Source organism: uncultured Veillonella sp., assembly GCF_900545795.1.
Taxonomy (GTDB): Bacteria; Bacillota; Negativicutes; order Veillonellales; family Veillonellaceae; genus Veillonella_A.
On the sequence record NZ_URAR01000001.1, the window covers coordinates 1 to 115,343 of the forward strand.

Genomic DNA, 115,343 nt, shown 5'->3' on the forward strand with positions numbered 1-115,343 from the left:
ATTACCTTACATTGTTCAGTTTTCAAAGATCTGAAATTGCATTTCACTCATGCGAGTTTTGGCAATTTACTCACCGCCACATCTGACGGTTTTTAAATTATAACACTGTTTTCTAACTTAGTCAACAACTTTTTTACTTTTTTATTACATTAAGTTTACTAAAGTTAAGTTTACTAAAGTTGAATTGTAGAACCTCGTTATAATCTATATAAACGCCGCCCGAAGTAACCCTTCGGGAGACGACTTATACATCTTATCTCATATCAAAAAGTAAGTCAAGCATTTTTATAAAATATTTTCTCTATTTCATATCCCCTCCTATAAACAAAACGCCCCTACATTATCAAACTAATGTAGGGGCATTCAATTCTAAGCAAGCAAAGCATTATCATTCTTATAGTAGATTCATTTCATAGCATCTACCTTTCATTTTTCAGGGTCTAACTTTAGTCTCAATTCTATTTGTACTTATTTTGTCACTTATTCTTTTCAGTGCTCATCTGGCTAGCCTTTTTTTCTAAGTACTTATTCCTAATGCTTTATTCTAGCGCTTATTTACAATATTTTATTCTAGAAACTATTTTTGTACTTACTCGTTTATAACTTTCTTATTACTAAAATACCATTCAATACTTATTCGACAGTAACTTTTTCACCTAACTCATAATTCCCTTTAGATGTAATTACCTTTTCTCCTTTATTGAGTCCTGATGTAATAGCTGTATATCCATCCACGGTTTCACTTACCTCCACTACGCGCACATCCACCGTATTATCAGCAGTTATAACATACACAAACTTACCATCTTTGTTTTCTCGAATCGCTTCTTGTGGTACAGCCATAACAGGCGCCGTCACATCGGATTCAATAACCAATGTATAAAATTCGCCCGGAGTAATAGTGTTATCTGTATTGTTAAAGGTCGCTTTTACTAATACACTTGGCGTTCCTGCCGGAGAGTTTGTATCCACATAAGTCAATTCACCTGGCACTTCCTTATTGTCCACCTTTAAATATACTTTAAGCTTTCCTTTATTAGCAGGATCCGCCAATTTTAAGGCAAAGCCCTGAGGAATACTAAGAGACGCAACTACTGGTGTATTTTGTTGAATCAACATAAAAGGACGTCCTGCAATAGCCACCTTACGATCTTCATTATAAATGGCTGCTACGCGCCCATCCATAGGCGATACAATTTGCGCTTGTGCCATTTGGGCTTGCACCTGTGCTATAGCGGCTTGTATGCTAGCGGTCTCAACACCGCCTCCAGTAGCTACATAACCACCACCACTGGTTACAACTGTTGCTTGTGAGCGCTGTACAATGGTCTGATATTCTTTCTCCGTAATTATACCTGCTGACATCATTTCATGAGCCCGCGACACATCTGCTGCTGATACAGCACCAGGTATTACCGTAGTCTCTTGTGGTACTGCTTGGAGTGATTGCCCTTGCTGTCTTTCGCCAAGTTCTTGAATCAATTGATTTAACTGCGTTTGCAAAGTAGCCGTATCAAGCATTGCTACAACTTGCCCTTGTTTAACTTCATCGCCCACCTTAACAGTCATAGTGGCAACTTGCCCTGATACAGTTGGTTCAATTGTCGCTTTATTTAGAGCTGCTACGCTAGCATCATTGTTAATCTTTACGGGCATATCTCGTTGTTCCACCACAGCGCTAGTCACTTTAGTTGGCCCAAAGCAACCACTCATAAGAACTGCCATGACCAAGGCTAGAGCAACTGTCGAAGTATTTCGTACAAAATAATATAATCTATTACTTTTCAGTACATTTTTTAGCACCTTATATCCTCCTATCTATAATCTTTTATGTGATTTTTATATAATCATTTCACAATACAAATTTCAAACTATTCACCATATATTAGCCTATTACTATTCACTTTATATTAGAAAATCTATATATATTAGGTTATTTATTATTTAGTTCACATTTTTGTTTTGAATCTTAAATCTTGAATCTTGATTTTTTATTTGCCGATTTTTCTAGATTTATATCATTGCAGTCCATAATGTTTACATCATTACAGTCCATACTATTTATATCACTGTATTCCTTAACTTTTTTACTGCATTTATTTTACAATAGCTTCAAATTGAGGATTTCCATGGAATCTTACAAAATGATCCTGCGTGCGCGCTACTGCTTTCACCTGCTCATCAAGGGCAATGGCTTCACGCAATTTATCTAAAGCTAATCGATCATCTCCTTGGTCTGCATATATAGTAGCAATCCCATAAACCGACCATACATTGCGCGGATCTTTTTGAAGTACCTTCTCAAACCAACTCTTTGAAGTGTATAAATCACCTTGCAATTTATACAGCATAGCTAAATTATAATAGACGCTTACATTATCCGGGTTAAGCTCATGCGCTTTTTGTTCATTCTTAAGCCCATTCTCTACATCGCCATTTAAGCCCTGTGCCATTCCTTTTATAGAGTAGGCTTCATCACTCTTAGGATGTTCTTTTAATATTTCATCAGCTTTAGCAATGGCTTCACTATATTTATTATCCTGTAGTAATTCTCTCGCCAGCTGCACCTCATTAGCCGGCACTTCATGGGACACTACTACGGAATTAGGTTTAACTGCTTCACTTTCACTCGGTTTATCTGTTCCACAACCGGTGACCAATATAGCCACTACTAATAAAACGATTGCATATTTACTATTAATTTTTCTTCAGCACCTTTCTACTATCGCATGGTGCTAATCTAGCACCTATAAGAAAACAATGTATATCATTGCCTATATATTATTTAATTCCTCTAGTTTTACTATCTCATTTATTATATACCATCTTAGGCTTTTACAAAACTAAAAAGCAGTTATAAGTTTAATGAACTTCTTTAAAAAGGCTCATTATCTTATAACTGCTTTCATTATATGCAGTACTTATTTATTCATAACCGACTTAGTACTTAAGTCATACACGGCCATACTAGGCACATCCAATGCTGCTTGTGCCGTACTTTGTTGACAAGTAAAAATCAAAACTTGTCCATGCTTACCCACATGAGTAAGCACATCAAGAGCACCTTTTTGACGCGCCTCATCAAAGCGTAATAAAATATCATCCAAAATGATTGGCAGAGAGTCAACCCTTTGACTAAACACATAGGCTAAACTAAGTCGTAATGCCAAGTAAACTTGATCGCCCAAGCCACTGCTCCAACGATCAGAAGTCAATCCATTTCCTTGAGAGTCTACAGCCTGCAAATTAGCCACATCACCAGTTAAGGCTAAGCTATATTTACCGCCTGTCATTATATGCAAATATTCAGAGGCCTTTTCAATCGCTTCTGGCTGGCGATCTTTTTCATAATCAGCCTGCGCCAACTCCATAAAATGGCTAATGAGAACTTGCGTTGCCCACGAAGTAAGCGAGTCCTGCAACTCCCCTTCTAATTGTTGCTCTTTTTGAAGGGCTGTAGCCAGCGCCTTATCATTGCTCAAAGTGCGCAAGGTCTCTTGTAGTTGTCCTCGCTTTTCATGTAAATTATCTAAGCGTTTTTTCAAGCTAGCCACTTCTGATTCGCTTCGCGCTGCTTCTGAATGCCATTTGCTTTTATTGCCAGATTTAAGCTTGCGCAACAAAGAGTCATGTTGGTCCTTCTTTGGCGCAAAGAGCGATAATTGATCAATGCTTTGCTCATACACAACCTTCCATTGTGTATATTGATCTTGCAATAAAAGTCGTTGACGATATTCAGCCGCCGACGGCACACCAGTTTTCTGTAATATTTCTTCTTGTTCTAAAAGCAAGGACTTCTCTTTGCGACTCCACTGTTCATATTCCTCATGATAGCTGCGTCGTTGCGATTCCTTTTGCTCCCAGCGAACTTGATTTTGACGGTGCGTCTTCAATAGATTATATACGCGGCGAACTTCTACCGGTGTCGCCGGTATGGTCAACTCTAACTTAGACCATAAAGCCTGACATTTATTTTTCAACTCCGTCAATTGCACCTCATGATCTTGAAGGATTTTTTCATACTCTCTATATTTATTTAAATCCTCCATATATGTGTCATATTCTTGCTTCATGGCAAAGAAATGATTGTCCGTTAATACGCGGCTAGCCCCTGGTGGCAACCAACGTTGCCAGGCTTCCATTGCCTTGTTACCTTCAGCTTCTAATGTTTTACCTTCTTCTAGCCACGCATTCAATAATTGCTCATAACTATGAACCTTCGCAAGTAAAATATTTTGATTTCCAAAGGCTTCACGTGCACGCTTAACTTGATTTGTTAAAGCATCCAAGTCCTCCCGCGATTGAGGTGCTGCCCAGCCATGTTCATTGACAATTGTCTGCAATACAGTCTGCACACTTCGCTGACGATGCTCTAAACTTTTCAACTCCGAATTCAACTGCTGACGCTGTTTCCACATATAAACAAACGCCCCTAGGCCTACCACCACTAATAGCCCTGCTAGCCAAAGTAAAGACTCATTCACCAAGCCCAGAACGATACCTACACCCAAAAGAACAACTGGTAATGCTTGCAGCATTTTATTGTTATACGGTGATAATGTTAGAGCTAATATAGCCTTATCAATACATTCTTTTTCTTCATAGGTCTTGGCCAAGGTTTCAATACTCACTTCTTCTTTAATTAATTTAGATTCCTCTTGTTTGACCGTCGTATTGGCAATATCTTCTGGTTCTTGAGGTTTTCGTTTCTGCCAATGCAAGTAATTATCCTGCGCGCTACGCAAATCACGCGCCAAGCGCTCGCCTTCAGCCCAATTCACCTGTGTAGGCAACTCAACATTAGCATCCCAAGCCGTATGCATAGTGCGTGAAATATCCAATTGCTCTTTAAATCGCTTCACATATGCGCGACCTTCTTCACACTCTTTTTGCAATTGAGTCCATTTAGATACATCTTGATATAAATCTTCAATATCTTGACCATATACGCCAATCAAGGAGTCAGGAGCGAAATTATCTGGCACCAAACCAGCCTCTTTGCCACTCCACATCTTCATATTATTACGGCATTCTCGGAGCCTATCCTCAAGGTCCATGAATTCTTTTTTCTCTAACAATTCTGTGACCGCAAAGGTGTTCATCTTTTCTTTGGCATGCTCAGCACGCTTATACACATCCCAAGCGCGCAGCACTAAATCAATGTCACGGCCATAATCCTGCCACTCTTTAAGGCGCTCTTCTAATTCACTTTCTGTGGTCTCTAGATTGATCAACTCCTGCTGATAATTAGCATAGGAATCCTCAACTTTTGATAAATCTTGTATATTTTGTCGAGTTTGCTTTAATTGATCTACCAACACATTGATTTTGCGTTTCCCTGCCGCTGATGCTACCAGTAAATCAGCGGAGTTTTTTTCAATATCTTTTACAGCTGTACTTAAGCGCTCGCCACCTTCACCACCGAAAAAGCGCGCTCTCACTTCTACTTCAGTAAGTACATCAGCACCTTGTAACTCATCGACTGTAATAGCAAAGATACGATCATATGTTTTTTTCTCTAAACCATGCCACCACAATTCAGCTGGCTCCACCTGTATAGGCTCGCCACCAATAGGATAAAAGTCTAGTTTTTTCTCATGACGCCCAATATGATATTCTGTACCACCATGCTCCACAAGCAAATGACCAGTCCCATAGCCATAGGTTTTGCTTTTTTTACCAAAGAGTAAAAATCGCAAAGCTTCTAGCAATGAGGTCTTGCCACTTTCATTGGGACCAAATACCATCTGCACAGAGTCCTCACTAGGTTTAAAAGACCAGTCATGGTAAGGGCCAAAGTCCTTGATATATATTTCCTTAATCCTCATCCGTATCTCCTATTAAATAGCGCGCGCCTTCTATTTCAGCTCGCCGCAGCGCTTCCCACAACAATTCATCAGTTAGTACTGCTTCATATAAGCCTAACCGTTTTATCTCTGGTCGCTTGTTTATAATCTGACGAAGTATTCCCAAGCTTTCCTCCTTAGGCAAACTTCCCACTCGATCATAACTCTTCAAATAGTCACTTACCATATCACCTGTTAAGCGACGGCCTGTCCAATCCTCTTTCGGCTTTACTTCACTAGCAATCCTAAAAGGCAGAACAAAAGCAAATTTATTCTTTTCCTCTTCCTGACTCATTGTCAGCCAAGTTTGAAGAACTTCTTCTTTATTGCACAAATCATATAAAGGACCTCGCCCCAAAAGTCGAAAGCTAACTAACACGGGCACTTTCAACTTTCTTAGCATCTCTTTTTTATGGCGAATCATCTCTAATATTTCGCTTTGACTCGTCAGTTTAGTCACATCAATATCTTCTTCTTCAAATCGAATGGCCCCTGTTTCATGAAATTGCAGCTGCACATGGCCACTGCCACCTACATTTACAATATAACAACCTTTCGGACCTTGCTCCTTACGATGCAAGCCTTGCGTATTACCAGCATATACAACATAAGGACTCTCATGTAATATTTGGCGCTTATGAATATGGCCTACTGCCCAATAATCCATGCCCGCATCAAGTAGGTCATTTAGCTTGCACGGCCCCACTAGCTCGTGGTCTTCGCTGCCGCCAATAGTGCCGTGAAATAAACCTATAGAGAAAGGATCCTCTCCACTAGGCACTAATCCTTTAGCTATATTGGAATCTCGATTCTGTCTACTACAACTCATACCATATATATAAGCTACTGTTTTCCCATGCACTACTAAAGGTTTGCGCTCCGGTTCCACAGCAGAAAATACATGCACATTAGGCGGCAATTCAATATGAGCCGCCCAACTTTCACTAGGGTCATGATTGCCTTGCACCATAAAAACAGGGATATGTCCCTTATGCAAACGCTCACATTCATGAGCAAAACGAACTTGCGCTTCTAGATTATGTGTATCACTATCATAGACATCACCAGTGATAATCACAGCTTGCACTTGTTCACGTAAAGCTAAATCTACAATTCCTTCAAAAGATTTATAGGTGGCACGGTTAGCAAATTCGTCCACTTGTTTACCTAGGGACTTTAAATATTTAAAGGGCGTCCCTAAATGAAGATCCCCACAATGTAGAAATCGAAATGGTTGAATCATCTTTAAATTCCTTTCCACGCCTTAGCTAATTGTTCAATCGCTGAAGCTAGTTTATTCGTTGGAATCGCACTAAATGAAAGTACACATTGTACTCCATTATCTATAACTTCTCCGCAACGCACATCGCAACCGCCATGATGTGCCAAAGTTACTAAATTCTGAGCCGATTCTTTTGTATGCACAACTAAACTTATATATACACCGCCTTCTGGCGCTTTCACTGTGATAGTATCGCCAAAGGCGCGATGCAAAAATTTCACCATCAACTTACTCTTGTCCGCATAATGCTTGCGAAGTCTCCGAATTTGTTTAGACCATTCGCCAGCTTCAATAAAACGGGCCCATACCAATTGTTCCATTACACTCGCGCTTTGCTTATATGTATTTCGATGCTGCATAAACTCCAACCACAAAGGAGGAGGCAACACCATATAGCTAAGACGAATTGAAGGAGGCAATACTTTAGATGGCGTCCCTACATAAATAACCCTATCCACTCCACTCATGCCTTGCAAAGAAGATATAGGTCTACCATAATAGCGCAGTTCACTATCGTAATCATCTTCAATAATATATCGCTTACCTTGCTGAGCCCATTGAAGTAATTCTTTTCTCCTAGCCACAGTCATAACACTGCCACTGCGATCACCATGAGAGGGCGTGCAATATACAATTTCTACACTAGCTTGTTCTAATATATCAAATAAAGTTTCACTCCGTTGTTCAATTTCAACTACAGTAAATCCATAATCTTCAAAAATTATTTTAATACCACCAAGAGCTTCTTTTTCAATGCCAATAGTAGTAAAACCGGCCCGTTTTAATAAAGACGCAATCGCTATAGCCATTGGTTGTGTACCACTGCTGACAATGATTTGCTCCACTTCGGCGGTCACACCTCGCGCGGCACTTAAATACCCTTGTAACTGCATACGCAGTTCTGTTTCTCCTTGTGGATTGCCGTAAGCCATCAAACGCTCTGGGTCGCGTAATACATATCCTATATATCGCTTCCAGCGACTATAATCAAAGCCTTCTGGGTCCATAGCGCCAGTTGCAAAATTATAAGGAGCACTCAATGTATTTAATCCCTGTACAAGGTTCAGCATCGTATCAAAATGACTCATTCCATCACGATGACTATCTGTCTCCAAATTCAAAGGTAATTCGAGCACTTCATAGGGCGCCCGATCATGAGACTTTAAATACCCTTCCGCAGCTAGTTGCACATAGGCTTGCTCTACAGTAATCTTACTGACCCCAATTTCTCCTGCTAGAGCGCGAACTGAAGGTAGTCTTATCCCGGCAGCTAATGTGCCATTTTCTATGTTAGATTTTATATAACTATATATTTGTTCATACAGAGGTACGCCACTCTGTCTATCCAACACGAGCATAAAAGACTCCTTCCTTCAGAATAAAAAACACTATATTTATTGTATCACAGGGCGCGTTCTTTATAAATTATTTATGCAGCTCTTTTTCCTATTTATTTAAAATCTATTTTATGCGCTTATGCCTTTGCCATATATATTTTATGTAACAATATAACTACCCTCTTTAAAATATCTCCTCTCAATTGTTAACCTTGTATAATTTTATGGTTGACTATCATTTTTATTACTCGTATAATAACACCATAATATACTATCGACTTATAACAACTAAAGCATCCATGCACTATTTAGCTCTATTTAAGAAAAAGATTATTTTATAGTGCCCTATGATGTAGTTGCTATCAGTTTATAGCCAAGGGATAAATTTAAAACAATAATCAAAGAGGTGTAAGTTCATGAGCGAAACAACAAAACAAATTGGGTATCAAGATATCATCGCCTATGCAGAGCGCGTATTAGACGGTGGTGAAATAACTAGAGAAGAAGCCGAACAATTAATTCAAGTATCTGACGAAGATACTATGATTCTATTGGCAATGGCTGATAAAATTCGTCAAAAATTCAATGGTGATGAAGTCGATTTATGTGCCATTGTCAACGCACGGTCTGGCAAATGTCCTGAAAACTGTAAATTCTGCGCCCAATCAGCACATCACGAAACAGGCGTGACTGTCTATCCTTTTATGAGCACAGAAGATATTGTAGAGCATGCACGCAAAGCCAAGGAAGCTGGTGCCATCCGCTTCTCCATCGTAACTAGCGGCCGCAATACCAATAATCCCAAAGAATTCGATCAAATCTTAGACGCCCTACGTCAAATTCAAGCCGAAACAGGTTTAGAGATTTGCTGTTCTCTAGGATTGTTAACTTATGAACAAGCCTTAAAGTTAAAAGAAGTAGGTGTTACTCGCTACCACTCTAATATTGAAACGGCACCTAGTCATTTCCCAAGCATCTGTAGTACTCATGACTTCGAAGATAAAATGAGCACTATCAGCAATGCACAAAAAGCAGGTATCCGCGTATGCTCTGGCGGTATATTCGGCCTCAATGAAAGCTTAGCGCAACGCGTTGAAATGGCCTTTGAACTTAAACGTCTAGGCATTGATTCTGTGCCACTTAACATTCTCAATCCCATCAAAGGTACTCCATTTGAACAAAATGAACCCTTAGATGCTCTCGAAATTTTACGCAGCTTTGCCACATTCCGCTTCATTTTACCAACTGCACAAATTCGTACAGCTGGCGGGCGGGAAGTCAATCTACGAGACTTGCAAGCCCTCGCCTTAACTGGTGGGCTCAACGGCATTATGGTAGGTGGCTATTTAACGACTGATGGGCGCTCCCCATTAGAGGATTTACAAATGATTGAGGATTTAAAATTAAAACGAACTCAACCACAAGTAGCCCAAGCCTAAAAATCATATTTTTAGCTAAATACAACGAGATTGTCTTTATACACACTTTAATTTTCTAACGATTTCACATACATATTAATTTATTAAATTTTACTTATACATACTCCGATTTCCTAAAATATATCCTGTATTACGAACAGAAAACTGCATGCATATCAGCCTATCTCTTCCCGAGATTAACTGACATACATGCAGTTTTTCTTTATAGCCCCCATAGGGCTAATACTGGTTCATATATAAAATGTAAGAAGCTCCAAGCCCCTAATCCGCACACGGCGCCAACAAGAGCACCATTTATACGAATCCAACTCAAATCATCTTCCACTTTTGATTCAATAAAGTAAATAAATTTTTCAGTACTTAAAGAGCCTAATACGCGCCGCACCACAACTCCTAGCATAGCATGGCTGCGCACTAATATATACTTAGCCATATGCTGGCACATATCCTCAAGTTTTTGATTCACTTCAGGCTTTTGAATGTATACAGCCCACAGTTCCTGCAAAGACTTCTCTAATACAGTAACCGGTGTTTCTTCCTCAAAGGCATCATTCGCATCGGCCATGTGAATAATACTATGAATATATGGACACACATAAGTGAGTAAGATATTCTCCCAATCTTGATTATCCACCCATTTCTGCCATGTCTCATCAATGGTCTGCGTCACTGTACTGTTATACGCCAACTCCTGCAAAGGTGCTAGCCACTGCTGCATCCACACAATGCGCTCTGTACTGCCCGGCCGTTTCCAACGCTCTAAAATCATATACAATTCGCGAAGCATGGCCAAGGCCATATCACGGGCATTAATAATATCTGTTGCTTCTGACACCGTAATGACTAAAGCGGAAATAATATTACTCTCTTTGCGAGCCTGAATTTCCTTATCAATCGTATTCGTAAGCCATTGCAATACTTGAGGCTTATCTAATGCTGCTTGTAAAACAACGAGCAAGCGAATAATTACAGTTTCATGCTTATTGCTACGACATACTTCAGTCAAAAACTGCTGAATCGGACCCGTCACATTTTGCTTGTGCAAAAACTCACTGAGTATCTTACTGCCCCATTGAGCCCATTCGCGCTCACTGCGACTATGCCATAATACATGGAGCATACTGCGAAGAGCTCTCCGAATATACTGCCGACCGCGCTCACTCGTAATGTAGCTATTGATGTAAGGAACAAAGCGAATTGTCTCTAACGTCCGCGCACATTGCTCATACGTCAACAATCGAGTCTCAATCAAGTGAATCAAGCCATTAATCATGCGATCTTTATTGCGCGGTATAAGTGCTGTATGATAAGGAAAACCTAACGGCTTACGGAATAAAGCGGTCACAGCAAACCAATCGGCTACACTCCCTATTAAAGCAGATTGTACCAACCAATATAACGCATCATACCAAGTCGCGGTAATATAAAACTGACCGATAAATACGATGCCATACAAAACAGCTGACAGAGCTAAGATGCGATTAGCCCATACGCGATATGGTACGCCTCCTATCATAACGCCAGCCCTCCTCGAATCAAATACGATGCCACATAGAAGAGGCCACCTAATACTGCCCCAACTAGTGAGCCATTTATACGAATCATCTGCAAGTCATGGTACAATTTGCCCTTAATAACTTGCGATAACTTTTCTGGCGAATACGCCATTAATTCCTTCACTACTGAATTGTCCACAAATGGCCGCAATTTACGCAATAGCGGCACAGATTGATACAATAGTAACCGTTCCAAACCTTCCATGCGCGCCCGATCATTTAATAAGCGCAGTGCATATTGCTCCGCTTCTTCTTGCACGCGATGAACAATTCCTTGCCAAGTTAACTGCTCAGAACCAATGTTTACATCTTCAACAATCTCTGTAAACCAACGGTTCTTGAGATTTTCTACATTCTCTTGCCACTGCGGATTACGCTCTAATTCAGACAGAAGCCAAATGACTTTATGGTAAACATATTGTCCCATTGTAGAATGCAAAGATTCTTGACTCTTCAAAAATTGTGTTCCCTTGCGCTGAATCAAGTCAGCCACTTGTTCTGGTGAAAACGAGTCGCTCCCCAGAGCTAACGCCAACTCACGCCAAAAGGAATTTTCAGAGTAGCGATTCATCATGGCCCGTACAATGCCTACTAAATATGGTTGAATCCCTGCAGAGCCTAATAGGCGCTGCATCATGCGATTCACATAGAGCCACAACACCGCTGCCGTCTCTTGCCCCATAATTAAATGGCCAAAGCGAACGAGCAAAGGACTGACCTTCCAATGATGTATTCCCTTTTTTATGGCCTCAGTAATTTCTTTCTTTATAGGCGAGGAATCAAATTGATTGGCTAATTGTCCCCCAACCTCTGCCAAGAAATGAGTAATTTGAGCACGCCCTTCTTGACTGAGAAAGTAAGTAATAATGCGCTTTAACAATTGCTCCTCTTTTATTACTTGATACATCTGAGGCACTCGCAACAGTTCTTCCACCATCATATAGCGCGCTGTTTCTACTAACCGCGCCTTGCTCCGCGGAATCAATGCCGTCTTATAGGGAATGCCCAAAGGCTTGCTAAAAAGAGCTGTTACAGCATACCAATCAGCTAAACCACCAATCATGGCGGCACCGCTCACATGAGTTAAAAAGGCAAACCAGGGATTAGCTCGGAAGGGATATACGATTAAAAATATAACCATCATTACCAATAGCAAGGTTGTAGCTATGGGAAATGTTGTATGTTTCTTCATGCTTCATCCTTTCTAAAAGGACTTTCCTAACTGTACTTCTATTATGCTATGTTACTATCAAATTCCACGCTGTCACCGGACTGTTTCGGTGTCCATATGGATAAATTTTCATACAAAGCTTTAAAATATGTGCTTGGCACCCATTCAGGTCCATTGCTATGCATCGGCACAAAAAGTTTAGGCTGTGGCACTATATGCAAAAATTCAATGGCGCCCCATTCGCGAGCAGCCTCTAAACGAGCATCTACAGGAAACATCACTAAATCTGCTTCCATGCCATGCAATCTTGCAAATTCACGAGCTGCAAAATCTTTAGCAAAACGATTGTTTTCAGCTGTATCGCCTAACCAATGCCACCAGTTTAAATCACCTGCATGGAAAATCCGAGCATCGCCAATTTTAAGCCAGAAGGAGCCCCCTTCATCAGTAGAGCCATACATTTTTACTGGAATATCTACTACAGTGGTGTCCTCCCCTACCTTCATAATGGTAGTGCGCTCTGCTGGCATATTACTATGTGGCACATCTTCATGTACAATATAGCGCGTAGTCGGACTATTAAAATTTAAAATCTCAGGTACATAATGGTCATGATGCCAATGAGTAACAAAAAACCATAGTTCTTTCCCCAACGATTGTGCACGTTTCACTTCCCCTGTAGGATCTTTATAATAATCAAAAATATAGGCTCTATTTGTTGTTTCTAACATAAAGCCACTATGTTGTAAGTAGTGTAATTTCATAATGCTCACCTGTCATTCCCTTTTACATCTACATAGTAAAATATAATTAAATTTATACATAACAAAAGCTATATGCATAATAAATTCACCATGCATAATAAACCCATTATTCACAACGCTTTATCTTTTGCATGCTTTATATTGTTACTCGCAACAACTACTTTGCGCATAATCAATGCTTTTATATGTAATTTGAATCAATTCTCATTTAAAACGATAAAACTTGTATTTTACCTGAAATATAGAAATGAAAATTGATAATATTATTAATTGGTGTTTTTATTATATCATATTTTTGTAAGATTTATAGTAAATCACCGTAAAATTACCATATAGCACCTCCTTCCATCTATAGAAAAATCAATTGAATATAAAAAAGAGCTGACATAATTATGTCAGCTCTTTTAACTCCCAAGCATACACCATTTAACTCATAGGCCTGCTTTAGCTTATCCCCCGGCTCATTTTAACTCTTAAGTATACTCTATTTAACTCATATCCCTACTTTAGCTTATAGGCAGGCTCTATTTAACTCATAAGCCTACGCTTTATAAGTCATAAACACGCCTATTTACACTCTCTCCACCTCAAGCTAATGCAATACGTCGCTAAAGAGACTGCAACATAATGCTACTACAAATTATTGTTTAGCAAATTGCTGTAGTAGCGCTTCAATCTTTTCATCTTGCAATTTTAAGCGGTGCTCTTGTGATGCAATTTGTTCTTGTTGTTGAGCCACTAAGTTTTCTAAATAGTCTACTTTTTCTTGTAATACATAGCTAGAGCTAATTGGACCTTGACGATAAGCTTCTACAAGAGCGCGCTCTTTCTTGCTATCCCCAAACTTCCATGTTACACCTGCATTAGCCATCAATTTGCTATTACCACTATTCATGGCAACACCAGCTTTAAACAGTAAAGACTCATGTTTGTAGTGTGCAAGTCCTAACGCAAATGCATTCTCGCCACTATAATATCCATAGCCTGCCATAATTTGTGTTGGCTCTAATGGATCATATTGAAGTGGACTCAGTGCAGCCAAGGCTGCCCCCATCGCATCAGCTCGATCACTGTTCTTTTGCAGTTTATTCACAGACTGCGCTACGCTTTGCCCTAAGTCTCGCAATTGCGACACATTAACAGCATCCGTATCGGCTTCACCAGGTGCTACATTTTTAATACTCTTACCATTAGCATTAAGTCCCTGCTCATCAATATATGTAGTATCGCCTACTTTAAAACGTTCTGCTTGAACAGTCTTAGCCGTCACGGAATTCACGTTCACATCTGTAGCTAAACTAATAGACAGCGTCCCTTTTTCTGAAGTAGTCTGAATATTACTATCTCCCTGTATTTTCACAGTAGGTGATTCCTTTGCTATTGTAATAGGCGCTATGGTATTGTCGGCTGTAATGGTAAAATCAAATACACCATCTTCACCCTTCACACCTTGAGGCCCTGGTTTTCCCTCAGGACCTTGCGGGCCGGTAGCTCCAGTTTCACCGGTATCTCCTTTAGGACCTTGTGGTCCTGTAGCTCCAGTTTCGCCTATGTCACCCTTAGGGCCTTGTGGACCTACTGCACCAGTTTCACCTGTTTCGCCTTTAGGACCTTGTGGGCCGGTGGCTCCAGTTTCTCCCATGTCTCCTTTAGGTCCTTGTGGGCCCGTAGCTCCAGTTTCGCCCGTATCTCCTTTAGGACCTTGTGGTCCGGTGGCTCCATCTCTAATAATAAAGCTCTGGTCATCTGTAAAGGTTACTGTAGTATTACCTTTCCCATCCGACTCAATGCTCTTAATTGTAACGCCATCTTTGCCAGGAGCGCCATCAGCACCAGCTTTTATAGCGGTTTCATCAACCCCTACTAAAATTACTTTTTTCCCATCACTGCCTTGCTTCTCTTCAGCATATAAACCATCGCCAAAGTCAAAGATCATGCCATGAACTGCCGTATTAGTTACAACATTTGTGCCTGCTGTATAACTAGTGGCTGTATTTTTGCCGCCATTTACACCAGCAGAACGCAAGGATATAGTAGGCGTAGTAACTGTATTAATTACACTATATAACTGTGAGCCATTAATAGCATCAGTCGATGTAGCAGAAATAAGACCTGCTGCTACATGTTGAATGCGACGCTCATCCCCCACATTGCCTACACTCACAATGCCATTGCTCTTGCCACCAGCAAAAGTCAATTCCAAGGAGTTAATTGTTGCCGCTCCATATTCAGTATTTCCAGCTGTATTAGCTGTTTTACTAGCCTCAATGCTTGATTTACTGCCTAAAGCGACGGAATTTGCTACTCCAGCAATTGCACCCGCTCCTAATGCCAAGGAGTCTTCTTCTTCAGCCTTAGCATTGGCACCAAAGGCACTGGCTCCAGACTTCTTAGATTTAGCCTCAGATCCTATGGCTATACCCGTAGCTACCTCAGAATTGGAGTCATTACCAATTGCAATTGTATTAGATTTCTCAGCTAAAGCAGTATGTCCACTATTATCATTAATCCCTGCACGACTGCCGATGCTTATATTTTTATCGCCCTGAATATATCGGCCAGATTCCACACCGATGGCCACATTATCGTCACCCGTTACAAATACACCAGCGCGAGCACCAAAAGTCATGTTTTCGCCGCCAGTAACAAATTGACCACTATGTTTACCTAAGGCCACATTACTGTCACCTTTAATATAACTACCGGCAGAAACGCCTACAGAGAAATTATCTTGACCAGCTACATAATTCCCTGAGGAAAAGCCTAATGCTATATTATGCTCTGCCCCATCAACCGAAGTAGTGCCCTTCACATTTACTTGAGGCTCACCAAAATTATCTACATTGGACACATCATAACTGTTAGCTTCATAACCTACATAACGTCCTGCATTCTCACCAATGCCCACATTGAAATTACCAACAATATTCGAGCCAGAAAACTTACCTAACGCTATATTATTATTCCCCACAGATTGACCGGTAACACCAGCAGCATTGACAAATTTTTTAATATTTTGACCTGCTTGAGTCCCTAAAGCATAGTTACCATCACCATTTACATCTTTACCGGCATCTGTACCAAAAGCATAGTTTGAGGTCCCCACAACATTTGTACCGGCCTTCGCGCCAAAGGCTACGTTATCATTGCCCGTCACATTCTTACCAGTTTGTGAGCCAAAGGCATAATTAAAACTACCTTGCAAATCCGAACCTGCTTGATAGCCTATAGCCAAGTTATAATTACTGTTCTCAGTCTTTTCTACGCCATTTTCAACAGTTTTAATACTTCGTAGATCACTACCAGCACCATCCATTAAGGCAATATTATTATTTCCCGTTACATTGTGACCAGCTTCTGAACCATATGCAAAATTATAATTGCCTTTAGATGTCATACCTGCTTTATAGCCCATGGCAAATTTAAAATCACCAGTAGACACTTCATGCGCATAGTCGCCTACACTTACATTATATTTTCCAGTTCTATCGCGGCCCACTTGTTCGGAAATAACAGTATTGAAATCTCCGCCAATCCAACCAGCATAACCGGTACCATTGCCATTATCATCTCTGCCATTACCGCGAATAAAATTGTACTTGCCACCTACAGACGTATTGCCTGCCCCACCAGCATCAGAAATTTGATTTCCTAAAATAAGATTCTTTTTAGTCTCATCATAAGTAATAGTAGCCCCCCATACAGTGGAGCCCAAATATGTGCCAAATACTCCACATACTAAACTAGCTACCATTAATTTATTCAAATGCATTTGCTTCTTTTGTAACAATCCCATAAACAAACTCCTCATTCATAACTCAAGTTTAACTTCAGTATGACGCAACCTTACAATACGTTTATAACCCCATGCGTTGCATTAGCATGTCAATTTTAGCTTTCATCTCTGCATTATCTTTTTCTAATTGTGCATAATCAGCTACTAATCGTTCATGCTGTGCTTTCATCTGAACATTTTCAGCTTCTAAACCAGCTAACTTATCTTGTAAAACATATGTAGAAGAAATAGGCCCTTGACGATAGTCTTCAACTAGAGCACGTTCTTTTTTGCTATCACCAAACTTCCAGGTTACACCTGCATTAGCCATCAATTTACTATTGCCACCATTCATAGCAACGCCAGCTCTAAAGAGTAATGATTCATGTTTATAATGAGCTACGCCTAGTGCAACAGCATTTTCGCCACCATAATAACCATAGCCTGCCATAACTTGAGTTGGCTCCAATGGATCATATTGCAATGGACTTAATGCAGCTAAAGCGGCTCCCATTGCATCAGCGCGATTGCTATCTTTTTGTAACTTTTGAATCGAGTGATTCACAGTGTTCCCCAATTCACGCAGCTGACCTACATTCACTGCATCAGTATTGTCTTCACCAGCGGCCACATTTTTAACCACTTTACCATTCGCATTAAGACCAGACTCATTAATATACACATCATCACCTACTTTGTAGGTTTCTGCTTGAATCGTATTCGCATGTACAGTCTTCACATTTATGTTATCAGCGAGTCCAATCGTCAAAGTGTCACCATTAGCGATGGTTTGAATATTAGCATCGCCTTTTACTTGTACTGTAGGAGATTCTTTAGCCACTGTAATAGGTGCTATCGTCGTATCCGCTGTAATAGTAAAGTCCATTACGCCATCTTTACCTGGCTCGCCTTGTGGTCCTTGTGGACCTTCAGGACCTTGAGGTCCTGGTTTACCCTCTGGACCTGGCTGCCCAACTGCACCTGGTACACCTGGTTTAATCAAATCTTTATCAACACCAACTAAAATAACCTTTTTACCATTACTTTGTTCTTTTTCTTCTGCGTATAAACCATCACCAAAGTCAAACATCATGCCATGAATGGCATGATTAGTCACTACCGGCGTGCCCACTGTATATACACTATCCGCTTGTGTGCCTTTACTAAAAATAGAAACCGTAGGGTTAACAATCATTCCTCTAACGGCCTGAAGCTGAGCCACATTGACTGCATCAGTAGGTGCCATACCGGCCGCCAAATTAGTGATTTGACGCGTATTAGCGTCATTACCTACCGATACAGCGCCTAAAGTGGATTTCCAAGTTTTATCAGTTTCAGTTGATGCTGTCCCTTTTACTGGATCATAGCCAGCTACGCCAGCTGCTGTACTTGCCGCAGATTGTGAGCCTAAGGCTACACCATCGACAACACTAGCCTTGGCATTATGACCTATAACTACCACTTGATTATCTGTCGCGCCTGTTTCATTGCCTAGAATAACTGAATTCTTCAAGCTAGTAGCAAAGGCAGACTCATCTTTCTTATCTCTAAAGCCTAATATAACATTGCCCTCAGCAACCTCAGTTGATGAACCTACAAGAGTTTGATGATTGCCGATTACAGCATTTTTAACAGCATTTTCAAGAGTATTATGGGAGCCATTAATATAGCTATGAGATACGGCTTTACCTGTATTTTCATATCCAGTAATAGCATTGAAAGCAGCAAAAGAATTTCCATTGATAGCTGCCGTCAATTTAGTATTTCCTGAATTCAAAGCAAGATTTGTATCTGCGCCACGCCCCGTTAAGGTATTTCCTACCCCAGAAATAGTTGAGAATAGAGCATAGTCGACTTTATTCGCACCGCCAATAATCCCCACGGAACCCATGCGATTGTCTTGCGAATACTTGCGAAGAGTCTCTGCTAATTCTTTAATTGAATTATTAGATACTGTTGGATTTAAAGATACTGTACCTAAAAATGGTACACTTGTAGTCAAAGAATCCATTATGATAGGGCTATCTGGTGTAATATAGGAATTAGTTATTTCATTGCCCGTACCGAAAATCAATGCACCATTACTCTTATTAATTCGATTGGCCGTGCCCACAATATTAGAGGCCGTTCCGGAGTACATAAGCCCCGTAACAGGGTCCGAAGCGCCACCTAACAGGGAAAAGATATTGGCACTTAACGCTTCATTGCCTTCAATACTATTTAAAGAGCCACTAATGCTAGAACCAAATCCTTGAATAGCAGCCCCTGCATTATGAAGCGCATTCGTTCCACGAGTCATGGCATTTCCAGCCCAAGGAGCCGTTGGTTTATCATAGGCTTTTGATATAACATTATAGGAACCATTGATACTAGAGAAGTTCCCCATATTAAACGAATTATCCCCCACCGTAGTAGAACCTACGCCAGTTGTTACATCAGAGTTTTTTAACTTACTATTATCGGCTGGCACAGGTCCATCGATTATCCCATTAGAAGTACTGAAATCAAAGTCGCCAATCTGTCCCCTATAATCTCGATTTCCCAATTCCACAGTACCAATTCGCGCATGTGTATTTTGGCCAATAGCAATGCCTCCCGAAAGAGTTTTTTTATCGCGACCAAAAACAATGATGCTTTCATGATTAGCATCACTCATATTATGAGAAAATGCATTAGTACCTATAGCAATACCACCTATAGCGACCCCATCTTCATGACTCACGGTGGCACTAGAGCCTATAGCTACACCATTTACTTCCGTCGCCCTAGCATTTACACCAATAGCCAATGCATTGAAACCTGTAGCCCCCTCACCTTGTTCATTACCTATAGTTGTTAATTCTGGCGCAATAGGTCCCACACCTACAAAACTAGCTCCTGTGCTTTCTGCACTGACAGTACCGATAGTAGTTGTCAACCCCATTAAAACTAATACACGTAACATTCTCTTTTTATTCATCACATTACTCCTCATTTAGAACCCCTTAACACTTACAATGTGCTTAACTCATCTAAAATCAAGTTATTATTTTTATTAATTACTCACCTCACTTTTTTGAATAATTTCACTATCATTATACCCAAAAAACTTATTCCAATCTATATTCATCAAAAATAGTGATATGCATATTTTGAAACTTGATTGTATTAAATCATCAAAACCAACCTATTTATCTGCATTACCATGTAATATATATTCTATATAAATTTTAATTTATAATTTTTAACAATTATGCATTCAAAGGTAAACAGAAAAAATAGCGATAAATTCACTCATAAAGTAAATTCACCGCCAAGAATACTTATATTTGATTTTATTTGTAAACCCTCATCACAGCTCAAAATATTAGCACAAAAAAAGGACCCCGAAGGGTCCTTTTACTATGTGAGTCTAATTCTAACTCAAAAAGTTTTAATTATTCAACACTTTCAGCTGCTGCAATAGCTACTACATCAACAATATCTGTAGCGAAGCAACCACGAGATAAGTCATGAATAGGAGCTGCAAGACCTTGGATCAATGGACCAAGAGCAGTCGCACCTGCAAAGCGTTGTACTAATTTGTAACCAATGTTAGCAGCTTGAAGATCAGGGAAAATCAAGATGTTAGCTTTACCAGCTACTTTGCTGCCAGGAGCTTTACGTTCTGCTACAGATGGTTCAATAGAAGCATCTAATTGTAATTCGCCATCGAAATCGAAGTCAACATTGCGAGCTTTTAAATCTTCTACTGCAGCAATTACTTTATCTACTTCAGGAGAGGATGCAGAGCCCTTAGTGGAGAAAGATAAGAAAGATACGCGAGGGTTAGCCATATTAGCTACTTTGCGTGCTTTTTCTACAGTAGATACTGCAATATCAGCTAATTGCTCTGAAGTTGGGTTAGGAATAACGCCACAGTCAGAGAATACTAACATGCCATCATCACCATATTGTGCTTTGTCAGTGAATACGAACATGGAGCTGGATACAGTTTTAAGACCTGGTTTTGTGCCAACTACTTGTAATGCAGCACGAAGCACATTAGCTGTTGGGCTAGCAGAACCTGCTACCATGCCATCAACTTCACCTAAATGAACAAGCATAGCTGCAAAGAACAAGCAATCGCCTAACATAGTTGCGCGAGCTTTTTCAGGTGTCATACCTTTTTTAGCGCGTTTTTCAGTGAAAATTTCCACCATTTTATCTAATTGTGCATAAGTTTCAGGATCAATAATTTCTGCACCATCAATGTTAAAGCCAGCTTTTTGAGCTGCTGCTTTTACTTCTTCTACCTTGCCTACAAGTACAGGAATAGCAAAGCCTTCTTTTAAAATAAGGGACGTTGCTTCAAGTACACGTTCATCTTTGTACTCAGGTAATACGATTTTTTTGCCTAATGGTTTTACTTTTGCTTTTAAATTTTGCACGAGTTCCACAATATCATCCTCCTAGATAGTGAATCGCCTTTTCTAACAAGGCCTTTACGTTTTGATTATATCATTTAAGCCGCTCAGATTAAAGGGGTACTTGTTATATCTCTTCATATTATCATTTATGAGTTTTTGTGATATTAAAAATGAGAACCACTACAAAGCCTTACTTTGAAATGGTCACTTCATCAAATAATGTGCCATCTTGTAAGTACGCCTTCACAGTTAAGTTTTGGCCCACTTTATCCAATACTAAATAATTATCTCCATCAACATAGGGAGATACATATTCATCTAAAGGATGAGATCGCCAAATGTTGGCATATTTTACATCCCCAGCAACCCCTGTAATGATGTAGTAAGGGCCACTGTCACTGCGTTTAAAATCCTCTACATGGCCACGGCGACGATACATATGATAATGAGCCGATAAAACTAAATCAACTTTGTATTCATCAAAAATAGGCATGAACATATCACCCATATCACTAAAACCAGGCACAATATTAGGATTTTTTGTATGAGGATAGCGGAATGGGTCACGATGCATAAACACAACCTTCCACGGCTTAGAAGTGTTTGCCAAGTCCTGCTTTAACCACGCTAACTGCTCTTGTGCGACTTCCTCACGATAGGATTCATCCATTTCCTGAAATTGTGTATTGAGTACTACAAAATGAACATCTCCATAATCATAGGAGTAGAAGGCACGCCGCGACATGTCCTTCGGATTATCACTTTTATTAGATCCAGTAAGCAGTGCTTGAGAGTCAAAACGGAAAAATTGATCAAATGCAGTTGGTGGTTTGAATTTCCAGTCTAGGGAATAGTATTCGTGATTACCCGTAACGCCTGCAAAGGGAACAATCTCCATCATTGGTTCTACTGCATCAAACCACTCTTCCCATTGATAAGAGGACTCCCCATTATCGACTAAATCGCCCATATTAACAAAAAATGCTACCTTAGGATTCTGTGCATAGGCAGTTTTCACCAAACTCTTCCACCCACTATAGTCCGAAGATTGAGAATCTGGGAATACTAATGCCGTGAAATCTGTGCTTACCTTCGTACTAAGGTCATGCCAGTTAGTAACAGTTGTATTAGGGCCTACGCTATATTCATAGTCCATATTAGGTTTTAAATTCTCTAATTTGGCCCGATAAATATGACGGGGCACCTTATCTTCCGTAAATTCTTCCCGCGTTGCCGGCACCGTTACAATAGTCGTATCAGCGGCGCCCTTTTCTTTATAGAGAACCACGGGATCCTCCTGCGCTTTTTCTGTATCCCACATAATGATGCGCGACGTACTCATATCTTCACTGACTAATTGCCGAACATGCTTTGGTTCTAGACCAGCACTCGGTACAGATGCAACTACAGCGCTGCGCCCTTCTCTCACTACATAATGAGCTAGCGAACGCCCCCAAGGTGTTGCCATAGCCACAATTGCGACCACCGCAAACAAGGTGACAATCCCTAGCCACATAAATTTGTGCTTTACAAACTTCATATACCATCCCTCTTTATCTCTAACTAATTAACCGCACTGCTTTATCTCAGACTAAAAACTTGCATCGCTTTTTCTTTAACTAATTAAGCACGATTCTTTGCACAAGCTAAAAGCTCACTCGACTTTTCCTCTAACGAATTAACTACAGCTCTTCATCTCAAGCCAAAAGTTTACGTCGCTTTATTGCGCGCTAAAACACCTGCACAATGCGACGCCTAACTATTTCTAAAATATTCAATACTATTAATTTTATTATAAAGCTTAGAGCCAACTTCAAGTCAAGCGCTATAAAAAATATCTAAACGCTAAACTACTTTACAAACATAAAATGCCTAGCACAAAGTGCCAGGCATTTTTATGCGTTGTCATTATAAAGTAAATGTAATCTCCACAGAGCCTTGCTTAGCCAAAGCGTCCCAATCTACATCGCCCTCTATATGACCTAAATTTGTATACGAATAGTGACTATTAAAGTCTTTATAAAATATTACCAACCCATTCTTGCCCCACAGTTTTACATCACCGCGCCTAATTGTCCCTGCCACTTCTTTATCTGTTGGCAATGACACAGCAAGTTCAATGTATTTTTCATTTCCATTCACATCATCCATTGTAACCGTCTTTGGCAATTCTTTGCGAAATGCTCTAGCTCCTTCTGTATCATCCAGCCTCATAGCATAGGGGACACCATTGATTATAACTTGTATCCTTTGAGTCGATACGGAATTCACGGCCTGTTCGCCTCCATTTTGATTTTGTAATACATTGCTTTCGCTGAAAGTCGATTGTAAGGCTTCATTTGTGTTACTTTGAACACTGTGATCTTCAGCATTACTATGAGCTTTATAATTTTCAGCATTGCTATGAACTCTGTAATTTTCAGCAGGGCTTTGAGTCTCTTTATTTTCAGCATGCCCGCACCCCGTAATACTGAGCGCCAAAAAGAGCGTAACCAAAAATGTAGTCATCACATATTGTCTCATAAGCGCCTTCCTGTAATATTTATCTTCTACAAACTCTTTACTTTACAAACTTATTTAGAAACTTATATTAAAATCTAGATGCCCATGTGAAACTTTAAAGCTTATATTAGTATTTTTGAAATGTATTACTAATCAAATTACTTTAAATTTTTATGGAAGAATGCTGTAATAGCTTCAAAAGGAATTACATCAGTTCTATCATAAAAATCTACATGATTAGCACCTGGCACGATAATAATTTCTTTATTATCGCCTACCAAGGATTTCATCACATCTTCGGACATATATTTAGAATGCGCTTCTGAACCAGTGACTAAAAGAACTGGGCGAGGTGCGATTTCATCTAAATGGCCATTCATGCTAAAATTCATGAAACCATATGGCATAACATCTACCCAAGCAGTAGTGGAATTAATTGAGCGTGGATGGTAGCCTCGTCCTGTACGATAATAATCAAAGAACTGTTTACCCACTGGATCCATATTAGCAGGCGCTACTTCTGGCAATAAATGACCATCTTCCAAGGTAATGAGATTGCCATTTACAATAGGTACTTCATGATAGCCTGGCGCTGTAGTACCTCGATCCACCATTTCCCAACGCTTGTCAGCTAAATAGTTTAACACTTTATCGCGATCAGCAGCAGTGTATGAATCGTTAAGGCCTTGTCCGATAGAACGAGACATATCATACAACACAGATGTGGCAACAGCCTTAACGCGTTTGTCCATAGCCGCATCAGATAAGGCCATACCTCCAAAGCCACAAATGCCCATCAAGCCAATATTTTGACGATCTACTTGTTCTAAAGAACCAAGGAAGTCAACGGCAGCACTAAAGTCCTCTGTATTAATATCTGGGGACGCCATATTCCGTGGTGCACCACCACTTTCCCCTGTATAGGATGGGTCAAAGGCCACTGTAATAAAGCCTTGTTCAGCTAGTGTTTGTGCATATAGACCAGATACCTGTTCTTTCACGGCTCCAAATGGACCACTGACAGCAATAGCAGGCATCTTACCATTAGCATTTTTAGGAATGTACAAATCCCCTGCCAATGTAATACCATATCGATTTACAAATGTTACTTTTTTATGCTCTACTTTATCGCTCTTCGGAAATACTTTATCCCATTCCTGAGTCAATTTTAATTGTTCAGGTTGGTTCATTGGGGAATTAATAGTGTCTTGTGAATTAGTCGTTGGCATCACATGTTGTTCCGCTTCTGCAATGCGCGCTGCATTACTTGCTACTGGCACAAATGCTGGTATCTGTGCATCGGCGGCCTGTACTGTAAAACCACCGCTAGCACCATAAAGAGCTGCTACTGCTGCCATAACCATTGCTTTTTTCATCATTTTAATACTTGATTTCATTTTTACCTCTCCTTTATTCTTCTATAACCAAAACTAAAATTTTCAGACTAAAATACATGTAAACTAAAATATATCTTTATCACTACCATGCGGCACAGCGATAGACAAAGTATAGCCTGCTTTTCAAACTATGCTGTCTTTCCTACACAGCCTACTAGATCTTATATCTGTACTGATGAGCTTCGTTTTCCTTCATACCATAATTGCCAGGAGCCTAGGCCAGCAGCAACTAATAGCATAACGATACCACCATACATAACATTAGATAAACCTAAATAACTAAGGACAACGCCACAGAAAGAAGTACCCACAATAACGCCTACATTCGCAGCCGTTAAAAATAATCCATTAGCAAAATTCAAGGCTTCATGAGCGGCCGTAGTAATCCAATATTGCGTAATATTAGCTGAAATACCAGCTAATATGCCCCACAAAATTATAAGTACAGTGGCTAAGCCAAAGTGAGTCATATCCTGCCAAGAAAGTCCGCTTACACCTATAGCCGTGCTAGTGCCAGTTGACGCTAAACCTAAATGAGTAAAACCACTTACATTAGCATTCAAATAATTCATACCAATAAAGAGCATGTAAATTACTATCAATACAACTATGCTACTTCGCACTGTTAATAAAGGCTTTCGACTCAATAGTCTACCAGCCAAAAAGCTACCTACAATATTTAAAGCGCCATATAAAAGCAGTACAATACTTACTATAGGGGAACTAAAACCTAATACATCGGTAGCATATTCCACAAAATAGTTATACACTCCATATATAGAGCCATTTAAGGCCATAACAAATAAAATAGCAAGCCATACATTAAGCTTCTTCAGCACATTCACTTGATCTCCATATGATATGGCTTCTACTGGTAAGTCCTTCGGAATTTGCCACAATGTAAGCAAGAGTATGAAGGCTGTAATAAGGGCCGAAAATAAAAAGGCCATGTAAAGTCCAAATGTATCAGCCAAAAAATGACTTACTGGCACACCCACAACCATGCCGGCTGCCACGCCCATATTGATTTTAGCTACTGCCTTAGGCGCCTCTGCTCGTTCTACCGAAGAACCTGCTAATGCAAATGCCATAGCACAATATACAGGATGCAGCAGCGCTGGTACGAGTCGTGCTATAAGTAACACTTCAAAAGAAGGTGCCCAAGCAGCTATTAAGCTAGTAATTGTAAAAACAGCTAACACCAATATCATCAAAAGTTTCCTCGGCATCTTCGAGAGCAACAGAGGCATCGTAGGCCCTGAAATTGCTACGCCTAAAGCAAATATACTCAATACACTAGCAGCCGTCACCAGTGACACATTATAAGCTTCTGCGATGTAAGGAAGTACACCAATAATTCCCATCTCAGTATTTAAAATACAAAAAACACCAACTGCTAATATGGTCACCATCTTAGTAGATTGCTGCACATATATCACTCCTTCCTAAAGTGCTTTCAATCTTCATATCCTAATTATATTTAAAATTATAAATATAACAATTATTTATAATTTATATCCAGTTATTCTTTTAATCTATTTCTATTTGTCATATAATAAAATTGTTCTATTACAGAATAAATATGAAACTAATAATAAAGTTGCACTTCAAAACAAAAAGCTACTCGTAAATTTATATATCCACAACACTCAGCTAATCATAAGACTATACTTCCATACATATTGAATAAATCGCAATAAAGAAAGGAGCCTCCATGGAACTACGTGTACTTCGTTACTTTTTAGAAATGGCGCGAGAAAATAATATGTCCCGCGCTGCTAAAAATCTCCACATCACACAACCTACTATGTCTAAACAAATAAAAGATTTAGAAGATGAACTAGGGGTAAAACTCTACAATCGCACCAATTACAGCATTGAACTGACTGAAGCCGGCCTATTACTCCAAAAGCGCGCCCAGGACATCCTTGATTTAGTCCACAAAACAGAATTAGAGTTTAAAGACTTTTCATCGCTTACTGAAGGCAATGTATATATCGGCAGTGCTGAGTCTGAGTCTTTTGCTTATGTAGCCAAAGCACTCAAACAAATTCACCAACTCTATCCTAATATCCATCTCCATATATACAGTGGCAATCTTGAGGACGTATTAGAAAAATTAGACAAAGGTCTCGTTGATTTTGCCTTTGTAATGGACTATGAAGAGTCGACCAAGTACGATCAAATCCCAATACCTTCTCCAGATACATGGGGCTTATTAGTCCCTAAAACAAGTGACTTAGCCAAGCAAAGCTCCCTCAAGTTAAAAGACTTAGAAGGCCTGCCCCTAATTTGCTCTCGACAAAATATGCTCATCGACTTCCCCTCTTGGTTCAATGGCAAGCAAGATGCATTAAACATAGTGGCCACTTACAATTTACTATTTAATGCCCTTATCATGGTTCGTGAAGGTGTGGGCTATGCCCTCTCTTATGACCAAATTGGCAATACATCCTTAGCCAGCGATATCTGTTTTATTCCTCTATCCGATGTAAGGCAATCATATATGAACTGTTTATGGCGCAAAAACAATCCCCTCTCAGCCGCCGGCACTATATTTAAAAAGGAGCTTTCTAGCTTAGTAGAATAGACTATAAATAATCAAAGCAAAAAGTCAAATATGTAAACGGACTTTCTCCTATAGACTAAAAATTATATTAACTAAAAAATTATATAAATTAAAAGATCATATAAACCTAAAGATTATATTAACTAAAAAACTATATAAACATAAAAAACCGCTGAAACTCAATTCATTGAACTTCAGCGGTTTTATGTTTTTATAATCTTCGTTACTTCGTCAATACAATTTGATCAAACTTTTCGCCATCTGTATAATACGCACTCACACGCAATTCATTATCAACTTGTGTGATCACTAAATAATTAAGTGCAGAATCTGACTGTAAAGAATATTCATCAAGCACATGCGGGCCTAAGTTTTCATTATCACTGTCCCCGGCCTTACCAACAGATATATAATATGGGCCGACTTGGCTGCGCTCAAAGCCTTTAATATGTCCCCGACGTCGATAAGTTTGCAACTGCCCCGATAGAACTAAATCTACCTGCCCTTCATCAAAATACGACATAAACGTCTTACCCATATCGCTAAAGGACGTATTTAATGACACAGCATTCGCCTCAGCATAGGCTAAGGCATCTCGATGCATCAGCACGACCTTCCACTTCTTTATCGTATGCGCTAAATCAGACTTCAACCAAGCCAATTGGCGCTCTTTAGCAATCTCTTTATATTTATCAGGCCATTGGTCAATTTGCGTATCAATAATTACAAAATGCACATCGCCATAATCAAAAGAATAAAATGGCGCTCTCATGATACCATTGTCACGGTGGGGCCAAGCAAATAAATGGAAAAAGGCCTCTGGCAATTGCTCCTTCTTATTATCGCCATAAAACTCATGGGTCCCCATAATCGGAACAAAGGGAATATTTTCTAGCAAAGGACTAGCTCCATTTAACCAGGCAGTCCACTCTACCTTAGAGGAGCCATTATCTACCAAATTACCTAAATTAGCAAAAAAATCTACATCTGGATGACGTCTAAAAGCACCTTGTGCTAAATCTAACCACTTCCCGTATACAAATGATTTAGAATCGCCAAATATAAGCGCCTTTACCTCCTTGTCATCTCCAGTCTTAAGGCGATACCAAGGCGAGGAGTACATCCCCTTACCTACACGGTACTCATATTCAGTATTAGGCACTAAATTATTCAAAGTCACCTTATATAAATACCTTGTTTCTTCACCGTCAGTGAAGCGCTCTGACACGGCATCAATTTGCATGATTTCCCCTGATTCATCTGATGCACGTTTAAACTCAACAACAGGATTTTCCACTAAATCCTTTGTATCCCACATAATAATTCGCGAATGGTTCATATCTTCCGTCACCATTTGTCGCACATGCTGTGGTGTAAACTCATAACCTAAGTACTTATGCGCACGAATGCCGAGAGTCTCTAATGTATTAGCTACACCAGCTGGCCCCATATAAGCTAATAATATAATCCCTAATACTATTAGCGCCCCTATAATACCCCCTATTTTGCCTCGCTTTCCTACTTGCTTCATATAAAATCCTTCAACTTACACAAACTTATTACGCACCTATCCCTAATCACATATACACAAATTCATACAACAGTTCTAATTAAATCCCTATTATGACTAACTAGTTAAGTATCCACACCGTCCCCGAATATATATTATTTGAATTCATAAATACAACTAATACATATTACTTAATTTCATATATATATTACTATAAAACGCTCAATTAATAAATAGAGTTTTACATTTTTATGATTGAAATTTTTAATAAGCCTAAAATACTATCCTAGCCTTGGCTCTAAAAAACGCAAAAACTGAGGTCCTCTTAGGAGAACCTCAGTCTCTTATGTACTATAAACTTAATAAAAGAACTTATGTCACCAAATGTGTAAGTTGTTATGAACAAAAAATTATTTACGTGCCAAGTATTTACGAACGTCTACAGCAACGGCAATAACAATGATTAAACCTTTAATAATAAGCTGCCAATATGGGCCCATACCAACGAAGGTTAAACCATAGTTAATAACTGTAAAAATAAGTACGCCTGCAATAATCCCTGGTACAGTACCAATACCACCAGTTACAGATACACCACCTACTACCGCAGCGGCGATAGCATCAAGTTCATACATATTACCATAGTTATTAGTAGCCCCTCCGGTACGAGCGGCTTCAAGAACGCCACCTAAACCATATAGAGCGCCTGCAATCACATAGATGCAAATTAATGTACTAGCTACATTAATCCCAGAAACAACAGCAGCTTGTGGATTGCCACCAATGGCAAACATATTTTTACCCAACACCGTCTTGTTATATACAATGTACATAATACAAGCTATAACAGCAGCAATAATGACAATGTAAGGAATCGTCATAAAGCCCAAATCCAAAGTGCCGGAGCCGAATACAGTAAACTCTGGACGTAAACCACCTACTGGTTGCGAATTATTAGGCGGCATATCAAAGTACAAAGAACAAATACCATAGGTAATAACCATGGTACCTAAGGTTGCAATAAATGGTACGATTCTTAAATAGGCAACAATTAAACCGGAAATAAGACCTACCCCAGCACCTACTGCAATGGCAATAATAATCGGTAAGAATACTGGTAAGTTAGGTGCATTTTCAAAGAAAGGATGCGGATAGCTTGGCATCTGCGATAGAGATGCCGACACTACCGCTGTAAGGCCTACTACACGACCAGCTGACAAGTCACAGCCTGCTGTAATCAAGATCATAGCAGAACCTAATGTAATAATTACACGCGGTGATGATTGAATTAAAATATCGCGAAAACTAGTTAATGATAAAAAATTAGTGTTGTAAATCGATATTGCTGCCACTAGCACAACTAGTACGATATAAATAGCATTTTGCGTCATAAATTGACTAAGGCGATTTCTACTCATATCAAAGTCCTCCTAAACTAGGCCTGCCGTAGCAAGCTCCATGATTTTTTCTTCGGTTGCCTCTTTGGCATCCAGTATGCCTTCCATAATGCCATTACTCATGACCATGATGCGATCACTCATGCCCAACAGCTCTGACATTTCTGAGGAAATCATAATAACGCTCTTTCCTTGCGCCGCCAAACGATTGATGATGGTGTAAATTTCATATTTAGCCCCCACATCAATGCCTCGAGTTGGTTCATCTAGGAGAAGAATTTCTGGCGCTGTATTTAGCCACCGGGAAATCAATACTTTTTGTTGATTCCCACCAGATAATGATTGAATGCGAGTTTTTGTATCTGGCGTTTTAATACGAAGTGAGGCTACGCCCTCTTCCGTATCTAGTTCGCGTAATTTATCATTTAACAAGCCCGTCTTACCACGATACTTTTTCATCGACGCCATCGTATTATTATCTACAATATTGAGCATCGGGAATATACCAGTAGCTCTTCGCTCTTCAGTGAGCAAGGCAATGTGATGCTTTTTCGCATCGCGCGGATTGCGAATCTTTACCTCTTCACCGCGCAAGAAAATTTTACCTGACGCCAAGTGACGAAGTCCAAAGAGGGCTTCAATAACTTCTGTACGCTGCGCCCCTACGAGGCCACCAATGCCCAAAACTTCTCCCTTTCGAAGAGAAAAGCTAACATCTTTAAAGGATGACTCTCGAATGGAGGTAATATTTTCTACGCGAAGAATTTCTTCCCCTGGTATATTAGTTTTCTCTGGGAATAATTGCGTCATTTCACGGCCAACCATGCGCTTTATAATGAGATCAGTAGTTAATTCACTAGCTGGCCAAGTGCCTATATAGTTACCATCGCGCATAATCGTCACTTCATCAGATATGCGGAGGATTTCTTCCATCTTATGAGAAATGTAAATAATAGCAACGCCACGAGCCTTTAAGCCTTCAATAATCTTAAACAAATGCTCTACTTCATCACTCGTAAGTGACGATGTGGGCTCATCCATTACAATAATTCGTGAATTGTGAGATACTGCTTTAGCAATCTCTATGCTCTGCAATTTAGATACAGATAAATGACCGGCTAATTCTTCCGGATCAATATCAACATCTATTTCTTTAAACAAAGCTAATGTATCGTCTTTCATCTTTTTGTGGTCCACTAATTTTAGCGGCCCATATGATTTTACAGGAAAACGTCCTAACCATAAATTTTCCATTACACTGCGTTGCAGTACAGGATATAGCTCTTGGTGAATCATGGAAATCCCCAAATCTAAGGCCTTCTTAGAATCAGATATTGTCACTGGCTCACCATTTAAAATAATTTGCCCCTCATCTTGCTTATAAATGCCGAACAAGCATTTCATTAAGGTCGATTTACCTGCTCCATTTTCGCCCATGAGCGCATGCACGGAGCCAGGACGGAGCTGTAGAGACACATCATTGAGCGCTTTTACGCCAGGAAATGTTTTAGTTATGTGCTGCATCTCTAAAATATATTCACTCATGTTGCCCTCCTACCAAATTGTAAGCGAGAAGATAATGACCGGTGGTAATCCCACTTTAAAGTCATTATCTTCTAAGTGCTTACTGCGATATGCATCGCCTACTTGCGGCGACTACATATCGCCTAGTCCTTCATTCTAGAGATTATTTATCGCCTAGAATCTTATCTGCATTTTCCTTAGTTACGATTTCATAAGGAACCCAGATATATTGTTTATCAACAAGGTCAAAGCCTACATTTTCTTTTGTTGGTGTTTCACCTTTAGAAAGTACTAACATAAGGTTAAATACAGCATCCCCTTGTTTCTTAGCATTGTTTAATACGGTGCCAAGTAAAGTACCATCTTTAAGCGCTTGTACTGCTGGAGCGGTAGCATCCACACCTACTACTGGCATGTACTTGCCATTTTGGAAGTAACCTGCCGCTTTAAGTGCCTCAATAGCACCTAATGCCATGTCGTCATTATTAGCGATTACAGCATCAATTCTATCGCCATAGCTAGCTAAGAATGCCGCCATTTTTTCCTGACCTTTTACACGGTCCCACATAGCTGTATCTTGCGCTAATTCTTCTACTTGAATGCCTTCTTTTTGAAGTGATTCAATTACATATTTAGAGCGAAGTTCTGCATCTTGATGACCAGGTTCGCCTTTAATCAATACATAATGTAATACATTATCATTGCTGCGATATGCTTCTGGATGTGCTTTGAAGTAGTCAGCTAAGATCTTACCTTGCATTTCACCACTTTGCTCAGCTTTAGCGCCTACATAGTACACTTTGTCCCATTTAGCCATATCATCTTTTAAAGGCTCACGGTTCATAAACACAACTGGTACATTAGCGGCTTTCGCTTTATCGATGATAACGCCTGCTGCTGGGCGGTCAACGATATTAACACCGATAGCCTTGTACTTCTTGTTTAAGAAAAGGTCAATTTTTTCGTTTTGAGTTGGTTGAGAGTTTTGGCTGTCTACAATATCTACCTTAGCTTTGTCTTTAGCCGCTGCATCAATACGTGCACGTACGCCGCTCATAAAGGTATCGTCAAATTTGTAGATGGCAACCCCTACTTGTGGTAAATCACCACCGGAGCTACTTGAACCGCATCCACTCACCACCATTGTGGCTACCGCAAAGGTAGCTAATAACGCTGCTTTCCATGACTTTTTCACGAGAAACTCCTCCTTTGAAAAGAAAATGTAGATTATATTATTTCGCTATGTCTTTATAGCGCATCTACCTAAATAAAAGGTCTTACTCTAAAATAACACTGCACTTTATCTTTCATGAAGCCAAACTTCGCTAGCTCGGCGGGAACTCACAATATCTACCATGCCAAGCAAGGTATAATAGCTACCACTGCCAGAATACACTAAGTCAACGGCTTGAATGCGACGCAAATTCTTCTCTAATACTTTGCGCAAAATCGGATCCATTGTGCCCACTGCATTGCCCATAACAGAGCTAATAACAATGCGCTGTGGATTGATAATATTATATAAATTAGCCAAGGTAACGCCCAAGTATTTGCCCACTTGATTCAAGGCTTCTAAACAAATAGCATCACCTTCTACAGCCGCTTCATAAATCGGCTCAACTCTAAATGCATCAGCTAAAATATCAGGATTATCAGCTACAATTGAGTCCCGTCCTTTTTTGATTTCACCTAATACATACTCGCGGATGGCCGTTTCTGAAGCAACGGACTCAAGGCGAGTAAACACCGGCTCTTCACCATCCGTATCATCCATATCGATTACAGTGTAACCCACTTCACCAGCGCAATCATTAAAACCACGATACACATTGCCTTTATAGATTAAAGATACCCCCAAGCCATAGCTAAACTTGAGGACTAATAAATTATCAATGCCCTTGCCACTACCGAAATGATATTCTCCATTGGCTAAACAGCGCACATCATTCTCCACATATGTAGGCAAGTGGAAGCGCTCTTCCATAATGTATTTAAAAGGAATATTATTCCATTTAGCATTAGGAGAGTAAATGGAAATCCCTTTTTGTGAATCCACTGGACCTCGTAATATTAAACCGATTACAGCAATAGTCCAACGAATATCCTCTAAAATTTCTTCCATCCCTTTATACATTTGGTTCATAATCTCATCAATACTTGAACCAATGATGGATTGTTCTGCTTTATTTAAAATGATGCCGCCTGCTTGTACTACATAAAACACAATCTTATGAGTCCTTACATGGACAATCAGCATCATCTCTTTTTGCTCGTTAAATTTAAGTAACATTGACGGACGTCCTAATGCACTACGCTCCTGTCGATCTTCATAAATTAAACCCTTTTGAGCTAATACAGTGCAAATATTAGTCACTGTTGGCGGTGTAATTCCTGTATTACGAGCAATAATAGCCTTTGATACAGAACCATGACGTCTAATATAATTCAATATAATCTCATCATTGCTAACAGCTTGCTTCGACTGCATGCGCTCACCTCCTCTTTTACAACTCACGCACCCCATCACCTAAATCGGCTATATATAAATCTGGTCTTACTTTTACCACCGCTTCATATTCATTAGCTACAGCGTCCTTAAATGATTCTAGCTTAGCTTTTTCTACGATAGCAATGGCACAACCACCAAAGCCTGCGCCAGTCATCCGAGAGGCTAAACAGCCTTCTTGAGCTCGCGCAATTTCTACAATTTTATCTAATTCAAGACCACTTACTTCATAATCCAAACGAAGCGACTCATGAGACGCATTAATAATCTCTTTAATCTTATCCATATCCTTACTTCGCAAAGCCTGTATAAACTCTACAACCCTTAAATTTTCAGTAATAGCATGCTTTGCACGGCGGCGATTTACTTCATTTTCTACATAGTCTAAATCATCTACTGTACCTAAACTAAGGGCTACTAAGTCACGATGTTTACGAATATCCTCTAAGGCACTATCACATTCTGCTTTACGTACATTAAATACGGAGCCCACTAAGCTGCGCTGATGATTGGTATTCATAATAACTAATTGATAGTCACCAAAATCAACTGGCACATGTTCAAAGGTCATATTGGTACAATCCAAGAATACACCATGCCCTTTTTTGCCATGACTAATGGCAAATTGATCCATAATGCCTACTTTTACGCCAATATAGTTATATTCTACATCTTTAGCAATTTCAGCGACTTTAGTGCGATCCATAGGAATATCCAACACATCCATTAACATATATACAGTTAAATCTAAAAGACTAGCCGAAGACGACAGACCGGCCCCTTCTGGCAAATTCCCTTCAAAATATACATCTAAACAAGGTAACTCATAGCCTTGTTTTTCAAAATAATTCAACACACCCCAAAAATAATTACTCCAGTCTAACTCTTCAAGATATGTAAAATCAAAATACTTGTCATTCGTCTTAGCCGAATCAGATACACAGCCTTCTTCAGGCAATCCAGTAATATTAGCTGAGTATGTACGAATTTCCTTGTAGCCTGGTTCCGATGGCGCATTCACTCGAATAGCGCCCCAAATGCCCATAGTCAACGCGGCAGGAAATACATGTCCACCATTATAATCTTGATGTTCTCCAATTATATTTACACGGCCAGGGGCAAAGAAATATTTAATAGGCTCTTCTGACTCCCCGAAAACAGTAATAAACCGCTCTTTTAACTGTTCCTTGGTCAGGCCCACCGCTTTAATGCTATTGTCCATTCTTATATAATCCTTTCTGAGCAAAACTAATCGCGTGCCAATATATCTTTTATTAACTTGCGAAGTACTGGTGCAGTTTCTTCAACGGCACTCGTATTCGCTGCTGCCCACGCCCCCATCTCAGAGGATGCATAATATTTAATCTTATTAGCCTCTCTAAATGGTGGGTAAAATTCCATATGGAAGTGATAATAATCCTTGGAGTCTTCATACTCTGGACTATTCACTGGGCGCTGATGATATACCATCATATATGGGAATGGCATATGAAATAGTTCATCAAAAGCTTGTGTAAGAACCTTGAGAAGACGTGCTAAGTCAGCTCGTTCATGAGCCGTGCAGTCACTCAAATAGCCAAGATGACGTTTCGGAGCTACAAACACACCATATGGATAGTCAGTAAAAAATGGAATGTAGGCCATAAAGCTATCATTTTCAAACACAATTCGGTCTTGAGCGCGCAATTCAGTTTCATTAATATGGCAAATTAAACAGCGTCCTTCTTCCTCATAATGCTTTTTAGAGTTTAAAAGCTCCACTTCAAGCTTTTGTGGCACATAGGAATATCCATAGATTTGCCCATGTGGATGAGGCATTGTGACGCCAACGGCTTCGCCTTTATTTTCAAAAGGATATACATACTTAATTCTTTTATCTTTACTTAATTCTGTACATCGTTCAGCAATTAAGTTAATCAATTCCACTAAATGATGCACAGACAATTCATAAAATTTAACATTATGTCGTGGGGAGTATAAAATAACTTCACATTTGCCATAATTTTCCGCACTCTTATAAAATCCTGTAGGATCCATAGTTGGTGGCTCAGGATTTTGAGTTAAAGCTGGAAAATCATTGTCATAGCTGAAAACAGTAAAATCATCAGGCACATGCTTTCCTTCACCAGGGCAAAATGGACACCAATCTGTCGGCATCGTAGGGCGATTTTTTCGATTGGAGGCCACCATAGTCCAGGTGCCAAGCAAGGGATTCCATCTCAATTCTGACATAACACTTAGCTCCTCACTTTAATAAACTATTTAAGAAAATACATTATAAATACATTTTTTCATACTTTAATAAAATTTTCAACTAAAACTTTGCTTCTCTGTCATACCGATTTTACATATCGAATTATACAGTCCCTGTATAACAAAAAGAGCCCCATAGAGAGCGAACTTCACTCCGCTTCTATGGAACTCTTATACATCATTAAATCGTTTTTTAGTAGAAAAAAAAGCAATTTAACAAAAATCTAACTTCTACTATGAGTTAACTACATATGCTCAAAGGACTTTATATTTACATAGCTTTATAAATATATGGCTTTATCACTATATGGCTTTATAGCTTCCCACATTTATATACTATCTTCCTTTATCTATATACGATTTTATACATGCTATTACTTACCATACGCTTTGAGCACTTCTGTAAAATAAACGATACCAGAAGCCAGCGCATCTACTGGAATTCGTTCATTCACGCAATGCGCCTTGCCCCATCGCTCATCTTGGAAAAATCCACTGAATCGAAACGCATTAGGCGCCACTGCTTTATAATATCGAGAATCTGTAGCCCCTAACATCAAATAAGGAATCACATGGATTGCCTCTCCATAAATATGGCGCAGAACCTTAGTTAATAAAGCAAATTCATCACTCTCTACGGTAGCTGTAGGCTGCGGATCCACACCAGACAAATGGCGCACCTTAACCGTCTCAGGAATAATGCTTTCCAAATAAGAAATAATAGACTCCACTGTATCACCTTGCAAAATACGACAACTAATACCTATAGTCGCATGAGAAGGCATTACATTCGGTTGTGCACTGCCTGAAGCCATAGTAACCGCAAAGGTCGTATGAAGCATAGCATCTAGCTCTACATCCTCCTGTGCTAAAGCACATAACTCCTCCCAATGCCCTTCTGGATCACTATAAATAGTCGCTTTTTTCCCCTCCTGTAAAGGAGCGCTAGCCTGTAAATTAGCCTTTACTAATGGCGTTAATCGATATGGCAAAGGATTGTCTTCAATGGCTACAATAGCGCGGCCGATTTGACCTAAGCCCGTTCCCTTCCCCGGTTTACTAGAGTGTCCACCAGCGGTATCACAGTAGAGTTCAAAATTGACAGCCGATTTTTCTCCTAAACCAATATATGCTGCCGTATCACCTGTAGGCGTTTTCACAATGCTACCGCCTTCATCAATAAGACAGCCTAAAGTAATATTCTGTTTTGCTAAATTCTCAGCCAACAAACGGCCACCATCTGCACCATCTTGACGGTATACTTCTTCACTATAGCCTAAGGATATATATAAATCGTATGTAGGTCTCCAGCCACTAGCAAACAATGTTTCCACCGCTTCTAGCTCGGCAAAGACTACATGCTTACAATCTGTTGTACCGCGCCCCCAAACTATATTATCCTTCACCTCAGCGGAAAATGGCGCCTCCTTCCATTGCTCTACATCGCCTGGCTCCACCACATCTTGATGACTCATTAACAGCAAAGGTCCAGCTGTAGGTTGCGACACCTTATAGTGAAATTGCAAGCCTGCTTCACCAATGCGAGTGAGAGTAAACTCTTTATAAATAGTTGGATAATTTTGCTCAAACACGCGGTGTAAGTCTTCATATGCAGCCCAATTTACAGCCGCTGGATCTGAGTTAGTTACAGTCTCACAGCGAATTAATTGACGAAATCGCTCCAATTGCGCGGTCGTAACTACATCCTTTACATTTGTATTTTTATCTTCAAATTCTCTTTGTACGATCTGCTCTGCCATTTCCATCGTCTCCTTTGCTAAAAATCGGCCTATGCCTCTCGCTAGACATAAGCCGATATTTTTATCTCTCACTATACAGGAATTTATTTTTAATTGCCACTACTTACCAAACTGGTACGATAGCACGGTCAAACTCTTTATTAATAAAGTCTTTTACTTCTTGAGATTGGAAAATCTTTACAAATTTCTGGTAAGTAGGATTGTCCTTATCTTTAGCGCGAGTTGCAATAATATTTACATAAGGGCTTGTATCAGACTCTACGGCAATGCCATCACGGGCACTATTAAGGCCTGCATCAATAGCATAGCCGGCATTAATAACAGATGCTGCTGTATCATCCAAAGAACGAGGCAACTGCGCTGCATCAAGCTCCACTAATTTTACATTTTTAGGATTTTCTACAACATCCTGAGGCATAACTTTTAATTGATCTTTATTAGGATCTAGCTTAATCACGCCTTCTTTTTGAAGCAATACTAAAGCACGGCTTTCATTGGTAGGATCATTAGGAATGCCAATACTGGATCCTTCTGGAATGTCCTTCAAGCTCTTGTACTTATGAGAGTATGCAGCTAATGGCGCTAAATAGGTTTTACCAATACTTACTAAATCAGTACCATTCTTAGCATTAAATGCATCAAGGAATGGCTGATGTTGGTACATATTCAAATCAATGTCCCCTGTAGCCAATGCTTGATCAGGTGTAATATAGTCTGAGAATATTTTCACATTAACCTTAAGGCCTTGTTTTTCCGCCTCTTTCACTACAACTTCCAATATTTTTTCACTAGAGCCTGGTGTTACCCCCACAGTAATTTCACTTTTTTCACCAGCTGCTCCGCCACTAGAAGTATTTGATCCACAGCCAACTAGCACTGCCAGGGCTGTAATCAAGCTTAAAGCAATTAACAATATACGTTTTAATTTCATAGACTCTCTCCTCCTCAAAAAAACATCTCCGTTAGAAACGAAGATGTTATTTGCACATAATCATCTTTCGAATCAAAACAATTCGCTGGACTTGGCACCTTTTCACAAGAATGGTTGCCGCAACCTCATTGGGCCAGTCCCTCAGTTGCTCTTGATGATATCCTGTTTAGTTGATGGGATTATTCTACACTGATGAATGTATACTGTCAATGTACTAAAATCAATAGCCTGTTATAGGTAAAGGCTATAACAAATTTCATAAATCAATTCACTAGCTTCCTATAAAGCCCTTTATTAACGAACAAACTCTACGCGTTCTTCTGTAAATTGTTCCACTCGCTCACTTGCCACTGACATACCTAAGCCTATGCTAGTCGGCACCGTCAAGGACGAATTGGCCCCTACTTTTACCGTGTCACGCACTAAATCTACCGCCCAATAGCGCTCTGCGTCAGGAATATCATGAGGCAAGGAGTAATTAGGCAAAGAAGCAATGGCTAAATTATACGCTCTCGCAATGCCCGTATCTAACATGCCACCGCTCCATACGGGAATATTATGGGCCGCACAGAGATCATGAATCTTCTTCGCCTCCGTAATACCACCAACGCGAGCCAATTTTATATTTATAGTCTTACAACTGCCCAATTCAATTGCTTTTCGTGCATCCTCTACAGAATCAATAGACTCGTCAAGACAAATAGGCGTATGAATAGCCTGTTGCAAATGACGATGATCCACTATATCATCACTAGCCAAAGGCTGTTCAATCATAAGCAAATTGTATTCATCTAACGCCTTAAAAGTCTCTATTTGATCTAAAGTATACGCTGAATTAGCATCAGCCATGAGCATAATATCACCAAACTCACGGCGAACTTGCTTAATATAATCTAAGTCATAATTGGGCTTTATTTTACATTTTATACGCCTATACCCAGCCTCTAGATAACCTTCAATGGTACGACATAGATCATCTGGAGTTGGTTGTATGCCTAAACTAACGCCTACTTCAACAGTACTGCGCGTACCACCTATAGCGGCAGCCAAACTAAGCCCTCGTTCTTGTGCATACAAGGACCAAAGCCCACAATCAATGGCCGCGCGCGCCATCTTATTGCGGCGAATCCAATTCGTTGCCTCATAAAATTCTTCAGGATGCTCAATCCTGTTCATATCAAACAAAGCCGGAATTAAATAACGCTTAATCACCTCAAAGGCACCGTCGCGAGTTTCTTCATTATACCAAGGATGCTCAATCGCTGAGCACTCACTATAGGTCATATATCCATCCGCCGTATATAGCTCCACTACAGTGAATGCTTTATCCTTCATATCAGCAAAACTCGTTTGAAATCCATGCTTTAAAGGCTGACGCATTTTGCGTAGCACTACCTTATTAATTTTCATCCCCAACATCCTCTCTCTCAAATTCTTGGTAAAAAACTAGAGTCTCTTTCGAGACCCTAGTTCAACATATTTTTATTACTTCTTAGGCTCCTCTTTAGCCGTTAAATTTGATAAATCTGTATCAAATACATTGTCAATTAAATCTTCATAAGTAATCGATTCAGTTAAAGCTGATTCATCTACGGAACCTTGCTTCCACTGACTCTGACTACGCTCACGAGCCTCAGCCTTAAAGCCATGCTCTTCTAATAGCTCATCATTATAGGCGTCTAATAATGGATTATGATAGTCCCCATCAAAGCCCTCTTGAGCTATTGCCGCTCCTGCAGCAACACCAATGGCACTGGTAGGTTGAGCCTGAGTATTGGCAATAGGCTTAGCCCCTGCTTTCGTAGCGCCTGCTTCACCATCTAAACTATTGTGCCATACTTCCACTTCATCGCTATCCACTAAGGCATATAAATAAGCCCAAACAATTCGATTATATCGTCTAAAATCAGTGACCACTTCAGCTACACGGGATTTTATTCCCACTTCACGAGCCATATTTTCAATCACTCTAAGTAATTCGGCAGTTCGGCCATTAGCTATTTCTTTCACACAAGATGTAATGACCTCAGTCAAGCGAGTTTTTAAAGCATCTTCCACATTAGCAAGACCTTGCTGAACATACTGTTCACGCAATTTAGAGCGCACTAACATGGCCTCTTCCTTGCCAATATGAAGGAATACAATGCTCATATCTTCGTCTGCTAGACGCACCCCAAATAAGCGATTCATGCCCGCTGCACTGACTAAGAAGGTGCCCTCGCTATCGCGACATTCTTGTTCTGTAAATGTATCGCTACCAGTCCCCTGGCAAGCTTTAATTACGGCGGTTAAACCAACCTCCCATAATTTAGCTGCTTCTCGATCTGTAAAGACTTCATTCACAACCGATTTTGGATGTCCTTCATTTTTTACAGCCTGCACGGAAAGCTCAGCTAATGTACTAGTAGAATGCTCTTCAAAATAAGGGCGTTCAAACTCATAGCGTGCTCTCGCCACCATTTGCAATAGAACATCTTTAGGTTCTTCTATATAACGACCTGCAAAAGGGCCATTTCCATACCAATTAACAACTACATCATCAATAACAACTAAATTCAGTGTATCATACACAGATAAAGTACCTTTCTCGATGGCCTTACTCACCTGAGCTGCCAATGCCATATACCCCTTTTTCATAGTCTCAGAATCACAACGAAACTGTCGCATAATACACTTCCTTTCCCTACTTCGCACATATTTTATAATATGTGTTTATGCTTATTTTTAAAGCTTTAGTAAATCCACAAACCTCAGTCATCATATGTACCTCTTATATAATATATATTTATATAAGCTTCTATGAAAAGCGAGATTTCATTTTTATCTATCGACCCTCACCTACAACACAGTATATCCATTAATATCATACCATGTATGCCTTAAGGGTATTACATTCTTTTATATTATAAATCATCAGTCCCAGTACGTCTATATTAAAACTATATATTATGTACCACGTTTTGTGAATTTTAAACACTACACACGAATGCTATGTGCACGCTACTTTATATAATACCTTCTCCACTACATACATCAATATATCTCACTATACCCCTTCCTACTTCCACCTGCACCTTTCATACGCCCCCTGCCCGTTCATACTTCCCCCTACACGGTCCATACTTCCCCCTACACGGTCCATACTCCCCCCTCCCCCTTCATCCGTTCCTCTACACCTTCATACTTTCCCCTACGTCTCTATACATCGACCTATATCCGCATATATCTACATACATCGATACGTCGATTATCAATTCAATCTAATTTCTATTATTATTTTCAATTATTACTATATTAGATTTCAACCATCTAATATAGTAATCTTAAGCATTTTCTGATTTTGGCCATCTCGCATCCAATTCTCTTTTCCACATTTTTTATTCTCAATTAGGCTTATTTTTCTATAGACTATCTTGTATATTATACATAAAATCTTCATTTTCAATTCATTTTAGGAATACATAAAGCCCCTATACAAGGTAAAATGTTTTTTACGAATAACTGACATGATTTTTATTAATTTTCAATTGACAGATATGTCAATTAGAGTACAATAAGACTTAAGAAATGGTTTCATTCTGGCAAAAGTTTGCCGATACAACTCATTTGCCATCGGGAAAATGTTACCATGAAAAGTTGTAGGAACATATCTAGCAATAAGCGAAGAATTGCTAGCATATATCTTATATACTTTATTCTTTATTTCCCGCACAAAGCATTGAAAGGACAATTTGATATCTTTCTGAATTTATTTTATCTTATCGTTTGTCCACTTTCAGTGCTCATATTTACTGGAGGTGTTCTCAGTGGAAATGAATGGTCTTTATTTGGTAATTGCCTCCGCCTGTGTATTAATCCTGGCGTACCGCTTTTATGGGGCATTTATTGCAGCCAAAGTTCTTACCCTTGACCAATATCGTCCTACACCAGCTGTAGTTCACAATGATGGTCATGACTATGTACCTACTAACAAATGGGTTACATTTGGTCACCACTTCGCTGCGATCGCTGGCGCTGGTCCTCTCGTTGGTCCAGTTATTGCCGCACAATTTGGTTATTTACCTGGTTTACTTTGGATTTTAATCGGTTCTGTAGTAGCCGGTGCCGTGCATGACATGGTTATCCTTTTCGCGTCAATTCGTTACGATGGTAAATCCATCGCCGATATTGCGAAAGAAGAAATTAGTAATTTAGCAAGTGTTGGTGCTATGTTGTCCACATTATTCTTGTTAATCATTACTCTTGCTGGTATGGCCGTAGTAGTTGCTAACGCACTTCATGGCTCTGCTTGGGGTTTCTTCTCCGTAAGTATGACTATTCCAATTGCTATTTTCGTTGGTATCTACTTACGTTGGTTACGTCCTGGTAAAATCCAAGAAGCTACTATCATCGGTGTAGCACTTATCTTCGCCGCTATTCTTTACGGTCCAGAAGTTGCTGCTTCCCCTTATGCTTCCTGGTTCTTATACGACTTACATGAAATTGAAATCATGTTAGCTGTATACGGTTTCTTCGCTGCCGCTTTACCAGTATGGTTGCTTTTAGCTCCTCGTGACTACTTATCAACTTACTTAAAAATTGGTACAATTGGTGCCCTTGCATTAGGTATCATTATCGTAATGCCAGTAATCCAAATGCCAGCTGTTACTCCTTACATTTGGGGTGGCGGTCCAGTACTTAAAGGTGCTGTATTCCCATTCATCTTTATTACTATCGCTTGCGGTGCTTTATCTGGTTTCCATACAGTTATCGCAACTGGTACTACTCCTAAGATGATCACTAATGAAAAAGAAATTCTTCCTATCGGTTACGGTGCAATGCTTACTGAAGCCTTCATCGCTATGATGGCTTTAATCGCAGCGACTGCACTTCATCCAGATGATTATTTCGCAATCAACTCTACTACTGAAACTTTCCAAGCTTTAGGCTTGCAAGTTCATGAATTACCTGCACTTTCCGCTATGGTTGGCGAAGACTTAATGCATCGTCCAGGTGGCGCTGTATCCTTAGCAGTAGGTATGGCTCATATCTTCTCCCGTCTTCCTAACATGGCTCACTTAATGGGTTACTGGTATCATTTCTGTATCATGTTCGAAGCATTATTCATCATGACACTTATCGATGCTGGTACTCGTGTAGGTCGTTACTTATTACAAGAATTATTAGGTCGCTTCTACAAACCATTGGGCAATGTGAACTGGCAACCAGGCGTTTATGGCTGTGCTGCTCTTATCTGCTTAATGTGGGGTTATCTAGTACTTCAAGGTAACATTGGTATTATCTGGCCTCTATTCGGTGTATCTAACCAATTATTAGGTACTATGACATTGGCAGTTGGTACAACTGTTATCATGCGCCTTGGTCGTAAACGTTATGCTTGGGTAACTGGCGTGCCTTGCTTCTTCATGGCAATCATCGCTATCGCTGCAGATTTCGAAAACGTATTCTACAGCTATGTACCAGCAGGCAAATGGACACTCGTAGCCTTCAGTGCTATCATGTTCTTGATGATCGTAATTGTATTAGTTGAAGCAGTTCGCAGCTGGATTCGTCTTGCTAAGATGCCTCAAAACTATCAAACTCAGGCTGAAATCGAAGCTGAAAGTCTCAAGAAATATGGTGCTCCAAAACCAATGGAACAACAATAATTGACACGTACCTATCTATAGGCCTATGGCCTTAGAAGGTAACCATATAAAATAGGTCCTATCAATGATAGGACCTATTTTTTTGCTTTAGTAAGATCTATTTTACTGACGATTTAAATATAAATATATTTAAACATACCCTTTCATATAAATACCGAATGGTTTTAGACATACCTTCCTCTATTTACTGCTATTTATCAAACTTTATTCATTCATATTTCATCTCTACTAATAATAAAATTATCTTCACTAAATCCCTCTATAAGCGTTTTTATGAACTACGCCCAACCTAAATCATAACTTTAATTAATCTTTAATATGCCTAATATGCAAAATTCAAGATTCCCCCTAATGCAAAATAGGAGTATAATGTCTTTATACGTTTTATACGAGTAGATATTTGTTGTATAGGAGGGCACAAAGTTGAACCTATTAAAAAATTGGAAAATTCATCTTCTTTGCTTGCTTATCACCTTATTAGCAGAGGGGATTGGCATAATTAAATTTGGAATCATTGTATTTTTACCATTACTCTATTCCTTAGTTATTGGCCTTATTATTTCAATACCTAAATTAAAGATTATGACAGAAGAGCAAATGGAAGCCGCTACTGATTATCTCAACATCTCCATTATGCTATTAATGACTAAGATTGGCCTCGGTATTGGTCCTAATCTTCACATCATCATGAATTCTGGTTGGGCTTTAATTTTACAAGAGCTCGGTCACTTACTCGGCACTATTATCTTAGGTTTACCTGTAGCTTTATTAGTAGGTATGCGTCGCGAATCTATTGGTGCTTGTTATTCCATCGACCGAGAAGCCAATGTAGCTATCATCATCGATCGCTATGGCTTCCACTCCCCTGAAGGGCGCGGCGTAATGGGCATGTACATTTGCGGTACTCTCTTCGGTGCTATGTGGATTTCTATTCTATCCGGTGTAATTTCTCAACTCAATGTATTCCATCCCCTTGCTTTAGCTATGGGCGCCGGCATAGGCAGTGCTAGTATGATGGCTGCTGCTACAGGTTCAATCGTAGCTGTTCATCCTGAGTTTGAAAAAGAAATCATGAGTATTGCAGGCGCAGCCAATCTCTTGACCAGCGTTGTGGGCGTTTACTTTAGCCTCTTCGTATCCTTACCACTTATGGAAAAGCTTTATACATTCTGTGCTCGTAAATTTAGACATACTAGCCATGAAATGGGCGGTTCTAAAAACAATACAGCCACAGCAGAAACAGCTAGTGCAGCTACTAACACCGCTCATAATGCAGTATATGAGCCAAATACTAGCGAGCCTACTAAGGCTGCACAACCAGCCTTAAGATTTAGCCAAAAATGTATTAAATTCTTCGTTATCGCCTTCATCGCCGCTATCATTACAGCTATTGGCAATATATTAGATGGTAAACATCTATTCAGTGATAGCCTTCAAGGCTGCCTCATCTTAGCTGGCATCTCCTTCTTAGGCGCCGTTATTTCCTATTTACCAGGTTTCAAAAAATTACCTATGGTATTCTGGGTATCTATTTTAGGTGTAATCCTCTCCATCCCTGGCGTGCCTGGCGCTATGTGGTTCACTAAAGAAACAGCAGAGGTAACCTTCCTCGCTACCACTACACCAGTACTTGCTTATGCAGGTTTGTCCTTAGGTAAAGACCTTGATGCCTTTAAGCAATTATCATGGCGCATCGTGCCAGTGGCCTTAGCCGTTGCTACAGGGACCTTCCTTTGTGCTACTTTAGTGGCCGAAGTCGTACTTCACTGGGAAGGCCTATTCTAAAATACGCAAGTCAATATAGTGAAAAAATATATAAAATAAAGAATGTAAAAATATAAAAAATGTAAAGAGTCTAAAGAACGTAAAGAAAGAAGGAATTATTAAATGAGCACAACTGCTAATCAACTCAGTATTACAGAAGTAAAAGCTCGTGTATGTAAAGCTATCGAGGATAATATGCCTCGCTTAATGGAAATTGCAGAGCGCATTATGGCAGCCCCTGAATTAGGCTATAAAGAAAATAAAACCTCCGCTGTAGTACAAGAGGTTTTTAAAGAATTGCAGATTCCCTTTACTACCGGCCACGCATTAACTGGTGTTAAAGGGCGCTTAAAAGGTAAAAGCTCAGCTCACACAGTGGCTATGATTGGTGAATTAGATGCCATTCTTTGCCCTAAACATCCTCGTGCTGATGAATTGACTGGTGCGGCTCACTGCTGTGGCCACAATGTGCAAATCGCCAACCTTATCGCGGTAGCACTAGGCTTACAAGCTCCTGGCGTTATGGATAATCTCGGTGGCGATGTAGTCCTCTTTGCTGTGCCTGCTGAAGAATATGTGGAGATTGACTACCGCAATAAGCTTCGTGAAGAAGGCAAAATCCGCTACCTCGGCGGCAAACAACAACTTATCTATGAAGGGGCCTTCGACGATATTGACATGGCTATGCAAATGCATGTCAATCCAGCCTCTACCCCAACTGGTGAAATGGGTCTTGGTACTACATCCAATGGCTTTATCGGTAAGTTAATCGAATACCATGGTAAAGCGGCTCATGCGGCAGGCGCTCCTCACGAAGGGGTAAATGCCCTTCAAGCTTGTATAATGGGCGTTATGGGGGTAAATGCCATTCGCGACACCTTCAAAGAACGCGATTATTTCCGTTTCCACCCTATCATCAATAGCGGTGGTAGCCTTGTTAATGTTGTACCAGACTATGTAACTATGGAAAGTTATGTACGTGCTGCCACTGTAGAAGGCATGGTAGATGGTAATTTCAAAGTAAATCGCGCCTTAAAAGCTGGCGCCGATGCCCTCGGTGCAACTTGTGAAATCCACGATTTACCAGGTTATTTACCAATGCGCAATGATGCAGTTATGAATCGTTTCTTAAAAGAAAATTCCATTCCACTCTTTGGCGAAGACAATGTTATCCTAGGCGATCATATTACAGCCAGCACAGATATGGGCGATGTATCCCACATCTTGCCAGTCATCCATCCTTGGGTAGGCTGTATCAAGGGCGTACTTCATGGCGCTGACTATGAAATCGTAAATAACGACGTCGCCTATACAAAAACTGCTCAGTCCTTAGCTATGACCATTGTCGACCTTTTATATGGCAATGCAGAAGGAGCCAGCGAAGTCAAAGCAGGCTATAAGCCAGTATTTACTAAGGAAGAATACTTGAAATTTATGGACTCCATTGCTGAAGGCAAATAAAATTTAAATAAAACAAAAGACACCCTACTGAAAACCGCGAAGCTAGTTCGACTGGTATTTCTTGTAGGGTGTCTTTTATTATCGTTATTTAAATTTACTACAGTATGCTTCTTAACTTTATTCTAAACTTCTTCTTAACCTTATTCTAAACTTCTTTTTAACATTCCTAAAAACTTGTACTCAATTTTATTCCAAGCCTAACACTTATTTTAATACAAGCTTAGCTTTGTTAATACATTATTTAGCTGCAATTAAAGCTTCTAATCTAGCTAGACGAGTTTTTAATTCTTCATTATCAGCCTGTAATAGATTCATGGCCTTTTCTTGAGATTCCAATTTATTAGCCATTTCAGTCTTGCTCATATTAGTGTATGGAGAGGAGTCACCAAATCGGAAGGATACGCCAGCATTGTATTGATCATTGGAGTTACCAACTGTTGCCCCTAAGCTGAACATTACATCGTCATTGGCACGATAGAACGCACCAAGAGCCGCTGCATGTTCACCTTTGTAGCCACCAAAACCTACGGCAAAGCTTAATTTATCATCGGAATCAAAATCTAATGGATGAAGTGCTGCTAAAGCGGCAGAACCAGCTGCTACTTTATCTACGCGATTGCTCAAACGATTTACTGCAGAACCTACCTTGTTAACGCCTTGAGCTACTTCATTTAATTGATTCATATTCACTGCATCAGTGCCATTAACACCAGGTGCTACATCAGTAATCGTTTTATTGCCAGCATTTAAACCATTTTCAGAGATATATGTATTGCCACCAACTACTACTTTATCAGTATTTACTGTACCCGTAGTGATGGAGTCACCTGTAATCTTTGTAGAGCCTTCACCATTGGCATTATTTACTGTAATACCATCTTTATCGATGATTGTATTACCACCAATTGTCGCTTTTTCAGTAGTCAGCTCTTTGCCATTATTATTAATAGCTGTGTTAATTTTAGAAATATCGCCTGCAATATGTTCAGCTAAACCTTGTAATTGACCTTCTGTAGCCGCACGGTCAGCTTTAATAGTTTCAGGTTTATCTGGAGTCCAAGTTGTATTAGTTAAACCAGTGATTTCACCTTTACCATCTTTACCATCAATAGCTACTTGACCAACTTGTGCCTTCTCTTCAAGGCTTACTTTGGTTGAGCCATCAGCTTGCGCTTCTACTTTTACGCCAGTTTCAACATCGCCTACTACATTAAGTTTTGCATTGCCATTTTCATCAGTTTTAATAAATGTGTTTACATTTTGAATCGCTTTAGTAGCAGTTTCATCTAAGCCGATAGATACTTGAGCACCCTCTCCAGTAGAGGTTACGTCAACTTTTGTGAAAGAACCACCAACGAAGTTTACTTTTTTCGCGCCACTAATGGTAGCTTTATCATCACCACCACCTTGGATAGTCCAAGCTCCTGCTTGACTTAAGCTTGTAGGATCTACACCTAAAGTTTCAGCCAATTTAGTAGCATCAATACCGTAGGAAATCACATTACCTTCCCGTGTAATAGTTAATCCTTTATCAGCCTCTTTTACATCAAAGGTAATTTCTGGTGCTGTATCACCATCAAGAGCAATGGTTGCGCCTTCACTATCTGCAGTGCCACCTTTAATTTTAAAGCCTTGTGCTAATTTACTAGAAAGAGAATCACCAGCATTAGTTACATCTGATTTAGTAGCAATATTTTCGATAGTAAATGTTTCATTGTCATTGCGACTAATTGTCAATGTATTACCTTCAAGCTTAGCACCTGTAATGTATTTATCTTGCAAACCATCTATAGTTACCGTACCAGTTTCACCATTAGACTCTGTATTTAATGTAATCGTTCCGGTGCCATCAGTATTATATGTAGCGGTACCATTTTTTACTACTGTATCAATCGCATTAATCGTATATTTTGTATAACCAGCTGTCACATCAGTATCAATGGAGCTAATGTTAGTGCCTTTTACCATTTCTACTTTAACCGCTTTTAACTGCGCTACGTTCACCGCATCAGTGTCTAAGGAACCAGCTGCTACATTGGTAATTTGACGAGTATTCGCTGTTTTAGAGCTTGTGGCGGCTGTACCAACAGAAACGGCACCAAAAGTAGATTTCCAAGTTGCTGACTCATCAGTAGCATCAGCATTAGTCAATGGATTATAGCCTAGTTTTTCGCCTGCAGCGCGGTCAGTTACAGATTGAGCGCCAAGAGCTACACCGCTATCATGCTTAGCAACAGCACTTCTCCCTAGGGCTAAGCTATCAAAATTCTTAGCAGAACTAGAGCGACCAAGGGCTGTACTGTTCTGGAATAATGCTTTCGCACCATAACCAACAGCAGTGGCATTTGACCCTTGTGTGTTGGCCAAACCACCAATCACTACGCTACTATGCCCTGATTCTGGCTTTTCTGTATTAAGTTCGCCGGTATCCTTATAGACAGGGCCAACCTTACTTTCTGCCTTATAACCTATGGCCACAGTGCTTTGATTAGGCGCCTTAGCTAAATTACCAATGGCAATAGCAAATTGATCATTAGATGACGCTTCTTTACCCAATGCTATGGCACCTGTATTAGTCGCCGAAGCCTTTGGCCCAATAGCAATGGAATTAGAACCTGTAGCTCCATCATTAGCAATGTTGCTTCCTGTACCTTTTTCTGTGGAATTAACAGACATATATTTTACAGGTGTAATGGAGTCAATTTTTGCTTTAACCTCATTAGATAAGCCCACAATCATGCCATTAGCCGCTGCTGTAGTAGTCACATTGCCATCACCAGTAATGCTGAAGTTTTGAGTAGCTAAGTTCACTGTACCTGTGCCAACATTACCACTGAATTTTAAGTTAACATTACCAGCATTTTTAGCTAATGTAGCTACATTTTTTAACTGTGCTACGTTCACCGCATCCGTATCTTCAGTACCAGCTGCCACATTGATAATCTGACGAGTCAATGCTCCAGATTTACCAACAGAAACTGCACCACCAACAGATTTCCACGTTGGGGAGGTTAAGCTAGAATTTTGACCGGTCAATGGGTCATAGCCAACAGAGCCAGCAGCACGATCGGCCAAGGATTCCCAACCTAATGCCACAGAACTAGTAGCCGAAGCATTCGCCAATGGCCCTAATGCCATGGACACATCACCTGTAGTTGCTGCTTGATCGCCTAAAGCAACAGAGCTTCTAGCGTCAGCCTTTACATCACTACCAATAGCAATGGCTTGTGGCTTTTCAGCTTTTGCCTTAGTCCCAATAGCAACGCCTTTATTGAGCGATGCTGACGTATTATCCCCAATGGCCACTGCATAGCCATTAGCAAATGCATTTTGGCCAATCGCTACGCTTAATGAGCCATCAGATTTAGAGTTTGTACCAATGGCGATTGAATCATTCTCATCAGTATATGCATTGGTACCAATCGCAATAGCATTCATAGCATGTGCCTGTGCCGTACTACCAATAGCCACAGCAGCAATGCCTGCTACTTCTGATTTTTTACCAATAGCAATAGACTGATTATATAAAGCCTTAGCGTCTTCACCAATAGCGATAGAGTCCTCAGTATTAACTGACGCCCTTGAGCCTGTACCAAGAGCTACCCCTCTACCTGTACCAACTGTATTATCAGCAGCCCATACAGCCGTTGTGACACTGCCAGTTACAGCAGCTACTGCCAATGCTAAACCTAATTTTTTCATTTGTTTTAAATCTTGAGACACGTAAGTTCTCCTCCATTTTCACTTGAATTTTAAATTTCATTACATTAGAAGGATATAATTTTTCTTGTATTTCTTATGAATGTACCCTTCAACAACATAAGAGTTTTATTTTTGATTTTAAATTTTCATTCTATATGAAATACCATTAATCATTTATATTTTTTATAACTTAATGAAAATTTCATATGTATTGCACTAATATGTTAATTGATTTTATTCAATATAGTCAACTATAAAAATTGTGTCAAATCGATTCCAAGTCCACTGTATAAAAACATTTTTAATTTTTGATTTTTTATTTCAAATTAATATGCATAAATAAATAGTCTTCACTTTTTTCAATATATTTTCTCCAGTGTACATTCCCCCTCATTTACACGTATTGTTAAATTTTAAAATATAAAAAAGCAACCTTTATATTATAGTTTTATTTCCCTTAAATTCACTTAAATAACAGAATTTAAAGTAAAAACTATCTACAAAAGGTTGCTTTTAAACTTTTATTTATAGGTAATATTCATTTAAATGATATCATTCACAACAAATCTTACTTCCAAGAAAATTCCTACTGAGACTCCTACGCCATCTTTTTTAACGCGCACTGTCCCAAACTGTTCACTCAGTCCGTACAGCTTATATCATGCCTGCACAGCACGGTATGATTCTTTGATATTATGCGAATTACGCTTCAATTAAAGGAATAATACACTGTTTCTTTACATCAATTAAGCCTTTATCGGTTACTTTCACATAAGGACTTACTGGTAGACCTAAAGTACTTAAGGACATAATGACATTACTATGCTCATAGCCTAAGCCATGAAGGGCGTTCACCACGTTTTGAATATCAAGGGCTAAGTCAGTCATAGGGCCATTATATAAAATCCCTGCAATCTTAAGCGGGGCAAATGCTAGAATCTCTTCATTTTCTACTACAATATAACCACCTTGCTCAGCCACAACGGTATTTGCTGCTAAGGCCATATCAGCTTTAGTTTGCCCCAAAACGAGCAAATTATGATGATCATGAGCATAGGTAGTGGCTGCTGCACCACGCTTCAATGCATTGCCACCAACTAAAGCAAAGCCACGATTTCCATTTTTCCCATGACGCTCAATGACACAAGCTAACGCATAAGGCGTCTCTTCCCACTGAAGCTCATAATTGCGCACGGGAACCTCTACTGATTGTCGCTCAATGAAAGTAGTTCCATCCTGCACTTTCATAAGCACGCAATTAACAGTCCCCTCTTTAATAGGCGCTTTAACGGTAAAATCATCGGCACTTAGTTCCGGCACATGCACACTATTCATATATGGTGCATACAAGCTTTCGGTAGCCGCTTTGATAGACTCTACACTAGCTGAATCAGCTTCATACTTCATGGTCTTAGCATATTCTAATTTGCCTAAACGATATACGGAGTTAATGGCAAATGAGTCTAATGAATCTAGTACAATAAAGTCCGCTAACAAACCAGGCGCAATAGCACCACGATCATATAGGCGCATGCGCTTAGCTGGCGTATAAGTAGTTACATAAATCGCTTCTTCTGGTGTCAAACCAAGCCCCATAGCCTTGCGCACTAGCGCATCTAAATGACCTATATTTACAAAATCATGAGGCATAGTGTCATCCGTAACGATGGCAAAGTGCTCAAACAAATTATTAAACTTTAAATAATCTATATTTTCTTGACGCAAAGTCTTATTTTGAAGCTGTACAAACATGCCATTTTGAATACGTGCTTCCATGCGCTCTGGCGTTTGTTCTGTATGATCCGCGCCCACCCCTTGATATAAGATTTTTGCTAATTCTAAATCCATAAATGCAGGGCAATGTCCTTCAATAGGCAGTTCTGGGCGCAGTGTGCGGCAAAGAGATACTAAACGTCTAGTCTTTGACTGCTCATCATTAATTAAATCACGGCAATTCATGACTTCCCCAAAGCAAATGGTTTGTTCATGTTCTAATAATTCCCGAACCTCTGCTTCATCAATAATGCCACCAGTAGTTTCAAGCTCTTCACTAGTAGATGGCACAGAGCTAGGAATGGCTAATTTGACGTCTACACCACAATGCTCGCCATCCTTTAACATAGTTTTAATGCCTTCAACGCCATACACATTGGCAATTTCATGAGGCTCTGCAATCAAGGTAGTTACACCATGTTTCAATACTTCCTTAGCAAACCAAGTAGGCGTTGTCATGGAGCTTTCAATATGCATGTGACAATCTATAAGACCTGGCACAATATATTGTCCACTAACATCGAGGCATTCACCGTCGAAATCATGTTGACTGACATCGCCAATATAGAAAAATTTGCCGTCTACTATAACTACATCAGCTTCAATAAATTTTTTAAAATATGCATTGTAAACTTGCCCATGCTTTAAAATCAAATCACATTTCATCACAGATCTCCTTTATATTAGCCCCTTTATTTACAGGCTACTTATGCTGTCATCATATATCCATCTATTTTACACCGGCAATACTATAAAAATACACTAAGAATAAAATAGCCATTAAATAGTGACCCAAACGTAATTCAGCCATGCGATTTGACGCCAACTTAATTACAACATAGGTAATAAACGCAAGGGCAATACCATTCGCAATATTAAAGGTATACACTGTAAACGCAATACATATAAAAGCAGGCAAATATTCAGCCATATCTTCAAAGTCTAAATTGCGTAAACCGCGAAGCATACTAATCCCAACATATACTAAAATTGGCGCTGTAGCCGCTGCCGGAATCATAAGGGCGATTGGAGTAATCAATAAAGATAGAAGGAATAGCACGGCACTTGTAATGGCTGTCAAACCACTGCGACCACCAGCCTCTACACCAGAACCTGATTCGAGATACGTAATTAACACTGGAATGGTAAACAAGGATCCTAAAGTCGCCGCTACAGAGTCTACTAAAAATACTTTATGAAGACCTGGCAAATCACCATTTTCATCTAAAAAGCCTGCTTTACCACCAATCCCAATGGCTGTACCAAAACTAGAGAAGAAATCTGGCAAGAAGAAGGCAAAGAGGAATGGTAAATACTTAATATCCAAAGCTCCCATCAAATCAAAATGAAGTACTACATTGCTGATGCCATCAGGTAAGCTAAAGAATGTAGTAGGAACCTTGGTGACCCCCATAGGAATACCAATCAAAGTCGCTAGCACAATACTGTATAGTGCACCACCTTTTATATTGCGTGCTTGGAAAATAATAAGCAATAAAAAGCCAATGGCCGCTAATAATACGGTTGGCTGTGTTAAGTCCCCAAAAGCAAAGGCTGTTTTCTTCGCATTAGCAATAATGATGTGGGCATTGCGAAGTCCAATAACAGCTAAGAAAAGACCTACACCAGCGCTGATGGATATTTTAACGCCCTTAGGAATTACATTAACAATAGCATCGCGAATCCCCAGCACAGTAACTAAAATAAATAAAATACCGCTTAAAAATACAATAGCTGAGGCAATGCCTACACTTACATGCTGTAATTGAATAAGGGTAATGGAGAAAATCGCTACACTGCCCATACCTGGTGCCAATACAAATGGTCGATTCGTATACAGCCCCATAGCTACAGAGGTAAGGAAAATCATGAAGACCATGGCAGTTAAAATTTCACCAGCAGGAAGACCTGCTTCCCCCATCATCTTTGGCACAACCGCTAGCACATAGGCCATAGTCGTAAACGTTGTTATCCCTGCAATAATCTCGGTAGACACCGATGTGCCTAAGGCTGATAACTTAAATTGACGCTCTAAAAAACTTGTTGAATTAGGATTCGGTGATCCTGTTGGTTCTACTTGAACTCCCATACATAATGCCCCTTTCTTAATACATACTTACATACAATTACTCATATCTACTTACTTACACTAAGTCTTATAAACCAATACCTGGAACGTACTATCAGGAAAAGAGCCTTATACTATAGACTTATTAAGAACATTATAGACCTCGGTGAGAACGAGGGCAAGAAAAAGAACCCTTAGAAGGGTTCTTTTTGTTTTGTGAAATTAAAAGTTAAGATTAGACTTAGGTCCTATAAAATCCAACTGCTAATATGAGATAACATATTACTTATTCTCGATGTTAGACTTACCTAAATTTTCCTTAAGAATCTGAACAAATTTATCTACATCAGCATTTAATGCTACTTTAGCAGTAATTGAATCTTTAAACTTTTTCGTATTATGAATATCCGCTACCATCCGACCATCGCAAAGACCGCCGGAAATATCAATATCAACATTAGCATCTACAAGCTCTGTGATGACTGATGGATCCATTAAATACGCAATAGCCAAGGCATCATGGATTGGCGCCATATGATTATCATAGCGATATAAAAAACTATGAGCTACTGTTCAACTAAGTCATACATCTACATCAATCGCCCCTCCATCTGCCACTGCCCCACTTCTGCATAAGCGCTTAGCAACGCATTTTTCTCCTCTATTTGCAGTGTTACAACAGCTTGAGTGCCATCTTCTAATCCCATATTTGCAATAAAGAGTTTTTCTAATTTTTCTACAAAGACGCTCACAATAGTAGGGTTCCCATTAGCCCCCACTAGTTTCTTAATAACTAAATTATTGCGCTCTGCATAGTCTCTAGTCCAGCTTTCTACAATAAATTTGGCCTGATAACATTGCTCCAATTCTACAGGATCCCGTACCACTCCATATTCATTATACGAAAGGGCTTGTTCAAACATGTCCTTCTCTTTACTATCTAAGTCCTTTGCCCACTGTTCCGCCAGCTTAAATGCCCTAATATACAGTGTGCGAGAACTGTTATCCTGCCGACATAATGCCACATACTCACCAGTTGTACTTTGTAAGTAAATAGAACTAGACCCTTCTGTATCTATATCTCTAAGCAAGGTATTAAACTCAATATCTACGCTTAATAATTCCTTAACCTTTTCAACTAACAACCGCTCTATATTACTGCGATTCATTACAATTTTACTCATAATAACACTCCTTTAATGTCCTTATTTTTTAGATACAATTACAATTCATTAAACAGCATAATTAATCTGACTACCATCATACAGCTTCCGCAAAGCTTCTCGATACACTTCCATATGCACGGTCTTGCGACCTTCCTCCAAGTCAATGTGAAGCCAAGTATTGTCTACAAGTTCCACACTGGCATAGTAAGTTTCACCATAAGGGGTAACATACACATGGTCACGGCTATGAAGTACTGAATAATCTTGCGGATTCTCAAATTCTTCTATAGGTATGGCTTTCTTATACGTATAGCCTTGTTCATCTAAATAAGCTTTTACGATTTCTTCCAGCATTTTTGAAGTAGCTACACGTACATTGCCAAAGCGACCATTTAAAATTTCTAGCGCTTCATTATACTCTAGCTTTTCTCTAGCAATTTTATCTATTCTACAATCTAAACTATCTACCCGTTTAAAAATACTAACTAATACATTTTCTCTCCTAGTATCTTGATTGCAGGCGATAAAATAATCACCACTTTTAGAACGATAATGCATATCCCAAGATTCATCAGCATTGATTTTATTATATTCAATCTTGAGGATTTCTTCATCACCCAAATAGTCTCGAATTGCATTAGTAAATACAGTTTCAGTGTCCTTCGTCTTCATAATCAGACGCCGAACTGTATGAGTAAAAACAAATTCAATGGTCCGCTGATGCTCAAAAATTCGTTCTAGCACTCGTTCTATATGTAGTCTCCTCGACTCGCTAAAAGCCAATAATCGCTGCGGTGCATGCATCTCATAAAACTTAATGTCAAACTGCTGTTTAGTCCCTTCTTTGCCAACAGTCTCAGTCATTTCAAGAGTCTCTACATTAGGCATGCAACATAAAAATGCCTCGCCGAATACATCGGTGCCCACTAATTTAGACGCCAATGTATTATACCGACTGCTTACCGGCTCACCCCCAATCAAATGACTGCGTTCTAACTGGGCCACTTGATGGCGAAATGTAATAACATGAGTACCGCCACCGCTGACGCGATTCGCTGTAAAAAAGAGCATCTTAGTTGCACTCCAAAGCCCTTTACCAACAATAGCTAACATCTTGGTGCCAGTCTTCACAACAGGCTTTACGCCTTCAGAAAGCGTATCCATCCAAGAACGCTGTGCTTCGTATAGAGCTTGTTCTTGTGCTACAAGTTGAGGGTCCTTCCGATATACAATAACTAATTGCGCCTTACAAGTCGTATCTGCCTTAGCACTTCCTGTTATCTCAGTTTCCCGGTCTAACGCAACGGTTTCGCCTCTCTGTGCTACATTTACTTCACCCAGCTCTACATCTTTATCTTCCAAGGTTAGAGCCTTTATTCCCATTGCACCTTTAGGAAAATAATACTCTATATATTCAGTCATATTCTGTGGATCAAAATCTTCTACTGCTTCATTATAGACTTTATCGTGAATACCTAGCTTCATCACATAAAACTTAGGGCGAAGCGGACTTCCTGCTATGCCAGTAGAAAAACTATTTTGTTGTATCAATCTCTCATCATCTATCATATGCTTATCTTGCTTCATACTCTTTTTTCAACAATTCCTCATACACTTTCATATGAACAATCTTCTTTTTCACTTCTATATCAATGTGCATTTGCGTGTCATCAACTAACCATATACTAGCGTAATAATTATCCTTATAAGGCAAAATGCTCACATAATCATCTTTCCAATCAGGGTCCTCTGGATTTGCTTTTTTATACTCATAACCAGTGTCCTGAAGATATTGTTTTACTACGCCTTCTAGGGCCTTCCCCATGGCTACGCGTTTATTTACGAATCGGCCATTTAAAATCCCCAATGCTTCCATAAATTCCATTTTCTTCAAGGCTGCTTGATCAAAGGCTTGATGTAACACTTTAACCCGTCTAAACATAGTCACTTCTATATGATTGGACTTGGGTATATGAGTACATTCAATTAAGTACAAGCCTTTAGCACTGCGATAATAGATAACATGAGACTTGTCTTTATTTATAAAATCATGTTCCACATGTAAATCTACATCAGTTTGAGCTACTTGTTTTAAAATATTACAAAATACCCGATTCATGGAAGGACTACCTAACGCTAGCTTTCGCACTGTACGGCCTGTTGTGAAATCCAACTCCCGCTGTGGCTCAAAAGTTTGTATTAATTCCTTCACTAAATCATCTTTAATACTTTCAGGGATGCCCTGCAAAGTATACTCTTCATCGTTCTTCACTGCCAAGCAAATAAATGCTCTATCCGTAATAATAATCTCTGTTGGTGCGCTTTCTGAACTAGTATAAAAAGAAATAGCAGGCCCTATAATAGATTCTTTAATAGCCTCCCTATCAGAACCTATGGTAGAGACTCTATTAGAGCCCTTAGTAGGCTCTGAAGGCTCTTCTACACTACATGACTTATAGGCTGCGCTGATTTCTGCCAACTTAGTAGCCATAGGATTAATAGGGGCCTCATTATCCATATCATAGACAAGGACTAATTTAACCTCTCCCCCTTGTAACTCGCCAAGCTCATAAACACCTATATGATCGTCTGAAATATAATGATGGATGTATTCTCGAATATTATCCACTGGTACACCATCTACAGTTTCGATAATAATATCATGATATAGCCCCAGTTTCATTACATAGTACTGAGGCTGTATATCTCTATTCATTGTTAAGCGATGAAATGTTACTTTTTCATTGGCCATCGTACTCACACTTTCCTGGACTGCGCTAAAATTCACATACGTATCCTAATACTATACTATTCTCCATAGACCTATAAAAATCCCTCTTTCTTGGGCAGGTTTTATTATGATATTTTTGTATCCTATTCATGAAATACTTCCGACCATAAAAATATGTACGAAACTACATACACTACCGTCACATCACTTCACTATGCTTTACAGTTACAATCCCACCACTTCACCACAGTTCATACTCAACATCATATTTCATCTCCACAGCACTATGGCACTTCATCATCACCACCTGCCAAGTAAAATAAAGAAAACCGCTCGCGCCAAGTGCTTTAAAACTTTCTTACAAGAAGCTTCAAATTTTACACCTATGCGCCAGCGGCCATAAGAACTACTATTTAATTATTAATTTTTACTCAGCCATTCTTGCTTTAGACAAGTTAATGCTGTTGTCAGGATACATTCTGACGCCATTGATCTTGTTAGATGTAGCCCAAGTACTGAAATCATTTACCATTGGAATCATCGGTAAATCTTTCCAAACTAAATCTTGTGCTTTTGCATAAGCAGCCGCACGAGCTGCATCATCAGAAGTAGTAAGACCGGCGAGTAATAAAGCATCCATTTCAGGATTTTGGTAGTAAGCTAGATTATAGCTTTTTGGTGGAATGGAAGTAGAATCTAAGATTGGACGCATGCCCCAATCAGCATCACCAGTGGATGGAGACCACGCGGCCATGTATAGATCATACTCTGCATCTTTACCTTCGCCTTTAAAGCCTTGTACCTTTTGGTTTACAATAGCACTTTCCATACCATTAATTTCTACATCAATGCCGATATTGGCTAATTGTTGTTTATAAAATTGCGATTGTTTTTCATTAGTACTTGTATTGTACATGAATAATTTAAGTTTCAAGCCATCTTCATAGCCTGCTTCTTTAAGCAATGCTTTCGCCTTTTCTACATCATATGGAATTGGATCATTTGCTTTATAATATTGCACATCAGGACCAACTACTGATGTCGCTACCGATGCTAAACCATTGCGGACAACTTTAATATAGTCTTCCTTGTTAATTGCCATTGCAATAGCTTGACGGACACGCACATCGCTAAGAGCTGGTTTTTGCGTATTCATGAACAAGTAACGAACGCTAATCCCTTGTACTTTATCTACATGTACATTATCGCTTTGCGCTAAGGCATCATAACTTTCACTCGGCACATCAAAGGTCATTTGTGCATCCCCAGACTGAAGCATAGCAACGCGGCTAGAGCTTTCAGCTACAGGCTTAAATGTAATTGTCTTAAAGCCCGCATCAGCAGGAACTAACGCTTCTCCACCAGCAACATCTTTATTATAACCCCACCAGTTTTTATTCAAAGCCAATGTTACATGGTCACCTGGTACCCATTCAACAAATGTATATTGACCAGTCCCCACTGGATGTTTAGCCGCGGCATCTAAGCCTGCTTCTAATTGTTTAGGACTCATCATCACCATAGCAGGATGCGCCATATTATTTACGAACGCACCAAATGGCTTATTGAGGGTAAATTTGATGGTGTAATCATCAATTTTTTCTACTTTTTCAATAATGCCAGACACGAAGGATGTACGTTTTAAGCCTAAGCTTTTATCCATCCATTTATTCACATTAGCAATGGCTGCATCAGCATTCCAATCTGTGCCATCAGAGAATTTTACGCCTTTACGCAAAGTAAATGTGTACTCTGTTGCTTCTGGATTCGCTGTATAGCCAGTGGCTAACATAGGACGTAATTTCATATTATCATCAAAGCCATAGAGGCCATCCATAACGAGACGTTGAATCCCACCCGATAAATTATCACTCGTATCCATTGGATCCATAGTTGTAATATCTACAGCCACCGCAGCGACTACATCTTTTTGTTGCGATACAGACTTACCTTCTGGAATATCCACAAGGCCCGTAGTGCCTGAGCCACCGCCACAGCCTGCAAGCGCTAGCATAGCCATCATAGCTAAGCCAACTAAGCCTGTTAGCTTCATTTTTTTCATAGGTTCCTCCTCTTTCTCAATCATACACTTGCTATTTATTCTATATCGTTATTATACATAAAAAGCAAATGTAACATTCTATTCCTACTATTATAATAGTAATTCTTCCTCATATAAAATTAACATATATCCATCATAATTACAAGTTTTTTAATGAAATCTAAAAGCCCTTAGGACGTTTCCTAAGGGCTTTTCATTGTGCTTATTTATAAAAACTCATATCAACTAAAACAGACTACCAGTCTCGGTCAAACTTAGCATTCACAACTTGTACCAGCTATTAATTTAAATCTCATGTCATATAAGACAAGCTCACTAGTCTAGTACATCTTGTCGTAAGATATGACGCACCGTCTTCTCATCTAAAGCACCAATAACAGCGGCAGCTAAGTCAGATGCTGCTTCTAAATCACTCATAGCACAGTAATTATAATGAGAGTGTACATAGCGCGAAGGAACTCCAATGACAAGGGTAGGCACTGCTTTTTCGGTTAAGCTAATGACACCTGCATTCGTGCTACCACCACGGCGCACAGTTTCTTGAATAGGAATGCTCAATTCCTTAGCCACTGTTTCAGCTAACTCAACGAAGGCTGGATTAGAAATATAACTCTTATCAAAGAGACGAATCTGCGCCCCTTCCTTCATACGCCCTTGTGCTTGCGTAGCCGCTACAAAGAAATCATCCGATGGGGACCCTTCAAACACTATAGCTAAGTCAGGCTTTACAACTTGGGCCGTTACTTTAGCACCGCGCATGCCCACCTCTTCTTGTGCGGCAAAAGCGCCTACAATCGTCACCTTCGGTGCCTCATCTGCAGCAAAGACCTTATCCATAGTATCAATAATGCAAGCACAACCTGCTCTATTATCAAAGGCTTTACCAAAGCACACGCCAGTTTTCTCATTATAGTCAAATACTACCTCTGGCACTATAGGATCACCAGGAGCAATGCCAAAAACGCGTTCCGTTTCATCACGGTTCGTTGTGCCTACATCAACCTTTAAGTTTTCAATCGCAATGGCTTGTGAAGCTCGCTCTGCGTCCGTCATAAAGTGTACCGGCTTAGCAGCAATAATACCACGATGCAATTCGCCTTTTCTATTTCTTACTAACACCGTATGAGCTGGCAAATTCGTAGGATGAAAACCTCCTAAGGTGACGATTGATAAAGTGCCATCATCATTAACCGCCTGCACCATAAAGCCACATTCATCTAAATGGGCATCGAGCTGTACTACAAAGGGACAACCTTCATTCTTAGGCTTGCGAATGTATGTATTAAGCATAGCATCGTGAGCAATAGCATACTCTTTTGTATGTTTAGCTACAGCGCGTACTACATCTTCCTCAAACCCACTTGGGCCAAAGGCATTACTCAAATCACGGATTAGTTCAACCTTCATAGGACAACCTCCTCTGAGATTTCTCTCACTCATCATGTACTAAAGGGCTTATTTCATCTATTAAAAAACTTAATGCATCTATTAAAGAGCTTATTTCATCTATTAAAGGACTAAATTCGTTTATTAAAAATCTTAGTTCGTCTATTAAAGAGCTTAGTTCACCTATCAATAAACCACGAAGCTATGAGCTGTGGCAATATCTAGCCAATGGGGACTTTCAAGGCGAATAGTAAAGTCTCCTACCTGTTTCATACCCGGGTAAAATGACATTTTGTACGCTCTCTGCCAATCTTTAAAAGTCACTTCATACACAAAATTCTTTGGCATTGGTAGTTTCGGAGCATGTCGATAATTTTGAACGGCTAAAGCTATACCCTTTTGTATGCGCTCTTCCACAATGGCTGGTGCTTCACAATAAGTAGCACCACCAACACCATGCTTAGTTTCAGCTGTTACTATATGAGGCAAAAATTCTTTAGCCCCTTCACATATGGCGCGATCTCCCGAAATAAAGATAGGTGATACACCCATACTAAGAGCCGTATAAGAATTGAGCATGCATTCACTCATCACTTCGCCATTTAAGCGAATATATAAACTTTGCCCCGTGGAGGTATGACTACCACTAAAATTTACATCACCAGCCGCTGCATGATACCCAATATAGGCCACCGCATCAAAGCTTTCATCTAGACCTACCATCATATTATAGGGATGACCACTCTTACCGCGTATTAATGTTACATAAGAAGGCATCTCCAGTGGATCAATATTATTGGCGCCCCCATGGCCATCTTTCACTACAATTTCAGCAGCCCCTGCCTCATAGGCCGCCTCACAAGCTAAACGCACTTCACGTGTCATTTGGCGGCGCATATGGTCATAACCAAATTCACCTATATGACCTTCCTCGCGAAATGCCCAGCCTGCACAGCCCTCTATATCTGCGCTAATAAATAATTTCATATATATCGCTCCTTACCCACCGAGTATTATGACTCAGCAGCTTGTGCCTCCAATTTATCATCATATAAATGGCAATATACATAATGGTCAGGACTTGGCTCATAGCGCTGCGGTGCTACTGTTTCACAAATAGGCATGCGCTTTGGACAACGCGTATGGAATTTACAACCTGATGGTGGATTCGTAGCAGATGGAATGCTTCCCTCTAAAATAATACGCTTCCGCTTTACTGTCGGATCGGCAATTGGCACCGCCGACAATAATGCCTTTGTATACGGATGAAGAGGATTTTTATAAATCTTATTCTTATCCCCCGCTTCCACGAAATTACCTAAGTACATAACCCCAATACGGTCGCTAATATGCTCTACTACGCTGAGGTCATGAGCTATGAAGATATAAGTTAAATTTAAATCTTTTTTAAGTTCATTTAACAAATTCAACACCTGGGCCTGAATAGACACATCTAGAGCCGATACGGGCTCATCAGCAATGATAAGCTTAGGCTCTACTGCCAAAGCTCTAGCAATGCCAATACGCTGACGCTGACCACCGGAAAATTCATGAGGATAACGATTCGCATGATATGCATCAAGACCTACTCGACGCAACAAGTTGACAACGCGCTCCTCTAATTCCTTGTCATTTTTAGCTAAATTATGAATGCGAATAGGCTCTGCTATAATATCAAAAATGCTCATACGAGGATTTAATGAAGCATACGGATCCTGGAAAATCATCTGAATCGTCTTGCGAATAGGGCGCATTTGCTTGCGGTCAAACTTAGATATATCTTGCCCATCTAATACAACGCGGCCTTCTGTAATAGGGTCTAAGCGACATAAACCACGCCCCAAGGTCGACTTACCACAGCCAGACTCGCCTACAATACCAAAAACTTCGTTCTCTCGAATATCAAAGGTGACGCCATCCACAGCTTTCACAACGCCCCCTTTACCAAAGAAGGTTTCACTAGCCAAAGGATAGTATATTTTTAAATCTTCCACTTCTAAAATATTCTTTGCCATTATGCTTCACCTCCTTTAACTTCATTGTCTGGGGCATTTAACCAGCAACGGCTAAAATGTCCTTTGCCCACTTCATAAAAGCCCGGTTCTTCTTGCAAGCAGCGCTCAAAGGCATGTGGACAACGAGGAGCAAATTTACAACCTGCTGGCATACGTCGTGGATTTGGCACATTGCCAGGAATAACAGTTAATTCCTCTACCTTTTCGCCTAATTTAGGAATGGATGCCAATAAACCTTGTGTATAAGGATGGGCCGTATGACCAAACAAGGAATACACATCTGCCGTTTCTACTACGCGACCACAGTACATAACGGCTACTTGGTCACAAATCTCTGCCACCACACCTAGGTCATGGGTAATAAATAAAATGGACGTGCCAATTTTTTCTTTTAAGCGATTCATCAAGTCTAAAATCTGTGCCTGAATTGTCACATCCAGTGCCGTCGTAGGCTCATCGGCAATGAGCACTTCTGGTTCACAAATAAGCGCCATAGCAATCATAACGCGTTGCCGTTGACCACCGGATAATTGGAAGGGATATTCCTTCATCATCTTATCAACTCGTGGCACACCGGTCATTTCTAAAATATTGCGGGCTCTATCATAGGCTTCTTGCTTCGATAAACTTTCATGATTTTTAATGCATTCTATCAGCTGGTCTCCAATAGTCATAACAGGGTTTAAGCTCGTCATAGGCTCTTGGAAAATCATGGAAATGCGCCCACCGCGTAAATCGCGTTTCTTAGACTCGGGAATGTTAAGGATGTCATCACCATCGAGCAGAATTTCACCTTCTACAACCTTCCCTTTTGTACCCATGAGCAAATTCATAACAGACAAGGCTGTTACACTCTTACCACTCCCGGACTCACCTACAATACCTAACGTAGAGCCTTCCTCTAGCACTAAGGACACATCATCTACAGCTTTTACTACTACATCATCAGTAATAAAATGAGTATGCAGATGCTTTACTTCTAAAATTTTCTTCTTTTCTGCCATCTTGCATACCTCCTATTCTGTCAATTTAGGATCTAGTGCATCGCGAAGACCATCACCTAAAGTATTGAAACTTAACACGGTAAAGAAAATCGCAAGCCCAGGGAAAATTGTTGTGTAAATATTTGTGGCAATATATTGGCGTCCATTCGATAATAATAGCCCCCACTCTGGAGTTGGCGGCTGTGCCCCCATCCCCAAGAAACTAAGGCTTGATGCAGTTAAAATCGATGTACCAATAGACATAGTATACTGCACAATAATATCAGGAATCGCGCCTGGCAAAATATGTTTAAATAAAATTCGCGCATCTGAAGCACCTAGATTGATGGCTGCTTTTACGAACACAGACTCTTTAATAGCCATCGTGCGACTGCGCACAATACGGGCAAACGTGGGTGTTGAGAAAACGGCTACAGCAATAACAACATTGTATAGACCACTCCCTAAAATCGCTACAATGGCAATAGCCAAGATAATGCCAGGGAAGGCAAATAAAGTATCGCAAATGCGCATTACCACCGCATCAATCCAACCGCGATAGTAACCACTAAGCAAGCCTAATACAGTGCCAGTCACAGCACCAATGGTTACTGCCGATAAGCCTACAGCCAAAGAAATAGGTGTACCTAAAATAATACGGGAGAATAAATCGCGCCCAAATTCATCGGTACCAAACCAATGTGTACTACTCGGCCCTTGTAAAATAGCGGAATAATCATATTGATTTACATCAAAAGGAACTATCAGCGGTCCAATGAATGCGAGCACAACTAAAAACAAAATAAAGCCAAGCGCAATTACAGAGTTACGCTGTTTTAAAAAGCGCTGTGTCATCACCTTCATAGGTGTTTTTATTTCTTCATGCATATCCATAGCTGCACCAGGAGCCCCTGGCTGAATGGTTTGTAATTTTTCACTCATACGGAACCTCCTAGGACAATTTAATTTCAGGATTTAAAGTCGCATACAGCATATCAACTAAGGTATTAATAATGATAAACTGTGCTGAGAAAATTAAAATCAAGGACTGAATAGCCGGATAATCGCGGTAGTTTACTGATTGAATCAATAAAGAACCTAATCCAGGAAAGGCAAATACAGCTTCTACAATAACGGCACCACCCAATAAGAAACCAAATTGAAGCCCCACAACAGTTACTACAGACAACATAGAGTTTCTAAACGCATGCTTCCAAACTACTACATTTTCAGATAAGCCCTTCGCCCTCGCTGTGCGAATATAATCTTCCTTCAAGGTTTCCACTATAGAGGAACGAGTAAAGCGCGCAATAATAGCAGCAATACTTGTACCTAATGTAATGGCCGGCAAAATATAACTTTGAAAGCCTGCTGCGCCCGTCGTAGGTAACCAGTGTAATTTAACACTAAACACCATAATTAAAAGGAAGCCCATCCAGAATGAAGGCATGGAAATCCCTGATACGGCTGTAGCCATGCCGGTATAATCTTGCCATTTACCGCGATTGCGACCAGACCATACACCTAACACGACACCAGCCACTGTGCCCCAACCAAGACTTAGGAAGGTTAATTTTAATGTATTGCCATAGCGATAGCCTACTTCCTCTGCTACTGGTCGTTTAGTACGTAAAGAAGTTCCCAAATCGCCTTGTACCACGCCAGTAATGTATTTTAAATATTGTGTGGTCACTGGTTCGTCAAGACCTAATTGAGCCCTCACGGCTAGCACATCAGCTTCCGTAGCCTGTTCACCAGCTACTAATCGGGCAGGATCACCTGGTATTAAGCGCACAAAGAAAAATACGCAGGTCGTTACTAAAAATAAGGTCAATATCATGCCCAGCAAACGGCGTGACGTATATTTAAGCATAAGGACCTTCTCCTTTCAAACAATGAGTATCTAAAAATGAGTAGACCACCAGATGCACTGGTGGCCAGACTCTATTTATATTTTATCAAACATACTGCGGCTATTCCAGCCTAAAAACGCAAATTTCCACTATTGATGAACAATGTATGAAATCTTTGCTCTATTTGTAAAACTATCCCCAATTGCTTTACTTCCTTACTCAGCCATGCGCGCTTTAGACAAGTTAATACCATTGTCTGGGAATAAGCGTACATTCACAATCTTATTGGAGGTTGCCCAAGTAGCTGGTTCATTAGATACAGCTAACATTGGAATATCTTTCCAGAATAAATCCTGCGCTTTCGCATAGGCTTGCTTACGCGCTTCATTATCAGATGTAGTTAAAGCTGCTTGGATGTAAGAATCCATTTCTGGATTTTGATAGTAAGACAAGTTGTAATTAAGCGGTGGGATGGACTCGGACGCTAACATTGGGCGAATACCCCAGTCTGCATCACCAGTAGATGGGGACCAACCTGCAATATAAAGGTCATATTCCGCATCTTTACCTTCACCTCTAAAGCCTTGTACCTTTTGGTTAACAATAGCACTTTCCATGGAAATAATTTCCACATTAATACCTACTTCAGCTAATTGTTGTTTGTAGAATTCAGCTTGCTTTAAGCTTGAAGTTGTATTGAAAATCAATAATTTTAACGTTAAGCCATTTTCATAGCCCGCTTCTTTAAGAAGTGCTTTAGCCTTGTTCACGTCATAAGGAACTGGGTCATTACCTTTATAGAACTGTACATTAGGACCAATAACGGAAGTAGCTACTGTACCTAATCCATTGCGAACTACATTGAGGAAGGCTTGTTTATCAATACCATGAGCAATAGCTTGGCGCACGCGAATATCGCTAAGCGCTGGTTTTTGTGTATTCATGAACAAGTAGCGAACTACGATACTTTCAATTTGTTCTGCTTTAACATTAGGGTCTTCTTTTAGCGCTGAAAAACCTTCAGTTGGTACATCAAAGACCATTTGCGCATCGCCAGATTGAAGCATTGCTACACGGCTCGCACTTTCAATAACTGGTTTAAAGCTAATGGACTTAAAGCCCGCGTCAGAAGCTACGATAGGTTCACCACCAGAAACATCTTTGTTATAGCCCCACCATTCTTTATTAAGTTCTAATTTTACATGATCACCAGGTACCCATTCAACGAATTTATACTGACCAGTACCAACTGGTTGTTTCGCTGTTACATCAACGCCTTGTGCCAATTGTTTAGGGCTCATCATAACCATTGCTGGATGTGCCATGTTATTTACGAAGGCACCAAATGGTTTATTAAGAGTGAATTTAATTGTATAATCATCAATTTTTTCAACTTTTTGAATAACATCAGAGATAAAGTTAGTGCGTTTTAAGCCTAAACTCTTATCGGTCCATTTATTCACATTCGCAATCGCTGCATCGGCATTCCACTCTGTACCATCAGTGAATTTTACCCCTTTACGCAAAGTAAATGTATATTCTGTAGCTTCTGGGTTCGCTGTATAACCAGTTGCTAACATAGGCTTTAATTTCATATCATCATCAAAGCTGTATAGTCCGTCCATAATCAATCGTTGAATACCGCCCGATAAAGTATCGCTCGTATCCATTGGATCCATTGTAGTAATATCTACCGGAATGGCTGCTACCACATCTTTAGACTGTGATACAGATTTGCCCTCTGGAATCGTAACGGCTCCAGAATTGGAGTCCGAGCCGCAGCCAGCCAAGAAAATTGATGCTGCGAGGACTAGGCCACACAAGCTTTTCCACTTAGATTTCTTCATAACATTCCATCTCCTTTACCCACAACCTAATGATTCTCTCTATTGAGCCACTTCATCAACACATCTTTAAAGCTCACATAACCATGTCCATCTTTTGTTATAGCCCCTTCAGAGGCTATTAAAGAATTTAAAATTGCTTCATATGTCGCTTCTGCTACGCCTAGAAAGGCTGGATTTAAGGCATCCTCGCGGATAACTTGCTCCATTTGAAAATCTGGCCCCTCATGAGGCTTTCGGTTAGCCGTAGTAAAGCCAATCATCACTTCACCACTGCCATGCCCTACATAAGCGCCAGTGCGCATAATGCCTACGGCAGCATGCTTAATAATCCGCTTCAATTGCCGACTATTTACTGGTAAATCAGTAGCCACAATGACCATAATAGAGCCTTGATCACATTCACTATAATCAAACTGTGTAAGCCTTCTGGTAGAAGTCTCATCAGATGTATGTGCTTCCTCAGTTAGCTTACCATTCTGATCTAGCCACCATTGTCCCAAGGATTGGCCCTGCAAAACAAAATCTTCTGTAGCACCGAAATTGCTCTGTACTAGTACGCCTATCGCATATGACTGGTCATTCACTTCGATGAGTCTAGAAGCAGAACCGATGCCACCTTTAAAGCCAAAACACACGGTGCTGCGACCCGCGCCTACATCACCTTGTTCAAATCCTTTTGATGCCCTATCAAGGGCTACCTTCACTTCGTCACAATTAATAACGCGTTGGCTAATATCATTGAGTTTGCTATCATTACATTCTCCCACCACTGGGTTAATAGATTGAACTGTCACACCCTCTGCTTTACATCTATCAAGAATGTATTGATTTAATGCATCGCTCACCTTGCCTACATTCAAGGTATTCGTCAAGGCAATTGGTGTTTCTAAGCTGCCTAATTCATCAATCTGCATAAGCCCTACAGATTTGCCAAAGCCATTTTGCACATATGTAGCGGCCGTCAGTTTATTTGTGAACGGATTGTCTTCACAAGGTACAATCACTGTCACTCCAGTTCGCACCGCCTCTGCATTAACCGTACAATGCCCGACGCGAACACCTGCTATATCAGTAATTGAATTGTTAGCGCCAGTAGGCAATCGACCTAAAGATATAGGAAACTCCCTAATTCTAAGGTCCGACACAGAAACACCTCCCTCCACAACAAAAGGACATTTGTATTTCTATAAGATATCATAAAATCTATAGAATTACAATATATGAGAGTGGATAAAGGAACATGTATACATTATATTTTTGTCTAAAACATAAAAAGTCTGTGCATTAATGCACAGACTTAATTTCTCCCTCAGTAGTAAACTAATGAATGCATGTTATATAAAATACGCTACTATCGACTTCAACCAATGTATAATTTTATCCCACCACGGCAAAGTAGCATTATCTACTAGTGCAGAGTCACTTGTCTTATTAACTATAAAGTCTTTCACCATACTGGCAACTAAACTTTGATTTTGAGTGAATTCATGATCATAGCCCTGGAGCATATGAATCTCGCTACGGGCATACTCTTTGTCAAAACGCTGTGCATATCGAGCAGGTACTACCATATCGTCACTCCCTTGGATGATATCAACTGGCCCTGTATACTGCTTAGCAGTTTCATAAATAGGCAAGTCGTATGCAGTTTTAAAATAATTGCGCCCTACCTTCAAGCCACTTGGCAATTCCACTACCTCTGGCAATTCCTCCACATTGTATTGAATGCCAAAGAAGGAGCCACCAATCAATCCATCTTGAATATTACCAGCCGGTGCAAGTAACACTACACTTTTAATACTATCTTCGGCTTCTTCTTTCGCTAATTCACCGGCTAACATACTAGCAATGACGCCGCCTTGAGAGTGTCCTACAAGCGAAATAAACGAAATGGCACTTCTATTAGAAGCCTCGTCTTTCAGATAAGAATACACAGCTTTTGCATCAGCAATTTCATTGAGCACTGTCATATCTTGAAAACGACCGTCACTCTCGCCATGCCCATTAAAATCAAAGCGAATGGACGCAATGCCAACCTGTTCCAAATCATCAGCTATGAGCTGTAAAAGCTTAGCATCTTTTGAAGAAGAAAAACCATGCATAATAATTACCATAGGATAATTCGAAACCGCATCTGGCATTTGCATAATGGCAGCTAATTTACCATGGTCACCAGCAATACTAAGCTCCTCCGCCCTCCCTTGACTTGTATTAGGCCACACTAGCAATACTCCTAGAATACCTACTATGAGTCTATATTTTTGAAACTGTCTATGCATTGCCTTCACTTCTATCACCTCATTAATCGCACTACATAATTCAATACAACGTGCTTATAATTCAATATAGCATGCTATATAATTCGCTACCACATTCTACATACAATGTACGATTATATTAATCAGTCTATTTCAAATATCTTTAAAAAGAATCTCATCAGCTATTTATTGCCTACGATCTAACTATCTAACTATATGACTATAATGTGTCACATATCTATACCATATCATCTATTTATAGCATTTAACCTACTTATAAAATATTTTACCTATTTGCAACATAGCACTATTACCTATGTCTAGTGTATTGTATCACATTGAAGTCAACTTCAAGCAAGCTAATAATAAGATGTTTTCATCATTTATATTGCTAATAAAAAATGTCCTCAAGCGCTCCATTGCCTTAAGTCCCATCACAGAAAAAACTGTCACCTTTAGACTCTGTCGAATAGGCAACAGTTTGAACTTATATATTTTGTTTGAACTTAAGATACTTTATACAGTAATGATACCTGGCTTTACCTCTGTATCATGATTCGCTATTATCCCTTTGCAACCTTCTTGTTTATTCATATGAACCAACCATTGCAAAGAATATATCGCATCTTGGCGATTAATAACTACACCGGGCTCCCAAAGATTCTCAAGTGATGGTCTACCATAAGCCACATCAGAAGATAATACTACAAACTGGTCATTATTTCTTATAACTGTAGCCGCGAGTCCAGCACTATGCCCTTTAGCTAAAACAAATTGAATACGTCCATCACCAAACATATCATAAGAATAACCAAATGCCCCTAATTTACTTTCAGTAAAAGAAAATGTCTGCAAGTCTACACCTGCCCATTCATGAGATAAATAACGGATCTTATCACGACTAGCTGCTTTATATTCTAGAGCACTCACCAAAATACGTTTCGCCTCTTTTACATGACGCAATCCATCAGCGTGGTCACAGTGCAGATGACTAAGCATAACAAAATCTAAGTCTTTTGGCTTAATTCCCATCGCCCCTAATTGTTCGTGCACCGCTTGGCCTTCAGGCAAAACAGCTTTATTAGCAAAATATTGATGTCTTAAATTCTTAAATTGATGCTCCCGATTATCTGTATGCCAACCTGTATCTATGAGAACTAAACCATCTGGATGCTCAATCAAATAAACCGATACAGGAGCATCTACTAAATGTTTTTTACTTCGAAACAAACCAGTCCAAGCAAATGGGGAATCACCACTTCGATGATACGGTAAGGCCTCATCTATAATAACACGGCCTGTATGTAACACATGAATTTTAATATCACTCATATAAATCTCCTATTTATTTTAATTAAATCAAACTGGACTATTTACTTCGGCCCATTCAACAGCGCCTTCATTATATTTATCGCGACGAATCAAATCAGATAAGGCCAACTCTTTTAATGCAAATTTAGCATTTATCATGGCCTGCTTTATTTTTTTCTCACTCGATGCTACATAAGCTTCATCACTAAATAAATTTCTTGCTAAACGGGAATGAAATTGTTCAATCGTATCCTCTTCCACAGCTTCATATACATCATATAATGTAATTTCTTCAATAGAGCGTTTCAGCTGAAAACCGCCCTCTTTACTTGCCGTAGATATAATTAATTCATGCACAACCAATTTTCTTAAAATTTTCTTTAAGTACGAATCAGAAACATCTAACTTGGCACTCAATACATAACTTTTTACAGGTTTATGTTCTGCCTGCAAGGCTAAAATCAACAATACAAATACCGCTTGCTCTAAACTCTTACTTATTTTCATATTCCACCTCTTCTATGGATATTTTACATCTATAGATAAATTTTGTCAACAGTTTACCTGTAGTATAACAATCAACTGAAATTAGACTTCAATAATCAAAATGCTACTAAGGTTCTTTTAAAACGTCCTACTTAGTAACTTTAAACGAACTTTAACGCCATAAAAGACAAACCTTCTTTGCTCGAATGATTCTAACAAAGAAGGTTGCATTATAAATTATAAAATTTTAAACAGCAAATAATATATTCATACTACAGAAAATATTCGTCATCATCTTCTTCTGAATAATCACTATCATACGAATCGTAAGAATCTTCCTTATCTGGCACATCGTAATAAATCGTATCGCCATAGCGAATGTAAGTACTCCCATCTAAACCATACGTAGTGTCTCCGTAAGTCATATAACTTACACCATCACTACCATACACCGTATCACCATAACGAGTATACGACGTCCCCTCACTACTATAGATTGTATCACCATAACGAGTATACGTATTACCATTGCTATCATAAGCAGTATCGCCATAGGAAGTATATGTGTCTCCATTACTATTATAAGCAGTGTCACCATATATTGTAATTGTGCCAGAGGCCGCTTCTGCTATAGGAAAGATAAAGCCAATAATGCCAAATAGTAGTAAAAGAATACGAAATAAGAGTTTCATGCTGTACCTCCTGTTACTTACTATCCTACTTGCTATAAAAGATAAACTCCTTCTCTTTATTATCTTAATTATATCAAATAAAACCTAATTACTAATTATTTAAAATATTATAATTATCAACAATCCGTAAAAATCAGATAATATAAACGACAAAAATAAGCGACAAGAACGCAAAAAAGCAACCACGCTGATTTTCATAAATCTGAAAACCTGCATGGTTGCTTGCTTTTTTATGGTGATCCAGGAGAGATTCGAACTCCCGACCCACGGCTTAGAAGGCCGTTGCTCTATCCAACTGAGCTACTGGACCATATGCAATTGAAATTTTCACCGTATATATTATACACTACACAATACAATAAATGCAATTGTGTTTCTACTAAGTTTAACGATTCTAATACAGCACACACTCTCTAAAAGTCTACTGTAATAAAAAGTTCTGTATAAAAAAAATGGAGCGGGTGAAGGGAATCGAACCCTCGTAACCAGCTTGGAAGGCTGGGGCTCTACCATTGAGCTACACCCGCATAATAAAAATGGTCGGAGCAGCAGGATTCGAACCTGCGACCCCCTGGTCCCAAGCCAGGTGCGCTACCAAACTGCGCTATGCCCCGATATTAAAGTAAAACTATTCTTTTCGTTGTTTCACTTGTACTCTTTCGCAACAACAAAGTTATTTTATCATAAGTAAAAAATGTGCGCAAGTACTTTTTTACAAATTTTTAACATTTTTTACTTTCCCTAAATAAAAGGCTGCATTTGAAATAAAAACCCCTTTTATTTCAAATGTAGCCTCAAAGATTTATTTAAAGCATCCTATAAATATTGACTCAATTCTACTAAATTACCATCTGGATCTCGCAAATAGATACACTCCATTTTGCCTAATGCACCATGGCGAATTACAGGCCCTAATTCAACAGGATAGCCCTTAGACTCAATATGAGCTTTTACAGCCTCCATATTTCCATCAGCCATTATGATTAAGCATAGGTCCAAACTGCCACTAGTAGGATACTTAGCAGCAGGTAGAAATTCGGCTGGCTTCGTGTGAATATTAAACTTCTGATTGCCAAAACGCAGAGCATATCGCTGATTAGATGTATCTAATTCCATACCTAGAATCCGGACATAAAAATCTATACACTGCTCTACATCGGCTGTAGTAATAACCAAATGGTCTAAATTTTTAATCTTCATAGACTGATATGCCCCTTTCTTAGAAGTTTAAATTTATTATTATATTTTAGATTGCATCTATTAATTTTTATACATTGGCACTCAAGCCCATGTTTCAACTTTTAACGTATCTATACATTTTTACACTTTAGATTTTACCCACCCATGTGTAAGCAAGCCTATCCCCATGGCCAAAGTAATAGGGAACAAGTACTCTACAGAAAATCGAGATAGCTCCAGCATAAATACAGCAGAAGTAAGAGGCATCTTTTGCGCTAAGCCTAAAAACACAACAGCTCCTAAGAAAGCCACTGCGCCAAGAGATATAGGCCCAACTAAAGCAGTCCAAGCAACGCCCATCGCTAGAGCTAATGTACTCCCTAGCATCATAGAAGGTGTAATTTTACCACCATAGGCCCCTACTGCTAAGGCTAAAATAACGGCAATCCACTTAGTACCAAACATGCCTAAAGCATATTGCCAATTCACTAGTTCAGCAAAGGTCAATTGATTACCAGCCTTACCATTGCCTAAGATGGAAGGAAAATACATAGACATAATACCTACAAAGGTAAAAGCTAAGATAAACCAAATAATTAATTTAGGACTTTTACGATTAATTTTAGGCAAGGCTGCTTGCGCCTTATCAAAACCCACTACTACCACACCAATAACTAAGCCTAGAAGAACTGAAAAAATTGCTATATGGCCTTCTAACACAGGCTGAAGCATATCATATTGGATGGTATCACCTAGACCCAAACGAACTACAAAGGTAGCCACGCCACAGGCAATTAAAGCAGAAATTAAGGATTTGCTATTCCAAGTCAAAAGCAAAGTTTCTAATACAAACAAAGTCGCTGACAGAGGAGAATTATACACCGCCGCTAGACCAGCACCAGAAGCACAAGCTATTAACAAGCTCCGCTCATCTTTGGCGACCTTTACAAATTTCATCACCCACGTAATCAGCGCAGAGCTCGCTTCTCGTGGAGCCACTTCACGCCCTAGAGGAGAGCCCATCCCTACAGTAATAATCTGCAAGGTAGCATGAAATAATGTAGTCAAGGTAGGCATCGGCATATCGGGATTGGTCACGGCTTTTTTCACATCCACCAAGGAACTGCCGAAACGATGAATTAAATGCCAACCAATACCGCCTACAATACCACATAAAAGCAAGGCTATAACTCGATGCTCAGGCGATACATTTGCAACGCCCATGCCAAAACTAAAATGATCGGCAGCCGAATAGTTATATGTAGCATGTTGTATAAAATGCATTAAATTAGTAAAGGCAATCCCCACTAAGCCTGCCATGAGTCCAGTAAGAACAAGTAAAGCGAATATCCGTTTATTAATCATTTACGCTTCGCCCCCATTGGATATATTAGGGCATTGACAACAGTTACTTGCGAAATATGCACGCCCGCTTCACTGCGCACATCAATTTGCCACACATGATTGCGTTTCCCCTGTTTTAGTAATGCTCCGGCGGCAATAACTCGGCCTTCTGCTTTTATAGCATTTAAATGCTGACCTGTTACAGATTGACCTACAGCCACATAAGGGCCTTTAGCTAATTTTTCAATGTCAGCTACGGCATTACTATCTACAGCCTTTGCCTTTAAGCCTTCAAAGTCTACAGTCTTTACATCATTATCAGTGATACTCATAGATGCCTTCAAGGCTTCATACTCAGCTTCACCTAATTTATTAGACGCCATGCCCGCTATAATCTCACAGTATGCCAAAGTAGCCCCACCATTTAAAAATCCAAAGGGCTGTTTATGAAACTCGCCTAATGTCATGGCACTTTCAAAGCCTTGGCCTGTTATATTTACATATTCAATACTTAATTGATCAATTAAAGTCATATCCAATCCTTTCAACAACTCTCTCTTAACGATGTCATAATGAGGCATCCATTATGATTGTACCATAGGCTTGTAGTATGTCATAATTTACTTTTACTCCTAGCCCTGAGCCCCTCGGCACCGTCATATATCCTTGGTCAAATTGAATAGGCGGTATAATTAAATCCTCTTCAAAGTATCGCTTAGAATCTGACAAGTCTCCAGCCATCCACACTTGAGGCAAGGCCGCTAATTCTACATGAAGAATTTTTGAAATTCCACTTTCCACCATACTACCTATCCAAAATCCTAAGTTGTGGGCCTTACAATAGGCAATACAGCGCAAAGTTTCTCGAAGGCCTCCAAGCCGCCCTATTTTAACATTGAGTATAGGCTGCATCGCTATATCAACCACTAAAGCAGAAAAAACTCTATGTAGAGCCTTTAATTCTTCCAAGGATTGCACACTTTCATCAAAACTCAAGGGTGTCTGCCAGCCCTGCCAAAACTCAACAGGCAAATTACTATAAGTATGTGCTGCTGAGCCAACGACTTCGAAAGGTTCCTCTAAAGATTTAAGATTATACTCATCAAAGGCCTTTACCATAGCCCAGTCAGCACTAGAGAAACTGCGATTCGCATCAGCCGCTAATTCTAAATTAGGGAACTGTGCTCGCACAGCAGCTAAGCGCTCTAGTGCATCCTTTGGTGTCAGCTTAATTTTTACGCGCTTACATCCTTGTGCCACCGCATTTTCTATACTATCCAACAATCTTGAAATTGGCATATCACCAAATACTAGACCTAAAGGAATCATCTCATTCAAAGCGCATCTACTTGATCCAGTCCTCGGCAGTGTACCTGGAAGTGTCTCAAAAACATGCACTCCCTGAAGTGTCCCCCTAGCATGCTCTCCTTGAAGACTCTCCTCAGTACTTCCTCCTTGAAGATACTCCCTAGTGCGCCCTCCTTGAAGATTTTCCCAAGCATGTGCGTCTCGAACAGACCCTGAACACCTTATATTATCCATAGACTCTGGGCTTACTATAGGGTCAAGCGCTTCTAATGCCCCTAAAGACGATTCCACTAAACTTCCTATCATAAATTCATTGGCTTCTTCAAAGAATGCATGAAGCAACGCATTTTCGAGACCGGCCCAAGCCATAGGGAGACGCGCATGACGCAATAAATCTAAGGCCGTGTCTTTTGTGCAAACCTCATTTATAGCCCTAGTGTTCTCCTTACTCCCCATTTCACTTTGGCCTGTAATTTGCTTACACTCCCAAGTATAGCAATCCCATGGATTCTCCATAGTATAGCCAATAAAATAAGGAATGACCTTGCGTAGCCATTCCTCACTTGTATGAATTGTTTCTGCTGTATAAAAAGGAGTATCAAAGGCTACGACTTCGCCAAATCCACGAAAGCCACGGTCAGTCTCTACTTCTACAACTAAGGTGTGTCTCTCTCGAACTAAACCTTTTGCAGTGCGAAAATCAAATTTCATAGGCAACACAACGCGCCAAAGCCGTATGGATTTTACAAGCATGCCTTCCTCCTTTATCTCTAAACTAAAGCTCGACGCAAAATTTTACCAGAACTGTTTCTTGGTAATGCCCCTAGCTTATAAATTTCTTTAGGCTGTTTATACCGTCCTAAATGTTGCTTTAAATACGCTGCTACAGCAGTCTCTTCCGGCTCCCCTGCATAGTATAAAACAGGCACCTGCCCCCATTTAGAGTCTACCTTAGGAACTACAGCACATTCGGTTACGCCATCTAGCTTATATAATACATCTTCAATTTCTTTAGGATAAATATTTTCTCCACCAGAAATAATGATATCTTTGCGCCGATTTACAATATATAAAAAGCCATCTTCATCTACATAACCCATATCATCGGTGTTGAAAAATCCCTCAATTGGTGGCTGACCTAAATAGCCCTTCATGACCATCGGCGATTGAATCCAAACTTCACCAATAAGGGGCACTTGCTCATCATAGGCCTTGGGATTTACCGTTGCTTGCTCAACACGTACCTTAGAATATAATTCTGTTTGTGCCTCACATGCCTTAGAATTCACCGTTACTTGCTCAACACGTACCTTAGAATTTAATTCTGTTTGCGCCTCACATTCCTTAGAGTTTACCTCTGCTTGCTCAGCACGCACCTTCGAATTTAATTCTACTTGCCCTGCATCTAAATCCTTCATGCCTGATGCCTGAAGAGGGCGAATGTCTATAGTCACGCCCGGCAACGGCTGACCTACAGATTGCCATTTATTAGGATAGGCTGAAATATTAACAGTCGTGCTCTGCGCAAACGTCTCCGTCATACCATAGGTTTTAAAAATAGGTAGCCCTTTAGCTAAACAAGCCTCTACTAAAGCATTAGGGATAAACTCGCCACCTAAGAGAACCACTCGCAATTGATGCGCCTCTATTTTATGGACTAAACGCTGTAATACAGTAGGCACTAAGGACACCATATTAATTTTTCCAAGCTTAATAACATTAAGCACAGCCTCTTCATCAAAGCTACTATAAATCGTAGCGGCCGTGCCATTAAACAGGGTGCGCATCAAAATGGATAGGCCCGATACATGAAACATAGGAAGCACAATGAGCCAATTATCGCAATCCGTCACACCTAAAACTTGAGCGGATGCCCTTACGTGAGCCTCAATCTGCCCCCAGCGAAGTGGCACAGATTTTACTTTGCCCGTAGTGGCACTTGTCGTCATAATAGCCGCAATAGCATCGTCTTCAGAGCCTGACGTCTGAGGTAATAATTTTTCAAACAAATTCACTAAGCGCTTCGCAGTACGCTCATCCATAAGTGGCAATACAGGCATGGTTTGCCATTGCACTAGATGTTCGCCACCGTCTGCTTGCCAGCGAATTTGTGCCATAGCGGAGCTCACACAGCCGGCTAAAGAGCAAAACTTAGCCTTGCCCAACTCTAATTGCTTTTCATCAGACGCTGTTTGCTCGGCCACTACAGCACTTTGCACCTGCGGCGAGGTGAATATTAAATCCACCCCGAGATTCACCGCCTGTGACATGCGCTCTTCCACAGTTAACTGTGGGTTGATTAAGAAAACTTCTTTACCTGCTAACCAAAGCGAAAATAGTAAAACAGCCAATTTGACAGAATTTTCACTGCAAACACCAATACGCTTGCGATTCTGTATAAGGCCTTCTAAAAAACCTACTTCTAACACAGCTTGCTCATAAATTTGCTTATAGGAGTATCCATTTAGAAACGATTGATCAGGTCGCTTTTGTACCTGTTCACGCAACCATCTCATTGACTATCGACCTCCGATTAAGGGAATTTAGGGAATTGTTTGAAATTAGGTTTTCTCTTCTCTTTAAATGCATCGCGACCTTCTTTTGCCTCATCAGTTGTGTAGTACATAAGTGTCGCATCGCCACCAAATTGTTGTAACCCAGCCAGACCATCTGTATCAGCATTAAAGGATGCTTTTAAGAAACGAAGCGCCATTGGGGATAATTGTAAAATTTCTTCACACCATTTTACAGTTTCTTCTTCTAATTGTTCAAATGGTACTACTGTATTTACTAAGCCCATATCAAGTGCTTGTTGTGCTGTGTATTGACGGCAAAGGAACCAGATTTCACGCGCTTTTTTATGACCTACTAAACGCGCCAAATAACCTGCACCATAGCCTGCGTCAAAAGAACCTACCCGTGGACCAGTTTGACCAAATTTAGCATTTTCAGAGGCGATTGTTAGGTCGCACACAATGTGAAGTACATGGCCACCGCCAATAGCATAGCCATTAACCATAGCAATAACAGGCTTTGGCGTAATGCGAATTAAATGCTGTAAATCCAGCACATTAAGGCGTGGAATGCGGTCTTCCCCTACATAGCCACCATTACCGCGAACGCGTTGATCGCCGCCAGAGCAAAACGCTTCTTTATTTACATCGCCACCATGATTAGCACCAGTTAAAACGATAACGCCTACTTCCGCATCATCGCGAGCAATAGTAAATGCATCAATTAACTCTACTACAGTTTTAGGGCGAAATGCATTGCGCACTTCTGGACGATTAATCGTAATTTTAGCAATGCCATTATATGTTTCATAAATTACATCTTCATAGCCACGGTCTAATACTTGCCAATCAAATTTACTCATTGTAAACCTCCTTTTAAACCAATTTACATCTTGAAATATATGTTTAAATTTTAAAATACGATAGTATCAATATCAAAAGCTGTTCCATAGCCTAGTTAGCTTCCAAAGTATACATTAAAGCACTTCTATGACAAACTAGCTTATACTTTTATCATTAAAATCTGACAAAAACAGCTCTACTATATCATTAAATTCCCTCGGCTTTTCCACATGTACATTATGTCCAGCATGAGGCACTGACACAAAGGATACATTAGGACAATCTCCAAAGATATGCTGACCAAATTCCATATATTTAGCATCATATTCACCAGCAATATATAAAATCTCTAGGTCTAAATCGCCCACGCGGTCTCCTACATAAGGAGTTGTTCCTTGTCCAGTGCCGCGCAATGTATGGGCTAATACTTGTGGATCATTGCTAAGGCGACGTCGCTTTATGCTATTCTGTATAGTTTCAGGAAGAGTCTTCTGAGAGCTAAAAATTGGTAGCCCTGACCAAGTCTCCTCAAACCACTGAATGGAGTGTGATTCCACGGCTTTGGCAATTTTTTCATCATAAGAGGCACGCAATTTGCGCTCCACTAAATCCTTTATACCAGGACTTGCTGATTCTAAAATGAGGAAGGCTAAATACTCTGGCTCATACATGGCAGCATATTGTAATGCCATACGGCCACCCATAGAATAGCCTAATATACCAAAGTGTTCGTCACCTACTAAAGTATGAATCAATGTATACAAATGTCTTAAGGCCGTATTAAACTCATAAAGATCTGCCTTTTTAGGTCTATCGGAAAAACCATGGCCTAAAAAGTCTATGCAGTATAAGCGAAACCCCGGCAAATGTAAATCTTGCCAGGTATTACAAGCCTCGCTAAAACCATGCAAACAAATCAAGGGGAATCCTTCACCGCGAAGTAGCACATGATAAGACACATTGTCGATAGTAACAAATACATCTTCTGCATCATGTAAAATCGTATCTAGCTCCTGTCGCTCCCCCTGGTCATATACAGGTACTTCATCCATGTTTTCAATTTCATCATTCATAATTTCGCACCGTATACTTTCTATGTAATTGGCAGGAAGATTCTCTGCCAGTTTTTATTTCTAATATTTGAATCCCTGGCGTATTAAGGCTCTCCATAAGCAAAGTCTTAAACTGTTCATATGATGTTACTTCTTCATGGTCAATACCAAATAAAGTACTGAGTCCTGAAAAATCAACACCTTGAGGCGTCGCAAATAAATATTCAAAATAAGGCGTTCCTTTTTGAGGCAAGTATTCAAAAATACCGCCCCCATCGTTGTTAAATAGCACAATGGTTAAGGATATGCCCGCCTGACGCCCCATAATGAGACCATTCATATCATGAATAAAGGACAAGTCCCCTGTCACTAAGACTGTCGGTTGACCTACACTAGCCATACCGAGAGCTGTCGATTCCGTCCCATCGATACCATTCACGCCTCGATTACCAAAAAGACGCACCTCATTACAACCTTTGGACCAAAAATAATCAAAATCGCGAATGGCCATACTATTGGAAATGAAAATTTGACTCCCCTTAGGCATAAGAGCTTGCATTTCTTTCACTATACGCCCCTCAAACAGCGAAGGCTCCTCAAGAACAGTATCTAGCTGACGCCGCATAGATGCTTGTTCCTGTTGCCATAACGAAAGATAGGACGTATCTTCATTCACTACTGATATACTCTTGGCCAATTCAATTGGCGAGGAGGCTATTACACGCTGCGTTGTAACCATGCCATTGCGATATTCAAACGATGGATCCACTTGGATGGTAAGCACATCCTTGTGATATGTTAAGAATTGGTGGACTCGCTTTGACACCGGTAGTTGACCAAACATTAAAATATAGTCTGGTCGTAAATTCTCCTTCACTTCATTAGACACCAAAAAGGCATCATAACTATCTATAACATACTCATCTTCATAGCCCCGCAAAGGAGATAAAGGATCCGCTATCACAGGCGCTTGCAGACGCTGTGCTAAAGCAATAATGCTCGCTCCATACGCTTCATGATGTGCCTTTGTAGCAGAGTCTTCACCTTGTGGCGCATTATAAGGACCAGCAATAATAAGGCCTCGCTTACCGGCTAATTCTTCACCTGTATACGTGCTGCGCATCTCACCTTTTATATATTGAAATGCCTGTGTATTACGGCCCTTTTCAAAGTATTCATTATCGAGTTTAGGCACTAAAGGTTCTCGCAAAGGCACATTAATCTGTACTGGCCCGCTTACTTCACTGCCACTGCCCAATGCTTTGAGCACAGCGCGTTGTGCCACTTGGCGCGGATATACAAAGTCATCCGTCCGACCTTCTAACGTTTCAAAATGATTCACAAAATCCCCAAAGAGTCTCATTTGATCAATCGTCTGTGGCGCACCAACAAATTGAAGCTCACTAGGTCGATCAGCCGTGAGCATTACCAATGGAATCCGACTCGCCTTAGCCTCTGTTACAGCAGGGAAATAATGAGTCCCCGCTGATCCCGATGTACAAACAAGACCCACTGGACGGCCCGTGCGCTTAGCAATACCTAAGGCAAAAAACGCAGCCGACCGTTCATCTATATTCATATATGTTTTATATTTTCCAAAGCCCGTAAATAACATCGCCAAAGATGTAGATCGGGACCCTGCACTAAACACTACCTCTCTCATACCCAACGTATAAAGCTCATCAACGAGAGCCGCCAAGTATTCGTTCATTCTTACCTCTTTTATCTTATCTCTATGTCTTACATATCTATTAAATGCGTTCTTGCACTATAATACTTCTAAAATAGTGCCCAATTTTGTCTTGGTTTCCTCATATTCACTGGCACAATCAGAATCGCCTACAATGCCACAACCGGCATATGCATAGGCTGTATGTCCCTTCACCAAGGCGGAGCGAATCCCCACTACAATAGTGCCATCTACAACGCCACTAGAGTTCGTTTCTAAAAAACCTAAAGGCGCTGCATAAAGGCCGCGCTCATGAGGTTCTTTCTTCGCTAATAAATCAAGCGCTACCTCACGCGGTTGTCCGCCCATAGCTGGCGTTGGATGTAAGGCATGAATCCAGTTTAATATATGTGAATCCCCTCCATCAGCTCGAATTATGGTTCGCAAATGGAAGAGATTTTTAAGCTCCATTAAACCCATAGGTTCCGCCATTACCTGAGGACTCAACTGACTCATAGTAGACTTTATCATATCTACTACGATGCCATGTTCATGACAATTTTTAGCATCTCCTAACAAGGCTTGACCTGCCGCCTCATCTACAACGCCTCGTTTCTTAATAGTGCCGGCTAGGGCATAGCTTAACATCTGAGTGCCTTCTTTTTGAATTAAAATCTCCGGTGTTGCACCAATAAAGACAGCATCGCCTTTCGCATAGGCAAACACGAAACTGTTTACATTATAGGTCTGTAAACGACGCAACATATCCACAATATTGAAAGCTTTGTCACTTTGCAAAGTGACCGCTCTGGAAGCCACTATTTTTATAGCCTTACCGCTTTGAATCGTATCTTGAATCGCCTCAAAGAAAGTACACCAATCTCCATAATCTTCATCGCTCATGGTATATTGATGTGACTCACAGTTTAGCTTATCATTAGGTGCTATCTGAGTAGCATCAAAATGACTGTAATGCTGAGACACGCTGTTAGCAACATAGGTTGCTTGATCTTGTCTTGCTTTATCAACTATTGCATTATCATGTGCTGTATTATTAGCTGTTGTATCTATACGATGCTCTAATTCACTAGCTGTGCCAATTCCTTGCGACTCATCGATTAACCAATGATGTGTCTCCCCTTCTTTTATATAGTAATAAGAAAAAGCTACGACTTCATTGCCCATCCCATCCCACAAGGAAGTCTTTGTGGTAGGAAAAAATGTTTCACTAAGCCAAGTATAAGGAAATTCCTTAGCAAAGGCATCCACCTGCTCCGCCTTATCTTCAGCAGATGATACAGATATGGCATCAGCCCGTACAGCTGCAAAAATAGTTTGTTTACGCACAGGATTATACCAGTAGACTCGCTCTTCACCAGCAAAAGCATGCCAAAGATTGAGAGGCTCCTGCGCCTGTTCTATGGTTATATATTTCATACAAATCCCTTTATATCTAATAATTTCGTTAACACTTTATTATAAGCCTTTATGGCTCCATTTGTCTAATTCAAACACGGCCTTACTATTTCATGCAAAAAGCCCTTCATTTACAATTCCATAAGAAAATTTATATTTCAAACTAACTCATGACCTGTAAACAAAGGGCTTTTATTATATATGACTAACACTATTGATGTGACACGTGCTCAATGCCTTGCTTTAATAAGACTACCACATGCTCATCATTTAAACTATACCAAGCAGTTTTCCCTTCCTTGCGAAATGTAACTAATCGCGCCTGACGCAATACGCGCAATTGGTGAGAAATGGCTGACTGCCCCATCCCCATAGTATCAGCAATTTCTGATACGCACATTTCCTTATTCAATAAATGTCTAACGATGCGAATGCGCGTTGGGTCGCCCAATACTTTAAACAACTCCGCTAGTTGTTGCACATCCACTTGTTCATGACCTAAATCCATGCTACCTCTCCTATTGTTGTTCACGTTCTTCAGTTTCTTTTGTATCCACGGCCCTAGGTTCACCAATTTGAGACAATGGAGTTCTGCTATCTAATTCTTGTTGCTCCACACTTTCCGGCACAGCCGTTTCAATGGATACACCTTTTGAGTATACACCAGTTACAACACCATAACCATCCTTAATTTTCAAAGTGGCTAATAAAGTGCCCTTATAGGTAGTATAGAACTGTGGATCCACCTTATTTAAATCTAAGGTAACACGATTAAATAAAATTTGAAACTCTACGTCTGTTTTTTCTACCTTCGTCAAACGAGCTAATATATACTCGCCTGTAGCAGGCTTTTCATTAGAGGCCCCTTTGACTTCTAAAATGCCATTGGCTTTTGGTTCAACCCAAATATAAGCCTCTTGATTTACTACAGGCAGCCCTGTGCCTTGCCAATTAGTACGACTACCTAAGAACTTCACATCTAAATAGTCTGATGGAATCCAACTCGCTGTGCGACTCAAAGCCACTGGCCATTGATATTCCACGCCCCCTTGGCGTAAAGAAGTAGATCGTTGCTGAATATAAAATGGAGATAAAATAGTGAGAATCGCCATAATAACGAAGCAAATCCATTTAACAGGAAGCTTATTTTTCATTATGATCCTCCTCTCCATCTGCTATCCCCCAAGGTCTAAATCGTTCTTGTTTAGTATCCGAGGAAAATCTTTTAGTCCCTTGAGCCCCCGTATTGGTCCCTCGCAAGTCCTGTGATGTAGTATCCTCAACAGACACAGCGCTCTCTGAAGCTTTAGTACTGCTAGTATTGTTAGTACTACCACCAGACATACTAGAACCCTCGTCACTAGTTACAGCCTCAGATGCTGCGCCATCAGAATCAATTCCACCAGTTGCACCTAAAGAAGCACTAGAGGAAACAGTGCCTTTAGAGTTACTTGCTGTACTTCCCATAGATGCACTGCCTGTAGGAGCAACGTTAGGAGCGTTTCCAGTAGCATCTTTTCGTTGCAAACGGCGATTGGCTCGATTTACGGAAGAATTAATCGCATCTCGCTCTGCATGTTTTCGCCACATATAAAAGAGATTGACCATAAAAATAGCCAGTCCTGAAATAATGAAGGTTAAGCCTCGCTCCACAAAGGTGAAGGCAGGGTCAAAGAAGCGCGCTCCAATCATAGCTAAAAATGCAAATATACAGCCATTCACCAAAGCCACGCGATTTGTCATGCCTCCACGGAAGAACATAACAGCGGCTAACACAACTACATAGGCATTAAACAAAATAGATGTAGTCAAAGCAGTCACACCCATGTGAACAGTAATAATGAGCGCCCCAACTACTAATGGGCAGAGCGTAATTAAGATTTCCAAGCCCTGTTTTTCGCGCCACAGCGCTCGAATGGCTCCTGCCACGAGCACTAAAGCAGCTACAGCTAAGAGCAAAGTCCCTATGCCAGGCACAGTAGCCGCTTCTTCTTCCCAGGTTCCCAAGAAGGTGCCATCCACTACCACATAAATTAAGCCTAGCGCACCGATCCCTCTAAAAGGCAAAGTCCATAAACCTTGCTCTTTAGATACACTACCTAGAGCAAACGTAACGGCCGACAAACTAGCTACAAAGAACAATCCTAGTGATAATTGATAGGAGTTAATCGTAAAGAAAAAAGCACCAAATAGAGCTGCCACATAGGCCCAAGATAGCCATAAAGTAGATATGAGCCCTACACTGCGGGAGCGCCAGCGCTCTGCATAAAATGGTATGCCCAATGCGAGAAGCACCCAAAGCCACGCCGGCTCACCCCAAATAGTAATATCGTGAGGCGAAGTACTCCAAAGCAATGAAATCCCCAAAATGGCAATCATAGCTAACTGGCTTCCCAATAAATATACAGCCTGCATAGATAAGAGCATAATAATTAGGCAGTAAATACCTATGCCTGCCCCCGTATAATAGGTGTCAGCCATTAAAAAGGTCACCATAGTAAGTACCAAGACGAAAAAGAGCCCTATCCCTTCAGCTAGGAGCCCTCCTCGTGGCGCTTTCCATATGCCACCACCGAGAATAATGAGCGCAATCAATAATAACGCAATACACCAATCTAAACGACCTGCCGGGGAAAAACTATACCAGTAGCCTGCAAAGAGCAAGAAAACTCCTAAACCAACTAACAACAGCCCCAAAAACAAGGCTACGAGACGCATTAATGAAGGCGTCTTGCGCGGCCCTATTTCACCATAAAAGACTTTCATAGCCGCCGCTGCTTCTTTACTAACCCAGCCCTTAGATTCCCACTTTGGAAGCTCTTCATGTAGCCAAACAATTCGTTTTTTATCCATAGACCCTCCACTTTAAAAAAGAGGCTTTGCCCTATGGCGAGCAAAGCCTCACAATTTAAACTCTTATTTTACAACAAGAACTGGACATGTTGAATGACTTGTTACATAGCTGCTTACACTACCCATGAACAAGCCTTTCAATGGACCAAGTCCACGGCTCCCCATTACAATAAGATCAGCATCGAATTTCTTTGCCACAGCAAGAACTGCTGGGCCAGGAGATCCCACTTCAAATACATTTTTCACAGAAATATCTGCTGGCACATCTTTAGATACTTCTTCCAAGATTTTTTTGCCTGTTTCTTCCATGTCTTCTGCAATTTGCTCTGATACATAACCACCACTAATTGGAGTTTGATCAAAATTAGAAATTGCTGACACGATGTTAGCAACATGAACGATAATTAATTGTGCTTCATTGCGTTCGCAAATTGAAATGGCATGTTGTAAAGCTCGTTTCGAGTTTTCAGAACCATCTGCTGGCACAACGATTGTTTTGTATTCTACTTTCATGTGAATCCCTCCCAAAAGCGAATTTATTTCGCATTTCTTCTTCTATAAGTAGATATTCTCTACTGACCTCAAAAAATCCTCTTTTATTTCATAAAATATTTTACAAATTTTAAAATAAGTATACTCACTATTTTATATATTGCACTATTTTATGCACTGTGTATTTTTATAAGGCGTTTAAGTTTCTTTTATTATAAAGTAATTGCCCCCGATTGTACAAGTCCTTGATGTTGAATTCTAACACCTTCTACTAATTCGAGTAAGGCTTCATTGGTAATATCATAACTACTTGGTGCTAGTACACGTGCTACCACTACATCACCCTTGTCAGTTAAGGTAATATAAGCGCCAAACTTCGTACCTTCGCCCGCATTGCTATTGAGCATACCAGCTACGAGAGCACCTGTATTATGATTGTCAATCAAGGTGCGGTACACATCAATTTTCGCATCATAATTCTTTACTAGTTCTTCCACATAGTAGTCAGCCATTTGTTGCCGTGCTGTCATAGTTGGATAAGCAGCACCGCGCTCTAATGGAACTGTTTGCTTCATTGGGAAAATCCCCACTTCGATGCGCATGCGATCTTTTGTAAGCACCGCCCCTGTATTCATTTTAGTCACCACTTTGAAACCATCAGGTTTTACAAAGCTAATTTCAGAGTTAATTTCTAAATTTCCCTTTGACTTATATTTTCCTTTAATTAAATTAAAGGATGGAATCAATGTCTTTACAGTGCCTTCACGCATGAAGTTTTGATACTTACTAGGGTACATCATAGTTAATGTATAACGATGTGTAGGATCTTCTTTCATGATAAATTCCGCATCAAAGAAGGTAGACCCAGTAGAGCCTTCTCCATCTCGTGTAAACGCATCCCAACGAGCTGTAGTAGCCCCTTTAAAATCAAATAGATCACCATCTAAAGTATAACCATTGAGGTCAGGGCGATTAGTGCGCCACAAGCTTAGATATTCCTCCTTAGTCATATTAGTAATGGATTTGTTGTACCAGGTCGTATTCCACTGCTCCAAAGAAGCATTGCCTTCTACCGGATTATCCCTTTTAGTAAAGGAGATTAAAAATGGTTCTGCAATAGAGCTTTCTGCCACATTAAAATAATAGCCTGTCTCTTTAGTTCCATCTTCTTTTTCCTGTGTAGTATAACGGCCATTAGTTAACCGCCAAGGAATAACTAATGAGTAGCCTTCATGATTGTCGCGAATTTCAGTCTCCATGATGGTGGCATAACTTTTATATGCTGCTGGTAATGTATTATCTTCATTCATACCGCGCGCTTCAAATGTTTGCGATTCCACCGTTGCTGCCGTTGTATCATACGCTGGCAAGCTCCGCGCCTCACTATAGGACATAACACTTGTCAATGCTAAAGCTGCTACCGCCGCCACTTTTATCTTCCAAGATTGTGTCATTTCATCTCCTCCAATATCTATCAATACCAACTCATCGCTTTGCGCCTACTCTCTCTTAGTCCATTGAATCTAGATGGACCCTACCTCCATAGTTGGGTCATATACCAATGTTAGATATCAACATACTATTGCCACCTCAGCGCTTAGATTACCTCTGCTATTTTAAATATCAACATGCTAGTGCCAATTCAGCGCTTAGATTGCCACTGCTATTGTGCGAACGATACTATTACTGTACATACTGTAAATGCCGTACATACTGCAAATATTAAAACACTGTTAACATTAATGTTATTGTGAACACCACTGATATATCCATTAGTACCTATCACTCAATGCATTAATTATAAAAAAGAGCGCTTACTTATAAAAGCAATCGCTCTTCATAGGCTTTTATGAGTTGCACTGTCTTTCTCTTCCTATTATAGAATATTCTTACCATTATAGAAAGAGCCAAGTCCATGACTATATAGATAGAAAAATCTTGAACTAAAACAAGAATCAAAAATTTTACCCTTTGCGTAACTGCTTAAAAGCATATTTACATAATCACTGAAAACATTTTACCTAACTACTAAAAAGCATTTACATAACCACTAAAAAGCATTAATACAGTATACATCCTAAAGTTTCTAATTACTTACAGCATAAATTCCAAGGACGCTTTAACACAGCATAAATGCTAAAGAATCGAATTACAGCATAGACTCTAAGAATGCTTTAGTTCGTTCATTCTTAGGATTACCAAAGACTTCCTCTGGTGTGCCCTCTTCTTGAATAATGCCATCTGCCATGAAGATGATGCGGTCCGCCACTTCACGAGCGAAAGCCATTTCATGAGTTACTATAATCATAGTCATGCGCTCTTCTGCTAATTGCTTAATAGTGCGCAATACTTCCCCTGTCAGTTCAGGGTCAAGCGCCGATGTAGGCTCATCAAAGAGCATAATGCTAGGATTCATGGCCAACGCGCGGGCAATAGCTACACGCTGCTTTTGACCACCAGATAATTTAGCGGGATACACATTCCGCTTTTCCCAAAGGCCTACTTTCTTTAACAAGTTTTCAGCAATTGGAGCTATATCGGCAGCCTTCATATTTTTTACCATTTGCGGTGCAATTAAAATATTGTCCCACACAGTCATATGAGGGAATAAATTAAACTGTTGAAATACCATGCCCATTTGTAAGAGGAGATTATGCAAAGTCTTCTTGTCCGCATATTCAGCAGCTCCTTCGCCCACGGTCTTAGCCATAACAGTGCCATTCACCTCAATCGTACCGCGGTCAATAATCTCTAATTGCCCTAAACAACGAAGGAAGGTCGATTTACCAGAGCCGGACGGCCCAATAATGGCAACAACTTCACCTTTTTCCATATTCAAGGACACTTCTTTGAGAACTGGTAAGCCTTCAAAGCTTTTTTCGATTTTATCCATTTTAATAAAGCTCATAATAGCCTCCTATTCATCATAAACGGCATAGCGTTTTTCTAAGTAGTTGAAAATATTAGTTAATACAAAAGTCATGATTAAGTAGAAAATAGCCGCCACAATAAAAGCCGATGTATCAAAATCACGCTGCACAATACTACGTGTAATGCGAAGTACATCGTTCATAGCTAAAATATACACTAAGGATGTGTCTTTCAACAAGTTAATTGTTTCATTAGCCAATGGTGGTAACACGCGTTTAATCACTTGTGGCAAAATAATCTTGCGCATCGTTTGCACATAGGTAAAGCCCAATACTTTAGCACCTTCATATTGTCCTTTAGGAATTGATTGAATGCCGCCACGGAAAATTTCACATAAATACGCGGCATAGTTAAGCACAAAGGAAATCAATGCAGCCGTTGTATCATCTAATTGCACGCCAACATAAGGAATGAAAGGCAAACCATAATAAATAAATAAGATCTGTAGCATTAATGGTGTGCCGCGCATGATATATACATATAAGGCCATGATCTTGCGCACAATGCCCATCGGCGATAAGCGCAATAAGGCCGCTAATATGCCAAATGGCACAGATAGTACAAGTACTACTGTAAATAGCGATAATGTCACGCCTAGGCCCTGCGATATGACCGGTGTAATCTTCAACAAATAATCCATCATGGATTGTACTCCTTTCAAAACAAGAAAGGAGGCACTGCCTCCCTTCTGGAACTGCTCATATAGTATTAGCTGCTACTTATTTAAAAGCATCTTTATTTAACAAATTACCATTGCCAAACCATTTTTCAGCAATTTTATCAGCTGTACCATCATTAATGATTTCTTTTAGTACGCCATTAATTTTTTCTTGTAAGGCTTTATCTTCTAAACGGAACCCTACAGCCATTTTATCAGCACCGTAATCATCATTAGCTACGCGGAACTTGCCAGGTTTTTGAGTCATTGTATATTGACCTACAATGCCATCCACTACTAACGCATCAATACGACCTAATTCTAAATCCATGAAGGCATTAACAAAATCTCCATATTTTTTAACTTCTTTAATGCCACGTTCTTTAGCATCCTGTTCTAAAATTGGCTCTACATTACTGCCCTGCTGTGTACCTACCACTTTGCCAGTTAAATCTGCTTTCCCCTGAATTGCTGAATCATTACGAACTACAATAATTTGTTTATCCTGTACATATGGTGTGGAGAATAAAATATTTTTTTCGCGATCAGGTGTTACTGTTACACCATTCCATAAAGCATCAATACGTTTGCTTTTTAACTCAGCTTCTTTGCTGTCCCAGTCAATAGCTTTAAATTCTACTTCCATGCCAGCGCGTTTAGCTGCTTCTTTAGCTAAATCAATATCAAAGCCAACAATTTCACCTTTATCATCTCTAAAGCCCATTGGTGGGAAGTTATCATCCAAGCCAATCACGATCTTCTTAGGTAATTCTCCACCTGCTGCTTTATCTGAATTTGAACCACATCCAGCAGTAAATGCTACTACTGCTACTGTTGCTAAACTTACGGCTAACCACTTTTTAATATTCATGATATGTTCCTTTCTACTACTCAAACCCTTACGTAAACTCTTATAGTTATTTTACAATGTTCTCTCTATCAAGCTCATAGAAGTGTATTCCATGTTTAATATGTTTTATATTTTACTTTATCTTGCTAAAGTTGTAAAGAGAAAAATTAATTTTATTTTAATTTTCTATTAAGTGTACTCTATTAAGCACTCAACCTCTTTATTTAAATGCCTCTTTATTTAATTTAACCGTATCACCAAACCATTTTTCAGCAATTTTATCAGCTGTGCCATCAGCCATCATATCTTTTAAAATGCCATCAAACTTCTCTTTTAATGCTGTATCGCCTAAACGGAATCCTATGCCAGAAATATCGGCGCCATATGTGCCCTCAGTAACTTTAAATTTTCCAGGATTTTTTGTCATATTGTATTTACCCACATCATCAGCCACTACCAAGGCATCTACACGGCCTAATTCTAAGTCCATGAAAGCATTGATAAAATCACTATAAGTTTTTACATCCTTAAACCCATATGTCACTCTATCAGCTTCAACTAAAGGTTCTACGTGGCTGCCCTGCTGCGTCGCAACTACTTTTCCTTTTAAATCTTCCTTGGTTTTTATGTCGGAATCATTGCGCACAATAATAATCTGAGTTCCTTTTAAATACGGCTTAGAAAATAATATATTCTTTTCTCGCTCTGGTGTAATGGAAAGGCCATTCCACAACACATCAATGTGCTTGCTTCTGAGCTCCGCTTCCTTACTGCTCCAATCAATCGGTTTAAATTCAACTTCCATACCGGCACGCTTAGCCGCTTCTTTAGCTAGATCAATATCAAATCCCACTAAATTGCCTTGTTCATCTCGAAAACCCATAGGTGGAAAATTATCATCTAAACCAATGACAATCTTCTTAGGCAATTCCTGCGTGTTATTGTCAGCTGCATTACTAGATCCGCAACCTGTTAGTACGGCAGCTAGGCCAATGGTTGCTAAGCCAATACTCATAATTTGTTTCCATTTTTTCATATTCATTGTTCTCTCTCCTACTCTGTTGTATCAAAAATAGATTTTTAACCCCATTCCTATGATGATGGTCAACCATATGCCTCACCTGCCTTTACTATAAAAAAATAGGTCCATTTATTTCATGGACCTATTGTACTTTATCTCGCTAAAGTTGTAAAGCATTAAATTTACATTCATTTGTTTTATTTTGCAACTTTACTATGCTAAAATCACAAACACCCTATTCTCCTAGGATTCACTACCACCCATATGACTTCGATCATCTATAATAGTAAGGAGCTTCATCTTATCACTGTACTTCATAAATTGCAAATCAACTACTACAATCAATATGCCCCCTTGCTCAGATACAACATGAATTTCTTCCCAATTTGAAGTAAATCCCATAATCCGAGGATAGGGAATAAAGATATAATAATCATCACCATGCACTAACATATCAATGCGTTCCCAAAGATTTCCGGGACGACGGCGAATCACAAGTCCTCGTTCAGCTACATAGGCAAGGGGTCGTCGCTGCCGCGTCATGCGCCAAACGCAAAATATAATAATTATATAATCCATTGTTATGTGAGACCAAGAGCCGCCCCGCTGCGCATTCCACAAAGACCATGTAGCAAGGGCCCCGAAGAGCAACCACATAACCCAGGACACTACGATATAATCAGAAAAGGACGATTCCACTGTACCACAGGCAAATCGCTGCTCTACTTCTTCTTTATCCATAGTCTCCACCTCCTACACATTATGTAATGTCAATCTTCAAGGCCCACTATTTTCTCATATATGCATCTATTACAACTTAATCCCTGAAGTATATCCCCCAACATACTCTATATATGTATTCCATATAAGGGGCTCATACTCCTACTAAATTTTAACAGAAAGTTAAATTTTTAATATTTTTATCGCTATCGTTCAAAAATCTTTGCAATTAATCAGCTTTAAGTTTATTGATTTTTCAGCTGATTGGCTTCAAGCTCATCAACTTCTCAGCTGACTAACTATAGGCGTATTGCTTTTTAACTAACTGGCTTTTAACATATTGACTTTGTAACTTATTAGTCTATCTACGCCCTGTCATTAGATACTAAAATAGTTTATTTACGATGTAAACCCATAGCCAATTCTACTTTACGATACGTTTGGCTCGCTTTTTCACGCGCTTTAATTGCCCCTTCGTCTAAAATGCGATCAAGTTCAGGACTGTCAATTAATTCATTGTAGCGTTCGTGAATTGGTTTTAATGTATTTACCAATAATTCAGCTACATCTTTTTTGAAAGTACCATAGCCTTGACCTACATAACGGGCTTCAATTGTATCATAAGACTCTTTCGTAATGGCTGCATAAATGCCCATTAAATTAGAAATGCCAGGTTTGTTTTCTTTGTCATAATGAACAGAGTTTTCAGAGTCAGTTTGAGCGCGTTTTATCTTTTTAATGATACTTGCTTCATCATCCAACAAGCGGATAGTAGCCATCTGATTATCATCGGATTTACTCATTTTCTTGGTTGGCTCTTGTAAGCTCATAACGCGTGCACCGCCTACACCTAATTTAATCTCAGGAATAGTAAATACTTCTCCATACATGCGGTTAAAGCGCTGTGCTAAATCACGAGTTAATTCCATATGTTGCTTTTGGTCTTCCCCTACAGGCACAAAATTAGTCTGATAGAGTAAAATATCTGCTGCCATAAGTGGTGGATACGTCAATAACCCAGCTGGAATGGAATCTCCGCGTTTTTGAGATTTATCTTTATACTGCGTCATGCGCTCTAATTCACCTACATAGCTAAGGGTCGTCATAACCCAGCCGAGGCGCACATGTTCTGGCACTTCAGATTGCACAAATAGTGTTACTTTCTTAGGATCTAAACCAACAGCTAAGTAAAGGGCAGCCAATCGACGAGTATTAGCGTACAATTCTTTTGGATCTTGAGGCACTGTAATAGCATGTTGATTTACAATGCAATAATAACATTCATCAGTATCCTGGAAGTCTAAGAAATTGCGCAATGCGCCTAAATAATTGCCTAAGGTTAATTCACCACTTGGTTGAATCCCTGAAAAAATTACTGCCATAATAGTCCTCCTAAGTTCTACACTATTATTGTAAAAATTATATAAGAAATCTTTTATCTACCTATGATGTTGATAAGTTTAATCCGCGCGATAATTAGAATCAATTTATTTACATACATGACCTAATGAGATATAAAAAAGTGGCCGAGCGAGTCGGCCACTTTTTATATCGGCAGTCGAGCGCCGTATATTACCGCAAACTCTTATTCTACGGTTACAGATTTTGCTAAATTTCTTGGTTTATCTACGTCTGCACCACGAGTAATGGCTGCATAATAGGCCAATAATTGCAATGGAATAACGGCTAAGATAGGCGCTGTAAATTTATCAGCACGTGGTACAAAAATAGTGTGGTCCACATATTTTTCAAGCTCTGTATCGCCTGCTAAGCCAAGGCCGATAACTACAGCATCACGAGCTTTAACTTCTTTCACATTGCTCATCATTTTTTCGCGCACATCATCTTGTGTTGCGAGGGCAATCACTGGTACATCTTCTTCAATAAGAGCTAAGGTACCATGTTTCAATTCCCCACCAGCATAGGCTTCAGCGTGAATGTAAGAAATTTCTTTTAATTTTAAAGATCCTTCCATTGCTACTGCATAGTCAATGGAGCGACCTAAGAAGAATGCATCTTCACGGAAGCCATAATTGCGAGCAAAAGCTTTAATATCATCTACAGTTTCGAAAATTTCATTACATAAAGTTGGAAGTTCATGTAAATCAGTTAAGATTTTTTCAGCTAATGCAGGATCTAATTTACCATTTAATTGACCAAGATATACAGCTAATAAAAGAAGTGCTACGAGCTGTGTAGTATACGCTTTAGTAGAGGCTACTGCGATTTCTGGGCCTGCCCAAGTGTACACTACTTGATCTGCTTCACGAGAAATGGAAGAACCTACCACATTAGTAATAGCTAAAGAACGTGCGCCAAGGCGTTTTGCTTCTTTTAAGGCCGCTAAGGTATCACTCGTTTCACCAGATTGGCTAATTACGATAGCTAAAGTATTTTTATCTGTCAATGGATTGCGGTAGCGATATTCAGATGCAATATCTACTTCTACAGGAATGCGCGCTAATTGCTCAATATAGTATTTAGCTACCAAGCCTGCATGATATGCTGTACCACAAGCAGTGATTAAAATGCGGTCAATGGAAGCCACATCTGCTGGTTCCCAGCCAAGCTCTTCGTAAACCACTTCTTTATTATCTTTAGAAATACGACCAGTCAAAGTATCGCGAATAGCCTTTGGTTGTTCGTAAATTTCTTTTAACATGAAATGCTCAAAGCCGCCTTTTTCAGCCGCTTCTGCATTCCAAGTTACATGGAATACTTTTTTATTAATAGGATTGCCTGCACGATCGCTTACAGCAACAGAATCCTTAGTCACGATAGCTACTTCACCATCATTTAAGATGTATGTATCACGGGTGCGATTAATAATAGCTGGAATATCAGACGCGATAAAGTTTTCCCCTTTACCTAAACCGATTACCAACGGATTGTCCTGTTTAGTACAAATGATACGGCTAGGGTCTTCAGCACACATAATTACTAAAGAGTAGGACCCTTCGATGCGGTCAAGCATACGGCGCACAGTGCCTTCAAAGTCCCCATCATATAAATCAGCCAATAAATGAGCTACTACTTCTGTATCTGTTTCAGATTTAAATTCATAGCCTTTTTTGATTAACTCTTCTTTAATTGGCAAGTAGTTTTCTACAATGCCATTGTGAACTACAGCAAAAAGACCTTTAGCATCTGAATGAGGATGTGCATTCATATCAGATGGACGACCATGAGTTGCCCAGCGAGTGTGACCAATGCCAATATGACCTGGGTTTGCATCCGCTTTCACTACTGCCTCTAAATTAGCTAAGCGACCTACTTTTTTCTGAATTTTAATTACATTGTTTGCACCGATTACGGCAATACCTGCAGAGTCATAGCCGCGGTACTCAAGCTTTGATAAGCCCTCCAACATGAACGTCGAAGCGTCCTCAAAACCAATATATCCTACAATACCACACATGGTTGTATCCTCCTTAATTACGACAAGTTAGTTTGCTTTTTGCAAGCTCTTTGTTCCTCTGTCACCAAAAGACTTTGCTTCTTGCATAACGACTAAAGCAAGCCGAGAGGCATCCGCTGATTCTTCGATACTCCTCTTCCTCGTCTACTGTCTGGGCTGTCTCCCAGCAGTGCTTGCGCTATTCGCCTGTACGAATTTGGAAACTCTCCTTTATTTAGGTTTCGACAGTTCTTATATTTATATTATACCTTCCCACTAAGCCTTCCTATAAGACTTATTTTTTACCTGTAGAGGGCATAATATCAAACTATATTATAGCTGATATGGACATCAAATGTAAAGGCGGGGCCCAAAGGCCCCGCTTTGACTTCAGTTTTAATCTTCTGCTTTTCCTTGTTCGCGGTTAATTGTGTCCGCAATAGTCTGACATAGGCGCTCTAATTGCGCTTGTTCTGGACCTTCGGCCATAACGCGAATCAATGGTTCTGTACCAGATGGACGAACCAATACGCGACCATTATCGCCTAATTCACGAGCTGCTTCAGAAATTTCAGCTTGAATCAATGGATTTTCATCCCAACCTGTCTTAGTTGCTACCCGTACGTTCACTAATAACTGTGGGTATTTTACCATAATACTAGCTAGCTCTGATAATGTCTTACCAGACGCTTTCAATACACCTAGCAACTGAACTGCTGTTAACAAGCCATCACCAGTCGTATTGTAATCTAAGAAAATAACATGCCCCGACTGCTCGCCACCAATCGAGTAGTTTGCTTCGCGCATTTTCTCTAATACATAGCGATCACCTACAGATGTGGAGCAAGTTTTCATGCCCAATTCTTGTGCTGCTTTATGGAAGCCAATATTGCTCATCACGGTGCCAACAATCATGTCATCATTGAGCTTATTTTGCTCTTTCAAATGTTTTGCACAGAGTAACATGATTTGGTCACCATCTAAGGTATTCCCTTTTTCATCAATGAATAAGCAACGATCTGCATCACCATCATTGGCTACGCCTACATCAGCGCCATGGGCAAGCACGGCTTCACGAAGCCCTTCCATATGCGTAGAGCCAGCATTCTCATTAATATTAACTCCATCAGGCGTTACATTAATGGCAATTACCTTCGCCCCTAAGCCCTGTAATACTTCTGGGCCTACATTAGCGGCAGCCCCATTAGCGCCATCATACACTACAGTAAGACCTTCTAAGGATACATCAATAGTAGATTTAACAAAACCTACATATTCATGAGCCAAAGCCTGTGCCTGAACAATGCGACCAATATCTGCACCTACAGGGCGTGGTAATTCATTGTTACCGCTCTTACGGCATAAGTCTTCTAATTCATCTTCTACTGCATCTTGTAATTTATAACCTTGACCGTCGAAGAATTTAATTCCATTATCAGGAAATTTATTATGAGAGGCGGAAATAACAACCCCTGCATCCCAACCATGCTGGCGCACTAAGTAGGCTACAGCTGGCGTAGGAATAACGCCGGCTACGACTACATCACCACCAACAGAGCAAATACCTGCAGCCAATGCATTTTCTAACATAGCACCAGAAATACGAGTATCGCGGCCAATCAAAAATGTCGGTCTCTTTTTGGAACGGCTAAAATATGACGCTGCCGCCCGTCCTAAATGATACGCAAGTTCTGGCGTCAAAAATTCATTTACTACGCCGCGTACACCATCAGTTCCAAATAATCTAGCCATTATTTTTCTCCTTCCACAGCCTTAAAAGGCTTGTATTCAGCCATAATTCCAATGGCAGTTTCTGCGCCATCGAGGGCTGCACTCATAATACCACCTGCATAACCAGCGCCTTCGCCCATAGGGAATAAACCCTTGGTGCTCGGCGATTCACGCTCTTCATTGCGATTGATGCGAAGTGGTGAAGACGTACGAGTTTCAACGCCAGTCATGCAAACCTCAGGGGCGTCAAATCCTTTTATACGTCGTCCAAAATACGGAAGTGCGCGCTCCATTACATCGGTTACATATGTTGGTAAACAATCATGTAAATCAGCAGGCACCACGCCTGGGCGATAGGAATAAGCCACTTCATTTGGCATCGTCGGCGTTTCATGGTTCAAAAAGGCCCCTACTGTTTGAGCTGGTGCCTTATAATTACGACCACCTAAGTTAAAAGCCTTCGCTTCCCACTCTCGTTGAAACGCTATACCGGCCAATGGATGAGTGCCAAAATCATTTGGCCCTACAGTGACCACAATGGCGCTATTGGCACGACCACTATCGCGAGCATAGAGACTCATACCATTTGTTACTACGTGATTTTCTTCCGAGGCGGACGCTACTACCTCACCACCAGGGCACATGCAGAAGCTATAGGCCGTGCGATCCGTTTCTTTATCATGATATACCAAAGAATATTCGGCTGCCCCGAGCCCCACTTCTTTAGGGTCTACGCCATATTGTGATAAATCAATCACTGCCTGGTCATGTTCAATGCGCACGCCAATGGCAAAGGGCTTACTTTCCATCTCTATGCCCTTATGATACATCATTTCATAGGTATCACGAGCACTATGCCCCACCCCAGCAAGTACAATATGAGCTGGTATATGCTCTGAACCATTAATTTCTACGCCTACTACACGGCCATCTTCTAAATCTAGATTGGTCACCTTAGCACCAAATCGAACGGTGCCCCCCCAGGCAATAATTTGCTCTCGCATGGCTTTTACCATGCCGCGCAGCACATCAGTGCCTACATGAGGTTTATGCTTATATAAAATCTCTTCAGGCGCACCAAATTGCACAAAATACGTAGCAATCTCATGTAGCCTTGGATGGGTCACACGAGTCGTCAATTTGCCATCGGAGAATGTGCCAGCACCGCCTTCGCCGAATTGTACATTTGACTCAGGCTTAAATTCGCCACGATTCCAAAAAGCCTCTACATCTAATGTGCGTTGGTCTACATCTTGCCCACGCTCTAACACGATGGGACAATAGCCTTCACGAGCTAAATAAAAGGCCGCCAACATCCCTGCAGGGCCAAAGCCCACGACTACAGGGCGATGTGTTAACTCTTTCTTACCATATACGATGGGCTCCGGTAAAATCGGGTCCATCGTACTTATATTTTTATCGCGATGAAGCTTTTTCATAACCAAGGCTTCATCAGCCACCACTAAAAAGAGGGTATATACGAATGAAATATGCGGCTTTTTCCGTGCATCCACGGCGCGTCGCACCACATGAATCTTCTTGATTTGTCCTTTCAACACAGGATACTTATGAGTAAGTAGAGATTCCAAAGGTGCTTTTTCTTTTACATCGATACGAAAATTAATTAGTCTTAGCATCCGTAGTATCTCCTATAAATTTTTTCATAATTTCTACTGTTACATGAACTTTCCCAGGACTTGCATTGTACATATCGCTGGACAGAATATCAAAATCGCCATCAATCGTACTTGTCTGATTGCCGAGTGCGATTGGTATTGTTTTAATCTCTGTCATGGATTTAATGCTATTTTCCTTGCCGCTAATCAAAACTTGCTGCGGCTCAACTGTAACGCTTTTTATAATGTAGCCATCTGGCACTGAGCCAATAAAATTAGGACTAACCGTTAAATTTTTCTCAAAGCGAATCTGCTCCAAGGAGATTTGCGCCTGACCTTGTCGTGGCGTAATCATAACAGAATCAACTTCTTTACCTGCACTGTCAACGGCCACTAAATTGCCGGAAGCAGTAAAATTAGAACGACGATCAGCCATTCTCACCTTGAGCATAACATGAGCTACTCGATTTACCTGCTCCTTAGCGCCACTAATGGATACAACTTTCGGCACTGTAGCAATGCTTTTAATAGCTATATCATCAGGGACTTTTGCCACTTGTTGAACTTCAACTGGCATCTCGCGCACTGTATACTCATCGATGGTCACAAGTGCCGAATCAGGTGTAACTTCTACTAGATTCACCCCAGATGGCGGTACAACTTCAATCGGTAAATTAAGTTGCCCTGGCGTTACATCACTCATATCCACATGAGCTTTTAACGAACTTTGACTAACTGCCAAAATTGTATTGCGCGGTCCTTGCAAACGAACACGCACTTCTTTTGGTACATTTTGTACTACATACTCTGAACTTAGCCCCTGCACCTCAACTGGCACAGTATAGGTAATCTCTACAATTGGATTTTGCTCTTTCATAACAAAGAACCACAGCAAGATAGCACCTAAAAGTGAGAGTATTTTAGCCAACCAATGACCTTGAATGCCTTGTAAGAATCTCATCATTTGCTAAACCCCCATTTCCGTAAGAAGGATAATGCTGATTTAGGACGTTCCATAAATGCGCGCAAAGACTCTCGCAATTGTTCCTCTGGTAAATGGCGATAAATATGTCCTCCATAAGTATAGGAAATCTTACCTGTTTCTTCACTCACTACGAGAACAACTGCATCGGCTTGTTCACTAAGGCCAATAGCTGCACGGTGACGCGTACCCAATTCAGTACTCAAAGAACGGTCTTGTGTCAACGGTAACAAACAAGCAGCTGCCATAACGCGATTATTGCGAATTACTACGGCCCCATCATGAAGCGGCGTATTGGGAATGAATATGTTGTTCAATAATTCACGCGACACTTTGCCATCAATTTCAATGCCTGTATCGATAATTTCACCGAGCCCCACTTCTCGCTCAAATACGATGAGGGCACCGATGCGCTCCCGCGACATAACCTTAGCAGCAGCCATTACTTCGCCAACTAAATTGTCAATTTCAACTTCACTTACATCCTGTGATTTTGAAAATAATCGGCCTCGCCCCAATCGCTCTAAAGCACGCCGTAATTCCGGTTGAAATACCACTGGCAATGCCACCAAGAGGACGGTCATACCTTGTTGCAAGATCCAACTAATAACATGCAAGTCAAAAAAGCGGCTAGCCGCATTAATAATCCCTAATACAACTAAGCCCTTAAGCAAAGCCATAGCCCGTGTATCGCGAATTTGTTTATATAAATAATATATAAGTACCGCTACCGATAGGATGTCAACCACATCTCCGAAGCGGAATGTATCAATTAAGCCCTGAAGCTGTAATGCCATATACAACAACTCCTTGTGTTTTACAAAATAAATAAAGGTACTGTGCGATGCACATGTACCCTTATATTTTACCTTATTTTGCCATCACTGTAAAATTAACAGCACCATCTTTTCTGGCCCATAACTTCACAGACTGCATAATTCAGTGCTTATAGATTAAATATTTTGTGTCTCAATCCACACATCTAAATTGCCGCCACAAACCATGCCTTCTTTAACGGCTACATCATCATTTAAATCAACCATAATGCGACGATGTGCTTCTTTATTTGCTAACGCCTCTAAGGCTTGAAGGCGAATTTCATTCTCTGCTCGACCACCACCGATAGTGCCAAAAATACCTCCATCGGTATGCACAATCATAGTTGTGCCTGCTTTACGTGGTGTAGATCCTTGGGTTTGCAAAATTGTGGCAATAGCCAAAGTCTCTTTCTCATGGCCACGCAAATAATTTACAAACTCTCTCTTCATCGACTCTGTCCTCCTCGCGATAAAAATCCCCCAGTTTTTCCTCTTGTCACTGCTAAATACTCACTCACTATAGAGAGAGCAATCTCTTCTGGCGTTTCAGCCCCTAAAGACAAACCAATTGGCCCATATAGTACATCTAGCTCAGCCTGTGTCCAGCCCTCTTCTTTTAAAACTTCAAAGGCGTGGAAAATGCGCTTATGACTGCCCATCAGCCCCATGTATGTAGTGCCAACTAAATGGCGCAATTGATGAAGACAAATACTATCATATTCGTGAGCACGGGTCACAATAATAATCCCTTTATAGGTTGTTAAAGGCAACTCAGCAGCTAAATTCCGGAAATCCACACAGAGGCGCTTTACTCGCTCATCAAAGAAATCAGGGCGCACATATTCTGGGCGATCATCTACCACTGTTACATGGCAACCAATGAATAAAAGCATATCAGCAATGCAACGGCTTACATGTCCAGCACCTAAAACTAATACTTCAGGGTCTTTCTCTACGGGCTGAACAAAACATTCCATATTGCCAAGATTTAATATTTCATTTCGCTGTTTAGGCGTAATGCACAAACCATCAATACCATGTCCATAAACAACTTCGCCCTCTGGGCTATATAGAACCTTTTCCCCTTCCCGGTCACCAGATAAGATGGTCACCATTATAGACGGCTCTTCGCGCTCTAATCGCTGCTCAATAAGCTCATATAAATTCATACACACCTCGTAACATATCTTAAACTCTTCTTCTCTACGATTTTTTATTCTATATCTTTATTTTAGAATTCTATTTAAAATTCTAATCTATATTTTATTTTATAGTAGGATCACATTTGTAATTCCGTGTTCTTCTACCAGCAAATGGCTTAAATGGGCTCAGCTTCAAACTTTCTTCATACATAAACGCACTAACAGCCTCAAGAACACCGCCACCAACAGCTAATGATTTATCTGAAATAGAATAACAATGCTGTTCTTCGCAACGGGCATCAATATCGGCCAATTTAAAGCCCTTTGTAACCATAAGCCCAGTCTTCAACACACCGTGCAAAATACCTGGAATTTTTGCCACTACTGGCACATCATCAACAGAGCCAATTGTTTCACCAGCTTCTACAGTTTCACCAATATGACGACGTGCTGTAAACAATCCATCTGCCGGAGAGTGAATCACGCGTTCTTTTGTGAAGCCTCCTACATTACCTGGCTCACCCGTATTAGGAATAGCACTCCCTTCATATATACATCGTCCTAAGCTATGACCGCGCATCGTTTCGATCACTACATCTACGTCATAGCCTGCTGTAAACCCTGGGCCACAGCCAATCACTAATGGGGCATCATCATTTTTAGTACCTAAATTTTTCTTCGCTAAAATAGCATCTACTACAATGGCTGGTTCCACGGCTTCTAAAACAGCCTCATAGCTTTCAGTAACTACTGGAATTTCCGAACTGCCTACGTCAAACATCCGCAAGGCTTCCGTAAGGCTTACATGGCGTGCTACAAAACGCTCCAAAGCCATTTCACCTTGATGTACAGCATTGCCATAAGACACTTTACGGCGAATCATAGTGGGAATAGCTACTTCATTAACAATCACAGCATAACCTGCTCTACGCAAACGATAAATGCAGCCAGACGCAATGTCGCCTCCGCCGCGCACTAATACTATAGGTTTCATTTCGACCCCCACTTTTCATATAACAATGTATAGTCATCTGGTGTATCCACATCTACACCAGCCGGTATTTCAAAATCAATATATTTTACATATGTAGCGCCAGCACCTCGAAGTATGGCTCGTCCCCCTTGATCACCTTCAATAGCTTGTAAATACGGTAACCAATAGTCCCCAAAGAGAACTGGATTGCCGCGCTCTTTCTGCTTTCCATAACGAGGACAGAGAATCAATCGCTCCCTATCAGCACCCCCCTGTACCAAGTGGTCAAACGCATTACAAAGTTCTTTTACTACAACTTCACTGAGTAAAGGCTGATCTACGACAGCGCAAAATAGAGGTCTATTAGAATCTTTAGAAAGAGCCTTTAGGCCTATATGCAAAGACTCACTTTGACCTCTTTCTGGATGTTCATTTATATGCACTTCAAAGCCATGGCTCTCTACAGCTTCTTTATGCCCTACTAAAGGAGCACTTAAAACAGCAATTTTTTGCCCTTTCAAAAAGCTAAAAGGTCTACAAGCCTGCTCCAGTAAAATACTTCCCCCCCAAGGAAGTAAAGCCTTAGGTCGCCCCATGCGTGTAGAGCGACCAGCGGCCAATAAAATTACATTTACTTGACGGTCCTCTTTATTCATATGCTCCAGTAGAATAATACGTAAAATAATATACAAGTAATTTAAAAAATTTATTTGCGCACAATACTTCAAGTATTATCTGTTTTTCACATTTGCACGCAATATTTCCTGTATTACTTGCACTACATGTTAGCGCTGTATAACACTTTATTGCCAACGCAATACACGCGCAATTTCACAGCTCGCCTTATATCCATCGGCTAGCACAATCATGGATAAGCCACTATCCGTTAAACTATCTAAAAAGGCATCAATAATACGATGCTGCACTGTATCATAGCCAGTGCAAAACAGGATTCGCTCCCCTTTACTGTATTGGAAGAGCCCTCTTGGATGCAATACGAGGCGCGCCAACATACTCGATGTAACAACAGCCCCTTCTGGACGATTCATAATCGTTGCCACATCAGGTAAATTATACACATGCTTATCATCCATCGTAGTACCTAACATTTGCAAATTAATTACGCCAATTGTAGTTGTAGTCTTTGAAGGAATGACAGGCTCAGTTTCTTTTGGCGCTTTCAGCCATTTTTCTTTAGCCCCATCAGCTTCTACTAAAATCTGCCAATTAGGATGAACCATATGCATTTCATCGATTTCTTGCGCCTTAAGAGCGGTTACCTTAGTTCCATCCACACCGCTAAACCAAGAAGCACAGCGACCTCGTTGCATCGCTTTTTGGCAAGCCGCTTCTGCTTCATTAAAGTCATTTCCATAATAAGGATTCCACGCCGCCACTTGTGATTCGTAAAGCTTAGTTGTCGTCGTTACTAAGGTTGGTTGTCCTTCAAGACCTCCATACTCTACGAGTTTGGATAGAACTGTAGTCTTACCGCCAGCCCCTACAATGGCTGTAATCCCCGGGCGCACTAGTTTGCTCCAATGTTTCGCCTGCATCGTATAGCCTCCTTTTTATTTACGCATCTATACTCTATACTTATTCATTCGCCATCAAAGCGTGAAATACCTTTTCTGAAATCATAGGTAATGTAGTAAGATTTGCGCCACATGCATTAAGGATGGCTCCTTGCACGGCTGGACAAGACGTATTAATAACAACTTCGCCAATCGATTTGACCCCAAAGGCACCTGTTGGCTCATGAGATTCTACAAAGTCTACATGAATGCGCCCCGTATCCTGTCGCGTAGGAATTTTATAGGTCATAAAATTATTAGTTTCTAAATGTCCATTAGAAGAATATCTAACTTCCTCATATAAGGCCATGCCTAAGCCTTGTACAATGCCGCCTTCGGCTTGTACTTTTGCCAACGTAGGATTTACGATAGTCCCACAATCTACAACAGCATAGTAATCAAGTGGCGTCACTTGGCCTGTTTCAGTATCTACTGACACTTCTGCAATGCCCACCATAAATGGGGGCGGCGAAGTATGGCTGCCCCATGTCGCAAAACCCACTAATTGCTCTGGTTCAGGGCCTAAGCTAACTACTAATTTAGGCGCTAATTCAGCAGTTGTCATAGTCTTATTAGAGCCATCTAAAGTACGGGCTGTAAGGCCATCAAACTCAATATCTCTTTCAGCTACATCTAAATACTTAGCAAAAGTAGCTACGATTTTACTGCGCAATTCTTCTGCTGCCATTTTAGCCGCTGTCCCAGTTACATAAGTCGTACTCGATGCATAAGATCCTGGGTCAAAAGGCACTACATCAGTATCTGCTTCATAACAAGTCATATTTTCTAACGGACAGCCCAATACTTCACAAGCCATCTGCATAAGTACTGTATTAGAGCCTGTACCCATGTCAGTAGAACCAGTATACAAAGTATAATTGCCATCGTCTTGCAATTTGATTTCAACAGATGCTACGTCGAACTTAGCCACCCCAGAGCCTTGGAAGGCTAAGGCCACACCAAGACCACCACGGTGTGTTTCATCGATTTGCCAACTATGAGGTCGTTCATCCCAGCGCGCCATTTGCTTCGCTTTTTCAACAGCCTCTTTTAAAAGGCCCGACTCTAGCACTTCGCCAGGTTCATATACTAAGGAAGTTTCTCCTACATCGATGAGGTTTTTAAGGCGTAATTCAATTTCATCCATGCCCATTTTCTTTGCCAGCTTAGTGACCGCGCATTCTAAAGGCCATAACGCTTCCGTTGCACCATAGCCGCGGAAAGCGCCACCTGCCATGTGATTGGTGTACACGATCTTGGACTCATAGCGCACCGCCTTCCCTTTATTATATAGAGGAATTGACTTATGCTCGCCTGCTGTAAATGTGGTAAATGCATGAGTGCCATAGGCGCCCGCATCAGATAAGGCGACCATATCAATAACCTGAATGATGCCATCTTTGGTAGCACCTAAACGAATGTTCCATTCCCTGGCATGGCGACTTGTAGAGCAATTATTCGCCTCATGTCGCGTATAAATTAACACCGCTGGCTTTTTCAGTTTCCATGTAACAAAGGCGCAAAGCATTTCACTACAAGCCGTTTGCTTAGACCCAAAGCCACCACCAATACGCGGTTTTATAACACGAATTTTAGACGCTGGAATATCTAAGGCGCGCGCTAAATGGCGGCGCAAATGGAACGGAATTTGTGTTGAACTCGTGCAAACTAAGCGATCAAATTGGTCAATATAGCAAAATGTTCTAAAGGTTTCCATCGCCGATTGCACGGTGGCCTGGTCAAAGTAGGTGTCTTCTACTACATAGTCACAAGCCTTTAATTCTGCTTCAATATCGCCTACTACACGGCTATATGAACAAGCAATATTACGCTTTGGCTCACCGCCTACAGGCATATTGTAAATCAGATCATCTTCTGGATGGACTACTGTAGGATGGTCAATAGCGGTATGAATATCTAGCACTGGTTCCATCACTTCATACTGCACTTTAATGACATCACAAGCTTGTAGTGCTGTCTTTTCATCTTGTGCCACCACAATAGCTACAGCATCGCCTACATAGCGAACAATTTGATCCAATATTAAGCTATCATAAGCCGATACTTCAGGATATGTTTGCCCCGCCAAAGTAAAGCGTACTTGCGGCACATCTTTATAAGTAAATACAGCTTCTACACCTGGGATTTTCAAAGCTGCAGCATAATTAATGTCTAAAATCTTGGCCATCGCATGAGGACTTCGCAAAATTTTAATCACCAACGCATTAGCTGGTATCAAATCTTCAGTATAGGCAGCGCGACCACTTAAAATAGTTTTTGCATCCACTTTTTTATATGATTTACCTACATGTTTCATGGTGCCACCTCTTGAGATTTCATCACCTCTAAATATTTTACAATGCCTCTCATATGAGATTCATAGCCCGTACAACGACAGAGATTCCCCACTAAATAATCGCGAATCTCCTCTTCCGTTGGATTCTCATACTTGCGGCGCACCGCCATAGCGCTCATCATCATGCCTGTTGTGCAATACCCACATTGATCGGCCCCTTCTGAGGCAAGACAATCACCTAAGATAGCCGCTTCCTCAGCTAAACCTTCTAAGGTAGTAATTTCATGTCCAACGGCTCTAAAGGTAGGATAAGAACAAGATAAAATCGTATCGCCATCTATCCAAACTGTACATAGTCCACAGTTCATCGTATCACAGCCGCAGCGCACACTATAAAACCCTTCACGGCGAAGCGTCTTTATTAGCATCTCATCAGGCTCAATGGAAACCTTGGTAACTTTACCATTTATTTTTAATTGCACGTCCACTGTTCTACCTCCTGTACTAAACGTTTCACCATAACTTTGGCCATAGCTTGACGATATTCCGCCGAAGCATGCGAGTTAGTCTGAAAGCGTACTTCCTCTACTAAAGCGTCTAAACATAAAGCTAAGGCCTCTGTGCCTTGCGAAGTTAAAATCTGCCCCGCCTTCACTGCCTCTATCGCTCTAGCTGGACGTCCTCCCACATAAATATGGTAGCCTGTTTCATTTTTACAAATAGCGCCTGACAAATAAGGAAAATCCGATACAGACTTGCGAAACGCTAAGGCTGCCACGGACTGCTCTTTTTTAGGAATTATAATCTCCACCAACAAATCACGAGCAGTAAAGGATAAATACTCTAAAAGGCTCATTTCACCATTCTCTTGGAGTCTTACGCGCGCATCTAAAGCAAGTAAGCTAGGAATAATATCAGAGAAGCCAAATCGCGCTGCTACTGAACCACCCATAGTCGCCATATTACGAAATTGTACGCCTAAAATTGTATGAATCGCCTTAGGTAAAATCCCCTTGCCTAAAGTTTTAAATGCTTCATATTGCTCCACATCCCCTTGTGTCGCCATGGCCCCTACATGATAATCTGACTCGGTTTCTTTAATATAGCGAAGATTCAATCCCGATAAATCAATCACCGCAGGATATTTACGAGTCCCTAAACCAATCCAGCAACCACCAGCTAATAGAGGCGTCCACTTTTGCTTCTTCATCAACTCTACGGCTTCCTCCAAAGTGCTTGGTTGTAACACTTGACGGTACATTAGCATATTCTATCCTCCTAAACCCTATACACAATATATTAAAATTTATAACTATCACTTAAAATATAACTATTACAATCTATGGCAGCTTCAATGAATCACACTAAGTTATCGCTTATCGTTCAAGACCTGAGATAGTCAAAATAATTAAGTCAGTATATAATAAAATTATGATAACACGACAAACAATAGAAACAATAACAGCACAATTACATATTCCTACCTTTGGCATTGCACCCTGGCCTTTACCAGCCAATGCAACAGATTATATTCACACAGAAAATCCGTGCCCCTTTATTAATGGCACTTTAGAGGAACGCCTCACGGGCAATACGGAAATTTCTGCACAAAGCGCCATCGTATGCCTCTTCCCTTATTTTATGGGACGTCAAACCGCTAATCTGCCAAAATATGCTTGGGCTGATGACTACCACTTAGTCGTAAAAGACTATCTAACTAGGCTTGGTCAAGCATTACAAGAAGTAGATGAATCAGTGCAATTTGAAGTTCATTGCGACACCTCACCTCTCGCCGATCGCTATATGGCGTATTTAGCTGGACTCGGTGTATTCGGCCGCAATCGAGCACTCATCAACCCTCAGTGGGGCTCTTACACTTCCATAGGCACCTTGCTCACTACTATCCCACTAGAGCCCAATAAACCTATGGATGAAACCTGCCTAAGTTGCAATAGCTGTGTCAAAGCGTGCCCAGGTCAATCACTAGGTCACAAAGATTTTCGCTTTCAAACCTGTAAAAGCTATTTAACGCAGAAAAAGGGCGAGCTCACCGATGAAGAGGAAAAAATTATTCAAAAATCTGCCCTCATTTGGGGCTGTGATATTTGCCAAGATGTATGCCCTCACAATCGGCAAGTTCCCCTCACGCCCATTAAGGAATTCCAACATATAGAACCAGTCTTAAAAAAAGAAGACTTACAAGATTTATCCAACCGACAATTTAAGGAAGCTTTTGGCCATAGAGCCTTTGCTTGGCGCGGTAAAGCTACCTTACTGCGCAATTTTGATATTGTAGAACACAAGGAGTAATCCATGCACTGGATTGCTCCTTTCTCTTATTCTACAAAACTATTAGGCCCAACTAAGATGGGAACCCATATTAATTCACACTAATATATACTGGTATTAGTTCCCCCAAATATGTTGTAGGCACTAGTGAACCCCGTATATGTACTAGGTCTTAATGCTTCTCGCATATTTATTAAGTATTGATTGATCAAGTATACACTCTAGAACCACACTCTAAAGCCTAATATATATGCTACTATTTATACTAAAGAATAATTCAACTCATCTAAGGACTTCCCTAGAGAATCGATATATAAATCTAAAAATTGCTCTACTGCTGGCATATCAAAGCTGTGGAGCTTTTTTAATATGCTTTCATAAGCTTCATTAAATTCACCATTTCCAGCCTGCCGCTCTAGGGCGCATTTTATAAAGGCAGCCAATGTATCAGCAGCCTTCAACAATTTCGCTTCCTCCTCGCTCATTTGACCTAATAATACATCCTCGTAATAAGGTTGTAATTCCTCTGGTAAGGTATGTAATAATTTCTCCTGCGCCAAATGTTCCACTTCACCGTATAAACTTCGCAAGGTAGGATGAAAATATTTAATCGGTGTTGGCATATCGCCTGTAAAAATTTCACTCACATCATGATACATGGCGAGTACAGCTAGACGATTCACATCAACTTGCCCTCCCTGCAAATTATGCAGTAATCCTAGATTATGAGCAATAAATGCTACGTCTAGGCTATGTTCTTGATTATTTTCGACCTCTGTATTGCGCATTAACCCCCAACGGCGTATAAAACGCAAGCGTCTTAAAAATGCAAAAAAGGAAGATTGTTTCATTATAACCTCGTATATTCTGGCTTTTACTTATACATCAGCTTGCACGCTAGCTTTTATTTGTATGCTAATGTTCACTCTGCTTTTACTTATATGTCAGCTTTCACTCTAGCTTTTACTTATATGCCAGCTTTCACTTTAGCTTCTACTAATATATCAGCTTTCACTCTAGCTTTTACTTATATGCCGACTTTTACTTGTATGCTAGCCTTCATTCTAACCTTTACTTTTTAGTTTTTACCCTATCTATCAAGCTTCACTGGCTAGTAAGGCAAAGCCATAATCTAATAAAGCAGGCGCATCTGTCCATCGATCATCATCATTTAATAACACCACAATAAGGGTATGCCCATCTCGAGTAGCAGATGCAATTAAACAATCCCCTGCCGCTTCAGTATAACCGGTTTTCAGACCATTAGCACCATCATAATGGCTACGAATAAAATGATTGGTTGTGCGCACCGTAACAGGGGCGCGATTTTGATAGTTTACGCGATAATAATCAAAGCCCACCATATCTCTAAACATCGGGATATTCATACCATAAGAAGCAATACGGGCTAAATCTAAGGCCGTACTATAATGTCCCACCTGAGTCAATCCATGAGGATTTAAAAAGTGGCTATTAGTCGCCCCCGCCTCTTTGGCCACTTCATTCATAGCCAAGGAAAAACGATATACAGAACCGCTTACAGCTTCCGCTACTACTACGGCCGCATCATTTCCACTAGCTACCATCATACCTTCTGCTACACTTTGCAAAGGCAATTGATCGCCTAATTTCACGCCTAGATTCGATTCTTCCATAGAGGTAGCATACGGAGAAATTGTCGCCAACTCATCCAAGCGTGTGCCATAATCTTTTAAAGCCGTAAGCAAGGTTACCATCTTAGTTGTACTGGCAGGATGCATACGCTTATTTTCATTATGGGCCACTAAAATCCGGCCCGTCTCAGCCTCTATAAGTACTGCTGCTTCAGCACCAAAATTAGGCACCGTAGGCGCACTAGCACCTGCACGCCCTAAAGAAAAGAGCAGGCCTAGCAACACCACAAAGGCCCCTAATCTAGACCATTTAATCCAATTCACACAATCACCTTCTCAAACTCTCTTATTGTAACACTCTGTTATTTTACGTATTTACTCACATCACCTAAAGGGGATTTAGTTTCATCAATACCACCGCGAATAGATTCTACATGAACTACCCGTTGAGGATATGGAATATCAATGCCTTTTTCATCAAAGGCGTCTTTTACATCTGACATAGTATCATAGAAAACAGTTAAATAATCTGCATTTTTAACAATTGGATACGCTGCAATACGCACAGAGTTATCACCAAACTCGCTAATCCCAATTTCCACGGTCGTGCGATTTACAATGCGCTCATTATTTTCAAAAATTTCACGCAATACGGCAATAGCTTGATGGTGATCATTATTGTAGCCAATATCAAAAACAAATGGCACTATGCGAGTCTCATTATACGTACTATTTGTCACCTGCTGTGATGTAAGCATGGAATTTGGAATAAATACAGTGCGCAATTCTTTAGTAATAATTGTAGTATTCATAAATTGGATGCTTCGCACAGTCCCTGAAATGGTACCCACTGTAATAAAATCACCAGCGCGGAATGGTTTAAAGATTAAGATTAACAAACCTGAAGCAAAGTTCGATAGATTACTTTGTAAAGACAAGCCAATAGCCAA

The 115,343-nt window shown here is 40.2% G+C and carries 88 protein-coding genes, 3 tRNA genes and 1 riboswitch (1 of these 92 running past the window's edge); of the genes, 6 read left to right on the forward strand and 85 right to left on the reverse strand.

Annotated elements, in window-relative coordinates:
• Positions 1-633 precede the first annotated feature (633 nt).
• The 5 genes from QZR90_RS00005 to QZR90_RS00025 all read right to left on the reverse strand — a co-directional run bounded on the left by QZR90_RS00005 (position 634) and on the right by QZR90_RS00025 (position 8,486).
• On the reverse strand, positions 634-1,725 hold the full coding sequence (locus QZR90_RS00005) for an efflux RND transporter periplasmic adaptor subunit (protein ID WP_295787970.1): 1,092 nt from the start codon (positions 1,723-1,725) through the stop codon (positions 634-636).
• A 371-nt stretch (positions 1,726-2,096) separates the two neighbouring features.
• The gene (locus tag QZR90_RS00010; RefSeq protein ID WP_295787212.1) at positions 2,097-2,669 is read right to left on the reverse strand and encodes a tetratricopeptide repeat protein; all 573 of its coding nucleotides are present in this window, start codon (positions 2,667-2,669) and stop codon (positions 2,097-2,099) included.
• A 252-nt stretch (positions 2,670-2,921) separates the two neighbouring features.
• On the reverse strand, positions 2,922-5,828 hold the full coding sequence (locus tag QZR90_RS00015) for an AAA family ATPase (protein WP_295787214.1): 2,907 nt from the start codon (positions 5,826-5,828) through the stop codon (positions 2,922-2,924).
• Complete coding sequence (locus QZR90_RS00020; RefSeq protein ID WP_295787217.1) at positions 5,818-7,089, reverse strand: DNA repair exonuclease; 1,272 nt, start codon at positions 7,087-7,089, stop codon at positions 5,818-5,820. The genes QZR90_RS00015 and QZR90_RS00020 overlap by 11 nt, the downstream gene beginning before the upstream one ends.
• A gap of 2 nt (positions 7,090-7,091) precedes the next feature.
• A complete protein-coding gene (locus QZR90_RS00025; protein ID WP_295787225.1) occupies positions 7,092-8,486 on the reverse strand; it encodes a PLP-dependent aminotransferase family protein in 1,395 nt (464 codons plus the stop codon).
• 395 nt (positions 8,487-8,881) lie between these two features.
• Here QZR90_RS00025 and bioB point away from each other — a divergent pair, with 395 nt between their 5' ends.
• Positions 8,882-9,904 (forward strand): biotin synthase BioB, encoded by a 1,023-nt coding sequence (bioB, locus tag QZR90_RS00030; protein WP_295787230.1) that lies wholly within the window; start codon positions 8,882-8,884, stop codon positions 9,902-9,904.
• A 202-nt stretch (positions 9,905-10,106) separates the two neighbouring features.
• Here the strand turns inward: bioB and QZR90_RS00035 are convergent, their stop codons facing one another.
• The 10 genes from QZR90_RS00035 to QZR90_RS00080 all read right to left on the reverse strand — a co-directional run bounded on the left by QZR90_RS00035 (position 10,107) and on the right by QZR90_RS00080 (position 26,887).
• Positions 10,107-11,420 (reverse strand): DUF445 domain-containing protein, encoded by a 1,314-nt coding sequence (locus tag QZR90_RS00035; protein WP_295787234.1) that lies wholly within the window; start codon positions 11,418-11,420, stop codon positions 10,107-10,109.
• Positions 11,417-12,652 carry a DUF445 domain-containing protein gene (locus tag QZR90_RS00040; protein WP_295787237.1) on the reverse strand — a complete coding sequence of 412 codons (1,236 nt, stop codon included), beginning with the start codon at positions 12,650-12,652 and terminating at the stop codon, positions 11,417-11,419. The genes QZR90_RS00035 and QZR90_RS00040 overlap by 4 nt, the downstream gene beginning before the upstream one ends.
• A 41-nt stretch (positions 12,653-12,693) precedes the next feature.
• On the reverse strand, positions 12,694-13,398 hold the full coding sequence (locus QZR90_RS00045; protein ID WP_295787972.1) for an MBL fold metallo-hydrolase: 705 nt from the start codon (positions 13,396-13,398) through the stop codon (positions 12,694-12,696).
• Between the two features lie 637 nt (positions 13,399-14,035).
• On the reverse strand, positions 14,036-17,191 hold the full coding sequence (locus tag QZR90_RS00050; RefSeq protein WP_295787238.1) for a YadA-like family protein: 3,156 nt from the start codon (positions 17,189-17,191) through the stop codon (positions 14,036-14,038).
• Positions 17,192-17,252: 61 nt separating this feature from the next.
• Positions 17,253-20,129, reverse strand: a complete 2,877-nt coding sequence (locus tag QZR90_RS00055; RefSeq protein WP_295787241.1) for a YadA-like family protein — start codon at positions 20,127-20,129, stop codon at positions 17,253-17,255.
• 457 nt (positions 20,130-20,586) lie between these two features.
• Positions 20,587-21,588, reverse strand: a complete 1,002-nt coding sequence (pta, locus tag QZR90_RS00060; protein ID WP_295787244.1) for a phosphate acetyltransferase — start codon at positions 21,586-21,588, stop codon at positions 20,587-20,589.
• Positions 21,589-21,748: 160 nt separating this feature from the next.
• The gene (locus tag QZR90_RS00065; protein ID WP_295787246.1) at positions 21,749-23,098 is read right to left on the reverse strand and encodes a metallophosphoesterase family protein; all 1,350 of its coding nucleotides are present in this window, start codon (positions 23,096-23,098) and stop codon (positions 21,749-21,751) included.
• Positions 23,099-23,466: 368 nt separating this feature from the next.
• Positions 23,467-24,081 carry a cyclophilin-like fold protein gene (locus tag QZR90_RS00070; RefSeq protein ID WP_295787249.1) on the reverse strand — a complete coding sequence of 205 codons (615 nt, stop codon included), beginning with the start codon at positions 24,079-24,081 and terminating at the stop codon, positions 23,467-23,469.
• Between the two features lie 137 nt (positions 24,082-24,218).
• A complete protein-coding gene (locus tag QZR90_RS00075) occupies positions 24,219-25,457 on the reverse strand; it encodes an alpha/beta hydrolase (RefSeq protein WP_295787251.1) in 1,239 nt (412 codons plus the stop codon).
• Between the two features lie 161 nt (positions 25,458-25,618).
• A complete protein-coding gene (locus QZR90_RS00080; protein ID WP_295787256.1) occupies positions 25,619-26,887 on the reverse strand; it encodes an MFS transporter in 1,269 nt (422 codons plus the stop codon).
• A 284-nt stretch (positions 26,888-27,171) separates the two neighbouring features.
• On the opposite strand from QZR90_RS00080, the gene QZR90_RS00085 reads away from it, so the two are divergent.
• Positions 27,172-28,047, forward strand: a complete 876-nt coding sequence (locus QZR90_RS00085; protein ID WP_295787257.1) for a LysR family transcriptional regulator — start codon at positions 27,172-27,174, stop codon at positions 28,045-28,047.
• A gap of 202 nt (positions 28,048-28,249) precedes the next feature.
• Here the strand turns inward: QZR90_RS00085 and QZR90_RS00090 are convergent, their stop codons facing one another.
• The 11 genes from QZR90_RS00090 to QZR90_RS00140 all read right to left on the reverse strand — a co-directional run bounded on the left by QZR90_RS00090 (position 28,250) and on the right by QZR90_RS00140 (position 42,574).
• Entirely contained in the window at positions 28,250-29,557 is a 1,308-nt protein-coding gene (locus tag QZR90_RS00090; protein WP_295787259.1) for a metallophosphoesterase family protein, read from the reverse strand.
• Between the two features lie 389 nt (positions 29,558-29,946).
• Complete coding sequence (gene mglC / locus QZR90_RS00095; protein ID WP_295787262.1) at positions 29,947-30,954, reverse strand: galactose/methyl galactoside ABC transporter permease MglC; 1,008 nt, start codon at positions 30,952-30,954, stop codon at positions 29,947-29,949.
• Between the two features lie 12 nt (positions 30,955-30,966).
• Entirely contained in the window at positions 30,967-32,478 is a 1,512-nt protein-coding gene (locus QZR90_RS00100) for a sugar ABC transporter ATP-binding protein (protein ID WP_295787265.1), read from the reverse strand.
• 142 nt (positions 32,479-32,620) lie between these two features.
• Positions 32,621-33,652 carry a galactose ABC transporter substrate-binding protein gene (locus tag QZR90_RS00105; protein ID WP_295787268.1) on the reverse strand — a complete coding sequence of 344 codons (1,032 nt, stop codon included), beginning with the start codon at positions 33,650-33,652 and terminating at the stop codon, positions 32,621-32,623.
• A 105-nt stretch (positions 33,653-33,757) separates the two neighbouring features.
• A complete protein-coding gene (locus tag QZR90_RS00110; RefSeq protein ID WP_295787271.1) occupies positions 33,758-34,945 on the reverse strand; it encodes an ROK family transcriptional regulator in 1,188 nt (395 codons plus the stop codon).
• A gap of 16 nt (positions 34,946-34,961) precedes the next feature.
• A complete protein-coding gene (locus tag QZR90_RS00115) occupies positions 34,962-36,185 on the reverse strand; it encodes a galactokinase (protein ID WP_295787273.1) in 1,224 nt (407 codons plus the stop codon).
• A 26-nt stretch (positions 36,186-36,211) separates the two neighbouring features.
• Positions 36,212-37,195 carry a galactose-1-phosphate uridylyltransferase gene (gene galT / locus QZR90_RS00120; protein ID WP_295787275.1) on the reverse strand — a complete coding sequence of 328 codons (984 nt, stop codon included), beginning with the start codon at positions 37,193-37,195 and terminating at the stop codon, positions 36,212-36,214.
• A 395-nt stretch (positions 37,196-37,590) separates the two neighbouring features.
• Positions 37,591-38,976, reverse strand: coding sequence for a M20/M25/M40 family metallo-hydrolase (locus QZR90_RS00125; RefSeq protein ID WP_295787279.1), 1,386 nt, complete (start codon positions 38,974-38,976; stop codon positions 37,591-37,593).
• Positions 38,977-39,079: 103 nt separating this feature from the next.
• Positions 39,080-39,907 carry a MetQ/NlpA family ABC transporter substrate-binding protein gene (locus tag QZR90_RS00130; RefSeq protein WP_295787282.1) on the reverse strand — a complete coding sequence of 276 codons (828 nt, stop codon included), beginning with the start codon at positions 39,905-39,907 and terminating at the stop codon, positions 39,080-39,082.
• Between the two features lie 57 nt (positions 39,908-39,964).
• Positions 39,965-40,068, reverse strand: a riboswitch (SAM riboswitch).
• 133 nt (positions 40,069-40,201) lie between these two features.
• Positions 40,202-41,317 (reverse strand): o-succinylbenzoate synthase, encoded by a 1,116-nt coding sequence (gene menC, locus QZR90_RS00135; protein ID WP_295787285.1) that lies wholly within the window; start codon positions 41,315-41,317, stop codon positions 40,202-40,204.
• Between the two features lie 75 nt (positions 41,318-41,392).
• Entirely contained in the window at positions 41,393-42,574 is a 1,182-nt protein-coding gene (locus QZR90_RS00140) for a helix-turn-helix domain-containing protein (RefSeq protein WP_295787288.1), read from the reverse strand.
• 1,139 nt (positions 42,575-43,713) lie between these two features.
• Here QZR90_RS00140 and QZR90_RS00145 point away from each other — a divergent pair.
• The 3 genes from QZR90_RS00145 to QZR90_RS00155 all read left to right on the forward strand — a co-directional run bounded on the left by QZR90_RS00145 (position 43,714) and on the right by QZR90_RS00155 (position 48,780).
• Positions 43,714-45,555: a carbon starvation protein A gene (locus tag QZR90_RS00145; RefSeq protein WP_295787291.1), complete on the forward strand. Its 1,842-nt coding sequence runs from the start codon at positions 43,714-43,716 to the stop codon at positions 45,553-45,555.
• A 423-nt stretch (positions 45,556-45,978) separates the two neighbouring features.
• Positions 45,979-47,340, forward strand: a complete 1,362-nt coding sequence (locus tag QZR90_RS00150) for a DUF3100 domain-containing protein (RefSeq protein WP_295787294.1) — start codon at positions 45,979-45,981, stop codon at positions 47,338-47,340.
• Positions 47,341-47,442: 102 nt separating this feature from the next.
• On the forward strand, positions 47,443-48,780 hold the full coding sequence (locus QZR90_RS00155; protein ID WP_295787297.1) for an amidohydrolase: 1,338 nt from the start codon (positions 47,443-47,445) through the stop codon (positions 48,778-48,780).
• Positions 48,781-49,017: 237 nt separating this feature from the next.
• Here the strand turns inward: QZR90_RS00155 and QZR90_RS00160 are convergent, their stop codons facing one another.
• The 56 genes from QZR90_RS00160 to QZR90_RS00435 form a co-directional block, all read right to left on the reverse strand.
• Positions 49,018-52,482: a YadA-like family protein gene (locus QZR90_RS00160; RefSeq protein ID WP_295787300.1), complete on the reverse strand. Its 3,465-nt coding sequence runs from the start codon at positions 52,480-52,482 to the stop codon at positions 49,018-49,020.
• 702 nt (positions 52,483-53,184) lie between these two features.
• Positions 53,185-54,921 (reverse strand): adenine deaminase C-terminal domain-containing protein, encoded by a 1,737-nt coding sequence (locus QZR90_RS00165; protein WP_295787303.1) that lies wholly within the window; start codon positions 54,919-54,921, stop codon positions 53,185-53,187.
• Positions 54,922-54,985: 64 nt separating this feature from the next.
• On the reverse strand, positions 54,986-56,344 hold the full coding sequence (locus QZR90_RS00170) for an NCS2 family permease (protein WP_295787306.1): 1,359 nt from the start codon (positions 56,342-56,344) through the stop codon (positions 54,986-54,988).
• A 261-nt stretch (positions 56,345-56,605) separates the two neighbouring features.
• Entirely contained in the window at positions 56,606-56,857 is a 252-nt protein-coding gene (locus tag QZR90_RS00175) for a nucleoside hydrolase (RefSeq protein ID WP_295787309.1), read from the reverse strand.
• A 56-nt stretch (positions 56,858-56,913) separates the two neighbouring features.
• Positions 56,914-57,507, reverse strand: coding sequence for a hypothetical protein (locus tag QZR90_RS00180; protein ID WP_295787313.1), 594 nt, complete (start codon positions 57,505-57,507; stop codon positions 56,914-56,916).
• A gap of 48 nt (positions 57,508-57,555) precedes the next feature.
• Positions 57,556-59,058, reverse strand: coding sequence for a hypothetical protein (locus QZR90_RS00185; RefSeq protein ID WP_295787318.1), 1,503 nt, complete (start codon positions 59,056-59,058; stop codon positions 57,556-57,558).
• Positions 59,059-59,062: 4 nt separating this feature from the next.
• Positions 59,063-60,277, reverse strand: a complete 1,215-nt coding sequence (locus QZR90_RS00190) for a hypothetical protein (RefSeq protein WP_295787321.1) — start codon at positions 60,275-60,277, stop codon at positions 59,063-59,065.
• A 370-nt stretch (positions 60,278-60,647) separates the two neighbouring features.
• Positions 60,648-62,282, reverse strand: a complete 1,635-nt coding sequence (locus QZR90_RS00195) for an ABC transporter substrate-binding protein (protein WP_295787323.1) — start codon at positions 62,280-62,282, stop codon at positions 60,648-60,650.
• Positions 62,283-62,597: 315 nt separating this feature from the next.
• Positions 62,598-63,689 (reverse strand): M42 family metallopeptidase, encoded by a 1,092-nt coding sequence (locus QZR90_RS00200; RefSeq protein ID WP_295787326.1) that lies wholly within the window; start codon positions 63,687-63,689, stop codon positions 62,598-62,600.
• A gap of 165 nt (positions 63,690-63,854) precedes the next feature.
• Positions 63,855-64,655: a M55 family metallopeptidase gene (locus tag QZR90_RS00205; RefSeq protein ID WP_295787330.1), complete on the reverse strand. Its 801-nt coding sequence runs from the start codon at positions 64,653-64,655 to the stop codon at positions 63,855-63,857.
• 26 nt (positions 64,656-64,681) lie between these two features.
• On the reverse strand, positions 64,682-65,683 hold the full coding sequence (locus QZR90_RS00210) for an ABC transporter ATP-binding protein (RefSeq protein ID WP_295787334.1): 1,002 nt from the start codon (positions 65,681-65,683) through the stop codon (positions 64,682-64,684).
• On the reverse strand, positions 65,683-66,687 hold the full coding sequence (locus QZR90_RS00215; RefSeq protein ID WP_295787336.1) for an ABC transporter ATP-binding protein: 1,005 nt from the start codon (positions 66,685-66,687) through the stop codon (positions 65,683-65,685). Before QZR90_RS00215 ends, QZR90_RS00210 begins: the two co-directional genes overlap by 1 nt.
• A gap of 12 nt (positions 66,688-66,699) precedes the next feature.
• A complete protein-coding gene (locus tag QZR90_RS00220; protein WP_295787340.1) occupies positions 66,700-67,608 on the reverse strand; it encodes an ABC transporter permease subunit in 909 nt (302 codons plus the stop codon).
• A 10-nt stretch (positions 67,609-67,618) separates the two neighbouring features.
• Positions 67,619-68,539, reverse strand: coding sequence for an ABC transporter permease (locus QZR90_RS00225; RefSeq protein ID WP_295787343.1), 921 nt, complete (start codon positions 68,537-68,539; stop codon positions 67,619-67,621).
• Positions 68,540-68,734: 195 nt separating this feature from the next.
• Positions 68,735-70,366, reverse strand: a complete 1,632-nt coding sequence (locus QZR90_RS00230) for an ABC transporter substrate-binding protein (RefSeq protein WP_295787348.1) — start codon at positions 70,364-70,366, stop codon at positions 68,735-68,737.
• Positions 70,367-70,392: 26 nt separating this feature from the next.
• On the reverse strand, positions 70,393-71,511 hold the full coding sequence (locus QZR90_RS00235) for a P1 family peptidase (RefSeq protein WP_295787351.1): 1,119 nt from the start codon (positions 71,509-71,511) through the stop codon (positions 70,393-70,395).
• 189 nt (positions 71,512-71,700) lie between these two features.
• Positions 71,701-72,588, reverse strand: a complete 888-nt coding sequence (locus QZR90_RS00240; RefSeq protein WP_295787353.1) for an alpha/beta hydrolase — start codon at positions 72,586-72,588, stop codon at positions 71,701-71,703.
• A gap of 552 nt (positions 72,589-73,140) precedes the next feature.
• Complete coding sequence (locus QZR90_RS00245; protein ID WP_295787354.1) at positions 73,141-73,956, reverse strand: N-acyl homoserine lactonase family protein; 816 nt, start codon at positions 73,954-73,956, stop codon at positions 73,141-73,143.
• 27 nt (positions 73,957-73,983) lie between these two features.
• Positions 73,984-74,442 (reverse strand): Rrf2 family transcriptional regulator, encoded by a 459-nt coding sequence (locus tag QZR90_RS00250; protein ID WP_295787359.1) that lies wholly within the window; start codon positions 74,440-74,442, stop codon positions 73,984-73,986.
• 251 nt (positions 74,443-74,693) lie between these two features.
• Positions 74,694-75,113, reverse strand: a complete 420-nt coding sequence (locus tag QZR90_RS00255) for a hypothetical protein (protein ID WP_295787364.1) — start codon at positions 75,111-75,113, stop codon at positions 74,694-74,696.
• A gap of 233 nt (positions 75,114-75,346) precedes the next feature.
• Positions 75,347-75,423 (reverse strand) — tRNA-Arg (locus tag QZR90_RS00260).
• A gap of 143 nt (positions 75,424-75,566) precedes the next feature.
• A tRNA-Gly gene (locus QZR90_RS00265) sits at positions 75,567-75,640 on the reverse strand.
• A gap of 10 nt (positions 75,641-75,650) precedes the next feature.
• Positions 75,651-75,727, reverse strand: a tRNA-Pro gene (locus QZR90_RS00270).
• Positions 75,728-75,929: 202 nt separating this feature from the next.
• Positions 75,930-76,313, reverse strand: coding sequence for a VOC family protein (locus tag QZR90_RS00275; RefSeq protein ID WP_295787368.1), 384 nt, complete (start codon positions 76,311-76,313; stop codon positions 75,930-75,932).
• A gap of 120 nt (positions 76,314-76,433) precedes the next feature.
• Complete coding sequence (locus tag QZR90_RS00280) at positions 76,434-77,657, reverse strand: chloride channel protein (RefSeq protein WP_295787371.1); 1,224 nt, start codon at positions 77,655-77,657, stop codon at positions 76,434-76,436.
• Positions 77,654-78,169: a PaaI family thioesterase gene (locus QZR90_RS00285; protein ID WP_295787373.1), complete on the reverse strand. Its 516-nt coding sequence runs from the start codon at positions 78,167-78,169 to the stop codon at positions 77,654-77,656. The genes QZR90_RS00280 and QZR90_RS00285 overlap by 4 nt, the downstream gene beginning before the upstream one ends.
• Positions 78,170-78,203: 34 nt before the next feature.
• The gene (locus QZR90_RS00290) at positions 78,204-79,697 is read right to left on the reverse strand and encodes an enolase C-terminal domain-like protein (RefSeq protein ID WP_295787376.1); all 1,494 of its coding nucleotides are present in this window, start codon (positions 79,695-79,697) and stop codon (positions 78,204-78,206) included.
• 17 nt (positions 79,698-79,714) lie between these two features.
• Positions 79,715-81,460 carry an AMP-binding protein gene (locus tag QZR90_RS00295; protein ID WP_295787379.1) on the reverse strand — a complete coding sequence of 582 codons (1,746 nt, stop codon included), beginning with the start codon at positions 81,458-81,460 and terminating at the stop codon, positions 79,715-79,717.
• Between the two features lie 17 nt (positions 81,461-81,477).
• A complete protein-coding gene (gene menB, locus QZR90_RS00300; RefSeq protein WP_295787382.1) occupies positions 81,478-82,320 on the reverse strand; it encodes a 1,4-dihydroxy-2-naphthoyl-CoA synthase in 843 nt (280 codons plus the stop codon).
• A 135-nt stretch (positions 82,321-82,455) separates the two neighbouring features.
• A complete protein-coding gene (menH, locus tag QZR90_RS00305; RefSeq protein WP_295787386.1) occupies positions 82,456-83,373 on the reverse strand; it encodes a 2-succinyl-6-hydroxy-2,4-cyclohexadiene-1-carboxylate synthase in 918 nt (305 codons plus the stop codon).
• On the reverse strand, positions 83,366-85,063 hold the full coding sequence (gene menD, locus QZR90_RS00310) for a 2-succinyl-5-enolpyruvyl-6-hydroxy-3-cyclohexene-1-carboxylic-acid synthase (protein ID WP_295787390.1): 1,698 nt from the start codon (positions 85,061-85,063) through the stop codon (positions 83,366-83,368). The genes menH and menD overlap by 8 nt, the downstream gene beginning before the upstream one ends.
• A gap of 57 nt (positions 85,064-85,120) precedes the next feature.
• Entirely contained in the window at positions 85,121-86,458 is a 1,338-nt protein-coding gene (locus QZR90_RS00315) for an isochorismate synthase (RefSeq protein WP_295787392.1), read from the reverse strand.
• A 190-nt stretch (positions 86,459-86,648) separates the two neighbouring features.
• Positions 86,649-86,945 carry a helix-turn-helix transcriptional regulator gene (locus QZR90_RS00320; RefSeq protein ID WP_295787395.1) on the reverse strand — a complete coding sequence of 99 codons (297 nt, stop codon included), beginning with the start codon at positions 86,943-86,945 and terminating at the stop codon, positions 86,649-86,651.
• Between the two features lie 10 nt (positions 86,946-86,955).
• Positions 86,956-87,591, reverse strand: a complete 636-nt coding sequence (locus QZR90_RS00325) for a hypothetical protein (RefSeq protein WP_295787398.1) — start codon at positions 87,589-87,591, stop codon at positions 86,956-86,958.
• On the reverse strand, positions 87,581-89,290 hold the full coding sequence (locus tag QZR90_RS00330) for a DUF2157 domain-containing protein (protein ID WP_295787401.1): 1,710 nt from the start codon (positions 89,288-89,290) through the stop codon (positions 87,581-87,583). The genes QZR90_RS00325 and QZR90_RS00330 overlap by 11 nt, the downstream gene beginning before the upstream one ends.
• 63 nt (positions 89,291-89,353) lie before the next feature.
• Positions 89,354-89,803, reverse strand: coding sequence for a universal stress protein (locus tag QZR90_RS00335; RefSeq protein ID WP_295787404.1), 450 nt, complete (start codon positions 89,801-89,803; stop codon positions 89,354-89,356).
• 191 nt (positions 89,804-89,994) lie between these two features.
• Complete coding sequence (locus QZR90_RS00340) at positions 89,995-91,236, reverse strand: hypothetical protein (protein ID WP_295787407.1); 1,242 nt, start codon at positions 91,234-91,236, stop codon at positions 89,995-89,997.
• Positions 91,237-91,931: 695 nt separating this feature from the next.
• On the reverse strand, positions 91,932-92,690 hold the full coding sequence (locus tag QZR90_RS00345; RefSeq protein WP_295787412.1) for an amino acid ABC transporter ATP-binding protein: 759 nt from the start codon (positions 92,688-92,690) through the stop codon (positions 91,932-91,934).
• 9 nt (positions 92,691-92,699) lie between these two features.
• The gene (locus QZR90_RS00350; RefSeq protein ID WP_295787415.1) at positions 92,700-93,356 is read right to left on the reverse strand and encodes an amino acid ABC transporter permease; all 657 of its coding nucleotides are present in this window, start codon (positions 93,354-93,356) and stop codon (positions 92,700-92,702) included.
• 76 nt (positions 93,357-93,432) lie between these two features.
• Entirely contained in the window at positions 93,433-94,242 is an 810-nt protein-coding gene (locus tag QZR90_RS00355; RefSeq protein WP_295787418.1) for an amino acid ABC transporter substrate-binding protein, read from the reverse strand.
• Between the two features lie 199 nt (positions 94,243-94,441).
• Positions 94,442-95,263: an amino acid ABC transporter substrate-binding protein gene (locus tag QZR90_RS00360; RefSeq protein ID WP_295787421.1), complete on the reverse strand. Its 822-nt coding sequence runs from the start codon at positions 95,261-95,263 to the stop codon at positions 94,442-94,444.
• Between the two features lie 222 nt (positions 95,264-95,485).
• Positions 95,486-95,983, reverse strand: a complete 498-nt coding sequence (locus tag QZR90_RS00365) for a hypothetical protein (protein ID WP_295787424.1) — start codon at positions 95,981-95,983, stop codon at positions 95,486-95,488.
• A gap of 374 nt (positions 95,984-96,357) precedes the next feature.
• Positions 96,358-97,344 (reverse strand): tryptophan--tRNA ligase, encoded by a 987-nt coding sequence (gene trpS / locus QZR90_RS00370; RefSeq protein WP_295787427.1) that lies wholly within the window; start codon positions 97,342-97,344, stop codon positions 96,358-96,360.
• A gap of 203 nt (positions 97,345-97,547) precedes the next feature.
• Positions 97,548-99,380 carry a glutamine--fructose-6-phosphate transaminase (isomerizing) gene (gene glmS, locus QZR90_RS00375; protein WP_295787430.1) on the reverse strand — a complete coding sequence of 611 codons (1,833 nt, stop codon included), beginning with the start codon at positions 99,378-99,380 and terminating at the stop codon, positions 97,548-97,550.
• A gap of 375 nt (positions 99,381-99,755) precedes the next feature.
• Positions 99,756-101,111: a phosphoglucosamine mutase gene (gene glmM / locus QZR90_RS00380; protein ID WP_295787432.1), complete on the reverse strand. Its 1,356-nt coding sequence runs from the start codon at positions 101,109-101,111 to the stop codon at positions 99,756-99,758.
• Positions 101,111-102,727, reverse strand: a complete 1,617-nt coding sequence (locus tag QZR90_RS00385) for an NAD(P)/FAD-dependent oxidoreductase (RefSeq protein ID WP_295787435.1) — start codon at positions 102,725-102,727, stop codon at positions 101,111-101,113. Before QZR90_RS00385 ends, glmM begins: the two co-directional genes overlap by 1 nt.
• Positions 102,711-103,670 (reverse strand): YbbR-like domain-containing protein, encoded by a 960-nt coding sequence (locus tag QZR90_RS00390; protein ID WP_295787437.1) that lies wholly within the window; start codon positions 103,668-103,670, stop codon positions 102,711-102,713. The genes QZR90_RS00385 and QZR90_RS00390 overlap by 17 nt, the downstream gene beginning before the upstream one ends.
• The gene (gene cdaA / locus QZR90_RS00395; RefSeq protein ID WP_295787440.1) at positions 103,667-104,485 is read right to left on the reverse strand and encodes a diadenylate cyclase CdaA; all 819 of its coding nucleotides are present in this window, start codon (positions 104,483-104,485) and stop codon (positions 103,667-103,669) included. The genes QZR90_RS00390 and cdaA overlap by 4 nt, the downstream gene beginning before the upstream one ends.
• 156 nt (positions 104,486-104,641) lie before the next feature.
• On the reverse strand, positions 104,642-104,956 hold the full coding sequence (locus QZR90_RS00400; protein ID WP_295787444.1) for an XdhC family protein: 315 nt from the start codon (positions 104,954-104,956) through the stop codon (positions 104,642-104,644).
• Positions 104,953-105,675, reverse strand: a complete 723-nt coding sequence (locus QZR90_RS00405; protein WP_295787447.1) for an XdhC family protein — start codon at positions 105,673-105,675, stop codon at positions 104,953-104,955. The genes QZR90_RS00400 and QZR90_RS00405 overlap by 4 nt, the downstream gene beginning before the upstream one ends.
• Before the next feature lie 94 nt (positions 105,676-105,769).
• Positions 105,770-106,642 carry a selenium-dependent molybdenum cofactor biosynthesis protein YqeB gene (yqeB, locus tag QZR90_RS00410; RefSeq protein ID WP_295787451.1) on the reverse strand — a complete coding sequence of 291 codons (873 nt, stop codon included), beginning with the start codon at positions 106,640-106,642 and terminating at the stop codon, positions 105,770-105,772.
• On the reverse strand, positions 106,639-107,277 hold the full coding sequence (locus tag QZR90_RS00415) for a nucleotidyltransferase family protein (protein WP_295787454.1): 639 nt from the start codon (positions 107,275-107,277) through the stop codon (positions 106,639-106,641). The genes yqeB and QZR90_RS00415 overlap by 4 nt, the downstream gene beginning before the upstream one ends.
• 147 nt (positions 107,278-107,424) lie before the next feature.
• Entirely contained in the window at positions 107,425-108,177 is a 753-nt protein-coding gene (gene yqeC, locus QZR90_RS00420; RefSeq protein ID WP_295787457.1) for a selenium cofactor biosynthesis protein YqeC, read from the reverse strand.
• A 40-nt stretch (positions 108,178-108,217) separates the two neighbouring features.
• Complete coding sequence (locus tag QZR90_RS00425) at positions 108,218-110,512, reverse strand: xanthine dehydrogenase family protein molybdopterin-binding subunit (protein WP_295787460.1); 2,295 nt, start codon at positions 110,510-110,512, stop codon at positions 108,218-108,220.
• The gene (locus tag QZR90_RS00430) at positions 110,509-110,979 is read right to left on the reverse strand and encodes a (2Fe-2S)-binding protein (protein ID WP_295787462.1); all 471 of its coding nucleotides are present in this window, start codon (positions 110,977-110,979) and stop codon (positions 110,509-110,511) included. Before QZR90_RS00430 ends, QZR90_RS00425 begins: the two co-directional genes overlap by 4 nt.
• Positions 110,964-111,758 (reverse strand): xanthine dehydrogenase family protein subunit M, encoded by a 795-nt coding sequence (locus QZR90_RS00435; RefSeq protein ID WP_295787465.1) that lies wholly within the window; start codon positions 111,756-111,758, stop codon positions 110,964-110,966. The genes QZR90_RS00430 and QZR90_RS00435 overlap by 16 nt, the downstream gene beginning before the upstream one ends.
• A 164-nt stretch (positions 111,759-111,922) precedes the next feature.
• On the opposite strand from QZR90_RS00435, the gene QZR90_RS00440 reads away from it, so the two are divergent.
• Positions 111,923-112,801 carry an epoxyqueuosine reductase gene (locus tag QZR90_RS00440; protein ID WP_295787468.1) on the forward strand — a complete coding sequence of 293 codons (879 nt, stop codon included), beginning with the start codon at positions 111,923-111,925 and terminating at the stop codon, positions 112,799-112,801.
• A 239-nt stretch (positions 112,802-113,040) separates the two neighbouring features.
• On the opposite strand, the gene yfbR is transcribed toward QZR90_RS00440, so the two are convergent.
• The 3 genes from yfbR to QZR90_RS00455 all read right to left on the reverse strand — a co-directional run.
• The gene (yfbR, locus tag QZR90_RS00445; protein ID WP_295787471.1) at positions 113,041-113,631 is read right to left on the reverse strand and encodes a 5'-deoxynucleotidase; all 591 of its coding nucleotides are present in this window, start codon (positions 113,629-113,631) and stop codon (positions 113,041-113,043) included.
• A gap of 246 nt (positions 113,632-113,877) precedes the next feature.
• Positions 113,878-114,681, reverse strand: coding sequence for a D-alanyl-D-alanine carboxypeptidase family protein (locus tag QZR90_RS00450; RefSeq protein ID WP_295787974.1), 804 nt, complete (start codon positions 114,679-114,681; stop codon positions 113,878-113,880).
• Positions 114,682-114,755: 74 nt separating this feature from the next.
• Positions 114,756-115,343, reverse strand: partial view of a mechanosensitive ion channel family protein gene (locus QZR90_RS00455; protein ID WP_295787475.1) — the 3' portion only. Its footprint extends 339 nt past the window's final position; the window shows 588 of its 927 coding nt (coding positions 340-927); its start codon lies beyond the right edge, outside the window; its stop codon occupies positions 114,756-114,758.

Excerpts from the sequence above, each read along its gene's own strand:
- QZR90_RS00290 (WP_295787376.1), bottom strand. The coding sequence starts at position 79,697 with ATGCTTGTAAAATCCATACGGCTTTGGCGCGTTGTGTTGCCTATGAAA.
- yqeB (WP_295787451.1), bottom strand. The coding sequence starts at position 106,642 with ATGAAACCTATAGTATTAGTGCGCGGCGGAGGCGACATTGCGTCTGGC.
- QZR90_RS00425 (WP_295787460.1), bottom strand. The coding sequence starts at position 110,512 with ATGAAACATGTAGGTAAATCATATAAAAAAGTGGATGCAAAAACTATT.
- QZR90_RS00325 (WP_295787398.1), bottom strand. The coding sequence starts at position 87,591 with ATGAAAAATAAGCTTCCTGTTAAATGGATTTGCTTCGTTATTATGGCG.
- QZR90_RS00220 (WP_295787340.1), bottom strand. The coding sequence starts at position 67,608 with ATGAGTGAAAAATTACAAACCATTCAGCCAGGGGCTCCTGGTGCAGCT.
- QZR90_RS00140 (WP_295787288.1), bottom strand. The coding sequence starts at position 42,574 with ATGCGACAGTTTCGTTGTGATTCTGAGACTATGAAAAAGGGGTATATG.
- mglC (WP_295787262.1), bottom strand. The coding sequence starts at position 30,954 with ATGAGTAGAAATCGCCTTAGTCAATTTATGACGCAAAATGCTATTTAT.
- QZR90_RS00155 (WP_295787297.1), top strand. The coding sequence starts at position 47,443 with ATGAGCACAACTGCTAATCAACTCAGTATTACAGAAGTAAAAGCTCGT.
- glmM (WP_295787432.1), bottom strand. The coding sequence starts at position 101,111 with ATGGCTAGATTATTTGGAACTGATGGTGTACGCGGCGTAGTAAATGAA.
- QZR90_RS00055 (WP_295787241.1), bottom strand. The coding sequence starts at position 20,129 with ATGAATAAAAAGAGAATGTTACGTGTATTAGTTTTAATGGGGTTGACA.
- bioB (WP_295787230.1), top strand. The coding sequence starts at position 8,882 with ATGAGCGAAACAACAAAACAAATTGGGTATCAAGATATCATCGCCTAT.
- QZR90_RS00440 (WP_295787468.1), top strand. The coding sequence starts at position 111,923 with ATGATAACACGACAAACAATAGAAACAATAACAGCACAATTACATATT.
- QZR90_RS00020 (WP_295787217.1), bottom strand. The coding sequence starts at position 7,089 with ATGATTCAACCATTTCGATTTCTACATTGTGGGGATCTTCATTTAGGG.
- QZR90_RS00005 (WP_295787970.1), bottom strand. The coding sequence starts at position 1,725 with ATGGCAGTTCTTATGAGTGGTTGCTTTGGGCCAACTAAAGTGACTAGC.
- menH (WP_295787386.1), bottom strand. The coding sequence starts at position 83,373 with ATGAATGATGAAATTGAAAACATGGATGAAGTACCTGTATATGACCAG.
- glmS (WP_295787430.1), bottom strand. The coding sequence starts at position 99,380 with ATGTGTGGTATTGTAGGATATATTGGTTTTGAGGACGCTTCGACGTTC.
- QZR90_RS00025 (WP_295787225.1), bottom strand. The coding sequence starts at position 8,486 with ATGCTCGTGTTGGATAGACAGAGTGGCGTACCTCTGTATGAACAAATA.
- QZR90_RS00170 (WP_295787306.1), bottom strand. The coding sequence starts at position 56,344 with ATGGGAGTTCAAGTAGAACCAACAGGATCACCGAATCCTAATTCAACA.
- QZR90_RS00075 (WP_295787251.1), bottom strand. The coding sequence starts at position 25,457 with ATGAAATCAAGTATTAAAATGATGAAAAAAGCAATGGTTATGGCAGCA.
- yfbR (WP_295787471.1), bottom strand. The coding sequence starts at position 113,631 with ATGAAACAATCTTCCTTTTTTGCATTTTTAAGACGCTTGCGTTTTATA.
- QZR90_RS00350 (WP_295787415.1), bottom strand. The coding sequence starts at position 93,356 with ATGATGGATTATTTGTTGAAGATTACACCGGTCATATCGCAGGGCCTA.
- QZR90_RS00180 (WP_295787313.1), bottom strand. The coding sequence starts at position 57,507 with ATGAGTAAAATTGTAATGAATCGCAGTAATATAGAGCGGTTGTTAGTT.
- QZR90_RS00165 (WP_295787303.1), bottom strand. The coding sequence starts at position 54,921 with ATGAAATGTGATTTGATTTTAAAGCATGGGCAAGTTTACAATGCATAT.
- yqeC (WP_295787457.1), bottom strand. The coding sequence starts at position 108,177 with ATGCAGGCGAAACATTGGAGCAAACTAGTGCGCCCGGGGATTACAGCC.
- QZR90_RS00110 (WP_295787271.1), bottom strand. The coding sequence starts at position 34,945 with ATGCAGTCGAAGCAAGCTGTTAGCAATGATGAGATTATATTGAATTAT.
- QZR90_RS00040 (WP_295787237.1), bottom strand. The coding sequence starts at position 12,652 with ATGAAGAAACATACAACATTTCCCATAGCTACAACCTTGCTATTGGTA.
- QZR90_RS00320 (WP_295787395.1), bottom strand. The coding sequence starts at position 86,945 with ATGGATTTAGGTCATGAACAAGTGGATGTGCAACAACTAGCGGAGTTG.
- QZR90_RS00355 (WP_295787418.1), bottom strand. The coding sequence starts at position 94,242 with ATGAATATTAAAAAGTGGTTAGCCGTAAGTTTAGCAACAGTAGCAGTA.
- QZR90_RS00435 (WP_295787465.1), bottom strand. The coding sequence starts at position 111,758 with ATGCTAATGTACCGTCAAGTGTTACAACCAAGCACTTTGGAGGAAGCC.
- QZR90_RS00215 (WP_295787336.1), bottom strand. The coding sequence starts at position 66,687 with ATGGCAGAAAAGAAGAAAATTTTAGAAGTAAAGCATCTGCATACTCAT.
- QZR90_RS00335 (WP_295787404.1), bottom strand. The coding sequence starts at position 89,803 with ATGAAAGTAGAATACAAAACAATCGTTGTGCCAGCAGATGGTTCTGAA.
- QZR90_RS00070 (WP_295787249.1), bottom strand. The coding sequence starts at position 24,081 with ATGAGACAATATGTGATGACTACATTTTTGGTTACGCTCTTTTTGGCG.
- QZR90_RS00195 (WP_295787323.1), bottom strand. The coding sequence starts at position 62,282 with ATGAAAAAAATGAAGCTAACAGGCTTAGTTGGCTTAGCTATGATGGCT.
- QZR90_RS00130 (WP_295787282.1), bottom strand. The coding sequence starts at position 39,907 with ATGAAATTAAAACGTATATTGTTAATTGCTTTAAGCTTGATTACAGCC.
- galT (WP_295787275.1), bottom strand. The coding sequence starts at position 37,195 with ATGTCAGAATTGAGATGGAATCCCTTGCTTGGCACCTGGACTATGGTG.
- trpS (WP_295787427.1), bottom strand. The coding sequence starts at position 97,344 with ATGGCAGTAATTTTTTCAGGGATTCAACCAAGTGGTGAATTAACCTTA.
- QZR90_RS00245 (WP_295787354.1), bottom strand. The coding sequence starts at position 73,956 with ATGAGTGATATTAAAATTCATGTGTTACATACAGGCCGTGTTATTATA.
- QZR90_RS00345 (WP_295787412.1), bottom strand. The coding sequence starts at position 92,690 with ATGAGCTTTATTAAAATGGATAAAATCGAAAAAAGCTTTGAAGGCTTA.
- cdaA (WP_295787440.1), bottom strand. The coding sequence starts at position 104,485 with ATGGCATTACAGCTTCAGGGCTTAATTGATACATTCCGCTTCGGAGAT.
- QZR90_RS00295 (WP_295787379.1), bottom strand. The coding sequence starts at position 81,460 with ATGAGATGGTTGCGTGAACAGGTACAAAAGCGACCTGATCAATCGTTT.
- QZR90_RS00125 (WP_295787279.1), bottom strand. The coding sequence starts at position 38,976 with ATGGCAGAGCAGATCGTACAAAGAGAATTTGAAGATAAAAATACAAAT.
- QZR90_RS00280 (WP_295787371.1), bottom strand. The coding sequence starts at position 77,657 with ATGATTAATAAACGGATATTCGCTTTACTTGTTCTTACTGGACTCATG.
- QZR90_RS00340 (WP_295787407.1), bottom strand. The coding sequence starts at position 91,236 with ATGACACAATCTTGGAAGATAAAAGTGGCGGCGGTAGCAGCTTTAGCA.
- QZR90_RS00200 (WP_295787326.1), bottom strand. The coding sequence starts at position 63,689 with ATGAAGGTTGAACTAATCCGTGATTTGAGTAATGCCTTTGGCCCAAGT.
- QZR90_RS00050 (WP_295787238.1), bottom strand. The coding sequence starts at position 17,191 with ATGGGATTGTTACAAAAGAAGCAAATGCATTTGAATAAATTAATGGTA.
- QZR90_RS00285 (WP_295787373.1), bottom strand. The coding sequence starts at position 78,169 with ATGACTTTAATTGATCAATTAAGTATTGAATATGTAAATATAACAGGC.
- QZR90_RS00275 (WP_295787368.1), bottom strand. The coding sequence starts at position 76,313 with ATGAAGATTAAAAATTTAGACCATTTGGTTATTACTACAGCCGATGTA.
- QZR90_RS00185 (WP_295787318.1), bottom strand. The coding sequence starts at position 59,058 with ATGATAGATGATGAGAGATTGATACAACAAAATAGTTTTTCTACTGGC.
- QZR90_RS00065 (WP_295787246.1), bottom strand. The coding sequence starts at position 23,098 with ATGAAGTTTGTAAAGCACAAATTTATGTGGCTAGGGATTGTCACCTTG.
- menB (WP_295787382.1), bottom strand. The coding sequence starts at position 82,320 with ATGAGTAAATTTGATTGGCAAGTATTAGACCGTGGCTATGAAGATGTA.
- QZR90_RS00400 (WP_295787444.1), bottom strand. The coding sequence starts at position 104,956 with ATGAAGAGAGAGTTTGTAAATTATTTGCGTGGCCATGAGAAAGAGACT.
- QZR90_RS00405 (WP_295787447.1), bottom strand. The coding sequence starts at position 105,675 with ATGAATTTATATGAGCTTATTGAGCAGCGATTAGAGCGCGAAGAGCCG.
- QZR90_RS00100 (WP_295787265.1), bottom strand. The coding sequence starts at position 32,478 with ATGAGTGAATATATTTTAGAGATGCAGCACATAACTAAAACATTTCCT.
- QZR90_RS00385 (WP_295787435.1), bottom strand. The coding sequence starts at position 102,727 with ATGCTAAGACTAATTAATTTTCGTATCGATGTAAAAGAAAAAGCACCT.
- QZR90_RS00085 (WP_295787257.1), top strand. The coding sequence starts at position 27,172 with ATGGAACTACGTGTACTTCGTTACTTTTTAGAAATGGCGCGAGAAAAT.
- QZR90_RS00360 (WP_295787421.1), bottom strand. The coding sequence starts at position 95,263 with ATGAATATGAAAAAATGGAAACAAATTATGAGTATTGGCTTAGCAACC.
- QZR90_RS00115 (WP_295787273.1), bottom strand. The coding sequence starts at position 36,185 with ATGGACAATAGCATTAAAGCGGTGGGCCTGACCAAGGAACAGTTAAAA.
- QZR90_RS00090 (WP_295787259.1), bottom strand. The coding sequence starts at position 29,557 with ATGAAGCAAGTAGGAAAGCGAGGCAAAATAGGGGGTATTATAGGGGCG.
- menC (WP_295787285.1), bottom strand. The coding sequence starts at position 41,317 with ATGAAAATTAATAAGGTAGTGCTACGCAAAATGCGTCAGCCTTTAAAG.
- QZR90_RS00230 (WP_295787348.1), bottom strand. The coding sequence starts at position 70,366 with ATGAAGAAATCTAAGTGGAAAAGCTTGTGTGGCCTAGTCCTCGCAGCA.
- QZR90_RS00330 (WP_295787401.1), bottom strand. The coding sequence starts at position 89,290 with ATGGATAAAAAACGAATTGTTTGGCTACATGAAGAGCTTCCAAAGTGG.
- QZR90_RS00175 (WP_295787309.1), bottom strand. The coding sequence starts at position 56,857 with ATGGCGCCAATCCATGATGCCTTGGCTATTGCGTATTTAATGGATCCA.
- QZR90_RS00205 (WP_295787330.1), bottom strand. The coding sequence starts at position 64,655 with ATGAAATTATTTATTAGCGCAGATATAGAGGGCTGTGCAGGCTGGGCA.
- QZR90_RS00365 (WP_295787424.1), bottom strand. The coding sequence starts at position 95,983 with ATGGATAAAGAAGAAGTAGAGCAGCGATTTGCCTGTGGTACAGTGGAA.
- QZR90_RS00255 (WP_295787364.1), bottom strand. The coding sequence starts at position 75,113 with ATGAAACTCTTATTTCGTATTCTTTTACTACTATTTGGCATTATTGGC.
- QZR90_RS00210 (WP_295787334.1), bottom strand. The coding sequence starts at position 65,683 with ATGGCAAAGAATATTTTAGAAGTGGAAGATTTAAAAATATACTATCCT.
- QZR90_RS00415 (WP_295787454.1), bottom strand. The coding sequence starts at position 107,277 with ATGAATAAAGAGGACCGTCAAGTAAATGTAATTTTATTGGCCGCTGGT.
- QZR90_RS00225 (WP_295787343.1), bottom strand. The coding sequence starts at position 68,539 with ATGCTTAAATATACGTCACGCCGTTTGCTGGGCATGATATTGACCTTA.
- QZR90_RS00390 (WP_295787437.1), bottom strand. The coding sequence starts at position 103,670 with ATGATGAGATTCTTACAAGGCATTCAAGGTCATTGGTTGGCTAAAATA.
- menD (WP_295787390.1), bottom strand. The coding sequence starts at position 85,063 with ATGAACGAATACTTGGCGGCTCTCGTTGATGAGCTTTATACGTTGGGT.
- QZR90_RS00035 (WP_295787234.1), bottom strand. The coding sequence starts at position 11,420 with ATGATAGGAGGCGTACCATATCGCGTATGGGCTAATCGCATCTTAGCT.
- QZR90_RS00160 (WP_295787300.1), bottom strand. The coding sequence starts at position 52,482 with ATGAAAAAATTAGGTTTAGCATTGGCAGTAGCTGCTGTAACTGGCAGT.
- QZR90_RS00315 (WP_295787392.1), bottom strand. The coding sequence starts at position 86,458 with ATGAAATATATAACCATAGAACAGGCGCAGGAGCCTCTCAATCTTTGG.
- QZR90_RS00015 (WP_295787214.1), bottom strand. The coding sequence starts at position 5,828 with ATGAGGATTAAGGAAATATATATCAAGGACTTTGGCCCTTACCATGAC.
- QZR90_RS00250 (WP_295787359.1), bottom strand. The coding sequence starts at position 74,442 with ATGAAAATAAGTAAGAGTTTAGAGCAAGCGGTATTTGTATTGTTGATT.